A 104,105-nucleotide genomic window follows, 5' to 3' on the forward strand; every position below is an offset into this window, starting at 1 on the left:
ATGGTACGCAGGATGCCAGTGATGTGCTCGTTGAGCCGAACGGTAAAGTCACTTGGTTCCGCGCGCGTCGTATCAACAATCCGAACACGCATGGCACCGGATGCACGCTGTCTTCGGCGATCGCGTCGCATCTGGCGCTTGGCGAAACATTGCCGGAAGCCGTCGACAGGGCAAAACTGTATCTGACGGGAGCCCTGGAGGCACAGCTTGACCTCGGTCACGGATCCGGACCGATGGATCACGCTTGGAAATGGCGCTGACAGCCAAATTCGCACCATCCAATCCAAGCCATATCAAGTCGATAGGAACGCAACGAAAGGAACGAACATGACCCTTGATCGCAATGCGGAAAAGCAGGAAGTGCCGATCAATCCGGAAACAGGCAAGCCGTATATCAACACGCTTGCCGCAGTCGCCATTTCCCCCGCTGGAGCAAGCCCTGAAAAGTCCACGTACGTGGCGCAGGCGGTCGACGTGATCCGCCAATCCGGATTGCCGAGCGAAACCAACGCCATGTTCACCAACATCGAAGGCGATATCGACGACGTGCTCAAGGTGATTCGTGACGCCACCCTGAAGCTGGCTGGCCAAGGCTATCGCACCGACGTGGTGATCCGTCTCGATATTCGTCCGGGTTTCGAAGGTCAGATTCACGCCAAGCAGGCGCTTGTGGATGAAATCCTGTCGGAATAAATCCGGCAATAGACTGTTATATCGTCGTAAAAAAAAAATCGAAAAGCGCGTCATCTATAAGAAATGGCGCGCTTTTCTTATTGATTCAGGTATAGTGTAGCGATCATGACTACGATGAAGGAAATTGCCGAAGCGGCAGGGGTGTCCATTTCCACCGTTTCCTTGGTACTTAACGGCAGAGATGAGGGACGTGTGAAAGCCCCGTTGGCCGCACTCATACGTGAGAAGGCTGACGAACTCGGCTACACGGTCAATCCTCTGGCGCGCAGCCTACGCACTTGCCGCACACGAATTCTCGGCTTCATCAGCGAGGAAGTCGCCACCACCCCGTATGCAGGCGGCATCATTCTGGGTGCGCAGGATGCGGCAAGCACCTACGGGTATATGATCATCACGGTCAGCACCGATGGCAAGGCAAGCGAAGAGAATGAAATCGCCACATTGAAACGGTATGGCGTGGATGGTTTCTTCTATTCGAAGATGTCGAACCGCATTGCAACCGTGCCCGCATCCCTCGACGATTATCCGGTGGTGATGGTGGATGCCACCGATGCCGACAACCAGATCCCCAGCATCGAGCCAGACGAATTCCAAATCGCCTACGATGCCACAAAACGGCTGATTCAAGCCGATTGCGAGAGGATCGCCTATATCGGATGTTCGGAAAACATGATTGCGCAGGATGGTCGTTTTGCCGGATATCAGGCAGCGTTGCAGGATTCCGGTTTTACCTACGATCCTTCGTTGGTATGCAATGTACTCAATAATGGCCCGGCGTTGCGTGCCGTCGACAAGCTGTTCGACGAACGCAATCCCGACGGTTTCTTCTGCTTCAACGATGCGCGCGCGTGGTATGTGTACGAATGCGCGGCACGCCGTGGACTGACTGTCGGCAAGGATATTTCCATCGTTGGCGTCGACAACCACCGCGTGTTTGCCGAAACGCTGGAACCGCAGTTGACTACAGTGGAGCTGCCCCACTATGAGATGGGTTATTGGGCCGCCTGCAAGCTGATTTCGCTGATCGAACGCAAGCCCGTCGACTGCTCATTCTGGCCGAGCACCACCGCTACCCTACCACCGTTGGATTCGCCGATCCCCGCGAAAATTCATTGCGCGCTGATAGAAAAGGGTTCAGTCCGAAGCTGATTTCCTTGATTTGAGATCATGCAAGAAGGTCTTTCGACATGTCTGTTACGACACGCCGAAAGGCCTTCTTTTTTACACCCAGTTTCGACTTAATTTCAAGGCTTCTGAAAAACGTTGGAATTATTGACGTCAATCGATTGACGTCAATCGTTTGATGTATTATTATTTAACCATGTTCATCCACTTGGCATGGCAGCCGGGCGGATGACGGCACAACACAGTATCGGCACACAACCGAGATGCTGCACGGCAGCGGCATAAACAAAGAGAAATAGAGAAACAACAACAACATGACAAACAACACTCGATCTGCGTGGAAGAATCCTTCCTACCTGCAGAGCTCCTTCGGCATCTTCATGTTCTTCTGCTCGTGGGGCATCTGGTGGTCCTTCTTCTCCCGCTGGCTTACCGACCCGACCCACGGTCTGGGCATGACCTCCGCCGAGCAGGGCCAGATTTACTCCATCAACTCCCTGGCAACCCTGGTCATCATGTTCGCTTACGGCGCCATCCAGGATCAGCTGGGCATCAAGCGTAAGCTCGTGATCTTCGTCTCCGCCATCGCAGCGCTCGTCGGTCCGTTCGTGCAGTTCGTGTATGCCCCGATGCTGACAGCCGGCGGCACCACCCGTTTCATCGGCGTGCTCATCGGCTCCATCGTGCTGTCCGCAGGTTTCATGGCCGGCTGCTCCCTGTTCGAGGCACTCACCGAACGCTACTCCCGTAAGTTTGGCTTCGAATACGGCCAGTCCCGAGCTTGGGGCTCATTCGGCTACGCCATCGTGGCGCTGTGTGCAGGCTTCCTGTTCAATATCAACCCGCTGCTGAACTTCTGGGTCGGCTCCATCTGCGGCCTCGGCATGCTGTGCATCTACGCTTTCTGGGTTCCGGCCGAGCAGAAGGAAGAGCTCAAGAAGGAAGCTGATCCGAACGCGGCTCCGACCAACCCGTCCTTCAAGGAAATGATTTCCGTTCTGAAGATGCCGACCCTGTGGGTGCTCATCGTTTTCATGCTGTTCACCAACACCTTCTACACCGTGTTCGATCAGCAGATGTTCCCGAACTACTACGCTTCCCTCTTCTCCACCACTGAAATCGGCAACGCCACCTACGGCACCCTGAACTCCTTCCAGGTGTTCCTCGAGTCCGCCATGATGGGTGTTGTTCCGATCATCATGAAGAAGATCGGCGTGCGCAACTCCCTGCTGCTCGGTGCAACCGTGATGTTCCTGCGCATCGGCCTGTGCGGCGTGTTCCACGATCCGGTCAGCGTCTCCATCGTCAAGTTGTTCCACTCCATCGAGGTTCCGCTGTTCTGCCTGCCGGCATTCCGCTACTTCACCCTGCACTTCGACACCAAGCTGTCGGCTACCCTGTACATGGTGGGCTTCCAGATCGCTTCCCAGATCGGCCAGGTGATCTTCTCCACCCCGATGGGCGCCCTGCATGACGCCATGGGCGATCGCCCGACCTTCTTCACCATCTCCGGCATCGTGCTGGCAGCCCTGATCTACGGCTTCTTCGTGATCAAGAAGGACGACCAGGAAGTCGGCGGTGATCCGTTCTACACCGACAAGCAGCTCAAGGCCCAGGCCGCTGCAGAAGCGAACGCCTGAACGCAATCGCAAGTCCGTCCAAGAACATAACTGAATCGTGCTGCTCGAAGCGTTTCCCCTTTTTCCGCTTCGGGCAGCATTCTTACAACTTTTACTCAAAACTCAATAAGCAGCAATTCAACAATCACAAGAAAGGCTATTCAACGATGACTGGCTTCACCCCGGACGCACCCGTCCTTCACGAAATCAAGAACCACAGCGAAGCCCTGGCACAGGCGGAAGCAGGCGTTGCAGCCATGGCCGCCGAACGCAACAACCGCTGGTACCCGAAGTTCCACATCGCATCCAACGGCGGTTGGATCAACGATCCGAACGGCCTGTGCTTCTATAAGGGACGCTGGCACGTGTTCTACCAGCTGCACCCGTACGGCACCCAGTGGGGTCCGATGCACTGGGGCCACGTCTCATCCACCGACATGCTCAACTGGAAGCGTGAGCCGATCATGTTCGCCCCGACCCTCGAAGAGGAGAAGGACGGCGTATTCTCCGGTTCTGCAGTGATCGGGGACGACGGCGAACTCAAGTTCTACTACACCGGCCACCGTTGGGCCAACGGCGTCGACAACACTGGTGGCGACTGGCAGGTGCAGATGATCGCCGAGCCGGATAACGACGAGCTGACCAGCGCCACCAAACGGGGCATGATCATTGACTGCCCGCTCGACAAGGTCGATCACCACTATCGTGATCCGAAGGTGTGGAAGACCGGCGACAAGTGGTACATGACCTTCGGTGTTTCCTCCGCTGAAAAGCGCGGCCAGATGTGGCTGTTCTCCTCCGACGACATGGTTCGTTGGACCTACGAACGCGTACTGTTCGAGCACCCGGATCCGAACGTCTTCATGCTTGAATGCCCGGACTTCTTCCCGATCAAGGACACCGAAGGCAACGAGAAGTGGGTTATCGGCTTCTCCGCCATGGGCACCAAGGCTTCCGGCTTCATGAACCGCAACGTTTCCAATGCCGGCTACATGATCGGCACATGGACTCCGGGTGAGGCGTTCCAGCCGGAAACCGAGTTCCGCTTGTGGGATTGCGGCCACAACTATTACGCTCCACAGTCGTTCAACGACGGCGAACGCCAAATCGTATACGGCTGGATGAGCCCGTTCGTTGAGCCGATTCCGATGCAGGATGACGGCTGGTGCGGCAACATGACCCTTCCACGTGAGATCACGCTGGGTGCCGACGGCGACCTGCACACCGCTCCAGTTGCCGAAATGAAGGGCTTGCGTGAAAACACCACCGATTTCGGCGCAATCTCACTGGGTGTCAATGGCGAGCAGACCATTGCTGATGATGCTGAAGCCGTGGAAATCGAAATGACCATCGATCTCAACGCCTCCACTGCGGAACGTGCTGGTCTGAAGATTCACGCGACTGAAGATGGCGCTTACACGTACGTTGCGTTCGACGATCAGATCGGTTGTGTGGTAATCGACCGTCAGGCCGCAGCCCAGGGTGATCGTGGATACCGTGCCGCTCCGCTTTTCGCCGAGGAACTGGCTTCCGGCGAACTCAAGCTGCGCGTGTTTGTGGATCGCGGCTGCGTGGAAGTGTATGTGAACGACGGCCGACAGGCAATGAGCTCCTTCAGCTACGCTTCCGAAGGCCCGCGCGCCATCAAGCTTGTTGCCGAATCCGGCACGCTTGAGGTCAAGTCCTTAAAGCTCCACACCATGAAGTCCATCGGACTGGAGTGAAACTGATCCAGGGCAGCAGCAAGAGGTAAATAGTAAGGTGGGTTCCGTGTCAGGCAAGATACGGAACCCACCTTGCGTTATGCCGCAAGTTGCGACTTACGTTTTGGCTTGAAGTGCGATTTTCGTTTCAGAACGTGGTTTAGGGAGTGCTTTATACTGGCACCCCGGTAATGAACTTTTCTGACTGGAACGCGGGCAGGCTCCTCACCTTACTGATTTCTCGCCACCGGTCACGTGCGCGCCCACTATGGCGCAGAAAGCAAGGTGAACGATGGCGGTTTCGCACGTTCAACGCACACACTCTGAGCATGCTCAGTCAGCGGCCTCACGATCTTTCTCCACTGTTTTGAGTATCTGCAAGCGCCGCATTCCCACAGTCATCGCAGTAGTGTTGCTGTTAGTGATTTGGGAGGCGTGGGTTCGTATCGGCAATGTGCCCAGCATTATGATCGCCGCGCCAAGCGAAATCGCGCAGGCCACCGTCGAAACCTGGTCGACATTATGGCCCGCCACCCAAGTTACCCTGATTGAAGGCAGCATCGGTTTTCTGTTCGCCGTACTGTTCGGCATTCTTATCGGCATATTGTTGTACTGCTCGCGCATTGCGAACGCAGCATTGTTCCCGTTGCTTTCGGCCGCGCAGACCATGCCGTTGATTTCCATCGCTCCTCTGTTTTTGATTTGGTTCGGTTTTGAAATTTCCGGAAAAATCGTGATCGTAACAGTATTCGGCTTATTCCCGATTGCAGTGCAGACGATTCGAGGTCTTGAAGCAGTCCCCCAGTTTTATTCGGATGTTGCGCTGACTTGTGGTGCCACGAAAGCGTGGACACTGTGGCATGTGAAGTTGCGTGTTGCCGCTCGTCAGATTTATGGCGGCATCCGCGTTTCCGCCGCATACATTTTCGCCACTGCCGCCACCGCAGAATATTTGGGTGCACGCAAGGGTCTTGGCATTTGGCTGCAGGCCGCCTACAACTCGTTCCGCACGCCGCTGATCTTTGCGGCAACGCTTGTCATCATCGCCATCACCGGCATATTGATGATTGTGGTGAACCTGAGCGAACGCATATTGCTTGGCCCTGCCGACGCTGACGCCGATCCCGACGCGGACCAGTAAATCGCGCGCGTACCTCATTACGGCAATCACCCGCCTTTCCAAAAGCACGCGGCAATCCGCCACTCCGCATCATGCAGACGGTCACACTGACTGCATATAATAAAATCCGCTGTTAAGCCAATGTGTGGCAAACCGGCAATGTTCCACAGCCTTTCAACAGGCACCATAAGGAACGTCGGGGGCATTGGACGAGCGGGGGCCTTAGGCCCTTCGTATCGTTTTCTGCCCGAACTCCGCTCGCAGCACATCCCTAGAAAACGGTAGAGAAGATAGATTCAAGGGAAATCGCTTTATGAGCATCTTCAGCAGGCATGACGCCACCGCACATACTCACATCGCAGGTAAAATCATCGCACTCTTCAGCGCAATCGCCATGCTGTTCAGCGTCACCGCATGCGGGCAAAGCAACGATTCCGCAACAAGCGCAACAGACGGCAGCGGTCTGACCAAAGTGACCTTCATGCTGTCCTGGGCGCCCGACACCAATCATATCGGCGTATATGTGGCAAAAAACAAGGGCTATTTCAAAAAGGCAGGTCTTGACGTCAATATCGTGGCCGTGGCACAGGCCGGTGCCGAACAAGCTGTGAACAACGGCGTGGCCGACTTCGCATTGTCGAATCTCACCAACGTAGGCACGTATGCCATCAAGGGCGCAACCATCAAGCAGGTGCTGCAGGTGCAGCAGAAGCCAAGCGCCATCTGGTGTTCGCTCGCTTCCAACACTGAAATCAAATCTCCAAAGGATTTCGACGGCAAAACCTTCGCCACCTTCGGCTCCAACGAATCCGATGCGGTGATCCGCCGCATGATCCAGTTTGACGGCGGCAAGGGCGAATTCGACAAGGTGACCGTCGGCACATCCACGTTCCAAGCGCTTTCCAGCAAAAAGGCCGATTTCGGCGGCTTCTACGCCACTTGGGAGGGTGTGCAGGCTGACATGTACGGCCCGAAGCTCAACTGCTTTGCCGAACCGGATTACGGCGTTCCCGGCAATGCCGACACCATTGGCGTGATCACCAACGACAAGACGATTTCCAAGAATCCTGAGCTGGTGAAGAAGTTCGTGCAGGCCACCAAGAAGGGCTACGAGTACGCATATTCGAATCCTGACGATGCGGCGAAGATTCTTGTGGACGAGGCTCCCGATGCGAATCTTAAGCTCGATTTCGTCAAGAACAGCATGAAAACCATTGTGGATGGCCAGTATTGGGGCGATCCTGCCAAGATCAAGGACGGTTCGTTCACGTTCGGCACGAACGATGTTGAAGGCGCACAGCAGTATTTCGACTTCCTCGCGCAGGAAAACGCCTACACCGATTCGCATGACAAGGTGATTCATGACGCTCCGCAGGCCAAGGATCTCGCCACCGACGAGTTCCTGAAATAATCGGGTTTGAACGAATAGGTTTGTAACCCGTTTATGTGCGAATAATCGAAATATTGGAATACGGCATCCTGCATTTTTATTTCATGCCCAGCACTGCTTGCTCAGTACGGGTTAAACATGGTTTGTAGGATGCCGCACCTTTATGCGTTGCGCTTGGCTTCATTGCACGAGTTTGATTAAATAAAAATATGACACGACTGATTCTTGATGTGGACACCGGTATCGACGATGCGCTGGCGTTGGCGTATCTTGCGACGTTCGATACGGTTGACGTGCTTGGCGTGATCGGCACGTACGGCAACGTTTCCGTCGACACTGCGGTTCGCAATACTTCGTATGTGCTGGAACGGTTGGGGTTTCGGCACATACCGGTGATGCGCGGATCGTCGCATCCTTCGTGGGCTCGGTGTTTCATTCCGGATGCAGGTTGTGCGCAATTCCATGGCACGGACGGATTGGGAGGATTCGGCCCGGCTTGCGATAGTTCGTCTTCAGATAATGCTTTTTCAGATAATTTTGCGGGTAATTCCGGTTCTGATACTGTTTTTTCTCGTGATTATCGCAGTCTGATTTCCGTTGGCGGATATGCGTTGGATGATATTCATGCGAATCCTGCGGTTGATTCGTTTGAATTGTCGCTTACTACGGATTCGGCTTCTTCTATTCATGCTGATGATTCTTCCGCCGACTCGGTTTCCGAGGGCGTACAGTTCATTATTGATCAGGTTCGTGCTTATGGTTTCGACGTCACTGTGGTTGCGACTGGTCCGTTGACCGATATTGATGCTGCGATTGCGGCCGCTCCGGATATTGCGGGCAAACTCAAACTGGTGATGATGGGCGGCACGTTGACGCAGGAAGGCAACTGTTGGGATCTGACTGCGGAAACGAATATCATTCAGGATCCGGAAGCCGCGGATCGTGTGTTCCATTCCGGTGCAGACATCACTATGGTCGGTCTGGACGTGACACATCAATGTCTGATGGGTTCTGATACAACCCGTGCTTGGCGTGAAGCAGCAAATGCCGACACACTTGGTGATCCAGCCGGTAGTTCAAATGCAGCTTCAGCTCGAACCTCAAGTTCGGACTCAGGCCCATCTGCTTCCGATGTGCGCGTATTCCTCGCTGGCATGGCTGATTTTTCCATTGCCGCGAATTACAAAGCCGATGCACGCCTGTTTTCTCAAGGCATGCCTTTGCATGATCCACTGGCCGCAGCTGTCGCCGTAGATCCGTCACTGGTGAACTGCATTGATCTGCCAATGAAAGTTGAACTCGAAACCGGCGATTTCCATGGCACGCGCGGCCGAACCATCGGAGACCCCGCCGGCCTGATCGGCTCCAACGCCCCTCGCATCCACGTGGCCCTTCAAGTCGATTCCCATCGTTTCGTCTCCGACTTCACCACCCGCATAAAGTCTCTGCAGCAATACAAAACGGGGAGAGCCTTATGCTCTCCCCGCAGTGAACGCGATCAATTAGGCAACACTACTTTTTGACGCCACCGAAACGACGGTCGCGGTGAATGTAGTGATCGATCGAACGCCATAGCACGTCTCGACCGCAATCAGGGAACAGTTCCGGCACGAAATCGAGTTCGGCATACGCCGCTTCCCACGGCAGGAAGTTCGACGTGCGCTGTTCGCCGGAAGTGCGAATCACCAAATCGCAATCAGGAATATCAGGATTGTACAGGTGTTCGGCAATCATTTTTTCCGTTACGCGATCGCCGGAGATCTTGCCGTCACGCACTTCCTTTGCGATTGCCGCGCAAGCATCCGCGATTTCGGCACGTCCGCCGTAATTCAGGCAGAACACCACGTCGATGGTCGTGTTGTTTTTGGTACGTTCCTGTGCTTTTTCCAATTCGTCGATAACGGATTTCCATAGTTTCGGACGGCGGCCGGCCCAGCGCACGCGCACGCCCCACTCGTTCATCTGTTCCACACGACGATGGATGATGTCACGCGAGAAGCCCATCAGGAAGCGCACTTCCTGCGGAGAACGCTTCCAGTTCTCCGTGGAGAACGTATATAGCGACAGGTAACGCACACCAGCTTCGATGGCACCTGCGATGGTGTCGAACACCACCGGTTCGGCAGCCTGATGTCCGTCAGTGCGAATCAGCCCACGCTGCTGCGCCCAACGACCATTGCCGTCCATAATCACGCCGATATGGCGCGGAACCTTGTTCTTCGGAAAATCGGGAATAATCGACGGGTCAGAAAATGGTGCCGCCGGAATGTCAAGGGACTTGTAATCCACGTTCTCAAAAGCCATACCCGCTAATCTAGCAAGCACATGGAACGAATCGGACGTTCCAAATAGTATTCACCCCATTTTTCCACCATTTGGCGGGTTTTCGGAAGCAATGCCGTACCGTCCAGCTCTCCCCAATCGCCGTCGACAAGCGCCTGCAACTGGCAGATCGCATTCCACGAAACGTCAAACGATTCACGAATATGATCGGTCGAACACATCAGACCACCCGCGGAAATCGAGAAGAACCATGGACGATCAGTAGAAATCGGATCCCTGCACACCACGCAGGCACGCAAACGTGGCGTCCAACCAGCAATTGCAAGAGCACGCATCACGTAGGAATCACCAATCGCAGCAGGCTCATGTGCATGCTTGGAAAGGGCATTCAATGCTCCCAACACCAGCCGATACTGTGCCACGGAACGCTCATGCTCCGTCACCACAAGCTTGTCAGCCGTTTCGCAAATCACATTCGCCGCGGTATATGCCTTGAAATCGGTGCAGATGCCTCTCGCATACGCCGACACCGACTCGGCTTGGGAAATCACATCAAGCGAACGTCCTTCCGCAATAAGCAACGAGACGCGCATGAAAGGCTCCAAACGACCTCCGAAACGCGATTTGGTTCGGCGCACGCCTTTGGCGACGGCACGGATTTTGCCATGGTCGCGTGTCAGCAAAGTGACGATACGATCAGCTTCGCCAAGTTTGACGGTGCGCAAGACCACGCCCTCGTCCTGATACAGCGGCATTCACACGCCTCCTTTGCCTCGCCTCGTTTTCCCAACTGAACTATATATTTTCCGCACATTCTCGCGCCAGCCGCACTTTCCCGCGATATCAGTAAATGAACAATCCCCAGAACGCGAATACCAACAGCATATACAGCATGGTGACCGCCGTGATCCAAAACATCACACGTCCGAATCGCGTCGACGCGAGCACCGGCTGACGGCCGCTCACAATCGCGCCTATAGCCCCCTTACGCGGTGGCCATTGTGCAAGACCACGATTCGTCGCCTCCTCGATAAGACGCATGAATACGCGGGACCACGCCCACACCACGGCAACGCAAACCATTTGGATAACCGGCCAACTCCAATACATCATGCCCGGATTCTCGGCGGGAGCGCCGCCCCACGCTAGCTTGACCACGCCCATAACCACTTCGCCCAGTCCTGCACCAAACAGCACAAAAGTGGCCATGGTGGTCACGGCAAGCGTAATCAACGCGTTTTTGAACACAGGACTCAGCCCCAACACGTATCGGCGTCGATGCGCACGCGCCCAAATTTTACGTACAAGCACAATCAACCACAGCACGCCGATCACCAGCAGCAAAAGCACCATGCTGACATGCAACACCACCAGATAGATGGTCAGCCCACTATTCGATCGCAATTCCAACGGAACCGCGATCGACTGGTACAGGTTGGTGCCGGCCACACGTTCGCTGGTCTGCTCCAGTCCTTGCGTGGTACCGACGGCCCAACTGATCACATCATCCACGTAGGCGTCCGCGAATGGAGTGCCGCTGTTGGCTTCGTCGCCGAGTCGGAGCACATGGTTGGCGATCGGATATGTGCGCACGGTCACGTCCCAATTGCCCGACTTATGCGCCATGTCGATGATTTCCTCCGTGCCTTCCACCTGCGCGGTCATCACGTCTTTGGTGCCGTACGCCACAAGCGTGGGAATGGAATAGGCTTGGGGATTCAACGTGTCGAGGTCGAGATTAGTCAGGCCGAACAATTTCGCATCGATGTTGAATGCGCGGCGCACGATGGACTGGTATCCATCATGCGCTCCGACCAGCGCGAAATCCTGCGCCGCAAGGAATCCCAACGAATATCGTGGCGAATACACCATTGGGCTCAACAGCACTTGGAACGCCACGTTAGGGTCTTGCCCAAGCAGATATGAGGAAATCCATGTGCTTTCGGAAGTCGCGTAAATGCCAACATTCGAAGCGTCAACGTTGTCGAGATCACGCAACATGTTGATGACCTGATCGTAGATGGCTGCGGATCCTGGATAGTCACGGGTCGCATCGTTGGTGGACCACACCGGCTTGTCAAGCACAGCCGTCACGAAACCCGCGGATGAGAGCGCAAATGCCATGTCTCCGAAGGAGCTGTCGCATGTGCCATAACCTGCTCCATGCATGAACACCACGCCAGGCCGATTATTCCCTGCACCTTTCGGCTCACGGATCAGCACTTTGATACGTTGGATCTCACCGGTTGACGGTTGCTTGGCGTCGATGGTGGCATAGCGTTGCGTCACTTCGTAATCGCCTTGTTTGGCAAGGGTTTTGCCCGAAGGATTGTCGAAGGTCACGGACGTGTCGGACGTCAACGTTTCGATGGTTTGCCCGGTCGGCTCGTAATTCCATGATGATGCCGTCAGATTGGAGACCGATACCAAAATGCCCAACAATATGATGAAAATGGGCAGACTGACCATCAGTCGTTTGCTCCTCGTCCACTGACTGGATTGGATTTCCCCGTTGGACATGACTGACTGACGTTCCTGATCTGACACGCCGTTCATTGTACCGACCCCAGCTGAAATGACAATCAACAGCCAGCGAAATCAGCAGGAGGTCGATCACAATCTGTGATCGACCTCCTGTAATCAATGAATCAGAGCACTCAACGAATCAGCAATTACCCTGTGTCACCGGCACCACTACAGGGCCGGTGGCATTGACTGGCATCTGTCCGTCCGCTTCCATCTGTGCGGCAATTTCCTGCGCTTTGGCCAGCAACGTTTCCACAATCTGATCTTCGGGAACGGTCTGAATAACCTTGCCCTTGATGAAAATCTGCCCCTTGCCGTTGCCGGATGCCACGCCCAGATCGGCTTCGCGTGCCTCACCCGGACCGTTCACGATACAACCCATCACAGCCACACGAATCGGCGCGGTCACGTCCTTCAATCCTTCGGTCACGGCATTGGCCAGCTGAATCACGTCAACCTGGGAACGGCCACAGCTCGGGCAGGAGATAATATCAAACTTACGCGGGCGCAATCCCATGTATTCCAACAGTTTGCAGCCGACTTTCACTTCTTCGACGGGCGGTGCGGACAGTGAAACACGAATCGTATCTCCAATACCTTCAGCCAGCAGCGCACCGAATGCAAGACAGCTTTTGATCGTACCCTGCCATGCTGGACCCGCCTCGGTAACACCGAGATGCAGCGGCCAATCGCCTTTGGACGCGAGCAGACGGTACGTCTCCACCATGGTGATCACATCATGATGTTTGACGGAAATCTTGAAATCATGGAAGCCGACGTCTTCAAACATGCGCGCTTCCTTCATGGCGGACGCAACCAACGCTTCCGGCGTCGGACCGCCATATTTTGCATACAGTTCCTTATCGAGCGAGCCCGCGTTCACGCCGATGCGCAACGAGATGCCCGCATCGGTGGCGGCCTTGCAGATGGAGGGACCAACCTCATCGAATTTACGGATGTTGCCCGGATTCACGCGTACCGCGGCACAGCCCGCATCGATAGCCTGAAACACGTATTTGCTTTGAAAATGAATATCGGCGATTACCGGGATCGGCGATTTCTTCACGATTTCCGGCAGTGCGTTGGCATCATCCTGGTTTGGCACGGCCACGCGCACGATGTCGCATCCGGCTGCGGTCAGTTGGGCAATCTGCTGTAATGTTGCGGGCACATTAGCGGTCAGCGTGTTGGTCATGGATTGCACCGAAATTGGCGCTCCCCCACCTACCGGCACCGATCCGACCATGATTCGGCGGGACTTGCGGCGCGGATGCAATGGGCTTTCGCTAATGGCTGCCTCACCGGTTTTACGGAACGGCTTTTCGATTTCTGGCATACGTCAAATCCTTGCAATAACAAGGCTCCCAACACGGGGAGCCTTGCGTCACTCACGTTTCGTTTGTTTGTCTTGTTTCGTTTTCCGTTACTTGTTTATCAGGTTGTCGGCACGATGGCGGGCTTCAAGCTCGAGTCGGCTCATTTCCTCCACGGAAGCGAACAGCGGATTGCCACGCAGCTCCGCGTCCATTTCGTCCAACACTTCCCTGACGGTATCGACAATGCCGAGATATGGCAGACGATGTTCAAGGAAAGCGTGGACGGCCTGTTCGTTGGCAGCGTTCAACACGGCCGTATGCTTTTCGGAAGCTTCCAGGCAGTGTCGAGCCAAGCTCACCGCGGGGAAAGCCTCATCGTCGAGCGGTTCGAACGTCCAGGTCGCGGCTTTTGTCCAATCGCATGCCGCCGCAATATTGCCAAGTCGTTCCGGAGCGGACAGTCCAAGCGCGATCGGCAGGCGCATGTCAGGCGGCGAAGCCTGCGCAATGGTGGCACCATCGCGGAATTCCACCATGGAGTGCACGATAGATTGCGGATGCACGGTCACGTCAATGCGGCTCGGAGGCATGTCGAACAGACGACTCGCCTCAATGACTTCAAGTCCCTTGTTCATCAGTGTGGACGAGTTGATGGTCACCACCGGACCCATATTCCAAGTGGGGTGGTTCAACGCCTGTTCCGGTGTGATATCGGTCATCTGTTCGCGTTTCCAACCGCGGAACGGCCCGCCCGAAGCGGTGATGACCAGTTTCGACACTTCACCATGTGTGCCTGAACGCAACGATTGCCAGATGGCGGAATGTTCGGAATCGACCGGATTGATCTGCTGGGCGCGCACTTGCGCGTCGAACAGCAAATGCCCGCCTGCCACTACGGATTCCTTGTTGGCGAGTGCCAGCTGCGATCCTGCCTGCAGTGCCGCGATGGAAGGCTCAAGTCCGATGGATCCGGTGATGCCGTTCAATACCACGTCGGCTCCGGATCCGGCCATGGCGACCACGGCCTCCGGTCCGGCTGTGATTCTCACATTGCCTGCACCGGCTTGCTCTAATGCCTCACGTAGTGCTTTTGCCGCGCTTTCTTTGAAAACAGCGACTTCTGAGACATGGAATTGTGCCGCCTGTTGGGCCAGAAGTTCCACGTGGGAGCCGCCTGCGGCAAGTCCGACCACGTTGAAGCGGTCGAGATGTCGGGAGATGACGTCAAGACCTTGGGTACCGATGGATCCGGTGGATCCGAGAATGACTACGGTTGAGGTTTGCATGGGTTATGCGTGTGCTCCGTATTGTTTTTGTTTGCTCGTGTGAACGTGAAAACAGGCTGACGGTCACGCCAGCCTGTTCAATGCGATTGCTTATTCAAAAGAGGGGAACGACAGGTCGGGAATGTCGACATCCAGATTGCTGTTGGTCGCTCCGAACATCGGATTGGTTGCCGGCTGGATTTCGTTCTTCTTCTCTTCCACTGTCGGCTTCGCCGGTTCAACGGGAGTTGCCGTTGTCGAGTGATCTGCAGAGGTTGCCGGTTCCGGTGTGAAGGAAGGTGGAACGGTCGGCAAGGTTCCGAGATTGATCGAGTCGGTGTTGATCTGCGGAAGGTTCGGCGTCGATAGGCTTGGCATGCGCGGGGTGAACGTGTCTTCAACCGGATCGGGAGCGTCGATGTTCTGGGCCATCTGCGCCAAGGCAGCCAACGAAGAATCGGGAGCGATGTTGATGCCGTGAGACTCTTCCGGCTGATGCGCGACCGGAGTGTCTGGAATCACAGGAGCCGAAGGCGCAGACGGAGCATCATAGCTCGGCGCGTCATCATCGGAAAGCGGATTGAACGCTTCGGTTTCCGTTCCTGCGGAAGATGGCTCATCGGCAACCGCATTGGACGCTTGGAACAGGTGTGCCAACGACTGTTCCGGAGCCGCTGGAGCAATCGGAGCAACCTGAGGTTCTGACGTTGCAGAAGCTGCCGGAGTTACCGGAGCCGGCGGAGTGCTGACGGTCGGCTGGAACACAGGCGGAACCACGGGAGCATACGCCGGCGCAGCGGTTTGAGCGGCCGGAATGCTCACCGGGGACGCTGCAGACGTGGTGAAAATCTCACGTTCCGCCTTATTCAAAGCATCGAAGGAGTCGGCGCCGTTTTGAACCTGAGCGGACTGCGCAATAGGTTCTGCGGAAACGGCTGGAACGGTGAATAGCGGTGAAACCACCTGCGTCTCTTGAGATTCCAGACTGGTTGAGGACGGATTGGCTGCGGCTATCGCGCTTTCGGAGGGCTCGCCCACGAAGTCGGCCACACGCGCATAGGATTCGAGTCTGGTCAGCAGCTGCACGCATTCGTTCAGGTAATAATCCACCTGACGCTCGTCATAGCCACGCTTGCCCTTGCGCTGGGTGAAGATCACATTCGCCACGGTCTGGGAGTTCAGATCGACGAGCTTCTTGGCATCGTCGTCCGACACTTCCTCCACGCCGAGTTCGCCAGCGGCCTTCGTCAGGCACTGATCGACGATGCGATCCACCTGCTTGCGGTCATAGCTCGGGTTCTTACCTTCTCCCGGCTTGAAACGTTCGCCGTGCTCACGTTTGGAGTGGGCGTCAAGCTGACGGAACAGGGTTTCGGTCTGCGCCTTCCACGCCACGCGGCCATGCTGCGAAATCTCCCATGTGGTCTGCTTGTCTACCACGGCACGCTCCAACCGGGCAAGGGCCGCATCCACTTGGGCGATCACATAGCCGCCCTTGACCAAATCGAAAGAAACATTCTGAATATCATGCTGGGTGAGTTGCGCTCCCTCACCTTCGTATAGCATGTGCGCACGCTCAAGAAAAGCGTCCACCTGTTCGGAATCGTACCCCCACTTGCGCTTCGAAGTACGAGCGATCCCCGATGCGTTCCTTTCGGATTCAGGTTCCTGCGCCATTGGCTATCGACCTCCTACTGCACTACTCAACGCAACCACTTTACGTGATTGATTCGACGCGTGCCGCTTTCATGTGGAAAATTCAGCGAATTGACACTCAAAATCGCACCGTTTTTCACGCATTTGCCATAGAAGAAATCCCCTATCCGGCAACGCGACACACGTTGAGACTGTCGCCGGCAACGAATACTGTACAGTAGAGCTTTGCGGGCGATTAGCTCAGTTGGTTAGAGCGCCACCTTTACACGGTGGATGTCGGGGGTTCGAGTCCCTCATCGCCCACCTTTTGTTTCCGCAGAAAATAAGCCATTCCGGCTCTTCTGATATTTCCAACTATCTCACGTGCATGTCAGCAAAGTCATGACTTTTGTCAACGCTTTGTCAAAGTCTCCGTCAATGCTTACCGATTCATCCTTCGATGATGTTGCCTTCGGCGTCGATGCGAGGCGCGGTAACCGCAGCATAACCAAAAAGCAGCAATATGTAACGGCAGAATCCAACGCGATATACACGGTTATTACATTCGCTCAAATATGGAATTTCATGGAAACATCTTCTTCGACCGCTTCCGTAAGCAAAAAAGGCTTGGAATCGTGTGATTCCAAGCCTTTATATGAGCGTCCGACCTTGGCCATGCGTGCCGAGGCGGGCAAAACGAATACGATCAGCGGCCTTTACCGAATGCACGCAGACGGATGCCATTCCAGTCACCGCTGACGGTCAGCGGCGTGGCTGCATTCATGCCGGCGGTCTTCGCGGCGGACTGCACGGTGCTTGAACTTGCCGCGCCCGGGCGCCCCGGCTTCGGGGTGAGCACCCACAATGGACCATCGTCTCCAAGGACCGCATACGCATCGACGATGGTGTCAGACAGTTCGTCTTCGTCATCGCCGTCGCGCCACCAAATAATCACGCCATCAACGGCGGAATCATAGTCCTCGTCGACCAGCTCTTCACCGGTCAGCTCCTCGATCTTGGCGCGGATCGAGTCGTCCACATCATCGTCCCACAGCCATTCCTGTACCAGGTCGCCGGCGTGGAAACCGAATTCTTCAGCGTTATCAGATGCCGTTTGATTCACGTTCGTCAATATACCAACACTGCTCGAACATATACGTTACGAACCGTGGAATTGCTCACTTTGCGAGATTGTTTTTTCTTATATCTCGGAATGCGTCAAGAATGCGTCACTCTTCTGCAGAGCATTGCGGCAGTGATGCACCCTTGCCGTCTCGGATGGCGATCAGCGCATCGTATGCCTCCTGCAAAGTAGACACTTTCACCACGTTCAAGCCTTCCGGAATATGGCCTACAACGCTGGAACAATTGGATTCCGGGGCGAGAAACCAGGTTGCGCCGTCGCGTTTCGCTCCGAGCATCTTCAAACGGATGCCTCCGATTTCGCCGACTTCACCTTTGTCGTTCATCGTGCCCGTTCCCGCGATGATCTTACCCCCGGAAAGTTTTTCACCGGTTACCTTGTCGATCAGACCAAGCGTGTACATCATGCCCGCCGAGGGCCCTCCGATGTCGTCCACATGCATGGACACCTTCATGCCGGACACGTCATAGCCATGCTCTTTCAGAAACTTTTTCGCCGCCGCGGTGGCGGAATCCTGCGATGACGCCATCTCCTTGTCGCTGGACTGCTTGTATTCCTCTACGGTTTGTCCAACAGGAACCACCGCCTCCTGAGGCATCACCGTGGATTTCGAATCGGCCCACGCCACCAATGCCTGAGCGTTCGACACCGGGTACCCTGGTACACCTGAAGCATTGACCGTGACTAACAGCAGTTGGCCCGAATCCTTATACGTTTTCACACCGGAAACGGCGATGACCTGCTTGCCGGAAACCTCCCCGAGCACATTCTGCGTCGGACCGGGCATCTGCACCACATACGCGCTGGGCATAATCAACACCAATACGCACAGTACCGCCACCAACGGTCCTGCAAGATAACGCCATGAACGCGCGGACAGCCAACCTTCCGCGCCTATCAGCCATCGTTTGACACGTCCCGGAGCACCGTTACGTGTGTCTTTGCCGTGAATTCGTCGTGTTTCCTTCATCTTGGGCATACCTCCCATAGCATAGTATGGAACCAACCAAACTTGAACAAACGCTTAGGAAAAGGCAGGGCCGGCATGGACGAGAACGCGATCCGCCAATGGTTTATCGATTGTTTCGGACCAATTCAAGGCGAGATGGCATGGAACCAGTTTTCCAACATGCCGGAGGAGTTGCGCGACCAGCTGATGAGTCAGGATGTAAGCAAACTTCCCAAGCCGGCTGAGGTCAGGTCGATGATGCAGGCGTTCACCGCGGGCGGGCTCAACACTTTCGGAGACATCCAGCACATCACCGAAGAAGGTCCTATCAACGTCAAATTGGCAAAATCATTGGCACTGCAGCAGGCCAATGGCGAGGGATCTGAAACCAGCGTGAGCGCGGAATACGGAGAGATGGCCCGCCGTGCCATCAGCGAGGCGAATCTGTGGCTCGATACCGCCTGCGAGTTCAATCCAGCACAGGGCGAGACGCAGGTGCTCACCCGCGCTGGATGGGTGGAAGGCTGCATTGATTCCTGGGCGCAGTTCGCGTCTCCCATAGCCGAGTCGATGAGCGACGCGCTGGCTTCGATTTTGTCTCAGCGTTTTGGAGATTCGGAGTTTCATACGGAAGTTTCCGGCATTTTCGCCGGTCCGGTGCAGATTCCGATTCCTGATGACATGAAGGATCCGGCAAAGCTGATGCGTTTCGTCGGCAACACGTCGTTCGCCATGCAGCTGGGACGCGCCGCCGGCGATCTGTCACATGAGGTGCGCGGCAGTTTCGACCAGGGCATTTCGCTGCTGAAGAATCCGGCTGGAGGCCTGATTGTACAGAACGTCGTTGAATACGCCAAATCCTTGGAAATCGATGTGACCGAGGTGATGGGCTATCTTGCGTTGCAGGAGCTCGCCCATTCACGCCTGTACGCTTCCGTGCCGTGGCTGATGCCACGCTTCGAGGCGCTGTTGGGCAAATATGCCCGTGGCACCAGCATCGATTTGGACGCCATGGAGGAGCAGATCCGCGATGCGCAGTCCGTCGACCCGGATTCCATGGCCGACGCGGTGAACATCACCAAGGTGGCGTTCCCCGACACGCCTGAACAACAGCAGGCCATGAAATCGCTGGAGAATCTGCTCGCCTTGGTCGAAGGTTGGGTAGACACCGTAGTGTGGCGCGCCGGCATGGCCCATATTCCGCATATCGAACAGCTTCGTGAGATGCTCCGCCGCGAGCGCGCCATCGGAGGTCCTGCGGAACGAACCTTCGAAAGCCTGATCGGCTTGCAATTGCGTCCGAAGCGCATGCGTGAAGCGGCCGCATTGTGGGATAACATCTGCGCCACGGAAGGCGCGCAGGCACGAGACGCGAAATGGTCGCATCCCGATCTGCTGCCGCAACTGCCGAATGATGACGATGGCAACGCCTCGCAATCGCAGAACATCGGATCGACGGCAAGCACGGAAAATACGACGCCCGCTGATTCCAACGTAACCGACACGGCATCGCAGTCCCTTGGCGACGCCGATGGCATGACCATCGATTGGGATGCCGAACTCAGCAAGCTGCTTGACGAGGAAGAGCACAAGGGCGGCGAATCCGATACCAATGGCGACGGCTCTGACGATTCCGCAGAATCCGGCAGCAACAACGAAACCGACGCCGAGTAATCGCGCTATTCCGTTAGCAGTATCAGCGGAAGAAGCGCGACACCCGTCGTGCCCTTTCGCCCTCATTGCCTTCACGGGTGCGCGCATATGAGACGTCCAACGTGTCCTCGGCGCGCGTCACGGCCACATACATGAGTCTGCGCTCCTCTTCAAGCACGTCGCCCTCCTGCGGCGCCCCATACGGTATGAGCCCTTCCGAGCAGCCGATGAGGAATACGTGTTTGAATTCCAGACCCTTGGATGCATGGATGGTGGAAATGGTCACGCCGCTAAGATCCGCACCGACGCCCAATGCCTCCAACATGGCCAATCTGGTTTGTACATCGTCGGAAAGCGCAGAATTCTGCCACCCGCTATCCCTGCGCACGCGATATCTCAGATGCTGTTCGCCCAATGCCTTGCACAGGATTTTCTGCTGTGCGTTGACTCTGGTGAGGATCGCGCAATCGGCCGTCGACTCCCCCGCATCCACCAGTTTGCGAATACGTGCTGCTACGCCTTGCGCTTCTTCCCAATCATTGCCGTATATGGTTTCCACAACCCTCCGCCCTTTGCTCCTTTCAGAGCTAAGCTTCAGATAATCGGCCCGTTGCGGCGATGCGGCAAGTATACGATTGGCATAGTTGACGATCTGCGGCGTGGAACGGTAGTCATTGTTGAGGTTGATATCTGCGGTGAGCGGACCGAATTCCGAAGCGAAATTGAGCAGACTATAACTGCTTGCGCCCGCGAACGAGTAAATGGTCTGCGCGGGATCTCCTACCACGCAGATGTTGCGGTTTGAGCCAAGCCATCGGGTGAGCAAGCGGTGTTGCAATGGCGAAACGTCCTGATATTCGTCGACGGTGAGCCATGCGATATTGGAACGGATGGCCGAGGCCACGTCATCATCGCTTTCCATCAAATGGCATACGATCAGCAAAATATCGTCGAAATCGATTTCGTTGCGATTTGTTTTTTCCGCTTCATACGCTTTGTATACATCTACGAATTGGCTTGGTTCAAGACCTGAAGGCGGCTGACGATGCGTTGCCGCGCAAACGCGCACGTAATCTTCCGGCGCGATTAGTGAGATTTTGCACCAGTTGATTTCCGTCTGCAAGTTGCGTATGGTGTCGTCATCCACCTGGAAGGTGGTGACGCGGCGTAGCGAACGCTCCACCAGTTCCCGTGGATTTCGACAGATGAATGGCATCGGCCCTTCGCACACGTCCGGCCAAACCTGACGAAGCTGGTGGAGGGCCGCGGAGTGGAAGGTCGCGGCTTTGACGTCGGCTGCGACATCAAGCTTCGACAGTCGGCTACGCATTTCCGCCGCTGCTTTGACGGAGAACGTGACCGCCATCGTGCTTCGCGGATTCCATGCTTTGGTGGCGCACGCATAGGCGATTCTACGGGTTACGGTTCGCGTTTTGCCAGCGCCAGCGCCAGCGATAATGCGCACCGGACCGTCCACTGCCGTGGCGGCAGCCCGTTGCGCGTCATCTAATCCGTCGAGAATCTCTTCCACTGTTGCACTCATGCGTTCCATTGTGGCAGATTGCCGTCATCGGCGCATGCGTTTTCACGAGATGTCATTGCATGTCTTGCCTGACTGCACCCAATATGCCCGTCATGACTGCGCAATATGATGCAACGTCGATTTACGGGCGGTTTGCCGGCAGTTTTACGGGCAAGTCGGCGCATCTTCGCCCCTACTGTGTATTAAGGTTGGAATTGTGACCGAACGAAGCAAATTTATGATGGCTGCCCTGACCAGCGCGACAATGCCCAATGCCGCCATTGCCGGCACGCGAGCCAGCGAACAGACCAACTCGACCGACAAGGGGTATGGCGTCGACCACGCCGTGGTTCAGGATACGGCAGGCAAACTGTATGACGTGTTCGCATCCAATACGCCTGAAGGCCGCAAGCGTCTTGCCGGCCGTGTGCGTGCGGCTCAAACGTTGGCGCAAGCCCGCGAATTGGGTGGATTGGGTTTCGCTATCGATCACGTAGTGGCTTTTTCCAACGGAGATTTAAAGCATTCCGCCACTGGAGACACGTCCGTGCTCGTGTCCACCCACCATGTGGGCCAGGCACGACCGCTGGAACTGCTGACGTTGGATGATTGTTCCAGTGTGGGCACCGCTCTGGGTGCGATCCATCGACTTCGTCCTGATTTTCTTCAGGAAGCGGGTTATCCGGTGTTTGTCACTGACCAGATTCGCGCTCAGCTGACCGCTTGGATCAAACGGTTGCGCCAAGCCGGGCATGTTCCGCAGGAGATCACCACTAGCTGGGCGAATATTCTTGAGACCGACGGGCTATGGTCGTTCTCCACTTGCCCGGTGCATGGCGGGTTGCGCGACGGCGATCTGCTGTTTTCCGGTTCGTCCATCACCGCGGTCACGAATTGGCAGGACATGCAGGTAAACGATCCTGCTCGCGATTTGTCTTGGATTTTCGCCAAACTTGATGAGAATCACCGTAACGCCATGCTTTCCGCATATGGTCGCATGTTGGGTAACCGTTTGGATGATCTGATTATGCTGCGCGCGAATCTGTGGCTGCAGATGGAACAGGTCGGCGATTTCATTTCCGCTTTGAACAAGGCGGACAACGCCAAGATCATGCAATTCAAGGCACAGGTGGAACGTTTGGCGCACCAGTTGGGTGTTGTCACGGCAAAGAATCGCGCACAAACCGAACCGAGGCAGGAATCCAAGGATCGTCCCCAGCGCCCGCCGAGCACGATCACCGTAGGCACGTTACTGAACGAATCGGAGCGTCGCCGTAACGCGGCCGCACAGCAGAATAGTTCCGACACGACCGGCGAACGTCATATCGACGCCGTAGACATGGATGATTCCACTGGAGATTTCGACGTGACCGGCTCCCAGCCGGTCCGCAAGACGAAGGAAATCGTCAACGACGCGACGGAAGCGTTCGCACCGGCCGGAACCCAGCAATCACAAGCACCGTCCGACAATACGAATGAGCGTGAGGCGACCCCGGTCAGTACCTTCATTCCGGAACGTTCCGCGAAAGAACGGCACGAATCCATGCCGTCAAGTTCCACCATGGTAATCAGCAGGCTGGGAACGGCCGACGACAACGACGATACGAACGAAGAATCGATTCCCGCATCGCATAGCGAGGCCGCAACAGTACTCATTCCACTGTTGGAACGAGACGAGGCGACCATGCAGAAAGCACAGGCGCAGATCAATCAGTGGGAGGCGGAAGACGCCACCGAGGAGAAGCCACGCGTAGAATAGGCGCACATAACCCGTACATACATGTGCGCATGCATTGCGCATTATCACGAAGGAGCATCCATGGATATTGAACTCGGCATTCAGAATGTGGCCCGCACCGTCACCTTCAGCACCGAACAGAGCGCCGATGAGGTCAACACGGCCATCGCCGACGCCGTGGAGAACGGCAAGACCATCAATCTGACGGACGCCAAGGGCCGTCGCATTGTGGTGCCGGCAGGCTCGCTCGGCTACGCCATCATCGGTTCCGAAACCAAGCACGCCGTCGGTTTCGGCAACCTCTGATCCGTTCGCATCACCAGATTTCAGCTTCGAGCTGAAACACACGTTTTCGACGTAACAAGAAAAGCCAGACGCTCACGTCTGGCTTTTCCATTTTGGGCGATCAACTCGTTCCTGGTTTCATATCGCGATTACGCATCGATGATTGCGTTTCGGTCTTTTATTTTCGCCTTCGACGATTATTTGCTCAAGTGAACGCCTCGATTGATGATTTCCTGAACCGTTTCATCATCGGTGAGGTTCTCCCCCAGCACGTTCGGCTTGCCTTTGCCGTGCCAGTCGGATCCACCGGTTACCAGCAGATCATGCTTGCCGGCAATGGCAAGCAGCCGCTCACGCTGCTCGGGTGGATTGCCGCGATGCCACACTTCCAAACCGTCCAACCCTTCGGTGATGAGAGATTCGATTTGCCGGTCAGTCAGCAGGGTCCGGTTACGCCGGGGGTCTCCGGCGTGGGCGATAACCGTCACCCCGCCCGCACCCTTGACCGCGGCCACCACGTCATGTGTGGTCGGCGATGGCGTGGGAATGTAATATTTCGACGTTGCGCTCACCGCGTCGGCGAACGCGTCGGATCGCGTTTCATACACGCCGGCAGCCACCAATGCGTCGGCGATATGCGGCCGACCGATCGTGGTGCGTTTGCCTTCACGCACCTGCGCGAGCACATCATCCCACGTAATCGGAAAATCCTGCGCTATCAGTTCGACCATGCGCTTGGTTCTACGCAGTCGCGCCTCGCGGGTGGACGCGAACATCTCGCTGATATTGGCGTTCAACGGATCATATTGGAACGCAAGCATATGCACGGACACATTGCCGTCGACGGCGGTGATTTCCGTGCCGCGCAACAACGGCAATCCAATCTCCTGCGAAGCGGCCAACGCATCCTGCCAACCGGAGGTCGTGTCATGATCGGCAATCGCAACACCATGCAATCGCAATGATCGTGCCTCTTTCAGCAACACACGCGGCGTTTCCGTACCGTCGGAAAAAACGGTATGACAGTGAATGTCCCAACCTTCAGCGGGCGGTGCCGCAGTGCCTACGCGAATCATGTATCCATCGTAAGCTGTTTTTCGTCGCAACGCGGCACAATACCGCGTAAACTAGGCGATGACAACGTTTGTATTTTGATTCAAGGATGCATGATGAGCGATTTCCCCGGCGGACTGGTTGCCGAAGCCACTCTCGACGATGATTATACGAAACCGCGCGGCTGGCGTCACGGCGCCACTTGGACGTATCTGATTATGCTGGTCGCTTCGGCAGTCGCGCTGGTCGTATCGTTCGTGCTTTCCGCTGAGACACTGAAATTGGCTCGCAATCCCGGTCAAAAGCTCAGCTGTGACGTGAATGCCGTGATGTCGTGTTCCACGGTTGCGGAATCGTGGCAGGCTGAGATTGTGAAGTTCGCCGGTTTGAGTTTCCCGAATGCGTTCTTCGGTATCGCCGCGGAATCAGTGTTTGTAACGATTGCGGTGATTGGATTGATGAAGGTTGCCGTGCCTCGCTGGTTTGCGTTGTGCACATGGCTGGGCGGACTGGCCGCGCTGGCTTATTCGTATTGGCTGACCTCGCAGTCGTTGTTTGTGATCAACGCGCTATGTCCGTGGTGTCTGTGCCTGATGTTCTCCACCACCGTACAGTTCATGGCGTTGTCTCATGCCACGGCGGTGGTTCAGGAGATTCCGGCCAAAGGCGAGGGCGTGCGCACCTACTACCGTCTTAATTACGATCTGATGGTCGATGCCTTATGGATTGTGGCATTGATTGTGATCATTCTCGTCAAGGATGGTCCGATGCTGTTCAGCTGACGTCAGCCAACAATCTATGCAATATCAAATATTTGCCTGAATACAAGAGAAGCCGACTGGAAACAGCCGGCTTCTCTTGTATTTATTTGCGGATTTCGGTTTCTCATATGAGATTCGCGCGAAAACCGTCTTACAGCAGTTCGATTTTGCCGACGATGGTGGCCGATCCGGTGAGTTTCACATCATCGTCGGTCACGTCGACGCGCAAGGTGCCGCCACGTACGGTGATCGTCCAATGGTCGATACCTGTTTTGGTGCACAGGGTGATGGCGGTGGCGCACAGGCCCGTACCGCACGACAGCGTTTCGCCGCAGCCGCGCTCGTTGACGCGCATGGTGGCGCTGCCCTCGTTGTCGCCTTCGCTTTGTTCGTCGATACGCACGAATTCAACGTTCTGGTCGCTTTCGATCTGGGGCGAAACGACCGGCTTGGTCACCAGATCAAGCTGTTCCACGGTCGGCAGGCTGGAGAACGCGTCTTCGATGACGGCGACCACATGCGGATTGCCCATGTCCACGAACGTGCCTCGCGCGGAACCCTTGGTTCCCGGAATCGTTACCTCGTAGAAGTCGAGGTCACCACGCTTCCACGCGCCCATTTCCACCTGGAACACGTCGTTGCCGAGGCCGGGCACATTGCCGAGCGACGTCAGCACTTTCACGCCGGCGCGCGTGCCAAGGCGGAATGGTTTGCCACCCGGCTGGTCGGCGATACCCTGGCGTTGCGCGAACAGGGTGATGGCTCGTGTGCCGTTGCCGCACATTTCGGCCAATGATCCGTCGGCGTTACGGTAGTCCATGAACCATTGCGCGTCCCCGGCAGCGCATTCGTCCACTTGGGCATCATTCAGGTCGGAAACGTCTTTCGGGTGGGCGAGACGAATCAGTCCGTCGCCGCCAATGCCGAAATGACGCTCGCACAGCATTCGCACTTCGTCGGCGGTCGGCTCATACGCTCCTTCGGGGTCAACATACACCACGAAATCGTTGCCTGTGGCGTGCGCTTTGTAAACAATGTTCGGAATGCTCATACCAATTCACTCTACACGCGGTAGGCTATTGGAGGCAGGCTAAGTCTGGCAATCGCAGGAGGAATCATGACTTCAACGGCACCAATCGGCGTATTCGACTCCGGTTTGGGAGGTATTTCCGTGGTCCGTGAGATCCGCCATAACATGCCGAATGAGCGTGTGCTCTATTTCGGCGACTCCGCAAACGCCCCATATGGCACGAAATCTCCGGAACAGGTGCGCGACCTGTCGAACACCATCGTGGAACGTTTCGTGAAACAAGGTGTGAAAGCGGTGGTGATCGCCTGCAATACCGCAACTTCCGCAGCAGCCAACGAACTGCGCGACCGCTACGACATTCCGATCATCGGCATGGAACCGGCATTGAAAGTGGCATGCGACCGTGGTGAGGGCCATCGTCAGCGCGTGATCGTGGCCGCCACTCCCCTTACGTTGCGCGAGAAGAAATTCGCCGTGTTGATGGACCGGTTCAAAGCCGATCATACGATTTTTCCGGAACCATGCCCCGGTTTGGTGGAGATCGTCGAACATGGCCTGCTTGACGATCATGACACGGTGATGCGCACGTTGCATGAGTATTTCGACCAGTATGATTTGTCGACGATTGATTCGGTAGTGCTTGGCTGCACGCATTTCGTGTTCTATCGTGACTATTTCCGCGAATTGCTGCCGAGTTCAGCTGCGATCATCGACGGTAACGCCGGTACCGTGCGCCATCTTGGCGTGGTGCTCGAATCGTTGGGCAAACTTGCGCCGGACCATGCCGACGGCGGTATTGAACTTGCGAATTCAGACACTTGCGAACGAATTGCACGGTTAGCGCAGTCGCTGCTCGATCGCTGATCGGCGAATGAGCGCAAATGTCCTCAATACGCGCGTAGAGTCAAGAAGACAGCAGCTTCAGAGAACGATGAAGTGGTGTTGGCCAAGGAATACGAGAAAGACGGCCGCGTGCTTATTCTCGCACCGGAAAGCCTGTATGGTTTAAGCACGTTGAGCAAGTCGTTCGAAGGTTTGGAACGCATGTACCGCGCGGGCTATGCGGCGGCCGAGGCCATTCCCTCATTCCTGGAAAGCTGAGGATGGCGTCCGCACACGCATTGGATGCGGACACGCCGTATTCATCGCCTGCGAGCTGTTCGTTTCCAAATTGAGACGTAACACGAAAATTTTATAAAACTCCTATATTGTGTCCTATTGTTTTTCGCCGACATAATCGGCGGAAATGCCGACATTAAAGGAGAATGAAATGAAGAACAACGCGTTCCGTCGACTGCTGGCCATGGCCGCAGCGGGCGCCATGCTGACGTCGATCGCCGCATGCGGCTCGTCGTCCAGCGATGACACAGCCTCCAACGCCTCCGATAGCACCTCGCTGATTTCAGTGAACAACAGCGAACCGCAGAACGGCCTAATTCCAAGCGACACCAACGAAATGGGCGGCGGCAAAGTTATTCGATACCTGTTCGAAGGTCTGGTGAGCTTTGACGCAAAGGGCAAGCAACATCTCGAAGTCGCCGAGAGTATCACCCCGAACGAGGATGCCACCACGTACACAATCAAGTTGAAGAAAGGCTGGAAGTTCACCAACGGCGAGGCAGTAACCGCCCATTCCTTCGCCGACACCTGGAGTTTCGCCGCCAATGTGAAGAACGCGCAGAAGACCGCAAGCCGATTCTCCACCATCAAGGGCTATGACGAGCTGCAGGATCCGAACGTCGATCCGAAGGCCACACTTTCCGGTCTTTCCACCCCGGACGACTACACGCTGGTCGTCGAGCTGAACAAGCCTGATTCCGTATTCCCGACCAAGCTCGCGCACCAATCCATGTTCCCGCTGCCAAGCGTGGCATTTAAGGACATCAAGAAGTTCGGTCAGGCTCCGATTGGCAATGGTCCGTACAAGTTCAAGTCCTGGTCCCACGACAAGAACATCATCGTCGTACCAAACAAGGATTATAAGGGCAGCCGCAAGGTGTCCAACAAAGGCATCGAATACCGCGTCTACACGAATGAGGATTCCGCTTACTCCGACGTGCTGTCTGGCAACCTCGACGTGATGGATCAGATTCCACAGTCCGCGGTGAAGACCTTCCGTCAGGATTCCAGCGTGATCGCCTACAGCCAGGCAGGATCCTCGTTCCAGTCCTTCATCATTCCGGAACGTCTTGAGCATTTCGGCAACGACGAAGAAGGCCAGTTGCGTCGTCAGGCCATTTCCATGGCCATCGACCGCGACCAGATCGTCAAGAAGGTTTACAACAACACGAAGACCCCGACCACCGATTTCACTTCACCGCTCGTCCCCGAATATGTGAAGAAACTGGAACAGAACGGCAGCAACCTGAAATACAACGCTTCCAAGGCCAAGGAACTCTGGAAGAAAGCCAATGCCATCAAGCCATGGTCCGGCAACTTCCGAATCGCCTATAACGCCGATGGCGGCCATAAGGAATGGGTCGATGCCGTGTGCAACCAGATCAAGAACACACTCGACATCGACGCCGCTGGCGAGCCGTACGCCACGTTCAGCGACGTGCGTAACCAGGTGACCAACCGCACCATCAAAACCGCGTTCCGTGCCGGCTGGATGCTGGATTACCCGTCCGCTGAAGATTATCTCAATCCGCTATATGCCTCCAGCTCCGCTGACGGTCATGGTTCGAACGATGGTGATTACAAGAGCGCGGAATTCGACGAGCTCCTGAACGCCGCACTTGCCCAGACCGACGTAAAGAAGCGAACCGAGGACTTCACCAAGGCTCAGGAAGTGCTGGCCAAGGATCTTCCGGTGATTCCGCTGTGGAACGACAACGTCGCCGCCGTGTCCGCGACGAACGTGAAGAACGTGTCGTTCGATTACACCAATCTACCTACCTACAACACCATCACTAAGTGATGTTTCTGGACGGCGAACGAATGATTCGCCGTCCAGAAAGGGAGCTAAAGCACAGCGGGGTTCGAATCCTTCATGGATTCGAACCCCGCTGTGCTTTTGTGACTTGTTTTTGACGGTTTGCCGCTACAGTATCAACTCTGCACGTAGCTGCCCTTCGGAGACTTCCAACCGCAGTTCATCATCTCGCTATTGAATACCATCGCGCCTTCACCATGCGCCGGAACGACGATCATACCGCCATCGCCATGATGACGGGCGACACCATCCAGCGCCGCCTTCGCAGCCTCGACCGGCTCCTCCTTGGCGTACAGAACGCGATCAGAAACCTGATGCGCAGCGACTTCCTTGACGAACGCCTCACCGATGCCGGTGCAGGAGATCGCGACGGAATCGTTGTTGGCATAGGTACCACAGCCCGGCAGGGGCGAATCGCCGACGCGTCCCGGCATCTGGTTGGTGATGCCACCGGTGGAGGTGCCGGCAGCGATGTTGCCGAACGAGTCGCGGGCGACAGCGCCGATGGTGCCATGCTTCTCCCACTCATCGCCGTTGGATTGCGCCTCGCGCAAGGATTCCTGGCGTGCCGGAGTGATGAAATATTCACTGTCGCACAGTTCGATTCCCCACTCCTTAAGCAAATCATTACCGGGCTTGGCAAACATGACATGCTTGGTCTTTTCCTTGATGGCACGCGCTACGTTGATCGGATTCTTAGACGTGGTCAGACCACACGCGGAACCGACCTCGCCATCGACACCGGTCATCAGGCAGGAATCCATGGATACGATGCCTTCGCTCGTCAATGCAGCACCACGACCAGCGTTGAACTCCGGAGCATCCTCCATAACACGGATAGCCGCGCACACGGCATCCTCCGCCGGCGCACCCTGCTCCAGCAGCGCATAGCCAGCTTCAAGAGCCCTGTTCAAATCCTGCTCCACCTGGGCACGACGTTCCGGCGTATCCTTTTTGCCACGATTGCCGGCACCCGCGTGAATCACCAGCAGAATCCCGTCCGGATCAGCTTGGGCGATGTGGACCGTCGACTGAGGCAGTGCAGCTTCGTTCATTGATACCTTCTCCACTCCATTTTTATTGATTATTCGCAGATATCTTACGTCGTCCTTCGATAAGAAATGACCGAATACGCAAAAATACGTCAATTAGACCGCGTAAAGTCAATTGAAACCCAAAAGGACGGACGACGAAAGGACGGGGCGTATATGGCTCACAGAACGGCAATGATCGACGTCGGCGGCGGTTTTCGTGCGATTTACGGTGCGGGCGTAATGGATCGCATGCTTGAGGACGGTATAAGCGTCGACCATTGTTATGGTGTTTCCGCCGGCAGCGCCAACATGGTTTCGTTCATTGCGAAGCAGCACGGACGCAACCACACGTTCTACACGCAGTACGCGTTCCGTAAGGAATACGCGAGCTTCGATAGCTACGTCAAGAACCATAATTTCGCCAACCTCGACTACGTGTATAGCACGCTCAGCAATCATGATGGTGAAAATCCGGTTGATTACGCGGCTTTCGAAGCCAACCCGACCGATTTCACCGTGGTTGCGTGCAACGCCGAAGACGGCTCCACGAAGTATTTCAGCAAGTCCGACGTGAGTTTCGATAATTTCGATATCATGAAGGCTTCGTCCGCGGTTCCCGTCGCATGCGAACCGTATGCGATCGATGGCATCCCCTATTACGACGGCGGCATCGCCGATCCGATTCCGGTGCAGAAGGCCATCGATGACGGCTACGACCGTATCGTGGTGATACTCACCCGCCCGAAAGACACCGTACGCGAACAGAAGAGGGACATCGGCCCGGCCAGGATTTTGAAGCGCAGCCACCCCGAAGCCGCGGAAAAACTGCTCAACCGTTATCAGAAGTACAACGACGAAGTGGCGCTGGCCAAGGAATACGAGCAGGACGGCCGCGTGCTCATCCTCGCGCCGGAAAGCCTGTACGGCCTGAACACGTTGAGCAAGTCGTTCGAAGGTTTGGAACGCATGTACCGCGCGGGCTATGCGGCGGCCGAGGCCATTCCCTCATTCCTGAAAAGCTGAGCGTCAACCTCATGAACACGCCAGCCGATAGCAACACGCACGAAAACGCCAATACGAATCCCGACGTCGGCATCACCGCGAACGCCGCAGGATTCAGTGCGAAAACCTTGAATCCGCAGATTCTGGTGACCTTGTGGAACGTAGAACGTTTGGGCTCGTTCTCCGCGGTCGCGCGCGAAACCGGCTGGTCACAACCGACCATCAGCCAGCAGATCCGCAAGGTCGAACGCGAACTTGACGCAAAACTCGTGCAGCGCACGTCGCATGGCGTGGAGCTGACGCCGATCGGCCGTATTTTGGCACGTCATGGGCAGCTCATCTACAATCGCGTCACCCAAGCAGTCAAAGATGTGGAGGAATACCAGCGCAACGGATCGACGCATATTCGCCTGGTCGCTCCCCCATCGGTATGCTCGTCGTTCGTGGCGCGCGTGCTCGTGCATATCAGCAAAACATCCGACATTCGCGTAAGCCTCATGCAGATGGAACCCCCCGAAGCCATGGAGGCGTTGGAACAGGGTCTCGCTGATTGCGCGATCATCTTCCAATACAATTCACTGCCCGCGTTGACCGGTCCGGACGATCTGGAAGTCTCCCCCTTCGGTATCGATCCGCTGATGCTGCTGATCGGCGCGAACAACACGATCGCACGCCAATATGAAAGCTCGCATCTGCCGGTCCAGCTGGTTTCGGCACGCACCGAACAGTGGATCGCCGGCTGTGAGACCTGTCAGGCGAATCTGGTGTCGTTGGCGCATGCCGCCGGTTTCACACCGGAAATCACGCATTCGACCGATGATTTTTGGGCAACGCAGAATCTTGTGGAAGTCGGCATGGGCGTCTCGATCGTATCCCGTTTAGCCACAACCGCTGGAATGCAGTCCAACCTGGCCGCACTGCCGATTGCCGACAACAACGCATTCCGTACCGTCTGTTTCGTCACAAGAAAAGCTGACGACCGACCGTCAGTGGCCCGCGTCAAAGACGAAATCGAAAAGGCGTCACATCAGTATTTGGAAAGCATCTGATTCGCTTCTGATTCCCTGATAGCGGAATGCTGATGCGAGCGAATGTTTCTTGTATTTTTCAGCATCGACATGATCAGATTAATAATTGAATAGCAAAAGCATCTGATATAAGAAAACTTCATAACAGTCTTCGTATTCAACACAAGAACACACTATTCCCGCAACCAACGGTACGGCATGCTGGAACCATGGAAGAAATCACGGAAATGAAGCATCGTACCGGTTCCGGCTTTGACGCCGACGCCATCGACCACACCACCGCAGCCGACCTCGCCGAAGTTGGCTCCGACAAGTGGACACGCTACCCCGGCTGCATCGGCGCATTCATCGCCGAAATGGACTACGGCCTAGCCCCATGCATTCAGAAAGCCATCGACAATGCCTGCGATCATTGCAAGCTCGGCTACATTCCCGGACCATGGAAACAGCGCGTGGCAGAAGCCTGTGCAGACTGGCAGCGCTCGCATTACGGGTGGAATGTGGACCCCAGTATCATTCGCGTGGTTCCCGACGTGCTTGAAGCGTACGAGATTTTCCTGCGCGAACTGGTAGGCGCTGGTAATAGCGTAATCGTGCCAACGCCGGCTTACATGCCGTTTCTGAGTGTGCCGAAACTATATGACGTCAACGTGATCGAAATCGAAATGCTGCAAAGCGGCGATGCCAAAACCGGCGAAGCGCAATGGCTGTTCGATTTCGACGCCATTGAACGCGCGTTTGCGGCCGGATGCCATGCGTTCGTGCTTTGCAATCCTCATAATCCGATCGGCAAAGTGCTTACTCTGGAGGAAGAGCTGCGCCTAAGCGATTTGGCAGCGCAGTACGATGTGCGCATTTTCAATGATGAGATCCATGCTCCGTTTGTGTTCGAAGGCAAGCATATTCCATTCCCCACCATCAGCGAGCAGGCTGCATTGCAGTCAATGACCGCTACCAGCGCGTCGAAGTCGTTCAACATTCCGGGCACGAAATGCGCGCAGGTGCTGCTCACCAATCCGGCCGACCGTGACATGTGGGCAGTCAAGGCGGAGTGGAGCGAACATCAGACCGCCACCATCGGCGCGATCGCTACCACCGCCGCATATAACGAAGGTGACCCGTGGTTCCAGGACGCGTTCGCCTACGTGCGTAGGAATATTGCCCTGTTCGATGAGCAGATGCGTGAGCGGTTCGCCGGAATCGGCTATATCAAACCTCAAGGCACGTATATCGCATGGCTTGATTTTGGTCCGCTTGGCATCGAAGACCCAGCCACATACTTCCTTGAGAAAGCGCAAGTGGCGCTAACAGATGGACGCTCATGCGGCGAGACCGGTGTCGGATGCGTGCGTGTGAACGTGGCAATGCCCTATCCGCTGCTTGTGGATTGTTTGGACCGCATGTATGGTGCGTTGCATGCGGATGGATTGCTGTAAACTTCGCCACATATTCAGTGTTTCCTTCAACCAACGGCAGCATGACGGTGAACGCCCCACGTTAGAACGAGAAAGCTTATAAATCAGTTTGCTTTAAGCAATACCCCAAGAGTGCGGAACACTCTTGGGGTATTTTCATCAGGCGGGAACCCCGACAAACATGTTCAAGTAAACAAAATCCCGGCAGCCAAAAGCAACCGGGACAATGCTCAAGCGTCAACGAGATCGCGCGCTATCGCATGGCGTATCACGTCATCACGCCCAACGCCCAACCGCCTAGCTTTCGCGTCAACCAACGCCAACATGTCCGCGGAAACACCCAACGAGACACTATCGGGATAATCGGCGTCCACTGGGAAAATAGGACCATGTATCACGGGTCCCTTACTTCCACCGTAATCGCCACGTTCGGCGGCTTCGCCCCAACGATCAAACTCGGCATCACTAATCACAACACACCTCCTACTCGGTAACTTCACGCAAAAACTTAGCCGTGGCCGGCATAGCATGGAATATAACCCAATGGTCAACGTCGTTTCAATCCACGCTCTCCGTGAGGAGAGCGACCCGGTCACGCTTCGCTTGACCAAACGGTCCAAAAATTTCAATCCACACTCCCCTTGCGGGGAGTGACCAGTTCGGCATCCACATCCGCGTATTTCGTATAATTTCAATCCACACTCCCCTTGCGGGGAGTGACGTCGGCATGATACAGGTCGGCACCGTGCAGGTCATTTCAATCCACACTCCCCTTGCGGGAGTGACGAGTTTGTGGATGATCGTACTTCGTCGCATTCGTGATTTCAATCCACACTCCCCTTGCGGGGAGTGACTTACTTGGTTTCTTCTTCCACCGGTTCGATGCTATTTCAATCCACACTCCCCTGGCGGGGAGTGACTATCAACATCCACATCCAAACCGGCATACGCATGACATTTCAATCCACGCTCTCCATGAGGAGAGCGACTGTTCGTCTGCACGGTCGGCGGAATCAGTCTCATCATTTCAATCCACGCTCTCCGTGAGGAGAGCGACCCGACAGCGAGGTAGTCGGATGATTGCATGGCGATATTTCAATCCACGCTCTCCGTGAGGAGAGCGACAAAGCGGTTACGCCGCCGAGCAGGCGGCTGCGAAATTTCAATCCACGCTCTCCGTGAGGAGAGCGACAGGATGCTCGTGACGCGATCATCCGGCAGGCCATTTCAATCCACGCTCTCCGTGAGGAGAGCGACACCTGAAAATCGTGAGGTTCGGAGCGAACAGGAAATTTCAATCCACGCTCTCCGTGAGGAGAGCGACCGCCTTCACGCGCATCGTGCGCGATTGGAAAGGCATTTCAATCCACGCTCTCCGTGAGGAGAGCGACGTTGACGGTGGAAAATCTTGCCAACGGCATTGTGATTTCAATCCACGCTCTCCGTGAGGAGAGCGACTTCACCGGTCCGCCTGTTCCGCACCGATGTCGAATTTCAATCCACGCTCTCCGTGAGGAGAGCGACTGGAGCCGCTCGCATTCCAACGGGGTGAGCCTACATTTCAATCCACGCTCTCCGTGAGGAGAGCGACGTTCAAATGGATTAACCTCCCTCCGTATATCGATATTTCAATCCACGCTCTCCGTGAGGAGAGCGACAAACGGCTAAAAAATTTCCTTTGCTTCGCTGGATATTTCAATCCACGCTCTCCGTGAGGAGAGCGACGACCTCAAGGCGGGTGACCGCCGATGAGACTCAATTTCAATCCACGCTCTCCGTGAGGAGAGCGACTTCCACTGGACTTGCCGACCGATTTGGCTCCGTCGAATTTCAATCCACGCTCTCCGTGAGGAGAGCGACCTCCTGCAATGCCTTCTGAGTGGCCTTCATGTCATATTTCAATCCACGCTCTCCGTGAGGAGAGCGACTTGCGTCGGGCACAGGTCGCGCAGCAGGCTGTCATTTCAATCCACGCTCTCCGTGAGGAGAGCGACAGTTCGAGCGTATTAATAAGACGTTGGAAGATCTTATTTCAATCCACGCTCTCCGTGAGGAGAGCGACTCGATGCAAAAATCGGCTAGAGGCCTTTATTAAAAATTTCAATCCACGCTCTCCGTGAGGAGAGCGACTTTTAATCTATGCAAATTCGTAGATTTAGACTATATTTCAATCCACGCTCTCCGTGAGGAGAGCGACCAAGACATCACCCTCGCGGACTTCACGCCAGCGATTTCAATCCACGCTCTCCGTGAGGAGAGCGACAACTCAGCCTCGCCAAAATCAGCATCCTTCCGGATATTTCAATCCACGCTCTCCGTGAGGAGAGCGACATATCGGTAATGGCAGTTGGGATTCAGTGCAATGCATTTCAATCCACGCTCTCCGTGAGGAGAGCGACTCGGGACACGCTCACCGTATTGGGGTATGTGCAGATTTCAATCCACGCTCTCCGTGAGGAGAGCGACCCATGCTTCGAACAGAGCGTCATCCTGCTGCATATTTCAATCCACGCTCTCCGTGAGGAGAGCGACTCACCAGACCCCCACGCGCAATCAAACACGCAATCCATTTCAATCCACGCTCTCCGTGAGGAGAGCGACGTGGCCGCAAGCGACGGAACGTGCCTCATCGGAATTTCAATCCACGCTCTCCGTGAGGAGAGCGACTTGAAGCCGTCATGGCCGCAAACCAGACCACACCGATTTCAATCCACGCTCTCCGTGAGGAGAGCGACAAGAGGAATCAAAGGCCTACGATGATGCATCCAAATTTCAATCCACGCTCTCCGTGAGGAGAGCGACCGGAGTCTACGAGACCGAGGGCGACATCATCCTATTTCAATCCACGCTCTCCGTGAGGAGAGCGACGATGCAGGCGTATGGCCAGACCGATAAAAACAAATTTCAATCCACGCTCTCCGTGAGGAGAGCGACCTGACCATCGATGATCCGGATGCGCCGGAAATTATTTCAATCCACGCTCTCCGTGAGGAGAGCGACTCGAAAAAACCTATCCGGAATGCACCACGCATGCCAAATTTCAATCCACGCTCTCCGTGAGGAGAGCGACCGGTTGGTGAGCGCTTGAGAGGTCAAGACCTAATTTCAATCCACGCTCTCCGTGAGGAGAGCGACTACCCGATTACAGACACCTTGAGCCAGAACCGAATTTCAATCCACGCTCTCCGTGAGGAGAGCGACCCCATGACGGCCATTCCACGGTCGGGGGTTCGATATTTCAATCCACGCTCTCCGTGAGGAGAGCGACCTGACTGCAGACCAGGCTGTCGACCAACTGAACCAATTTCAATCCACGCTCTCCGTGAGGAGAGCGACCCACGATGGTCGGCGTGCCGTCAAGCAGGTCAAGATTTCAATCCACGCTCTCCGTGAGGAGAGCGACGATCATCCGACAGGCCGAAGCCTCGGGCATGAGCATTTCAATCCACGCTCTCCGTGAGGAGAGCGACTGGTCTGCAGTCAGGTTGCCGGACTCCAACCCATTTCAATCCACGCTCTCCGTGAGGAGAGCGACCGACTTGGATTCCGTCAGGCAGGTCGCCGAGTCGGCATTTCAATCCACGCTCTCCGTGAGGAGAGCGACCATCGGATAGCCCTCTGGATGTTCAGCAGACGTATATTTCAATCCACGCTCTCCGTGAGGAGAGCGACACTAACACCTACTGCCATCAGTGTTTGCTCACATTATTTCAATCCACGCTCTCCGTGAGGAGAGCGACTGTGCAGCTGGACATTTTTGTCCGCTTTTTGAGACGCAAGCCAGCTGCCTAGCTTTAAGCATATCAAACAACACCGCCGAGACGACGAACAACATGTCTAAAACGAGCAACTGGCTTTCTGTCTCATTTTAATGTCCATTATTTAGTTTTCAAACGCCCCACGAAAATCACAATTCGGATTTCGATAGTTTTTCAGGTGCGAAAGACGTCCCTTATCATGAGCGCTTCCACTTCGCACAAACACCATTCCAAGACCGGCCACCTTGCCGAAAACACAATACTGCTGGCTAGAAAACACACTCTGAATACCGGACGACACGCTCAAACACTCAACCCAGCACACCCCACACCATATCATTATGGCACCATGCCATTTTACCTGTGCTATATCATCATCACATCATTAACCGGCAAACTCCGTTCACGTCCATAATGCTCAATCCTATCCGCATATCGAGCGCCAAGTTTATAAAAGCACAGGCTGTCCTCATCGGCATTGGCAATCTTCAGCAAATCATGCACCAACACCAGATAATCGGAAGGACTCACCGAGCATTCGAAAACACTGTTCTGCACACGCTGTCCGTATTTCATGCATGTCTTCGCCACCAAACGAAGACGACGCTTCCCCTCAGGGGTTTCCGTACTCACATCGTACGCAACTACAACCATCATGGTTTTTCACCTCCAATAACGTATCACCACGAATCATCGCATACCGCCACACACAGCTACGCACCTTTTACTTCCACATAAATGGCGGGTAATCATCAAGATCACCCCGCAACGATCGAGCTAGCAGCAGCGCTTGCACATACGGAACCAACCCCCATGAAATTTTTTCTTGCAGGAACGGATGAAGAATCTGATCGCTCTTCTTTTTCTGCCACGCCGTAAGCACTTTCTTCCGCCCGGAATCAGACAGCAGCACACCACCATTCTCCCGTATTTCAAAATCCCCCGGCTTAACAGCGCCTGTATTAATCAATGTCAGCACAAAGCGGTCAGCCAACACCGGGCGAAACTCTTCAACCAGATCCAATGCCAGAGAGGCTCTCCCAGGCCGATCCGTATGCATAAAACCAACATACGGATCCAACCCCACGCCTTGCAAAGCCGCAATGCAATCATTCGTCAATATGGAGTAGCAAAAAGACAACAACGCATTTAGTCTGTCCAGCGGAGGCCTCCTCGACCTACTGGTGAAAAAGAAATCATCTTTATTCTTCAGAACCAAATCGTCAAAAGCGTAGAAATATTCTTTGGCAGCAAGCCCTTCGACACCCCTCAACTCATCAACCGTCAAGCTTTTCCGAGCTTCTAACAATGCCACAGACAATTTGCCGCTCTGCTCGGCAAGTCGATCGATATTCACCCGCAAAGCATGATCACGTTTCGTGCGTTCGAGTACCCATTTCGCATTGTAAAGTTTTCCAACAATGAAAGATTTCGCGTAACACAAAGATTTTTGTTCGTCATCCGCGGCTCGAAATTGTTCACGACGAAGTAGCACATTACGATTCTCCTCCCCTAACACGGAACAGTAATAATGGCCTCTCGGTGAATAGAATGCCATAGAAACACCCAGTTTGCCACAGCGCCCCATAAGAGCAGGCGAAGCACCCTTATACGAGAAACACATGATTCCCTCAATTGACCGTAACGGCACTTTCGCCAAGGTTTTGTCATTCTGATGAATCACAACATTGTCGTTCTCCAAAGCAAGATAGGCATCTTCCGTCATCACAAACAGCGTGTTTAACAGCTGCTTCATCACTCCCCGCTTTCCTTGAGCCGTTCTTCGATATATGCTTTTGCCGATTTCACCTTCCGTAATTCAGGCAGGCACAAATCCCGTAGAGAACATGACGAACACGATCTGGTCTGTTTCACTTTAGGAGTCCATTCGCGGGAGAAAAGATCATGCATTTGCAAGAAGTCAGCTTCGACCATGTTGCGAAGATCTTCGTCCAATTTTACCCGCTCACGACGTTTTGTCTGCCGATAGAACAAAGCACCTTCAGGAATATCACACGCGAGCATTTCTTCCAAGCACATCGCTTCCGCGCATAGCTGTAAACGATCAGCATCAATCGTTTTGGATTTGCCGTGTTTGTATTCAATCGGATATGGCAACCACAATCCATCTCTTCCGTGAAGCGGAACACCATCATTAGACTTATGGAATTCCACAACATCACAGGCTCCAGTTATGCCGAGCGCTCGCGAATAGACTCTCAAATCCCGCATGATCAGCGTATCGCCGCGAGATTCAGAAGCCGCATAATCGTGGGCGCGTTCATGTTCCAGATGCCCAGCTGTGGTCAAATAATTCTCTGACCACAGCTGTTCGATATGGATAAGAGCCCACTGTCGTTTGCAGAATGAGAAATGCTGGATGCCCGAAAGGGCCAGCCAATCTTCTTCCGGATATCCTTCTGGCCCTTTCATGCAACACCCCTTACTCTCTCAATTCCAAACGCTTCAGCGTCCTTCAATCACTTCGTACCGCAAGTCTGGAATAGAAGATCCATTCACTGCCACCGTTCCGTCCACATTAACGGAAACGGAACGATGAACTTTGGCGGAAGAGTATTGCCCTGACTTGCTGTTGTGCGTGAACCACACAACGTCCAACACTTCCATGGACCCCGCGGGACGAGCCGAACTTTCATCATTCTCAAACAACGTGACGAGAGCTTCCTTGATTTTTTCGGCGTCTTCTGCAGTAAACCCGGTTTTTTCGGCAAGCTGTGGGCTGATGCTGCCATACGTCGCATACACCGCACGGCCGGAAACACGGTATTTCATTCCCATGGTATCGGAGGATTTCTTACCGGTGTCCGTGGTTTCACTGTTCACTGACTTAGTGATCTGTACGTCGTCAATGGCGATGGGTTCAACCGAGAATGCAGCCTGAATGGAAACCGGACCGCGCACGCCCAAGGAAACTTCGTCAACATCCTTAGCTTTTTTGAATGCGAATACTTGTCCGAACGCACGTACGTCAAGCCACTGTTCGCACACTTTCTGGAACACCAGGTTCTTCTGCTTCTGCTCTTCTTTCGGCAAGGTTTTCAAATATGTGTTGAAACGGTCCGACAATGATTTTGCGCCGTCATCGGAACGGTCATCGGACTGCACGAAAATCGTTTCACCAGCATCTTGCAGGCGATTGCGAATCTTCCTTTTCAGTGCAACGTCAGAAACCTCGCCCAGCCCCTCCGATGTGGTTCGTGGACGATTGCCATTCAACGGATCACCGTTAGGATTGGCATTATTAGACGCAAAAACGACTGCGAAATCAATCTTGTTTTCCAAAGCTGCCATGATATGACTCCTTAACTTTTTCTTTGATAATCAACGTCGATAACTTCAAAAACTAAACACTAGTTTTCTTTGCTCTTCTGGGATGCTTCTTGCGCTTTACGCATAGACTCCCTTCGCTGGCATGAATAACCAAGCAGAAAGAGCGGTGAAAGTGCACGGTTATCTTCGAAGTCTCCTTCCTTGAAAAGCGCCATGACCTCATCCACGCTGTTCTGGAACCAAGGCGCACCATTCGCCGATTTCAGATACGGCATCAGTTGCTTCCACAGCGTTCCCCATGTTGTAAACGGCTTTGCGACGAAATTGCTCATGAGCTTAACGGCATTGGTCGGACGGGTGTCACTGATTCCTTGCTTGTACAGGACACCGTTTTCAAAGCGGTCCGCGAGTGCCAGCAATCTTCCGTATAAGTAGTCGCGGTCATTTCGTGTTGGTTCAAGGTACATGGATATCGTGTCCTCCTGTTTGTTTTGCTTCCTCGCGTCGTCAATGTAATGTTTTTTCCATAGGCTGCATGCGATTTCAAAATCTCTTAGCCATGCTCCTGGAGCGTCATATCCCATAGGTTTAGTGACTCTGTGGTATGTGGCGTCCAATATGGAGCGGGGAAGCGATTCTCCTCCGAACATGCATTCTATAAGCTGCTTTTTCGTGTTTTTCGCAAAACGTTTATAGGCTTTGCTGCTTCTGTCTGACACGTCATATGTGCAGCTGATGATGTCGGCAAATGGTGGCGCACCTTCATATGCGACAAACTTCTTTTTTTCTTTGTCGTACATTTTCAACGGCCATGCCGCATCAACATGCCACCGCAGGATACTTTCGACATATTCGTCTTTTGAAAGTTCACGATAATATGTAACGCTCAAACGCCCTGATGTCGCCGCATCCAGAATGACAATCATCATTGGGTCGGCATGCTTTTTGAGTTTGTTAGCATTGCCATATCCGCGCAGTACCTTCGAAAAGACTTGTGCGTATTGAAAGTTTGTTGCGGTCAGCGCATCTGCAATATCGTTGCGGGGAGCTTCCGGCTCTTCCACATCCGATGAGAACAAAGAGCCAAAATCATAAGAACCTTCCTGAGGGTCAAGCTTCGGCTTTTCGTTGGGGTTTTTCACCGAGCAGATGACTATGGCCTGGGTATCGGTAATCGTTCCATGATTATTGACCAACCATTGCATCGTCGAATGTATCTTCTGCGATGTTTCACCATCGACTTGCAAAGCCTCCTCTTTGGATGCGAAGCGCCCTCGATAGGTGAAATTCGTTGAATCGTTTGCCGATAACAGTTTGGCGTTGCCATTTACGCTGACAATTTTCTTAGGGAAGTTCAATATCGGAGCATATAGGTCCTCTCCGAACATATCCTTCCCTTTTTTCTGTCGATCATGGTACAAATAAGAAATCCATTGCGCCTGTATATTGGGATCGTTCGAGACATCTGAGTTTTGCAGCCCAATTTCAACTTCGAAGCAAACACCTGCTTTCCGGTCTTTTTCGGTTATTTCCACATTGAATCGAGCGGCTTCTTCGCTGATGCTGTGTTCCGAGACGCATCGATAGATGGCATTGAGTTTGACGTTGTCGCCTTTCCAGGCGGCAAGCTGCTCCAAATACATGGAGGTTTTCTCCTTGTCGAAATGCAAGTCGAGATATTGGAGCTGATCAAACAGAGGATGCGGTACCGGCTTGATGGTGCGTCCCATGGAACTTTCTGTGCACGGGATGACAATCGTTTGTTTTTCCCTCAGAAGCCGTAGTATCTCACCATTCCCGTTTACCCCTAGCGTCAATAGTGTCGGAAGTGTCGTATGCCCCGGAGGAATCAAGGCTTTCCTAATGTCAAGCGTAGAACCGTCGCCACTTCTCGGAATTTTTCCGGCGGCGTTGTGCACAGATTCGTTGATAAGCAACAGATTGTTCGACAGGCTCATCACTCACTCCTCTCCCACCGGCTGCAGATTGCTCCCCAAAGCGAATTCCTTAACACTCTGGTTTTTCCTGATAATTCGTCCATCCAATTTCGTGGATTCCGGACGCTCAAATTCGATGATGCCGTCGGACATAACAGGCGACCAGAATCGGGCGATAAAATCGTGGTCCTCGTTTTCATCCGGATACGTGAATCCATGGAACATGTATCCCATATTCCACTCGCCATAACCGTCATAAAACCCTTCGCCAGATCCGAACTCACATGGTTCCACATATCCCTGGCACTCGCGCGTCCCCAAGAATATGTCTCGGCGACCGCCTTTCTGAACGGATCTCAAGGCGATATTATGATGTTTGTTTTCATCGCGGTCAGTGACAAGATCTTCACGCTGATCATTCCATTCGAAATGAGCCAAAACCTGATAACGCACGTCTTTGAGATATGTGTAGTACGAAAGATCATTGCCACCGCTCATTTTGATGGGTCGAATTCCCTTTCCTTCAGTCTGAACTCTGTTCATCACACGAACAGCGTCAATAACCCACATAAAAGTTGGCTTCCAATAGATGCTTTCCGTAATGCCTTTCAAAGCTTGGTACGTTGGCACCTGATACGAAAATTTCTCACCCCCAACACGTGTTGCCGCTTCCGAGAACAACGCATATCTGCCTGATACCTCATATTCAATTGAGTTGCGATGTCGTTGCATATAACTCCTTCGTTAATCGTTCCCTCAACCAGTCACTGTCAAAATAGCACATTTTACGCTTATTGTACATAGAACTCTTTGAGTGTTTCTCAATCAACAATCAACCAGTTATTCTTGTATAAGTGGGTTTTCCTACTGTCGCCACATTCATGGCGTGGATTGAAAATATGTACAACATGCGTATTTACCAAACGAAACTCTCCTGCAGATTCCCATCGATCTGCAGGAGAACCACTGCCCTTTCATATCATCAACAGAGACATGTCAGTCTCTGTCGCCACGCCATATTCGCCTTTGTAATAATCTCCATTCAGAACGCAAATATCGAAATCCTCGTTAGCGATGGAAATCGCATGTTTTTCGTTCAAAATCTTGTATTCGTAATCGAAAAGGGAAACCGTGTATTCCTGTAGCCGCCGCAGAATCGCAATCTTCTCCCTCAACTCACCGTGGCCCAACATATCCAGTAATTCCATCGCATTGCCATAGGGAACCACAACATTGTGCGTGATTTTCGGAATCACACGATATTCATTGCCAACCGTTTTGAACGCCTGGGCAAAAAACGGATTGTATCTCTCCCCCATCGTATTGTTCTCGAATTGCTTACGTTGGCTTTCGTTGTATGCCAGCAACTCATAAATCGTTTTTCCAGCGTTTTCCTTTTTCCAAAGCGGACCATCCAGCAAACTATTGCCGCCATATCGATCCTCACTTTGAAGCAGCATGCCATAAAACTCATTGAGCATACCAGTAGAAAGCAGATCAGCATCAGGATGCTCACCCATAATCTGCAAAGTGAGCTTTTTGCCTCTGTGAATCTCTGGAAGATAGTCCTTGAACCTTTCCTCACCTTGCAACGGATAGACATACACATCCTTGATTTCTTTCGATTCACCATTCCTGTTGCACCTGCCAGCCGCTTGCATAATGCTATCCAGACCAGCCATCGCCCTGACTACGCATGCGAACGAAAGGTCCACTCCCGCTTCGATAAGCTGAGTGCTTACGCAAATCACCGGCTTGGAATCATGAGGATCAGTTAACACCTTTATTCTCGCTAACTGGTCTGCCCTATGTTTGCCACACATGGCAGTACTCAAATGAATCAACTCAAACTGCCCGTCAGCATTGAGCTCTTGCAAACACTGATACATTTTGCGCGCTTCACTCTTCGTGTTGACGATAGACAGGCAATTGCCGTTCCGAAGTGCCTGCTCATATATGATGTTCGCAAGTTCCTCGCAACTCTTGCTTTCCTGTGAAGCAATAATCCGGGTACGCTTGAGCTTCTCTTCGTAACCATCAGTATTGTCGATAAGATCAGGCTCGTCTGACAGACGCAGATTCTTTCGCGCCGTTCGTTCCAATAAAGGCTGCGTAGCTGAGCACAGCAGAATAGTCGAGTCCAATATCGTCGAAAGAAAACTCACAACTTCATTAAACGGATTGATGATATTCAACGGAAGCGACTGAATCTCATCAAAAATGATGACGCTATTGGCCATGTTGTGGAATTTACGAAGTTTCGTACCACGCGCCGACATAACCGTTTCCAAGAATTCGACCATCGTAGTCACGATGATCGGATTATCCCAACGTTCAGACGCCAGTTTACGTTGACGTTCCTTCGCATCCTCTTCCTCACTTGTGCCGATAGATCCCGTGTTATCGGAATTCTGAAGGCCCGCGGTGGAGTAATGCTCCAGCACAATATTGCTGTCAGCATCCAGACCAAGCATATTCCGGAATGTTGCCACGGTCTGTGACGTAATAGACAAGTACGGAATCACATAAATGATTCGTCTTTTCCCTGTTTCCAAAGCATGATGCAAGGCGAAATTCAACGAAGCCAACGTTTTACCGCCTCCGGTCGGAACCGACAATCGGTAAATCCCTGTCTCCCTGCTCCCAGCTTGACGGCACTGTTCCGTAATCTGTTGACGGATTTTATTGATTTCGGATGTCGAATCGAATGATTTCATGCTTTCGTCAAGACGGCGAATCAGTTCCGTCCAATCCGCCTTGATCGGATGATATTGCTCTTTTGTCTCAAAATAAGCCGTATCTGTTCTATCGGCATCAATCAAACGAGAATAAACGTATTTAACCAGCAATCCCGAGTAAAAATGAAGACTGTCTCGCGACAATCTCATCGAATTAATTTGTTCCGCAAAATCACGAACATCTTTCACAGCCTGCTGGAAGACACCTTGCAAGTCAAGGTCTAGCTCATGCAATCCTTGTTTGATTTCCCTATACGCATATTTAGGATTCAGCTTGTCTGATTCCGTGAAACCTGTGAGAAAGGTCTCATCACCGATTTCATTAATGCAATCGGGAAGCTCCCCATGATGCTTTGCAATGACAAGTTCGAGAATTTCTTTCGCGACTTCCTCCGCCTCATTCGAGATCGGCAGATCATTGACCACAAACGCACCCTGCCTCGCATGAGGAATCTCACCACGACGCCCGTTACCCGACACTAGATACGTTTGAAACTGTTGTGCAATCTTTCCAACATCATGCAGAAGCGCTGCCATTCGTGAAATTTGAGAGAATTCAGATTCATAGCTTTCCGCCAAATCACCCGCACCATGGAGATGACCATGCAGCGTTTGCACATTACCGTCCGCATCTCTGTGCGCCAACAAGTCCATGATCCGCCCCTTCACAGATACACCCGAGCAAGACCCTTATATTACCATAGCCCAACGCACTATTCACAGGTCGAATCCAGTTCCCCTGATATGCACGAGAACTCCCCTAAAACTCATTTAGCTCCGCAGACAAATGCAAATAATACATATAAGCAGAACGAAAAACGGGAACCGCGCGAGCGCGATTCCCAGTGTGCGACTGCTTCTCAAATGTGTGCTTGACTCACATGGATGGTACTGAGAACCATTCGCGTAACGATCTGTTTCCACATGCGAGCCGCACGCACAATGCGATCACATATGTAAAGTGCGCGACGGTATAAATCACATCCTTACGGATACAGATCAAGTCTGCAAGGCTCAAAGCCACGGATTCACTGTAGCTTCATGTTTGAACATTTCATGGTCGATTGTTCAGTTCCACCAGAATACAGCCAAAGATACCGGTAGAAAAACACCAAAAGACTATTAAAAAGGTCCCGAACCTTCTGGAATAATCCATCGGATTCGGGACCTGTTATGTTGGCGACCGTTCACCGGCTAACCGGCATTAGTCAGCTTTCAGCCGTCAGTTTTCACCAATTAGCCAGATCAGGCCTTGGCAACCTCAACGTTCAGCTCATCGCCGGCCGTCACTTCGAAAGAGGTGGCGAGCGTTTCGGAAGAGACGAGTTTCTTGAACTGTTCGACCTTGGCCACGTCTTCGGCAGGCACAACGAGCTTCAGTGCGATGCGGTCGGAGATTTGCAGATCGGCGGCCTTACGGGCATCCTGCACAGCGCGAATCACGTCGCGCGCATAGCCTTCGGCGATCAGATCATCGTTCAGTTCGGTGTCGAGGATCACGAAGCCACCGGTCGGCAGCGCTGCGGAAACGGAGTTGGCGGCCTCTTCGGCGTTCTTCTCCTCCACGCTGTTGATCAGCTCATATTCGCCTTCCTCAAGCACGATCTCACCGTTCGGAGTCTCACATACCGGAGCGCCTTCGGCGTTCACATGCCATGCGCCGGACTTGGAAGCCTTGATGGCGAACTGCACGTCCTTGCGCAGACGCTTGCCTGCCACGCGAGCGTTCACACGCAGCTCGTTGATGATCTTCAGGCCTTGGGCTTCGGCATCTTCAAGCGTGCACAGTTCAACGTCCTTCACGTTCAGTTCGGATTTCAGAATCTCGTCGTATGCGGCCACGGCGGCAGTGTTCTCCACCACAACAGTCAGCTTGGACAACGGCTGGCGCACACGGATCTGCTTCGTCTTACGCATAGACAGGGTGCCGGACACGACCTCGCGCACCTTCTCCATCGCATCAACCAGAGCCGGATCGTCAACAAGCACACGGCCCAGTTCGCTCGCTTCGCCAGTCTGCTCGTCGGCAAGGAACGGCCAGTCGGCCAGATGCACGGATTCGCCACCGGTCAGACCACGCCACACGGCTTCCGCTTCCATCGGAGCGAGCGGTGCAATCACGCGCATGAATGCTTCAAGCACGGTGTACAGCGTGTTGAACGCGTTCGCATCCTCGTTCCAGAAACGGTCACGATTGTTGCGGATGTACCAGTTGGTGAGCATGTCAATGAAATCAGACACTGCTTCGCATGCGTCGGAAATCAGGAAGTCATCCAGCGAATGCTGCGTCTTCTCGATCAGTCGGCGGGTACGTGCCAGCAGATAACGGTCCATTTCCGGCAGCGCGGCAACCTCATCGGCATGCAGTGCACGAGCATCGAACCCGGCACCATTATTAGCAGCGTTCGCATACAGGGTGAAGAAGTAGTACGAGCTCCACACCGGCAGCATGACCTGGCGAACGGTGTCGCGAATGCCATCGGCGGTCACAATCAGGTTGCCGCCGCGCAGAATCGGCGAGCTCATGAGGAACCAGCGCATGGCGTCGGAACCGAAATCGTTGAACACGCCGTTCACATCCGGGTAGTTGCGCAGATGCTTCGACATCTTCTGGCCGTCGGAGCCAAGCACGATGCCATGGCAGATCACGTTCTTGAACGCCGGCTTGTCGAACAGGGCGGTCGCCATGATGTGCTGCACGTAGAACCAGCCACGGGTCTGGCCGATGTATTCCACAATGTAATCACACGGGAAATGCTGTTCGAAGGTTTCCTTGTTTTCGAACGGGTAATGGTACTGGGCGAAGCTCATGGAACCGGATTCGAACCAGCAGTCCATCACGTCGCTGATGCGGTGCATATGGCTCTTGCCGGTCGGATCGTCCGGGTTGACGCGCGTCAGCTCATCAATGTACGGGCGGTGCATGTTGACATTGCCCTCATGGTCGCGCGGATAGTCACCGAAGTCGGCCTTCAGCTCCTCCAACGAACCGTACACGTCCACGCGTGGATACTTAGGATCATCGGACACCCACACCGGAATCGGGGAACCCCAGAAACGGTTACGGGAAATGGACCAGTCACGTGCGTTGGCGAGCCATTTACCGAACTGGCCGTCCTTCACATTGCCCGGAATCCAGTTGATCTGCTGATTCAGTTCGAGCAGACGGTCCTTGATCTTGGTGACAGACACGAACCAGGAGCTCACCGGCTTGTAGATCAGCGGAGTGGCGCAACGCCAGCAGTGCGGGTAGGAGTGCACGTAGCTCTTCTCCTGGAAAAGGATCGCGCGCTGATCTTCCGGAATGCGCTCCAACGGGCCGTCGCCGGCACGCAGGTTACGCAGGATCGGCTTGTTCGCATCGAACACATACATGCCCTCGTAATCCGGGCACAGCGAAGTGAACTTGCAGCCCGCGTCGAGCACATCAACGCTCTTGATGCCCTTGGCGTTGAGCGTATTCATATCGTCTTCACCGTACGGAGCCTGATGCACGAGGCCGGTACCTTCAACGGTATCGACATAGTCGGCGGTGAAGATCTGATAGCCTTCCGGACCCGGAACCTTGCCTTCGACGGCGTTCTCGTCGCCTGCAAAGTACGGGAACACCGGGTAGTAGCGCCAGCCTTCCATCTCGGCACCCTTGAGCTCGCGCACGATCTCATAGTTTTCGCCGAGTTCCTTGGCGTAGGAGCCGAGCAGCGGCTTGCCCAGATAGAACTTCTTGCCAGCGAACTTGCCTTCGGTCGGACGCACTTCCACATAGTCGATGTCTGCACCGACCACAATGGCGAAGTTGGTGGGAACGGTCCACGGCGTAGTGGTCCAGAACACCGCGTAGGCGTCTTCCTCGTCGCGCAGCTTCACGGCCACGGACACGGTGGTGTCTTGACGATCCTGATACACGTCGGCATCCATGCGCAGCTCATGCGCGGAAAGCGGCGTCTGATCCTTCGGGCAGTACGGCAGCACGCGGTAGCCCTGATACGCGAGGCCCTTGTCGTACAGCTGCTTGAACGCCCACATCACGGATTCCATGTATGGAATGTTCAGTGTCTTGTAGCCATGCTCGAAATCGACCCAACGTGCCTGACGGTGCACATAGTTCTTCCACTCGTTGGTGTACTTGAGCACGGAGGCGCGGCAGGCATCATTGAATTTGTCGATGCCCATCTCCTTGACCTGATCGACCGAATCGATGCCCAGTTCCTTCTGGGCTTCAAGTTCGGCCGGCAGACCGTGCGTATCCCAACCGAACACACGATTGACCTTGTGGCCCTTCATGGTCTGGTAACGCGGAATCACATCCTTGGCGTAACCGGTCAGCAGGTGGCCGTAATGCGGCAGACCGTTGGCGAACGGAGGGCCGTCGAAGAACACGAATTCGTTCTGGCTGTGATCGCCGGAAGGACGGCGTTCAATGGACTTCTGGAAAGTGTCGTCCTTCTCCCAATAATCAAGGACGGATTCTTCCAGCTTTGGGAAACTGGGGTTCGGCGCTACATTGGCGCTCTGCTCACCCGCAGCTGCCTTCGGATACACGTTGTTTTCGCTCACCGTATCTCCTCGTAGGTTCTTACTATTTTTCTCCTACGAGGACGATGACTATAGCGCCTGCTGGACGCCGCCACCGCGGTACCACCTCGTTTGCCATGCTTTTGTGACGCGCACGACCGCTCGTATGTTCGGCTGTTCGGGCCTTCCCGCCGGGTCTAATAAGCCGCTGACACGACCGTTCTTCCGGAAGCTCCCCGCTGATAACGGATCATCGCTCGCATTTCGGTTGTCACTATAGCATGCGGCGCGAACTATTTCGCTTGTTTTTCATGATTATGGACGATTCTTTAGTAGGATTCACAAGAATGAAAAAGTAAAAAGAAACACCAGACGCGTAACGTCTTAAGCATCACTATTTCGCAGGCACAAAACTGTCACGCGCCACCAATGACGTCGACAGATACACATGCTGACGAATCGTACGCTTGCCAGAAATGGCGTCGCCCAATGTCAAGGTCGCAACGCGCGCAAGCTCGTTCAGATCAATGGAGAAGGTGCTCAATGGCGGCGAAGTCAACTGCGAAATCGTCTGATTATTGATGCTGATCACGCTGATGTCACGTGGCACCAGCACGCCAACCGTATTGAATGCCTGTAGCATGCCCACCGCGATCACATCGGCGGCGACAATCACGGCATCCGGTAGCACACCATTATGATCGCGCACGAACCGCTCCCCCAAAGCACGTCCGTTGCTCACCGTGAACAGGCCGTCGGAATACACGAGCCCGTCGGACTGAATGCCGAAACGCTTCGTTTCACGGCGGAAATACGTGGCACGGTTCTCCTCGTCGGCCTCATAAAAGTTCATAAGGGAGCCCTTGCCACCAATAAATCCAACACGTTTCATGCCCTTGGCCGCACACGCCGCAACCGCATCATGTATGGTCTGCTGCAAATCAGGTTGCACGGAATCGAACAGATTCGGCGCCGGATTCACATCAATGAACACGCCATACGGCATGACCCTGTGCAGCCGTTCCAATTCCTTCTCGCCAATCTGGTCGGCGCCGATTACCATGAAACCGTCGAACTTGGAACCGGACGCAATCATGTCATTGAGGTTGTGGAACACCGTCATTTCCATGCGCTGCTGCTCAGCATTGCGCTCGAGCGCCGAACGCAAATCAGTGAAATAGGAGTCACGCAACGCTTCTTCGGACTTCTCATTATCAAGCAGCGCGACCTCATGAGGAATGACGATGCGTTTGGTCTGCATGCTGTAGCCGAGATCTTCACTCGCCTGAATGATCTTACGACGCGTCTCCTCACGCACGGAAAGAGTGGGATCCCCATTCAGAAGTCGAGACACCGTAGCCTGAGAAAACCCGGTACGCTGCGCAATTTCTTTAATCGTCGCCATGTCTCGCTCTCCAATTTAGTAAATCGTTTACCTCATGAAAGGATAACCTATTATTGATATAACGACAAACCAAGCGAGATTTGTGCAACGATTACGCAAGCCAATTATAATCGTTGCTCATGCAGCAGTCTCATGAACGTATGACGGAACAGTCTTCACGGAAGGCAGGCTGGCCGCAGCCGAATACCATGCACGGCAAAGACAATAAGAAATCCCTTGCTTCGAAACCGCAATTCCAAAGCAAGGGATTTTCCAGAGGATCCATGCCGTTCAAGGCCACCGGCCATAAGGGCGGTATCAGCCGACAGGGATCGAAGCGCGGCTAGTATAACTAGCGTGCGCTCGCATCGCTCCGATTCAGGAGATTATTCGATTATTCGAGTTCTACGGCACCTGTGTAGAGCTGATAGTACTCGCCCTTCTGCGCGATGAGCTCGTCATGCGAGCCGCGTTCGATGATGCGGCCATGGTCGAGCACCATGATCACGTCGGAGTTGCGCACGGTGGACAGGCGGTGAGCGATCACGAACACGGTGCGACCCTTCATGAGGTTGTCCATGCCAGCCTGCACCACCTCTTCGGTACGGGTGTCGATGGACGAGGTAGCCTCGTCGAGGATCATGGCCGGCGGATCGGCCACGGCTGCACGAGCGATGGAAATCAGCTGACGCTGGCCCTGAGACAGACCGGAACCATCACCTTCGAGCACAGTCTGGTAGCCGTTGGGCAGCATGCGGATGAAGCCGTCGGCGTTCGTGAGCTTCGCCGCTTCGATGCATTCCTCGTCGGTGGCGTCGAGTCGACCGTAACGGATGTTGTCCATCACCGTGCCGGTGAACAGGTTCACGTCCTGCAGCACCACACCCAGAGAACGACGCAGATCCGGCTTGCGGATGCCCTTGACGGAAATGCCGTCGTACAGGATCATGCCGTCCTGAATGTCATAGAAACGGTTGATCAGGTTAGTCACCGTGGTCTTGCCGGCACCCGTGGCACCAACCAATGCGATCTTCTGTCCGGGCTTGGCGAACCAAGTGATGTCATGCAGCACCGGCTTGTTGGGGTTGTAGCCGAAGGTCACGTCGGTGAAGCGCACATCGCCCTGCAGCAGGGTGAGGCGTCCATCCGGCGAAGTGATAGCGGTTTCACGGGCCTTCATGGCCACTTCGGCGGCACGTGGGCTCAAGGATTGCGCGGCCCTGAGCGAACGGGTGCCGTCATCGCCTTCCTCACGCTTCCACGCCCAGTGGCCGGTTTCGTGGTCGACTTCGGTCATTGTGCGACCGTCTTCGCCGAGTTCCACATTCACCAAGGTCACGGAACCGCCGTCATCTTCCGGCTGTTCGTCCATGAGCGCGAAAATGCGGGAAGCACCGGCGAGCGCCATCATCACCATGTTGAATTGCATGGACACTTGGCCAAGCGGGTTCACAAAGGAACGAGACAACGTCAATAGCGAAATCAGCGTACCCAAGGTGAGCGGGCCAGTACCGGACAATCCGAAGTTTCCAAGTCCGCTAATCGCAGCAAATCCGCCGAAAATCGCCAGCAGAATGTACAGCAGGTAGCCCATGTTGCCTACGATCGGCATGGTCACATTGCCCCACGTGTTCGCTTCGGCGGAAGCTTCGAAAAGTTCTTCGTTCTTCTTGTCGAAAGTGGTTTGGGTGGCGTCTTCGTGGTTGAAGACCTTGATGACCTTCTGGCCGTTGACCGCTTCTTCCACGAATGCGTTCACATCACCGATGGCGATCTGCTGCTTGACGAAGTAACGTCCGGAGCGGGAAACAACCTTGCGTACCACCACAAACAGGATCACGGTGAAGGCGAGCACGAAAATGGTGACGGGCACCGACAGCCACAGCATGGAGACGAGCGCCGCGAGCGCAGACACCGCAGACGAGAACATTTGCGGGAACGACTGGCTAATGGCCTGACGCAATGTGTCGGTGTCGTTGGTGTAACGGCTCATAATGTCGCCGTGTTCGGTGGTGTCGAAGTAGCGGATCGGCAGGGTCTGCTGGTGAGCGAACATGTCATCGCGGATCTTCTTCAAGGTGCCTTGTTCCACGGTGACGATGATCCACTGCCATAGCCAACTGCAGAAAATGCCGGCCGCATACAGGCATGCCATGAGTGTCAACGCGCGCAACAGCGGCATCCAGTCAGGGTTGGCAGTACCAACCATGGGCAGAATGTAGGTGTCGATCAGCGACTGTAGGAACAGTGACGATCCGGCCTGCGCTGCGGCTCCGACAAGAATGCACACTACTACGAGCGCCACGCGCCACTTGTATTGGAAGATGTAGCCGAAAATACGCTTGGTGGTGCCCGGTGCGGCTTTCTGCATTGGTGGCTTCGGCTGTTTGCTGGCCACGTTGTTGTTTTCCTTGGATTTCAATGCGGAAGTTTGTTCAGTCATCTGTTGCCTCCTTTCACTGCAGTTCCTCAGGTTGAGCCTGATTCTTGGTTTGCGATTCGTAGATGGAACGGTATTCGTCGCAGTTTTCGAGCAGTTGTTCATGCGTGCCGGCTGCCATGATGCGGCCGTGGTCCATGACGAGAATCATGTCGGATTCCTGCACAGAGGCCACACGCTGAGCGATGATGATCTTCGTGGTGTCGGGAATCTCATGATGGAATGCGGTACGAATCAGCTGATCGGTTTTGGTGTCGACCGCGGATGTGGAATCGTCGAGGATCAGGATTTTCGGTTTTTTCAGCAACGCACGCGCAATGCACAGACGCTGGCGCTGGCCGCCGGAAACGTTGGTACCGCCCTGTTCGATGTACGTATCGTACTTGTCGGGGAATTCCTGAATGAAGCCGTCAGCCTGCGCAAGCTGGCACGCGTGGCGAATCTCTTCATCAGTGGCGTTCGGATTGCCCCAACGCAGGTTTTCGGCAATGGTTCCGGAGAAGAGCACGTTCTTCTGCAACACCATGGCAACCTGATCACGCAATACTTCCAAATCGTAATCACGCACATCCACGCCGCCGACCTTCAGCGAACCTTCGGTCACGTCATACAAACGTGGCACAAGCTGCACCAGACTGGACTTTGCGGAACCGGTGCCGCCGACGATGCCGACGGTCATACCGGAACGAATCTTCAAATCAATATCGTCAAGCACCGGCTTTTCGGAAGTGGCGGAATAACGGAAGGTGACATGGTCGAAATCGATCTCGCCATTCTTCACTTCCTTGACGGGATTAGCCGGATTCGTAACCGTGCTTTCCTCGTTCAGCACCTGGCAGATACGTTCGGCGGAAGCCTGCGAAATAATGCACATCACGAAAATCATGGAAAGCATCATCATAGCCATGAGGATCTGCATGGCGTAGGTGACCAATGCAGTCAGATCGCCGGTGGTCAAGCCTAGGGCTGCATTGTTGCCGGACGCCACGATCTGCCGGGCGCCCATCCATGCGATGAGCAGCATGGACACGTACACGCACAGCATCATAAGCGGATTGTTGAAGCTCATAATGCGTTCGGCCTTGGTGAAGTCCTTGAAGATGCGCTGCGAAATGCGGTTGAACTTTTCGGTTTCGTGGCTTTCGCGATTGTAGGACTTGACCACGCGGATGCCCTGCAGGTTCTCGTCGACCACGTTGTTGAGCTTGTCGTATGTGTGGAACACACGCTCGAACACCGGGTGCACCAGCACCGCCAGGCCACACAAGCCGATGGCGAGCACCGGAATGCAGGCGAGGAACACCAAAGAGATGGATGGGCTGATGCGGAAGGAGAAGATCCACGCCACAATCACCATGATCGGAGCGCGCACACCCATGCGAATAATCATCGAATACGCGTTCTGCAGGTTGGTCACATCGGTGGTCAGTCGTGTGATGATCGAGCCGGTGGAGAAACGGTCGATATTGGTGAAGCTGTAGCCTTGCACCTTCTCAAACTGATCGTGACGCAGATTCTTCGCGAATCCGGCACCTGCGATAGCCGAGAACTTTCCAGCCAAAAAGCCGGATGTCAGCGAAACTACCGAGCAAATCAGCAGAATCAAGCCGAATTTCAAAATCGCCGGCATGCTGCCACCGCTGATGCCCTCATCAATCAGCGATGCCATGACAGTCGGAATAAGGATTTCCAGCACGCTTTCCACGGCTACGAATGCCGGGGAGAGCAGACTGGCTTTTTTGTATTCGCGCAGGGATTTGCCCAGTGTGCGAATGACGTGCTGCTTTGGTTTCGGCGCCGCGGACGTCGTTGCGTTTGCCGTTGTCACTACTTGTCCTTTCCTTTTATTTTTACCTATGACGTGTGTTACTTGCGATTGCGCGCGATCGCCATTTCCTGCGATATCCGCAGTACGTGCGAGACGTACTCATCACGAGCATCGCGATTATTCGAGGCATAGTCATCGCATGTTTTTTGCGGAACCTGCGATTCTTGCGGAACTTGCGATTTGCTTGCGTCCTGTTCCTGTATTTCCAAACTTGGATATCGACTTTCATCTCCGATCAAACCTGTTTTCACCAGATTCGTCTGCATGACGTCGAGCACGTGCATGAATTGGCGGATCTGATCGTCCTCAAGGCCTTCCAGCAGGATTCGTTCCATGTTTTTCGCATTGTCGCGCAAGACTTCGGCGATATGCCTCGATTTGTCCGTCAACACGATTTTTTTCAGTCGTGCGTCGCGTTTCACCGGTTCGCGCGCGATCAGGCCCTTCTGCTCCATCAGCCCCAGCACCCGGCATGATGTGGATCTGGTCACGCCGAAACGTTGCTCGATGTCTTGAGGAAAGATTTCCTCGTTGTCATGCCATGCTAGATACACGATGATGTCAACGTTGCCGTTGCTGACGTCTTCCGCCGCTTCAGGGCGGGTGACGCGCAAATACCGGTTGATCACGTTGTGCAGCGAGTGAATGGCCACGCTGGGAGGCTTTGTCAAGCCGCTTTCCCAGACTTCGAAGAGTCGCGAGTCAGTCGGTTCCTTGTATTGTTCGTTCGTCACTTCCGTCACAGCATACATAGTAAACCGTTGTATATACAACTGTTGCACATGCAACAATTGGCATGTCGTACGTATCCGCTTGCCCTGAAAATCGTCATAAAGCAACAACCCCAGAGCAACCTTCCAACAATGCAAAGGCCGGGAAATCAGGTCCACACCGGTTCAGAGCAACGGACCAGATTCCCCGGCTTAAGCCTTGAATCCCGCGAAACTACTTGGTGAGTTCAGCGTATTCGGCAAGCATGTATTCGAAGATCTGCTTGCCATCGGCACCCATCAGCACTGACATGCTGTTGATCGGCATGGAGTCAAGGAACAAACGGGTCATGTCATTGTCGGGCACGATCGGCATGCGGCCGGCTTCACCTTCAGCACGCAGCTTCTCGAGCACCTGGGATCCGAGCGGATCCTTACGCCATTCCATGAAGTTGGACCACTCGGTGAGCGGCTGGGTCTTGCCGTCGCCATCGAGCTCCACTACCGCGGAACCGGCGATGTCACGGCTGGACGTGCCAACCTCGATGGCGTATTCGCCGTCCTCCACATGCCAGTCGTTGAACTTCTCAGACCAGTAGGCGAAGGCGCGATCATCGAGCTCGAAAGAGACTTCGGCGGATTCGCCAGCCTTAAGGAACACCTTCTTAAAGCCTTTGAGCTCGTGCTTCGGGCGGGCCACATTGGCCTTGCCAGGAGCCACGTACACCTGCACAGTTTCGGCGGCGTCAACGTTCGAGGTGTTCTTGACCACTGCGCTGACGGTTGCGGTGCAGGCACCGGTCTTGACGGCCTTCACGTCGCTCACTTCGAACGTGGCGTAGCTCAAGCCAAAGCCGAACGGGTAGTCGACGGCCTTGTTGTAGGTGTCGTAATAGCGGTAGCCCACAAACACGCCTTCGCCATAATCGACATGTCCCTCTTCACCCGGCCAGTTGATGGTGCTCGGATCGTCGTTGATGTCGAAGGGAATGGTCTGCGCAAGCTTGCCGGACGGGCTCACCTTGCCGAACAGCACGTCGGCGAGCGCCGGACCGCCGGACTGGCCGAGCAGCCAGGATTCGAGGATGCCCTTGGCGTTCTTGGCCCATGGTGCCACGGTGACGACGGAGCCGTTGGAGAGCACGACCACAACGTTCTTGTTTTCGGCTGCGACGGCTTCGAGCAGTGCGATCTGCTTGACCGGCATGTCGAGGGTCTCACGGTCGAAGCCTTCGGATTCGGCCGCTTCAGGGAGCCCTAGGAACATGAGCACCACGTCGGCGCCCTTGGCAGCTTCGACGGCTTCGGTTTCGAGTGTTGGATCGGCCGGTTCGAGGTCGAGGGTGAATCCTGGGGCGAACTTGGCATCCACGCCGCGTTCGGCGAGGGCGTCAAGGAAGCTGGTCATCTTGGTTGGGGTGATGTGCGAGGAGCCGCCGCCCTGGTAGCGCGGGGTACGTGCGAATTCGCCGATGACGGTGACCTTGGCATCGTCAGCGACTGGCAGAATGGCACCATCGTTCTTGAGGAGCACCATGGATTCGACGGCGGCCTGATGTGCGACCTCATCGTGGGCTTCGATGTCGAAACGATAGTTTTCGACGCTCATGGCTGCGCGGGTCTTGTTGACCAAGTCGATCATGCCTTGTGCCATACGGTCGAGCCATGCCGGCTGGATGCGGCCGTCGCGTGCGGCGTAGACGATCTGGTCGTCGGTGTAGCTTGGCGGCATTTCGAGGTTGAGGCCCGCATTGAGGGAGGCCACGCGGTCGTGGTCGGCACCCCAGTCGCTCATGACGATACCTTGGAAGCCCCATTCGTCGCGCAGCACGTTGGTGAGCAGCCAGTGATCCTGGGCGGCATGCACGCCGTTGATGCAGTTGTATGCGCACATGATGGTCCACGGCTGGGCTTCCTTGACGATGTGTTCGAATGCCGGGAAGTAGATTTCACGCAGCGCACGCTGGGAGATGTTGGCGCTGATGCGCAGCCGGTCGGTCTCCTGGTTGTTGGCGGCGAAATGCTTGAGCGAAGTGCCCACGCCCTTGGACTGCACGCCTGCGACAATGCCGATCGCCTCATGGCCTGCCAGATACGGGTCTTCGGACCAGTATTCGAAGCAACGGCCGCCAAGCGGGTTGCGCTTGATGTTCACGCCCGGGCCGAGGATTACGGCGACCTTCTCCTGAATGCACTCTTCGGCCATGGCTTCGCCAACCTGGTGGATGAGTTCCGGATTCCAGGAGCTGGACAGACCAGCCGCCGGCGGGAAGCAGGTGGCAGGCACGCAGTTGTTCAGGTCGACTTCGCCGGTGGTGGCCGAGTTGGACTTGCGCAGGCCGTGGGGGCCATCGGTGATCATATAGCCGGGAATGCCCTTGGCTTCAACACCCTGCAGATGCCAAGCGTCGCCGCCGGAAGTCAGGGATGCCTTCTCTTCAAGCGTCAGATCATTGATGGAAGGATAGGTTTTTTCGCTCATACGTTCCTCTTTCGCATCGTTTTCTTGAGTTCGTATCGGTTAACCGATCTGCATGAGACCTCAACCCCGAAATCTCTACTAACCGGTTGGTAGGTACTTTATCAAAACCAACACCGCAACACGCCAATCTTCTTTGAAAAATCAATTAACCGACCGTAAAGTAACTGCAGTATTTACAACTTGAGAGAAATGACGATTCATAAGCATTGCAGCGCACATGAATCGCCATCAATGAAGGGCAAGAGAGGGAATCATCATGGCCAACGAAGAAGTCGACCGAAGGGCGGAGATTCTCAACGCGGCCGTCGAACTGTTTGGAACGCTCGGCTATTACGGCACTTCCCTGCAGAAAATCGCCGATCGCGTAGGACTCACCAAGGCTGGCGTACTGCATTATGTCGGCAGTAAGGAAGGACTGCTCACAGCCGCGCTGGACGAAGTCTACGATTCCGAAACGGAAGACATTCTTACCGACATGGTACGTGAGCCACGACCGTTGATCGCCGACATGTGGCGCAGAATCGTGGCGGTGAACGCACGTAGACCGCTTCAGGTGCACATGTTTTCCACGTTGAGTGCCGAAGCGATCGACCCGAACCACCCTGCACACGAGTACTTCGCCAATCGTGAGCTGCATAATGCCGATACCGCGCTCAATATCCGTTGGTGCACGCCCGAAGGCGTTGATACGCGTCGGCTGCTTAATGCGGGATTCGCCATGATGGATGGCGTGCAGCTGCGTTGGCTGCGCACGCCCGGTCAGGACCTGAACGCCATGTGGGCGGAATGCGAAGACACCCTGTTCCCCCTGCCCATGTGGGAGGGCTACCGCTAAGCCTCTGCCCCAGCACTGCATTACTGTATGGATGCAGACGTAGAAGGAGGCATGTATGCGGATTTTGCTGGCACCGGACTCGTTCAAGGAGGCCGCTTCGGCTGAAGCAATCGCACAGGCGATGGCTCGCGGCATTAAGCGTGGCAATCCGCAGGCGGAATGCTGGCTTATGCCTCTTTCCGATGGCGGCGAAGGATTGACACAGGCCTTGGTTCATGCCACCGCCGGCACGTTGCACAGTGCTGAGACAGTTGACGCGATCGGCCGCCCGATCATTGCGCAGTTCGGGTTTCTTGGCAATAAGCACACTTCCCGTACCGCCGTGGTCGAGTTGGCTTCGGCAAGCGGACTTGAACGGGTCTCCCCTGCCGACCGCAATGCGTTGGTTGCTTCCACGTTCGGTACCGGCTTACTGATTCGTGCTGCGATTGACGCTGGCGCGGATTGTATTGTGCTTGGTTTGGGTGGTAGTGCCACTACGGATGGTGGCACGGGATTGGCTCGCGCGCTTGGATTTCATTTTCTTGATACGGCAGGTCATGATATTCCGCTTGGTGGCGGTTCTCTTGTTGATTTGTCGAGGATTGATGATTCGGAAGTTCCCTATTTTGTAAAAAATGTTCCGATTGTTCTCGCCTGCGATGTCACCAATCCTTTGACCGGACCGGAAGGCGCTGCGCATGTGTTCGCTCCGCAAAAAGGCGCGACCGCAACACAGGTCGAGCTTCTCGATCAGGGGCTTGCGAATCTCGCGCGCGCAATCATGCAATATAACGGCCGCGATATCGAGCACACTCCGGGAGCGGGCGCTGCGGGAGGTACCGGAGGTGGCATGCTTGGCCTGTTCAACGCAACAGTGAAGCCGGGAATCGAACTCGTGCTTAATCTTGCACATGGCCGTGAAGCGTGCGCTTGGGCCGACGTCATCATCACCGGCGAAGGTTCCATCGACAGTCAAACGCCATACGGCAAAGTGCCAAGCGGCATTGCGAAACTGGCGCAATCGCAAGGAAAACCGACTATTGCCATTGGCGGAACGGTAACCCGCGATCCACACACCGTCGAAGCGCTGAACAAAGCCGGCATTATCGCAACATTCGGCATTGCGCCCGGGCCAGCAGATCTTACAACGTTGATCGCCAACACGGAACGCAATGTCGAAATCACCTGTGCCGCAATCGCCAGCACATTGCGCATCACCGCAGCTACTTCACCCTGCGAATCAGTATGATGAACACCGCACCCAGCAGCACCGCGACCACAGCGATCGGGAACAGCGCCGCATAACTGCCAGTGGCAAGCACAATCGCACCGACAACCACAGGCGCAAGCACCTGACCAACGGTGTTGGCAAGATTCAGAATGCCCAGATCCTTACCAGCTTCTTCCTGACTTGGCAACACATCGACGTTCAACGCCTGATCGACGGCAATGTAAATGCCATAACCGGCACCGCCGATGCCTGCAAACAGCATCATGCCCAAAGCATTCGGCATGAAACACGGAATGGCCACACCAATCGCGATAATCACCGAACCGATCGCCACGATGACCTTGCGGCGCTGCAGACGGTCCGACAGCGGACCCGACACCATGGACGTGACGATCAGCACAACCATGGAAATCACCGACATGGTGGAAATCGTCGCCGCGGAATCCTTTACGCTCAACCCGCAGTATTTCTGCAGAATATACAGCTGATAGCCGGAAATCATATTCCAACCCAAGATAAGCAGCAATCTGCCCATCAATGCCAAGTAAAAATCTCGGCAATTCTTGGTAGGAGGAATGAACGAACGCAGCAACTGCTTGACGTCGAGCTTTGCGGTGGCATCCGAAGACTCGACGGAAGCCACAGAAGCAGCCGAGGAGCGTTCGCGCGGCCAGATCAGCACGGTCACGATACCGGTGACTGCGAACAGTGCCGCACCGATCGCAAATCCGGTGCCCATGTTTTCAATGAATTTCGATCCGAGGAACGTTCCGGCGGATGATCCGACGATCTGCGCACCACCATAGAATGCGGAGAACGTACCACGCACGTTTTCCGGAATGCGGTCGGACAGCACTGCCACAGCCGGAGCGATCATCATGTTGACGCCGACCTGCACAATGCACCATCCGGCCACAATACCCACCAACTGCGCACTGGAGAAGGCGAGCACATAGCCGGCTGCCGTAATCAGACCACCTGCCACAATCCATGGCGTGCGCTTGCCGAAACGCGAGCGCGTGATGTCGCTTAACGCACCAAAAATCACGTTGGAGAACAGTGCGAATACGCAGCCTACGGAATTCATGGTGCCGAGAATCACTTCGGGCATGCCTATGTTCAGTTCGGTGAATCGTTGCGGCAGCAGCACGGCCGATCCGGAAGTGCCTGCGACCATCCAAATCAGCGAGAAGAGCACGAAGCCGACGCCGAATCGCCATTTTTCGGTGGATGTCAGTTTGCGGCCGCTGTCAGGTGCGATATCACTCAATACTGCGGTGCTTGGCTCGCGTGATGCGTTTGCTGTCATGATTCCCCCTTTGGAAGCATGTTCTTTTTTGAAATATTGAAATGATTTGAAATATACGATGAAGAAAGCTTTTTTTTCATTTTTGTTATGATCGCAGTCCTGCCGACGCCGACTTTTATTTGACTTCAGCTTCGGCAGGACTTTCGTTCATACGATTTCACACGATTCCGTACGATTACAGCGCCATCTGCAGATGATGCGTTCCCGCAACAAGATCGACGCGCTCATGGTCGACGATATCCACGAATGCCGTGGTTCCGGCAGGTACCGCAACCGTCAGATCAAGCACATTGGCGTTGACTTCCCATTGCACTTCCGCCTTGCCATATGGGGTGATGTGAGAGGTTTCGGCATGGGTGAGATCTCCCCCGATCACCGGAGCGATACGGAACCGCTTCCAGCCGGGTTCAACGGCTTCAAGGCCGCCGATATGCGCATGCATCCATTCCGCCACCGATCCGAGCGCGTAATGGTTGAACGAGGTCATGCCGCCGGGGTTCAGCGAACCATCGGCCCGCATGGAATCCCAACGTTCCCACGTGGTGGTGGCCCCCATAACCACTTGGTAAAGCCAGCTTGGGCATTCGGTGGAGGTAAGCAGCGCGTAGGCCTCGTCGTTATGGCCGGTCATGGTCAACGCCGGAAGCACGAATGGCGTGCCGGCGAATCCGGTGCTTACCTTGCCGCCGGATTCGCGCACCAGGCAGGCGAGTCGATTGCCGGCCTTCACGCGGCGCACCGGTTCGCCGTCAAGCAGTCCGAAGGCGATGGCGAGCGCGTAGGCGCACTGGGTGTCGGATGTCATGGTGCCGTCAAGGTTGGTGAAACGCTGCAGGAATCCATCAATCACACGGTCACGCAGGGCGGCGAATCGAGTTTCATCATCGGTTTTGCCGAGAATATGCGCGATGTGCGTGCCTTGCATGCAGCTGCGTGCGTAGAACGCGGTGGCGACCAGTTCCTTTTCGGTCATGGCCTGCGTAGGATCTTCCGGAGGCGCGGTCGGATCAAGCCAATCGCCAAGCTGCCCGAGCGGATAGTCCGGCTTGCGATCCCATACGCCATCGGGCGAAAGGTACCCTGCCACTTCATCGATCCAATCACGGATCAGATCGTAGGAATCGGCGAGCACCTGCACGTCCCCGCTTTCCATGTACAGCGTCCACGGCACTTCCACCGCCGAATCGCCCCACGTGGAGATGGCTTGTGGATGCGCCCATACGCCCAACGGCACGAACGGCACGTAGAACGGCACAGTGCCCCACTTGACCTGGTCGGCACGCACGTCTTTCAGCCAGCTTTTCAGGAACCCGTATACGTCATACAAATAAGCCGCGGTAGGCACGAACAGGCAGATGTCTCCCGTCCAACCCATGCGTTCGTCGCGTTGCGGGCAGTCGGTTGGAATGGACACGAAGTTGGAACGCATCGACCATACGGCGTTCTCGTGCAAACGGTTGAGCAGCGGATTCGATGTGGTCAGTTCGCCGGTGCGTTCCATCACGGAATGGTAGACGCGGCAATCCATGTCGGCTGCGGTCAGTTCTCCTGCGAAACCTTCGATCTGTGCATAGCGGAAGCCGTGCATCGCGAATCGTGGCTCCCACCAAGCGTCGGAACCGTTGGAAGTGTACACATCGCACTGCTGGCCTCTGCGCAAGGTTCGCGTGGCGATGGATCCGTCCGGTTCCAACACTTCCACATGACGTAACGTCACGCTTTGTTCTGCTTCAAGATCGCGCATGTGCAGGCGGATGCGCTGCGAACAGTTCTGTCCGAAGTCAACCAGCCATATGCCACGACCATCTTCCGTGTTGCCGATGCGTTCGATGCTGACCGGCTCATGCGATTCATGCGCGCGCACCGGCGATGTTTCAGGATTTTCAATACGTGCCGGGTCATACATGACTTCCGCGACCGGCTGCCAGGAGCTGTCGTCGAATCCTGGTTTCGACCATCCCGGCTGTTCCAGTCGAGCGTCATATCGTTCGCCTTCGCACAGATCCGAGCAGACGATCGGTCCGAGCGTCGCCTTCCATTGGCGGTCCCATGCGTTGGAATATATGTTCTGCATACTGCCGTCGGCATATTCGACCTCAAGTTGCGCGAATACGGCAATACGATCGCCATAGAAGTTGGAGTAACCGCCATCGAAGCCGAGGCGTCCGCGGTACCATCCGTCACCGAGCCAGAATCCCAATGCGTTGGCACCGGACTGCAGTTCGTCGGTCACATCGTAGGTGAAGCATTCCACGCGCTGGTTGTAGTTGCTCCAGCCTGGTACGAGCGCGTCATTGCCGACTTTGACGCCGTTGATTTCGGCTTCCACAAGACCGAGTGCGCTTAGATATAGGCGTGCGCGTTTAGGTTGTTCCTTCAGTTCGACTTCGGTGCGCACTAATGGCAGGTGACGATGGTCAGTTTCGGATTCGCTCCACGATGGTCCGACGAAATCGGCGACATGCTCATGTTCTTCCAATAGTCCGACTTCGAAATGCAGGGTTGCGCTCGGTTTGCCCAATGGCTGGTGACTTGCCGAAACGGCCTGCATGGTGGCGAACACTTCTTCGCGTGAGGCGAGCGGCGCGAACTGCCATGGAATAAGCACGGAAGTGTCAGTGGGCAGGTAGGTGCGTTCTTCCACAGGTTGCCCGCCGGGAACACGTCGTGTCACTTTGAGCAGGATCTGCGCGTCGATTGGCAGCATGCCGGAGCACACCCATGTCATGCGTGGGGCTGCGGTGGCGATGCCGAGCGCATCTCCCGGGTAGTGTTCCACGGTGAAGCTGATGATGTCAAGATCCGAAGCCAGCGTACTGGGCACAATCTGCGGATCAGTAATGGCCATGATGACCCCTTTGTCTACAAAAATAATAGATCACTTGTTTGCGATGGAGGGAAGCCAAAGTCCGAGCCATGCCGCAAGGAGAGAGAAACGAACGGCGACGATGGCTGGGACTTTGGCTGGCAATCGCAAGGTATTGCATAACTGACTTGCGATTGGAGATATTGAGTTGTTATGTGATTGCTGTTGCTAATCAGGCTGCGATCTTGCGTGCCTGACGTTCTTCGTCGGTGCCGTACTTCTTCTGAGCACGGATCATGATGGTACCGGCGATGCCTTCGATGATTACGATGCCGAAGAAGCACCACATAGTGGTCTGAATGGTTTCAGGAAGCACCAGAGCCGGGGTGATGAGCGCGAACAGGCCACAGCACAGGCGGGAGAAGCCGTTGATGAAGCCCTGGATGGAGGCGCGAATCTCGATCGGGAAGGATTCCTGGGTCCACACCTTGTACAGTGCTTCGCCTGCCAGCGGGGATCCGAGGTTCATGAAAGCTGTCGCGCCGACGATGACCCATAGGTTCGCACCGCCCATGGCCATGGCGGCCATGGCGATCAGCGAGATCACGATGCCTGCGAAGAACGCCTTGTTACGATATTTGCCGCCTGCGATGGACGCGAACACGATGTTGAGCACGAGCGTCACGAAGTTGAGGATGATGCCCAAGCCGGTGGCCAGGGACTGGGCGGCTCCGGCCTTGGAGAACATGTAGGTCTGGAACTGGCCCCACGTGTTGGCCAGCAGGTTCCAGCCGACGTAGAAGATCACGATGGCAAGGAAGTAGGTGAGCAGCACCTTCTTGTCGGCGCCGAACAGCACCTTGGTCACGGAAACCTTGCCGTTGCCTACAACAGCCGGACGTGCGGCGTCACGAACGTCGGCAGCTTCATGGAAGCGGCGGAAGGTCGGAGAAAGCAGTCGCCACAGCCATGCGATCACAGCGAATACTGCGAGGATGGCGAACACCACACGACCACCGGTGGCACCCTGCATGGCGGAAACCAGGAACGCACAAATGAAGGAGATGAACACACCCACCTGCCAGAACACCTGGGTGGTGGAGACGAGCTGTGCGGCGGTGGCCTCGTCTGGAGCATCATGGGAGACGATGGTCATGGAAACCGGCAGATCCGCGCCGGAAGCCAAACCTGCAATGATCAGGCCGATCAGTAGTACAGTGAAGTTCGGGGCGAACACGCAGATGGCGGCACCGATGGCGTAGAACAGGTTGATCCAGTTGAAAAACAGCACGCGGCCGATCTTGTCGGCCAAGCGGCCTCCGAACAGCGAGCCGAAGGCGATGGCGAAGGTCAGAATACCGGAAAGCAGGCCGACCTGCGTGGTATCGAGTCCAAGGCCTTCCTGCCAGACCACAATGGTTGCCGACAGACCGACGATGATGCCGGATCCCAGCATCGATCCGATGCCTGCGGCGAAGGCGAGCGGCATGTATTCGCCCAATCCTTTGCCCTTCTTGGTTGAAGTATTCATTGCTCTTTCCTTACTTTTTCATACTTGCATGCGTTTTTTCACACAAGTATGTCCTTCTTTTTTCAAATGGTTTTCACTGCATTTTCAAATTGCCGAGGCATCTCCTTTGATCTGTCCAGCATTCAGAAAACACTGCGATTCCATTGTTTTATACACCAGAACATCCTGCCGTCCTCAGCAGCACCTCCAGTGATGTTGTAGTTGAAATACTACATTCGTTTTTGAAAATTTCAAAATCGTCGCGCGTTTTTCAATATACAATTTCAAAAGAGAGCGCGTAGACTATTGATACATCAAGGAATAACCGGTTTATGTACGAACAGGAGCAATCTCATGCCAGCAGCAAAACGTGTGGGCGTTTCCGACATCGCCAAACATGCCGGCGTCTCCATCGGCACCGTATCCAACTATCTCAACTACCCCGAACGCGTATCGGACACCTTAAAAGAGAAAATCGGCGCAAGCATCAAAGAACTGGGCTACACCCCCCGCAGAAACACGCTTCTCCCCCAGCGAGAGAACGCCGTACCGCGCCTCATCGGCTATATCATGACCGATATCGAACATTCCCTGTTCACCTTCATCCATGAAGGAGCGCAGGAGGTCTGCGAAGAAAACGACCTGCAGCTTATCGCCTTGAACGCATCATCCGACGCGCAACGGCAAAACGAACTGGTGAAAACACTCATCGACATGAACGTGGCCGGAATTCTGCTCAGCACCATATCCGACTCCCCCGAAGACGTGGCCGCGGCACGAGCGGCCAACATTCCCATCATCCTGCTCGACCATACCAATCCCCGTCACGCCGATCAGGTGTGCTGCGTGCTTGAAAACAATATGGCGGCCGGGCAGATCGCAGCCGATGAACTCATTCGCATCGGATGCAGCCGCATCGCGTTCGCCGCACACTCATTCGACTATGAATCCGTACAAGATCGGCAGATGGGCGTCGAAAAAACCATTGCGCGCACGCATGGAAGCACGCAATTGGAACTCATCAATTCCAAAGGTCTGATGTTTGAAGACGGTTACCAGCTCGGCCTGGACATCATCGACACAATGAAGCGTAGCGGCCTGGACGCCATTCCAGACGGCATCATCACCGTCTCGGACGCGCTTGCCGCCGGCGTGCTGTCGGCATTCCATGACCATAACGGCCCACGGGTTCCAGAAGATGTTTGCGTCATCGGCATGGAGGGGGCACGGTTGGAGACCAAATGCCCCATGTCGCTGACCGTAGTGAACGCGCCCGCTATCGACATGGGGCGCAAGGCCATGGCGCAGATGCTCGACTACATCGACAATCCCGCCGCACACGTGCACAGCACCACGCTTATCGAGCCGACTCTAATCCGACGCGAATCCACACGCGCATAATCGCATGCGGAACACTGTTAGCACAGCCCAACTCGACGCAACACAACGGCAAGGTGGGTCTCCTTACCTGGCGAAACCCACCCTTACTACTATTCTGCAGCGTTTGAAAATTTCAAACCATCAGACTGCGGCACGGGACTTGTCTTGCAAGTCACCGAATACCGGTGTGGCCGAACCAAGCCAGTCGCGCTGTTCCTCATTGCCCATGGCATTACCTCCTACCGCCATTCATCGTCGAAGCGGCATATCATTCAGGCTCCGCATCCTCACGGAGCAACCTCACGGAATGATAGACTTTGCCCCGAGGGCAAGGTCAACACGAACAGTGAAGCCCACGACAAGGAAACAATACGTGGCCGGCGATGATGACGAGCTGCTGACGATTGGCGAAGTGGCCAAATTGGACGGCATCACCGCCAAGGCGTTGCGCTATTACGATGCGCATAACATCTTGAAACCAGCCGCAGTAGATCCGGCTACCGGCTACCGGCTACCGATACTACACCCCGATCAAATGCTTGACGTCGATGTGATGCGTATCTGCATCGCCGCCGGCGTGCCATTGGATTCGTTGGAGAAATTCCGTTTCGAAGACGGTTCGCTTGATTGGCGAGCGTTACTTGCCGCAGCGCAGTCGCAGGTGGATGAGCGCATTCAGCAATTACGACGATTGCAGACGTCAATCACCGATTATTCCGGGGAATTGGTACGCAAGGCCTTCTCCCCCGAAGATGGGTTGGTGCGTGCCGATTTGCTGCCGACTTGGCTGGTTGCACAACCTTGCCTCTACGGTAATGTTTGCGATATAAAACGATATTTACGCATAATGACGTCGTTGCGTACCTTGATTCGCGATGCGCAGGCACCGCATTTGCTGCGCAGAGGCATACTGTTGGATTTGGTGGAATGCAAGGCGTTCGCTTTTCAACAGTTCGCGCCAACGCAGCGCATGCTTGATATTTTCCATTCCGGCGATCGTTCGCGAGTAACCTACGATTACCACTTTCCCACTGGAACCGTTGTTATCAATCCTCCCGGAGGTCCTGCGGAAAGTCGCGTAATCGAGCGTGAATCGTTGGCGCAATGCTTTGAGGATGGCATGGCGTTGGCTGAATCGCTCGACGCTGAGGATTGGCCGCATGTCACCATGACTGAGATTTGGGGCAGTCATGCCCCAAATGGTTCGGCTTGCAGGCTACTCCTGAGCACGCTTCACCGAGAAGCGGAACATGAGCAACGCCAGAATCTCACTGCATACGGCCATGCCGAAGAACACCCACATGCTGGTGGAGAAGCCAGCCACATAAGCGTCAGCCTGCTGCATGCCGGCATTCACGTTGGCGGCCGAGAATTCGGAAATCAACGTGGATGCCACAGCCGTGCCGATGGCGCCTGCGAGCTGCTGCATGGTATTCATCACCGCGGAACCGTCGGCGTTCATGGAAGACGGCAACTGGTTCAACGCATGCGTCTGATCGGGCACCAGCACGAATCCGGAAGCGGCCATGAACAGCGCGTATGCCACGGCAATGGCTCCTTCGTGCGAGCCGCCAAGCATCATCGCCACATCCATCACCGCCACGCCAACAAAACCGCAGGCGATGAACTTCGGCGGGAAATGCTCTTTCAACGCGCCGCCGATCAGTGGAGCCGACACCGCGCCAATCACAGCGCCCGGCAGCAAAATCAAAGCGGCCGTCATCGACGTATGCCCCAATCCTCGCTGCAGCAGAATCGGCAGCAAGAAGTTCACACCAAGTACACCGCCGGAAGACATGAGCAGAATCACCATGCCGAGCGTGAATCCCGAATATGCAAACGTACGCACTTCCACCAACGGATGAGCCATACGCAACTGCAATACGGCGAACACCGCCAACACCACAATGGCACCGATAAGCACACTCCAGAATCGCCAATCGCCATTCCATTGCGCGAAGAAACTGGCCGCAACAATAATGCCGGCCAAGCCAACAGCCACCAACAGCAGTGATGGCACCGACAGATAGCCCTTCTCACCGTGACGGATGTCAGGCACGGTAGCCGCGCCAAGCACGAACGAAATCACCAGGAACGGAATCATGGCATAGAAAATCCAATGCCAGTTCAGGAATTCCATCACCAATCCGCCGAACACCGGCCCGATGGCCGGAGCCGCGCACGTCACCAAACTCACCAACCCAAGCATCATGCCGCGCTTGTGGAATGGAGCCTTGTCGAGAATGATGTTGGTCAGCAGCGGCAGGGAAACACCCGTGCCGAGCGCCATGATCAGTCGTGCGGCAAGCAGCATCGGAAAGTTCAATGCGAGCGCGCCGACGAGCGTTCCCACGGAAAACAGCGCGATGGCCATAACAAACAACGCTTTGGTCGGGAATTTGCGCACCATGAACGGTGACGTCGGAATGGCCACGGAAAGCAACAGCAGATACCCGGTGGTCAGCCATTGCACCACGTCGGCGGAAATCGCAAACTCTTCCATCAACGCCGAATATGCGATGTTCAGCGAAGTTTCCGACAGAATGCCGAGGAAGGTGAGAATGGCGAGCGTCACCACCACGATGGTGAGTTTGCCTTCGCTCATACACTTGTCGTTGATTGCGCCGCTTTGTACGCCATTGGTGGCGGAAACCGTGCCGTTTTCGGCATGTTCGATGGGTATGTCTGATGGTGCGTTCCTCTTATCCGTAGACACTCTGCTCCTTCGATAGAAAGGTTGTGTAATAGTTTTTGCTTCGAAATTGTCGACGATATTCGCATGCCGGCGCGGCTACAGTTTGCGCCGGCACACACCACACATTACGTAAGGCAGAACATTATGTAAGGCAGAAATGTTACGTGAAATTGCATGAGCCGCCTACGATCAGCATTTCGTAGGCGGCTCATATCAGTCTGGCGTGTCGATTATCGAGTTCTGCGACACGGTTTATTTTGGTTGCTTATGCGACGGTGAAGGTGGTGCGCTTCAGGTCTTCGCGACGGCTGGAGTGACCGATAAGCACTTCGAATTCGCCCGGCTCAACGATTCGGTTAGCTTCAGAATCGACGATGGTGCAATCGGAAACCGGAATATCGAAGGCAACGGTCTCGCTTTCGCCCGGTTCGAGTTCCACACGCTGGAATGCTTTGAGTTCACGATCCGTCCAGCTGTAAGAGGTCACGATGTCGCCGATGTAGAGCTGCACTACTTCCGTGCCCTTGCGATCGCCCGTATTGGTGAGGGTGATTTCGGCATGCACGGTGTCGGTTTCGCCGAATGCGCCGGATTCCGGAACGTTGGTGACCGTCGGTTCGCCGTATTCGAACGTGGTGTAGCTCAGGCCTTCGCCGAATGCGAATGCCGGATCCTGTGTGAGGTCGGCGTAGCGGTTGCCGTGCTGGCCGCGAATCTGGTTGTAGTAGACCGGCAGCTGACCTGCATGGCGTGGGAAGGTGATCGGCAGTCGTCCGCTCGGCTCGGTTTCGCCGAGGATGATTTCGGCGATGGCCTGGCCGCCCTTCATGCCCGGGCTTGGAGCCCACAGCAGAGCCGAAGTGCCTTCGGCCGGTGTTTCGTCAACAATCACACCGTTGGTACCGATCACGGATGCCGGCAGCACCTGCGGCTTGGAGCTGACGAGCACCACCACGAACGGCTTGCCGGTTTCGCGAGCCACGTTCGACAGCGCGTCGATCAGTGCATTCTGGCCGCCGAGCAGTTCAAGCGTAGCGGTGGAGCAGCCTTCACCAATGGCTTGAATCACATCACCCACCACGGCCACGATCAGGTCGCTTTGGCGAGCGTTTTCCACGGCTTCATCGAGCAGTGCGCGGTCGAGCTTGGCGGAAACGCCGATCTTCGGGCGAGGCTGGCCATCCGGGTAGAACTCGCCTTCCGGATCAGGCACCAAATCCACGATATTGGCACCGCGGGAGTACACGACCTCGCAGCCTTCCGGAGAGAGCTGCTTGAAGCCATCAAGCACGGTGGTGATCATCTCGCGCGGGTGGCCGTCAGGCATCCAGTTGATCTGACCGGAGCTGCCCGCCCAGTCGCCCAGCTGAGTTTGCGCATCGTCGGCAAGCGGACCAACGACCGCGATACGCTTCGCGCCAGCCGCATTGAACGGCAGCGAACCGTTGTTCTTCAGCAATGCCACGGCTTCGCGAGCCACTTCAAGGTTGAGCTGCTGATGCTCTTCGGAACCGATCACTGCATCGATACGCTTCTGGTCGGGCAAGCGTGGATCTTCGAACAGTCCAAGACGGAACTTCAGCGCGAGAATACGAGCCACGGCGGCATCGATCAACGATTCGTCCAGCAGACCGGTCTTCACGGCTTCGATCGCACCCTCGTAGAACTTTGGCGTGGTCATCACCAAGTCGTTGCCGGACTTGACCGCATCGGCAGCAGCCTGCACATAGTCAGACTTGACCTTCTGCTCCCACACGGAACGGCCGACGTTGTCCCAGTCGGTGATGAGCGTACCCTGATAGTTCCAAGCGCCACGCAGCTTGTCGGAAAGCAGCCACTTGTTGAAGGTGACCGGCACACCTTCGATGGATTCGTAGCCGAGCATGAAGGTGCCGCAGCCTTCCTTGGCTACGCGTTCGAATGGCGGCAGGAACCAAGATTCCAGCTTGCGGTGGCTCAGGTCGGCTTCGGAAGCGTCACGACCTCCCTGGGTTTCGGAATAGCCTGCGAAATGCTTGGCGCATGCAAGGATCGCGTCTTTGGCGAGCGGCTCGCCCGCCTTGGCTCCACCTTGATAGCCCTTGACGATGGACGATGCCATTTCGCCAATCAGGTACGGATCTTCGCCAAAAGTTTCACCCACGCGCCCCCAACGGGTGTCTCGCGCGATGCACAGCACCGGGGAGAACGTCCAATGCACGCCGGTGGTTGACACTTCCTCGGCGGTAGCACGGCCCGCGGCCTGTACCTTTTCAGAATCCCACGTGGTTGCCATGCCTAGCTGTTCCGGGAAAATGGTGGCCCCCGGCCAGAAGGAATAGCCGTGAATGCAGTCGTCGCCGATCACCAGCGGAATGCCGAGACGGGTTTTGGCGTTCACCGTTTCCACGGCTTTCGGCAGATCGGACGGTGAGGTGTGCAGAATGGAACCGACATGCTTGTTGACGATCAGATCGTCCAAATCGCCGCTTCGCGCGTCAAGCTGCATCATCTGCCCGACTTTTTCCTCAAGAGTCATACGACCAAGCAGATCGGCGATGCGTTCCTCAGTGGGAAGTTCCGGATTCCTATAGGGCAGATTTACCGTATTTTCAGTGGTTTCGGCCATGGATTACTCACTTTCTTCATTGAAGCGATTTCCTTTAATTACCAATTGGTAGTTTAGTATATCATATACACATCCGCAACTCGACATAACCCTGTCAACGCAAAAGGCGAGGGACCATCAGACCCTCGCCTTTTCGCACGCGCATGCAATGCCAATCTCAACAAGTATTCAAAATCAACGATATGCATCCCACAACGGGGATGGAAACAGCATGTTTTCCATCTGAGTCCACTCCTTGCACAAATCAACTTCAGGTTCGCGCAACCACCATAATTGCACACCATCCATGATTTCCATGGCCTTGCGCACTACTGGCCGCATGCTCGACTTCCATGAACCCAATTGCGGAGGAATCAGCCAAGGATATTGCGAATAATGCTCCCAAATATCGTCCATACGGGCAGTGAATTCATCATGCAACGGATGTTCAGGATTCAACGATTCCGCAGAAAGCACGGTAAACAACTGCACCATCATGCGGCGGCGTGAATTATGCCGCACCAAATAACGCAAATATGAGGGAAACAGCGGCGCAGTAGGATCACTGCCAGGCATACCGGATGCGAAGAAATCCTCAGGAGTGCCCGTTTCACCGTAATACTCGTTGAACACCATGGCCAGCATATTGTCTTTATTGCCCACATACCGGAGAACACCCTGCTTGGAGATGCCCACGCGATCAGCAACATCCTGAATGGAAATGCCATTGAACCCACGCTCGCTAATCAGCTGAACAGCCGCATCCAGCACTTCCGCTCGACGCTCCTGCGGTGATTTTCGGATACGTTTCGAAGTCTCTTCCTCTGCCATGATTCCGAGTCTAATGCACCTTGCGTCGATTGCCGTTGATTGACTGCCTATGGCACGTCATCGTGAGAGGTATCCGCCCGAATCCATCCATGACGCCATACGCGAGTCAGATCCCACGCCTCAAGATTGCCGCCGTTGCGAGGATCCCGCGGCGGTTTCCCTTCGCCACTGCCCGGTTTCGCGGAGCGCGCAAGCTGGTAGCTCCAATAGATCTGCCCCGCCGACACGTCCCATGCCGCGCGTTGCAATCGTGACACTTGGCGGTATGCAGCCGATCGGTTTTGGCTGTGTAGGGCCCACTGATTCTCCACGCACCACTCGCCCACCAGCACGGGAATACGACGAGCCGCCAAACGGATGGCGATGCCACTCGCGCCCACCAGCATCCGGTACAGCCATGGCAGTCGCCGCGATCGCAGGTACAGCCGGCGTGCCGGTCCCGAAAACAGCGGATCCTCCATCGCGATGAGATACTGATGGGTGTCGAGTATGACGTTGCGCATGCCAGCACGACGAAACCAACCGCCCCAGCGGAGTAGTCGGAAACCGTCATGGAATACGATCACGGTTTCCGGACGTAGCACGGCGCGCAACCGGGCGTAAGCGTCGCGGTAGAAGCGCTTCAGAAACCGCAGTGAGACATACGTGCTACCGGAAGCCTCATGAGAGTTTTTCGCCGTGTTCGATGTGCTATGGAACACTGACCAGCTCACTGGTTCGTTGAGTACTTCGATGCTGTGCAGGGCCGGTTCGTCGCGGTATCGGCGAGCCAATCGCTCCAGCACGTTTAGCGTGTACTCCACCAAGTCCGTATTCTGCGCCCATTTGCATACACCCGTCAGACCGCCGTTGTCGAAACCGTTCTGCGATTCGGGAACGGTATGCAGGTCAATCATAATCTTCAATCCCGTCTCCTGCGCCCAGCGGAACGCGCGGTCGAGGTACGTGATGCAGCCCGGATGCCCGGGCCAGTCGCCGAAGATGAAATACGGTATGGGAATGCGTACGAGGTTGATTCCGTGACCGACGATAATACGGAAATCCTCCAGGGTGATGTAGGTTTCGCGGTGCCGGCGCAGTTCCTCGGCTAGATTCCGTTCGGACCAGAGGGATACGTGCGTGCGGTGCATCCAGATTTCATCGTCTTCGGCGCTGCGGGTGAACGGTTTCGGATCCATCCATTTCTCCAGCACCAGCCAGTTGCCGAGGTTCACGCCGTCGATTCGCTCGTCGATGCCTAGCACCATGCGCCTCACCGCCCTTGCGTTCGGGGGTTGCCCGACTTTTCGTTTCCGTCCATCACAGCCCATGGCAAAACCCATTCGGCCCAATGGGCCAAGGAACCGCGCGTCATTCGCAACGTCCCTTGGTCCATTGTATGCACCCCGCGAGCGGCCACGCGGCCGCTCGGAATCGGATCACGGCCGGATCAGGGTCGTTGAATGATCGTGGTGGCCGGCCGGGCGGGATCAGTCGACGGGCTTCTCATAGTCTTCACGGGTCTCCCACTCCAAGCTGACGATGCACTTCTTGCCACATTCAAAACCACTTCGAGATCACATTTAGTCAGCCTCGACCAACCAAAAATATTCGAAAAACAGTTTTACTTTTGGAACACGTCAGGATGTTTCGGATCGCCAGGTTCGTCGGCAAGCACACCTTCGAGCCCTAAGAATTCCTGCCAGAATTCCAGCGAATTGCCATACGGAGAGGCCTGATGGCCACGCGCCTGCAGGTTCGCCTTCGCCTCCAGTACGTCTTCCTCGCGAATGCCATCGAAATACGATTCGAGACGCTCACGGTTCGTCGGATCATAGAACAGTGATCCGATGATTTCCGTCAGTCGTTCCGCACGCGCTACCGGCAGTGAATCCCAGTGACGGAATTCAATGAAGTTCTTCAGACGGACATCGTTGAAATGCGTGGAAATCACATGATTGATTTCGTATGCGTTGAGTTCTCGATCAGGATACACGTCGTTCGCATTCTCATAGAATGCAGGATGATGTAGATCGGTTCCAGGAGTTTCCAACGCTTCCGGAGTGTGCGTCAGATCAGCGAACATCATCGGCGTGCTCAACACGTCAACCGCATAATCTTCCCAACCGAAGCGAGGATCAAACAATCCCGGAATAACGTTCGTACGCTGCAGATCCAAATAATCCCACATGCGTTGACGCAGCAGCGGATACGGATTCTCCTGTCCCTCGAAATACGGGGTGTTACGGAAGAACCATGCGAGAATCGGGCCGACCACCGTGCCCAAACGCAGCTTGGAAATCGCGTCCTGTTCGGAAACATAGTCGATGCTGACCTGCGTCGAAGCGGAGCAACGCATCATGCACGGACCGAACTGGCCGACGCGCCCCAAATACGCGGTCATCGCCTTGTAACGGTCCTTCGGATTGACGGGAATGTCGGCATAGCCGGACTTCGGCTGATACCCGTAATTAACCAAGCGGAAGCCGAGATCGTCAAGCACGGGATCGACTTCGCGGCGGAACGCACCGTAAATCGTGCACAGATCTTCCGGCTTGTGCAGTATACCCAGCGAGCATTCCAGCTGACCGCCCGGCTCAAGTGACACGGAAATACCTTCGCGGCCAAGACCAACAAGCCTGCCGTTCTCCCAGTATTCCTTGCTTTCGTCGTAATACGGGCGAATGCGGTTCAGCAACGCCTCGGTACCGTTCTCCTCGTAATAGTTCACGGCGGTATCATCGCTGTTATGCACCGGCAGATGCTCGATTTCCACACCGAAACCACCGGTTCCACGCTCTTGGCAGCCTGATTCGAAGAATTTGACCAGACTTTCCACATGCTTCGGATTCGGCTCGGTAAGCAGGTGCGCATAAGAAATTCGTGGCGTTGTCATGTGGCAATCCTATCGAAACTCGTTGATGAGCACGGCGTGATTGCTATACGAAAAACTGATAGCCAACTCTTGCGTATATCGAATCGAATACACATTTTCGGTTAAAACAGACATGCTCTGCAAAGCCGACCAATAATAATTAACAGCTATTAATAAAGTCAGAAGCAATTACCGTTATTTGAAGAATTGTTTGTATAAATCAAATAAAAGTACCGACGCTGAAGATGTTGTCAACGTCGGTATTTTAGTCAATTCCAGTCAGTGCTTATTGATTTATCTGCCTATGATTAGGCGGCTTTTTTCGCTTTGCGCCGTCTCACTCTGCTGCGCAGCCTTGTGGGCCTTCTTGGCGGCTGCGATCATCAGTTTGATGCGGTTGAGCTGGTTCGCTTCGGATGCGCCCGGATCGTAGTCGATGGACACGATGTTGGATTCCGGATGCAGGCGGCGAATCTTGCCGAACATGCCTCGGCCGGTCACGTGGTTCGGCAGGCAGGCGAACGGCTGCGCACAAATCACGTTCGGGCAGCCGGATTCGATGAGCTCAAGGATTTCCGCAGTTAGCAGCCAGCCTTCACCAGCCTGCACACCCACGGAAGTGACCTCGTCGGCCTTCTTCACGAGTTCCGGCATCGGCAGGTCCTGGGAGAACTTGCCGTGTGCCAAATCGATCGCCTTGCGTACAGGAGCGTTGTACAAGTCAAGCGCCTTGCGCATCAGCGCGTAGCCAAGCTTGTTGCCGCCCATGCCGAGGTAATGCTCGTTCCAGTCGGAAATATACGGGCGGGTGGTCATGAATTCCATGATGCCCGGCACCACAGCCTCGCAATTCTGCGATTCGATCACGTCGACCACATGGTTGTTGGCGTCCGGCTGGTACTTGACGAGAATCTCGCCCACCACGCCGACGCGCACCTTGCGCGGTTCGTCCTTCAACGGCAGTGAGTCGAACGATTTGACGATTTCTTTGACGAGCGTCGAATATGGCAGGTATCCCTTGCCAATGAACTTACTTGCCGTCTTCGAGCGACCGTGGTTCTCGAGCGTTTCACGCACGATGGTGTTCCATGTCTTATACAGCTGATTCGCACTGCCCGGCGTCACCTCGTACGGGCGCACGCGGTACAGGCATTTCATCAGCAGGTCGCCGATGATGAGCGCCTTGATGACGCGATGAAGCAATGCCGGCGTCGCTTTGAAGCCCGGATTGTCTTCAATGCCCTGCGTGGAAATGGCGATCACTGGAATTTGCGGATAACCAGCATCGATCAGCGCCTTGCGAATCAGACCGAAATAGTTTGTGGCTCGGCACATGCCGCCGGTCTGCGTGATGGCGAGCGCGGTGTGCTCCGGATCGTATTTGCCGTCCAAAATCGCGTCCACGAGCTGACCGATAACCATGATGGCCGGGTAGCAGGCGTCGTTGTTGACGTATTTGAGGCCGGTTTCCACGTTTTCGCGGCTGGCGTGTTCGAGAATGTCGAACTTGTAACCGCCGGAGCGGATCACGGATTCCACTAGGGAGAAGTGGATCGGGCTCATCTGCGGAGCCACGATGGTGTAGTCCTTCATGTCTTTGCCGAATGGCACTCGGTTGGCGTATTTCGACATGGTGGCGGAATTGTGTGCGGACTTCCTCGCTTCGCCGACGCCGTTTTCCGCGGCACGCTTGGATGCGGCTTTAACGGCTTCGGTGAGTTTCGGATTGGCTTTCATCACGGTATCAAGCATGACTTGACGGCCCGGAGTCGGCGCTTCGGTTCCGGTTTTGCGGAATTCGCCCTGCTTGTTGGGCACGCTGTCTTGCTTGTTGGGCATGGCTGCGCCAATTTCACGCTGTTTGTTGCGTTCACGCTCTTCGACGGCTGCCTTGAGTGAACGAAGGCGGATTTTCGCCGCGCCCAGGTTGGAGACTTCGTCGATTTTCAGCATGGTGTACACGTCGGCCTTGTCGGCGAGGATTTCGCCCACCTGGTCGGTGGTGATGGCGTCAAGACCGCAGCCGAAAGAGTTGAGTTGTACGAGTTCAAGCCCTGGGTAGGAGGCCACGAAGTTGGCTGCCGAGTATAGGCGCGCATGGTAGGCCCACTGATTGGTGACGCGCAATGGCATTTTGGTGACCTTGCGGTCTTCCACGTGGCGGAAGCCGTTTGCGTTCTTCTTACGTGGATCGTCTTCATCGGCTGCGAGGAATTCGCTCGGGTTGAGCTTCTCCCCCGGCTGCAGTTCGCAGATAGAATCTTCGGACAATACCACCATACCGAGCGAGCATATGGTTTCCGGAATGCCATGGTTGACTTCCGGGTCGATATGGTATGGGCGGCCTGCGAGCACGATGCCTCGGCAGTCGTGTTCCTTCATGTAGGCGAGCGCCTTGAGACCTTCCATTTGCACGTCGTGTTTGAAGACTTCGTTTTCGGCATATGCCGCTTTGACTGCGGTTTCGGCTTCTTCACGGGTCACGTTGGCCCAAGCGAATTCTTCGACGATACGGTCGACCATAAGTTCATGGTTGGCCATGTTGAAGTATGGGCGCATGTAGCGGATGCCTTCTGCGCGCAGTTCGGGCATGTTCGCGCCGATGACCACGGGATAGTTGGCTACCACCGGGCAGTTGTAGTGGTTGTCGGTGTTGGGTACCAGGTTCTCTTCGTAGCTGACGCACGGATAGAAGATGTTTTTTACACCCTTGTTCAGCAGCCATTTGATGTGTCCGTGCACAAGTTTGGCCGGATAGCAAATGTTTTCGGATGCGATGGATTCGATGCCCGTTTCGAACAGTTCGTGCGAGCTTCGTCCGGAAATCATCACTTTGAAGCCGAGCGAGGTAAGCAGTGTGAACCAGAACGGATAGTTCTCGTACATGTTAAGTACGCGCGGAATGCCGATTTCACCGCGGGTTGCGTTCTTGTCGGTGAGTCTGCGGTAGGCGAAGCAACGCTTGTACTTGTAATCGTAGAGGTTCGGGCGATCAGAACGCTTCTTTTTCGCGTCTCCGCCTCGTTCGCAGCGGTTGCCGGTCACGTAACGGGATCCGTCTTGGAAGGTGGTGATGGTGAGCTTGCAGTGGTTTTGGCACAGCTTGCACACGTCTCGTTCGGAGGTCATCGACAGGTTGTCGAGTTCTTCGCCGCTCAAAATGTTCGATGCGGTATGACGTACGTCTGCGATCACCGCTTCTTTGGTGTCGGTGGTATCGACGTCTTCGTCTTCCGCTTCGTCGGCATAGTGCATGCGTGCGGTCAGTGCGGCACCGTATGCGCCCATGAGTCCTGCGATGTTCGGTCGGGTCACTTCACGTTCTGTGAGCAGTTCGAATGCGCGGAGCACAGCGTCGTTGAGGAACGTGCCGCCCTGCACTACCACGGTGTCGCCAAGTTCGCCGGAATCACGCAGTTTGATCACCTTGTAGAGGGCATTGCGCACCACGGAATAGCACAGGCCTGCGGCGATGTCTTCGATGGACGCGCCTTCCTTTTGTGCCTGCTTCACGGACGAGTTCATGAACACAGTGCACCGGGAGCCCAAATCGACCGGATGGGTGGAGTTAAGCGCCGCTTGGGTGAATTCCTGAATGGTCAGGCCCATGGAAATGGCGAACGTTTGCAGGAACGATCCGCAGCCGGATGAGCATGCCTCGTTCACTGCGATGGAGTCGATCACACCATCGTTGATGGCGAGATATTTCATGTCTTGGCCGCCGATATCGATGACGGCGGTGACGCCCGGGCTTACCATTTCGGCACCGCGATAGTGAGCCATGGTTTCCACTACACCTTCGTCAAGGTGCAGGCCGGTGGTGATGAGGCCTTCGCCGTAGCCGGTCGCACAGGATCGTGCGATCCATGCGCCTTCGGGTAGTTCGGCTTGGATTTTTTTAACAATCTGCACGGCTGCCGTCAGCGGACTGCCTTCGTTGGTCGCATAAGAGGACCATACGATTTCTCGATCGTCGTTCACCAATGTCGCTTTGATGGTGGTGGAACCGGCGTCGATGCCCAGGAAGTGCGGTCCTTGGGCTCCTTCGAGCGTGCCTTGATGGATATGCTCGCGATGATGTCGTTCGTTGAATGCGGTACGATCCGCTTCGGTAGCGAACAGCGGAGGCATGGTCGGAGTGTTGGACGGCAGGTTTTCCAGTTCGTCCAGTCGCGCCAGCAGGTCGGCGCAGGTTCGTGCTTCGTAATGCTTAGTCAAGGTCGTCACCATCCTGATCAGCCTGCAATGCGGCACCGTATGCCACATACAGGTGAGCATCGGTCGGAACAATGAATTCGTCCACTTTGCCGTCGAGCGCCCGCTTGAACGCGGCTCGCAGCTCGGACATGAAGAACAACGGACCCCCCAGGAAGATCACGGTTCCGTGAATCGGGCGTCCGGAGGCAAGGCCTGCAATGGTTTGCGTGGCCACTGCGGTGAAGATCGATGCGGCCAGATCCGGTTTGGCCGCGCCATCGTTGATAAGCGGCTGCAAATCGGTTTTGGCGAACACGCCGCAACGTGATGCGATCGGATACAGGGTTTCGTATTGCGCGGCCATTTCGTTCAGACCAGCGGCGTCGGTGTCGAGCAGTGTTGCCATCTGGTCGATGAATGCGCCGGTACCGCCTGCGCAGGAACCGTTCATGCGCTGTTCCGGAGTCGGCTTGAGGTAGGTGATTTTTGCGTCTTCACCACCAAGCTCGATGATCACGTCAGCCTGCGGATATTCCTTGTCAATGGCTTCGGTTTCGGCGATGACCTCCTGAACGAAGGGCACGTCGAGGCTGTCTGCAAGAGCAAGACCGCCTGAACCGGTAATGGCCAGACGAATCGGCTCGTCGCCTCGGCCAAGCTTTTCCAATTCTTTGTGGATATCGGCCAGTAGTCCGGCCACGGTGGCGCGCACATTCGCGTGGTGACGCCGATAATCGGAGAACAGCGCGTCCGCGAGCGCGTCGGACTGATCGAGCACCACCGCCTTCACAGTAGTGGAACCGATATCAAGACCTACACGCAACGGCTTTGTGCCGTGCGTTTCGGTCACGGCTTCTGCTGCTTCAACCATGTATCAACCTCTATCGTTCTATCCGCCGGGCTGCATTCCATGGCAGGCATGGAAGCCCCTACCCCGGTTATCCAATCATGTAATCGTAGTCTGTGCCCACGCCTAAGCGCTTCGTGAATGCTCGCAATCAGCATAAAAGGGACGAAACAGCGCATAAACTAGACAACCAATCCAGCCAATGTGCCTAATTATGCATCCGGACACTCGACGAACGTCGAAATCGCAAAACCACTCAAACATTTCCACGTCAGGATGCGCCGCCTTCCCCTGCAGAACGGTCTTTGCCGTATATTTCGGGAATGAATCGTGTTTGATCATGTAATTTCGGCCAAATCACCACTTGCCCGTTTTCCAGTGATTTCGGCACGTCGATGATGCGTTGGTTGCTGCTTCCTCGGAATTGCAGCAGGGAATCATGTAATTCTTTGATATAACGGCCGTCCACTAGAATGTCGACCAGTTCGAGCAGTTCGCGCTTGTCGGGGCTTTCGCCTTCGCGCATAAGCTCTTCCCACGTGTAGCCGGTCCAGCACCAAATATCTTTGGTATTACCGAACCGTTCGCGGATTTTTCGCGCGAGAGGCAACAGCACGCCCGTGTTGAGCAATGGTTCGCCTCCGAGGAAGGTGATGCCTTGCACATACGATTGGCTTAAGTCATCCATGATTTGCGCTTCGAGCTTGTCATTGTATTCGTGTCCGGCTTGGAAATCCCAGATTGATGTGTTGTAGCATTCCTCGCAATGGAACGGGCAGCCGGACACGTACAGCGAGCATCGGATGCCTTCTCCGTCGGTCATGAGGAACCGTTTGTAGTCGGCGATCATATTGCGGCTCATGCGATTGGTCCATTGCCCTGCTTTGGGATTGTTGGAACGAGTTGTGGGGATGAAAGGCCCGCGATTGGTTTCGTCCGCCGCAAAGTCACGACGTTGAATTGCTGGATTCGCGCTGCTGATCATACGTTGTCCCTTCACGTTTTGCCGTTGTGTCGCGTTTTTGCGATTGCTGCTTGCCTCAAGATTGCCACAGAATGAAAGAGGGTGGAAATCCACCCTCTTTCATATTTCGTTTATGCTTGCTGCCAATGCGGCCCTTACTTGGCTTCCTCGAACCATTCACGTTCGGAACCGTCACTCAAGGTGACACGACCGGTTTCGCCGCTCATATGCTTGACGCGGTGCGCGATCTCCTCGTGACGTCCGTGCACCATCGGGCGCTGCACCGGGTTGCCCAAGTAGCCGCAGGTACGCTTAGTCACGTTGCAGTGGTCCGGATCGGAGTTGCCGCACTCCGGGCACTTGAAGCCTTCCTCAGTGGGCTCGAAGTCGCCTTGGAATCCGCAATCGTAGCAGCGGTCGATCGGCGTGTTCGTACCCAGGTAGCCGATGCCGATGTTGTAAGCGTAATCCCACACCGCTTCAAGTGCCTTGGGGTTGGACTGCAGGCACGGGAACTCGCAGTAGTTGATGAAGCCGCCGGACGCGTAGTACGGGAAGTCCTTCTCGTAGTTGAGCTTTTCCATTGGGGTTGGCTGCAGCCAGACCGGATAGTGGAAGGAGTTGGTATAGAAGTCGTGGTCGGTCACGCCTTCCACTTCGCCGAACTTCTCATGGTCCATACGGTTGAAGCGGTCGGTGAGGGATTCGGCCGGCGTGGAGTACACGGAATAGTGGTAGCCTTCCGCGTCGCTCCATTCCTTGCACAGCTCGTTCATGCGCTTGACGATGGACAGCGCGAATTCCTTGCCCTGCGGATCCCAGCCGTGATCACGCATCCAGTTCTTGCCGTAGAACACACTGGTCGCCTCATACAGGCCAATGTAGCCCAAGGAAACGGTGGCACGTTCGTTGCGGAACAGTTGGTCGACGCTGTCGTTGGCGCCGAGGCGACCGAAGGCTCCGAAACGGAACAGGGTCGGCGCATTGACCGGCGCGGCCTGCTTACAACGCATGATACGGAATTGCAATGCCTGATGAGCCACGGCCATACGCTCGTCGAAGATCTTCCAGAAGCGATCCTTGTCGCCGTGGGATTCCAGTGCGATACGCGGAACGTTTACGGTGACGACGCCAAGGTTCATGCGTCCGTCTTCCACGTCCTTGCCGGTCGCCGGATCAATCCAACCCTGCAAGAAGGAACGGCATCCCATCGGGGCTTTGAAGGAGCCGGTGATCTTCACGATGTTCTCGTAGAAGATCACGTCCGGATACATGCGCTTGGTGGCGCATTCGAGGGCGAGCTGCTTCAGATCGTAGTTCGGATCGCCCGGATCGGCGTTCACACCATGCTTGATGGTGAACACGAGCTTCGGGAAAATGGCGGTGTGGTGTTCGGAACCGAGGCCGCGGATACGGTTCAGGAAGATGGCACGCTGAATCTCGCGGGCGAACCAGTCGGTGCCCAAACCGAAGCCAACGGTCACGAACGGGGTCTGGCCGTTCGACACACGATTGGAGTTGATCTGGTATTCCATGGTCTGCATGGCGTCGTAGATGGCCTTGCGGGTCTGGATCTTCGCCCACACCTCGCGCAGCTGCTGCAAACGACTGGCATCCTTGTTAAACGGCTCGTCCATCGGCAGGGCCGGACGGTCCTTTTCGAAATGCAGACGCTTCGGTTCGACATCCTTGGCCAAGCGTACCTGGCGTTCGGCGATTTCAATCGGCAGGTCGTCAGGCATGATCTCATGGGCCTGCTCAAGGAATTTATCGTAATCTTTCCTGGCATATTCAACGAAGTGCTCATCGGCACGGTTGGCGGTCTGGCCACCATATTGGCTGGAAGCCACGTCCTTCATGATCTGGGTAATCTGCGTGGCAGCGATGGAAATGCTGTTCGGCGATCCCATCGGCGCGTTGCCGAGGGTGAAGCCGTTGGCGAGCATATCCCAATAGTTCGGCAGAGAGCAGTTGGATTGTGCGGTGAACGGCGAGTAGTCGGCGTCGTGGAAATGGATGTCACCCTTCATATGGGCGTTGGAAACCGCGTCCGGCAGCATGGAGAAGGCGGACGCCTTGGACACCGCACCCGCCAGCAGATCGCGCTGGGTGGAGTAGACGTTGGAATCCTTGTTGGCGTTCTCACGCACCAGAGCCTCGTCACGGTTCACCAGACGCTTGACGGCTTCGTTGATGTCGGTGGCCTTGGCACGTTCGATGTCTTTGTTCAGACGGTAGTTGGTGTACGTGCGCGCCACATCGTACAGGTGGTCTTCGATCAGGCCGTGTTCAACGAGATTCTGGATGTCTTCGATCTTGGCGGGACCGTTGTAACGATCCTTGATTTCAGCTTCGACCTGATTGGCGATATCACGGATCAGCTGTTCCTCCTGCGGCCCGATCTTCTTATCAAGGTCGGCGAAGGCTGACTTCACCGCGCTGATGATGTTGATCGGATCGAAGTCGACCACACGACCGTCGCGCTTCTCGACGAGCACCTTACCGGTTCCCGTTTTAACGGTTGCGGAGACGGCATTCAGAGCCTGCGTTTCCATTCATCATCCTTTCCGGGTCGAATCCCATCCGACCAGGTTTTCATGCTTTGTTTCGCATGCCATACGTTTTCTACGTCCATAGACTCTACGCCATAGCCAGCACTAAATGTAGTAGAGGCGCGCCGGCAGTAAAACTATATATTCCATTTTTGGCTTGATTCCGCCATTCCTTAACTTGTGTGACAAAGGTAACGATTTCACCTCGGAGTGTCGCCCGAGTGTCGATTTGACGCACCCGCCGAAGAGGGACTATACAAGGCGGGGTACCCTCACGCGATTCGAACATGTGTTTCATTTGTCCGCAAGATGATGGAATCTTGAACCATGACTTGGAACCAGGATTACACACCCCCGGCGGCGCAGCCGAACAGCAAACCGCTGCCGCGACTGGCCGGCGAAACCACTGCTGACAACCCCTGGCCGGTAAGTCTGCTCAGCGAGAAATTCCATATGGCCGTTGAACGGTGGCCATCGGTTTGGGTATCCGGGCAGATCACACAGATCAACACCAGACGCCAAGGCAGCGCCTACATCACGTTGCGCGACGATTATCAAGACATTGCGTTGGAGGTCAACGGCTTCGGACAGTTCGCCGCAGCGGCCACGCCTTTTGTACAGGGTGATCGCGTCATCATCCATGGCAAACCGAATCTGTGGATGAAACGCACGTCACTGTCTTTACGTGGCGACGCCATTATCGCAGCCGGCGCGGGTGGCAGTCTGAAGGCCATGATCGACGAATTACGCAAGAAGCTTAAAGGCGAAGGATTGTTCGATGCCGACCGCAAGCAGCCTCTGCCGGAGTTTCCGCATTGCATCGGTCTGATTTGCGCTCCGCAGGCCCGCGCGGAAGGCGATGTCATCACCAACGTGAGATTGCGTTGGCCTGTCGTCGACTTCAAAGTAACGCATGTGCACGTGCAGGGTGAGCAGTGCCCTTCCGATGTGACCAAAGCGATCGCACAGATGGACGCCGATCCCGACGTCGATGTAATCATTGTGGCCCGTGGCGGCGGTGCTTTTGAGGATCTGATCGGATTTTCCGACGAAGACGTGGTGCGTGCCGCGGCAGCCGCTCATACGCCTCTGATTTCCGCGATCGGCCATGAAGATGATTGGACATTGCTTGATTTGGTCGCCGACTTGCGAGCATCCACCCCAACGGATGCGGCAAAGAAAGTCGTGCCAGACGTTCGTGAGCAGATGCAACTCATCAATGTGAACATCGAGCGCATGCGCATGCGCATCGACGCCACCGTCAACAATGAAACAAGACTGATTGAAGGCTATGCGAACCGTCCAAGTCTCACACAGCCACTCACCATGCTGGAACCGTATCAGCGTCTTATCGACGATGCAAGGACCCGCATGAGAATCGGCTTGACACGCATTCTCGACGACGCAAGTCTCACCATCGAAAAAACGCACGCCTCACTGACCGCGCTCAGCCCGCAATCCACCCTCAACCGAGGCTATGCCGTGGTGCAGGGAGCGGACGGTCACGTAATCGACGATGCGAATGCCGTAAACACCGGCGATCAGCTCACCATGACATTGAAGCACGGCGTGATCGTGTCCGAAGTCACCACCGTAACGAAGGAGTAGCAATGACCAACGAAACCACCCCCGCATCCAGCCTGACCGACAAGGAACGCGAAGCCATCGCACAAATGCCTTACGAAGAGGCTCGAGATCAGCTCATTCAGGCCGTGCAGGCACTTGAGGCCGGCGGACTCAACCTTGACCAGTCCATGCGCCAGTGGGAGCTTGGCGAAGCCCTCGCCAAGCGCGCTCAAAGTTTGCTCGGCGAAGTGCGTGCCAAGCTTGACGCAGCCCAAGCGGAACAGGCCACTGCGGCCAATACCGCTGGAACGCAAGACAATCTGGCCTGAAAATCTCAAAAATACCGTCAATATAGCATTTTCATGACTGTGCGCCACACGTTTTACAAGGCGTTATATGGCGTACAGTCATGCAGAAATTTCGGATTTCTTCATTTCGGCACCACACTCGTCCGGATGGTGTGTAGAATGAAGATTCGTTGCCTCAGTAGCTCAGTGGATAGAGCACTTCTCTCCTAAAGAAGGTGTCGTAGGTTCGATTCCTATCTGGGGCACTTTGTTTTATGCGGATACGCAGCCGATACGTAGTTGCGCCGGCACTCTTCTCACACGTCGAATTGCACGGTTGCCAGCAACGCCTTGTGATCACTTCCGTCGATTTTCAACGATCTGACCCGACCTGCCAACATGTCGGAATCCAATACGATATGGTCAATGCCCGCAAACGTCGGCACATAATCGATATTCGCAGGCCACGTGAATACCAATCCCCCGGCCGCTTGTTTGGCCGCATCCGCGAACCGTGTTCCCAAGAAATTACGGAACGGTGCATGATCGTCGGTCGCGTTGAAATCGCCCATGAACACGTACCTACGAGACGTATCGTACCGGAGTCGACCAAGCTCATCCAATGAACGCTTCCACTGCTGCCAATATCCATCGGTCGGAGACGTGGTATGCACCGAAACGAAACGGATCTGCGTCTGACCATCATTGAATGCAACCGTGGCTCCTGGCATGAACGACGCGCTCGAATCAACATCATCATCAGCTGGATCAACAAGCGGACCCGCCGACCACAAACCATTGCCATACACGCCGTCTGAACTCGCAACCTGCGCATACGGCAGCAAATCGCCAATACCAGCCTTGTTCAACTCGTCCACGAAAGCATCGGTCGTTTCTTGCAATGCCAGCACTTCCACACGCTCGCTACGCACCACATCGACAATTTCCTGCGCGTCGGCACGACCCTTAAACACATTGCATGTCATCAAACGAGCATAATCATCCTGCGTATTGGCGGACGCTCCCGAAACCGCTGCAATCGCGGCACGCGGAAGCTTCGTTTCATTGTAGAAAAACGGATACTGCCACCATACTTGCAACGCGATCGCCGCAATCGCCAGCAATACCGACATTGTTCGTTTCGAGACAATACCGCAAATCAGCGCAATCACTGCAAGAATCGCAAACCAAGGCACCAACGAAACGATAATGGGAACATACGGCCACGCCTGAATCTCAGCAGGCAGTATGTGCGAAACAGTGCCCAGCAAAGCTGCAATCGACAGAATGCCAGCCAGAAAACCGCATATGATATTGCGCACGCGATGCGACTTAGTTTTCTTCAACGTGCGAATAGGCTTAACAGCCTTCGCCTGCGCCGTACGCGGTTTCGTAGGCGTACCAGACCGTGCCATACATCCTCCAACATGGGCATTGCGTTCCATCAGTCAATACATCAATCATCAAATCAGCCATCAAAACCGAGTTCATGACGAACGCCATCGGCAATAGTGCGGCTTCATAGTACCCAACTTCCACATTCGCTGGCAAATAGTCGCAATCGTCTCCATAAATTTAACGAAAAACAATCGAAACACAAAAATCACCATCTTGCCCCCAACCATTAAATGCTATTATGCTGGACACATAAGAAATCGTAACTAATGGGGGTACGACGCCTTACGCAAGAGCAATGGCTGCCCATGTATACCGAGAGGGGGCTATACCATGCTGGAACTTGACCACGTGGGGTTTTCGTATGGAAAACGTCTGATTTTAGACAATGCGAGCGCATTATTCAAAGAAAGTTCGACAACGGCAATAATGGGACCTTCCGGCTCAGGAAAGACCACTTTGCTGCGTTTGATGGACGGTTCTTTACAACCAGACACTGGCTCCGTCACCATTGATGGCGCAAATGTCAATTCCATTGATCGAAAAAATCTTCTCGGATCTTTATGCATGCGCATATTTCAGGATTACAGGCTCATTCCATATCTTGACGTGCGAGAAAACATCATGTTGGCGTTTGAAGCGGCGCATAAGGACCTCGGACAAACCAAGATTAAGAAAACTTCCCGCACTGAAAACAACACAATCGATAACTTGCTTGAAGAAGTGCATTTAGCAGGCTATGCAAACCATTTGGCTGACCAATTGTCAGGAGGAGAGCAGCAACGTGTGGCCATCGCACGCGCGATCGCCATGAAACCACGTGTGATTCTCGCGGATGAACCCACTGGCGCGCTTGATGAGGAAAATACGCAGGCAATCGCAACATTGCTTTCAGATATTGCCCACAAAGAGCGATCCATTGTCATAATCGCAACGCATGACGCTACGGTCGCACAGCACAGTGACCGCATTGTGCGCATTCAGGACCACAAGTTGGTGGAGCAATGAATGGCATGCCTTGCCACAGCACTGGAATCACGAAGCACGTTACCTCTGGATATTTGAGATTCCATCCGATGCTCACCATCTCACTCTTTGTGGTGGCATTATTGTCGGCGATGCTACCCGCGGTGGCCTTAAACAGCTTGAATCTATACGTACAGGCCGCCAAAGAAGGCGCAGCAGGTCAATCCGGAGGGTACACGTACCAAATTTCAGGAGGCAGCAACGATGTAGCCGAAGAACTCAGGCAACAAGTCCAAAACGGTAAGGCCATCGGCGTCAAATCCACACAAGGATCAGTAGGCATCACCTCCGCCAGCGGCTCTTCACGAAACACCATCGCAGACATAACTTTCCTAACAGGCCCCTCACGATATGGCACGCTCATCGAAGGGCATCAGCCGTCGCAAAAAAACGAAATCTCCCTGTCTCGGGCCGCAGCTGAACAAATTGACGCCCAGCTGGGAGATATAGTCACCGTGCAATGTGACGATTCCACATTATCAAGCGACTATAAGCTCATTGGCATCACCGTCGATGCTGCGAACACCAACACCGTGTACGCAACAGCAGTGTCTTCCAAAGACAATCTCCAAAACATACAAATGTGGCTCACCGACGATGACGCTACTGTAAATCAGGGAGAAGTCGCAAAAGAGAGCGCAACCAACAATGTCAATATCGGATACATCAAATCGACAATACGAAATGCCGAAGAAACGGTTCGTACTCGCGATCTGCCAGGATGCCAATGGTACGGAATAGTTCTGTTCCTTTGCTTGCTGTGCGTACATATCGCAGTAATGACGGCATTCTTCCGAGCAGGTCAGTGTTCCGGAGATGCTGTGGTAGAAGCTCTGGTAGCTTGCGGTTTCCCCCTCACCACCAGCAGATGGACAGTGTTCCGAGGATTGCTTATTTGCACAATACCTGGAGCCGCAATCGGCATCGCAGCCGGATATGCGGTATTCGGTCTTAGTTACAGGACCATAGGCAGCATATTCGCCCAATATTGGGAATGGCAACCATCCGCAACTTCCCTGCTGTCCATCTTTTTTGTCGCAGCGATTTTGCTGTGCTCGCTATGCTTGACATGGTTGGTTTTGTTCTTCCGCATGTCCTTTAAGCATGACATCACAACCAGAAACGCATTATGGTACATCATTCTTTCCTCGGCCGTTCTGCTGTTTTCTTGTGTGGCGATAGAACGTTATCATGCAGCCGCATGGCCGTTTGGCGGATCAGTGGGCTCGATCATGGGGGCTTGCGCTCTGGGACCTCTGCTCCTTTCACTACCTTGGCTTTTCCGCACGCCAGCACAATGCAGTGCGATAGAACGTACACGAAGTTTGTCTGCCCCAGTATGCGCATTGGCACTCTTATTGTTAGGTGCCAGCTCATTGTTTAGCGGGCAAATGATGATAGCGACAGGCAATTCGGATAACGGGCTGTTCATCGCCGATTATTTGACTCAGGATGACTTGAACTATCTTGTCGGCAAATATCCCGAAACTCTAGACAAAGCCATCGTGCTCACGGCACCGGATGAATCCCGGTACCTGGTCCGCGCCGCGACTTCCCATGCTTACGATTGCGTCATTCAACATGGCTCCGACGATGCGGATTGCTACTCAGATTCCGATAATGAAACCACTGTCATGCTTGTTGATAGCAACTCATCTTTAGCCGGTAAAACCAACGACGTTCATATTACTGAAAGCGGCAACACTGGCATCATTCTCATCGATCCCGCAACCCAAAAAATAACTCAAGCAGCACAAGTATCCACCGAGGGCACCGACTCGCTGCTCAATGATTACACCATGCCCGGCGTGGTTCTTGGAATCGACTCACCACAGGCAAAAACGCTTGGCCTTACGCCAAGCAACCGGCATACTCTCATCATGACCGATTTCCCGTCAATCGCTTCCGGCGTTCGCGATTCAATCCGATCCGACATCATTAACCGTTGCGGGTATGCATTCATTACCGAACACGACACCACCTCTTACCGCTCCTACGTGGCACGTGCCATTGCCATACCAGCTTTGGCTACAATTATCAGCGGCCTGACATTCGCCGCATTGGCCATATCAACACGTCAAACGCAGTCAACATTACGCTGGACGCTTCAAGAATTCGGTGCATCACGATTCCAGCTCATGCGTTTGTTCAGACCTTTAGGAATAACCATGTCGTTGGGATCAACCATAGCCGTATTCCTGGGGTGGCTGGGCTCGCATCCTTGGATTATTGCGCCCGCGAACGAATTCGGCACCACAGGCTGGTGGTGGCTCATACCATTACCTGTCATTTTTGTTGAAACGGCATTGTTCTGTTGGTGGTTTTCGCTGCCTGAGCGCCGCAATCAGCGACCACTGGATTCGCCTTCGCACATAACCGGAGCATAATTGGACTTGGGCGAATCACGTAACGAAAAATCCCGAGGAGCGATGCTCGACTCGGGATTCAAAAAAAGTTTAAGTGCGGCGACGTGCTACTCTCCCACACCCTCTCGAGTGCAGTACCATCGCCGTGCTAGGCCTTAGCTTCCGGGTTCGGAATGGGACCGGGCGTCTCACCTAGGCTCTGATCACCGCAAGATGAAATAATACGCACACATGCCTCAATCACCAAATCACGGCGTGTCGCAACACGTTTGACCACATCAGCCGCGCCGTGCTTTTAGCGCTTGCCTCAGGTTCAGGGCGAGCTCCGGAAGCCGCGTCAACGATGAGCATGTGTACAGTTATTCGAACCAATATCAAGCACGCCGAGTCGCGTGGCATACGAATGCAAATCGACCATGATTCAACAGCATAGTTACCGAAGCGTTTAACATGTTGCGCGACATGCCATTGACAACCTTCGCTTTTTTCTTATCTCAAGTCAGGAAGAAAAGGGTGCTTACCCCTCTTATAGGGCGGAAACAATGATTGCAATCAACAGAAAAAACATATACAAAAGACGGTTCCACACGATGTTTCCATCGCACGGAACCGTCTTCACCGCAAAAACAACAGTCTCAACAAGCCATGCAGGAATCAGCCGCGAAGCTTGCTAACGAAATCGCCAAGCCGCTTCAAACCTTCACGCAACGCCTCGCGCGAGGCCGCATACGACAATCGCACATGCGTGTCCGCGGTCGCCTCGCCGAAATCACGACCAGGCGTCAACGCGATATGCGCTTCCTTCAGCGCGCGCTCACAGAACGTCCACGCGTCAAGACCAGTGCTGGAAATATTGAAATACGCATAGAACGCGCCATTCGGCTCAACCTCCAGCGGCAGACCGATCTCAGCCAATCCGTCGACCACAATGCGACGACGATCCAGCAACTCCTGACGACGTTCCTCGCACACGGCCAACGTTTCCGGAGTGAAGCACGCGAGCGCCGCATGCTGGGTGGGAGTATGCGCGCATAGGAAGAAGTTGGTGGCGAGGTCGTCCATGGCTTCGAGCGCGTATTCAGGCACGACCATCCAACCGAGGCGCCAGCCGGTCATGCCGAAGAACTTGGAGAAGCTGGAGCATACGATGGCGTCCGGATCGCAGGCGAGCACGGATTTCACGTCGGAGCCGTCCGGTTCGCGGTCGGCTAGGTCAAGGTAGGTTTCGTCGACGATGCGCCATGCGCCGCGTTCTTTCGCCAGATCGCACACGGATTTCAGGGTGTCGAAGGCGATGGTGGTACCGGTCGGGTTCGACGGCGAGGTGATCATCACCGCTTTGGTGCGATCCGACCAGTATTCGCGGCATAGTTCCGGTGTGAGATGGAATCGGGTGTCCGCGTTCGTTGGCACGTCCACGACTTTGCCTCCGAATGCGCGGACCAGTTCGCGATTGCACGGGTACGACGGGTCGGCGATCAACACTTCGTCATCCTCGTTCACCGTCAATGCGGCGGCAAGCAGCAGTGCCGTGGAACCTCCGGCCGTGATTGCAATACGTTTCGGATCGACGCTCACATGGTGGCGTTCCTTGTAGAAATCGGAAATCGCCTGACGTAATTCCGGCAAGCCCATTGCAGCGGTATAGGGCAATGGACGGCCATCATACTGTTCGCGCATCGCATCACGCACTGCAGGTGGAGCGCCGAAATCCGGCTCCCCCAAGCTCAACTTGACCACATCGGTGCCTGCGGCGATCATCTCGTCGGCCATCGCGCCAAACACCATGGCACGGAACGGATTAGCAATCTGGGCGCGGTGCGACATCTGCGGCAGCGCGCTGTTCTCAGCATTTCCCATAGTTAGTTTGTATTCTTCAGACGCGACAAATCGCAAACACCGTCTCGCCGCCATTACGCTCGTTTTGAAAACAGAAAATCACATGTCACGGAAAGCTGGAACCACGAGCATCATGTTCCAGCGGCAAGAATCACGCTTCGACGATTTCGCAGTACAGTCTCTCCAACCGTTCCTCACGCACTTTTTTGGCGAGCTCGCATTCCCACACCACGATCACTTTCCAGCCCATCGCTTCAAGTTCGGCATGCTGTCTGACATCTCGTTCGTGGTTGCGCAGCAGTTTCGCACTCCAGAATTCCACATTCGATTTCGGTACGCGGGTGGCTTTCGGGCAGTTTTCATGCATATGCCAGAAACAGCCGTTGATGAACACCATCGTACGGTATTTCGGCAACACCACGTCGGGATGCCCCGGATACCGCTTGTCGTTTTTACGGAATCGTAGGCCTTTCGAAAAAAGAAAACTGCGTACCATCATTTCGATGGAGGTGTCTTTGCCTCGAATATGCGACATGATGTAACTTCTCGTGCCACGCTCGTATTTCTCTTTTTTTGCGGATTTCCGAGGTTTTCCGGTCTTCTTAATTTGTTCCTGCGCTGCCACAGCACACCATTATGGCAAGATCCGGCAAAATACGGCAAATCAGAAAAGCATCCGGACGAACGCGTGCAAGTGCGATGCGGATCAACGCGCGTTGCGATCACACATGGCGTACGCTGGAACTTGCAACGCAGCAATATAAATGAATCAACACTGTTCAGACAGTTTACGAAAGATGGGGTTTGATATGGCTCGTATTCGTGTTGCGATTCTCGGCGCAGGCCGGATCGCACAGCATATGGCTGACACGTTGGTGAAAATGGCCGCGGACAGTCGTTATGCGGATTTGGTGGAACCGTATGCTGTCGCCGCACGAGATGCGGGACGTGCGGCTGATTTCGCCGCGAAATACGGTTTTCCAGTTTCATACGGTTCATATGAGGAACTTGTGGCCGATCCAAACGTGGACTTGGTGTACATCGCTACGCCGCACAATCTTCATGCGGAACAAGCGATATTGTGCATGAAAGCCGGCAAGGGTGTGCTGGTGGAGAAAGCATTCGGCGCGAATGCGGCACAGGCCCGTAAGATGATATCCGTTTCCAAGGAAACCGGCATGCTATGCACAGAAGCGATTTGGACGCGATACATGCCATCTCGCGCCATTATCGATAAGATTCTCACTTCCGGTGCGATTGGTGAAATACAGGCGATCGATGCGAACCTGTGTTATCCCACCACCGCGAAGGCACGAATCACCGATCCCGCGCTTGCCGGTGGCGCATTGTTGGATGTTGGCGTATATCCAATCAATTTCATCGACATGATCATGCATAATGCGCCGATCGCTCGCATTGAATCGTCGATGCGAGCGTACGAAACCGGCGTGGATGCTCATAATTCCATGACGTTCTATTACGAGAACGGCGTGATGGCGACCGCGCAAAGTTCGATTCTATGCCATAGCGACCGCATGGGATCCGTGTGGGGAACCGATGGCTATATGGCGTGCCAGAACATTAATAACGTTGAGGCGATTGACGTGTATGACGGCAATCATGCGGTTGTTGCGCATTATGACGTTCCCTCCCAGCTCACCGGCTATGAGTACGAGGTGGCGGCCGCCGCACAGGCCGTAATCGACGGTCGCATCGAATGCGAGGAAATGCCCCACGCCGACACCCTACGCATTATGGAACTCATGGACTCGCTGCGCAACGATTGGGGGCTGGCGTACCCGTTCGAGCGTTGAGTTTGAACATTACGTTCAAATATTGACTTCAGCGTCGGCAAATTTCGATTTCTTTGAACAGCCGACGCTGAGACATTCATCGGCAGCACATATAATTTCTCCTTGCATTGGTTGAGGAGGAACACTATGGGATTGCTGAGCAAGTTCATGAGCGCGCTTATTGGAGAACCATCTGTCTCCAGACCTGCGACTCAGCCCGTCCCCAGGCCCGCGCAGCAAAACGTTCCCAAGCCTACGCAACAGCAGACGACGCAACGCAAGTCCACTGCACAGCCACGTCAAACGCAACGGCCTACGCAGCCATCCCAATCATCACGCTTGGCGCGATCGTCATATCGCGCGAAAACACAAACCACAGCTCGCGATACTTCTGTCATAACGAATCGTTCGCGAGCGCGATCTCATGCCAATTCACAACCGGCGCAGAAACTTATGCCGCAACCAATGCTCCCTGCCGAGCAGATCGAACGGGCGCGAAATATTATCGGCAAAATCGAAAAGCATGAGTTAAGCGACGAGCAGATCAGCGCCATCGCCGGAGCTGGTCACAATACGCTGGTGCTTGCAGGTGCGGGAACCGGCAAAACCACTACTATCGTCGGCTATATCACATGGTTGCTGAACACAGGAACCGCTACTCCCGAAGAGATTCTGGTGCTATCATTCACCAAAGCTTCCGCCGACGAAATGTCGAGTCGCATCACGCAAAGCGCCGGCAAAGTCATTCGCGCATGCACATTCCATAGTCTCGGACTGGAAATCTGCCGTTCCTCCACTATTGCCAACCGTCCAATTATTGACGGGCGCACGTCAAACAATGTGGTGCGTAACGCATTTGAACACTTGCTTGAACACAATGTTTCCTATCGTCTTCTGGCATTTAAACTCATGTCGCAACAGTTGCTCGATAAATATTCCGCAGCTGCACGACTTGAGAATTTCCAGTTACCAACAGACGATTATGCGTTCAATCAATATCGGCAGAATCTTATCGATACCGCACAAACCATTATCCAGCATATGCGGTCAAACAATATTGACACTGCTGGAATGCAAGCTCTTAACGAACGTTATGGCGGTAAAAACATCGGCCGTAATCGTGAGATGCTACAGCTCATAGAACCGCTTTATCACGCCTATGTGCAGAATTTCGCAACCAATAATGGTATTGATTTTCCGGGAATGATCGTTGATGCCATCAGTTGCGTCAATAATGGCTCGTACCGTCATCCATATAAATATGTGCTGATTGACGAATATCAGGACATGTCACGACCGCGTTATGAGCTAATCCGCGCGCTTCGCTTGCAACATGATTTCTCATTGTTCTGCGTTGGCGACGATTGGCAGTCGATTTATCGTTTCGCAGGCAGCGACATTCATCTCATTCTCGATTTCGACCGAATTTGGCGCGACTGGGGTCCGACCCGCATGTTCCAAATCACCACCACACGGCGCTTCCGACAGAGTCTCATCGACGCAAGCGGAACATTCGTGATGCGCGACACCAATCTGTATGTCAAACACTTGCATAATCCCAGCGATAAGAAGGATTATTCGCTGAAAGCACTTGGCGGGCATACTGAGGAAGAACGATTCAATGCAATTGTCGAGCAGTTGCGTAAACTGCCGAAAACCGCGTCCGTACTATTGCTTGGCCGGTATCGCAGTGACATCAATCTCATGATTCGTTGCGATAAAGACGGTCTGTTCTCCATTGACCAGAGCATTGGGAATATTCGTTTTCTTGAAAAACCGGATATGGATATTCGTTTCATGACCGCTCATGCTTCCAAAGGATTGCAACGCGATTTCGTATTTCTGCTGTGCTGTTCCGGTGGATTGAAAGGTTTTCCAAGCACGATTCCCGAAGAGCCGCTGCTTGGTCTGCTACTGCCGGAAGTGGAGAGATGCCCACATGCGGAGGAACGGCGACTGTTTTACGTGGCGATGACCCGATGCAAGAAGAAACTGTTCTTCATCGTGGATCAGACCCGCCCATCGCGATTCATGTATGAATTGCATAGCAAGATCTGCCCGAACATTTTCCGAGGAGTCAAACTTCCTCCACAATGCCCGAATTGCGGCGAAGCCCTAAGTTTGCGGCACAATCGCAACGATCCGAACCGCTCATTCTACGGATGCACCGGCTTCCCGAACTGCCGCTACACCCAACAAGCAAAATAAGCGTGACATACGTGATGTGAAAGTTTTTGCTTCCAAAGATCATCTCCAGCTCTTCGCCAATGTCTGCATGCCCTATACTGTGCGCGTAACGCACGTTGCTTCATTGGTTGAGGTTAAGGAAAGGTAATGATCAGGTTTGCCGATTTCGAGGATCTGCCCGAGTCCTGAAGGTTCTATTCCGGCAACACCGGTCGAAAGGCCGTAGTCCGCTGGAGGGACGCTGACTGGATCCTGAAATTCCCTGGTCCGACGGGAAAGCTCTAAAGCTCCGCACCCTCTTACGCCACGGCCCCCATATCGGAGTTCTTGGGATCGCAAATATACGGACTGAAGTACATCCCCTCCGGACAGGACAGCGATTGCATCGCAGCCTCACTCCGCTTCATGGACCGGTTCAGCTTGGAAGCTTGTTGTGATTTCGTGGATTCCACCCGGACCAGGCTCTTGGGATCCTGGTTCTTCCGGAAGGATTCCGCGAATATCACAAAGCAGTGCTCTCCTATCGGCACGAGCATGCATTCATGCCCGTCCGGAAGGAGCTCTACTGATTTCTTGAGCCCCGCTTTGCGTGATGAACCTCCCGACCTCACGATTCACCCATTTTGTGAGGTCGGATCATGACCATTCTTTACTGTAGTGGCTTTTGGCGGAGAGAATGGTGATGCCATCATCGTCGATTGTGTAGACGAGCCTGTTCGCCGAGTCGATTCTACGTGACCATGCTCCTTGAAGAGCCCATTTAAGAGGTTCGGGTTTGCCGATGCCCTCAGCAGGCGATCGCATGGCATCTTTTATCAGCAAGTTGATTCGCTTGAAAGTTTTGGGATCCTGCCTCTGCCAGTACAGATAGTCATCCCATGCGTCTTCCGTCCACGAGAGAATCACTATTCCCCCTCTTGCTCGATCAGGTCATGACGAATAGTCTGCCTTGACTTAACTTGAGCCAATCCCCTTTGTACCTTGTCCATAAGGTAAGGATTCTCATAGATATGCAGCGTCTCCATAAGAGAGTCGTAGTCACTAGCACTCATTACGACGATATTGTCTTTCGGGTCTGAATTCGTAACGAGGATCGCGTCGGCATCCTCGTTTGCCTTCCTCATGTAGGACTTAAGTTCCTTGCGAAAATTACTGTATGCGATTGCTGTAACCATTACCCATAACCTCCTATGATTGTACAAGATATTGTACCACTTTATTTGTTACCGAAAAATTCACAACGCCAAGAAACTTCGCCACCTTTTATGTTGTTTCAATCTTTTGGGCCTGGCGCAATCACCCCCGTTGTATCCTGGATCTGATTTTCCGACAAGAAAGGAAGCCATGACGCCACGTAAGATCATCAATGTTTTGGTAGTTCGAATCTCACCATTAACGCGTTGAATTCCAATCGCGAGTGGAACTTGAAAGTCGCCACCGCAGACAATAGCGGTCTCGCGGAGCAGCTCGCAGCGGAAATCGATTTGCAAATCAGCGAATCCAAGCCGCTCACCGACGCTTGGCTTGCATTATACGAGGAAGATTTCAAGAAATACGCACCGCCTCGTCAGCCGAATCGCAGGCAGAACAACGATTCCGACGCAGCCATCACCCCGAATGCCATGCAGGTCGAAGCGTTGATGAATCTTGTGCAACTGCGCAAACAGGGCGAAAGCCGTGCGATTATTATTTCGGCAACGGGCACCGGCAAAACGTATCTGTCCGCATTCGACGTGCGCCAATATAAGCCGAATCGCATGCTGTACATCGCCCAGCAGGAACAAATTCTCAAAAAAGCGCGGGAATCATATCAGAAAGTGCTTCGTTGCACCGATGCTGAGCTTGGATTATTTTCCGGAACAAGTAAAGAGCATGATCGTAAATATGTGTTTGCCACTGTGCAAACCATGTCTCGTCCGGAAATTCTTGCACAATTCAGCAAAAACGATTTCGATTATATTTTGATCGACGAAGTTCACCATACCGCCGCGGATTCATATAAGAGAATTATTGATTATTTCACTCCTGATTTCATGCTTGGTATGACGGCAACGCCGGAACGTACTGACGGTGCGAATATTTTTGAATTATTTGGCAATAACGTTGCGTATGAGATTCGCTTGCAGAAGGCGCTTGAAGAGGATATGCTCTGCCCGTTCCACTATTACGGGGTTGGCGAATATATCAAGGAAGCGCCGGACGGCAAGTTTATGGGGCAGCAGGTTTCCGCTAATTCCATGACAGACAAGGATCGCACTGAGTTTTCCCGTTGGCTCGAACAGCTCACCGACCCTAATCGCGTGCGCTATATCATCGACAAAATCCAGATTTACAGCGAAGCCGGAACCGATGTGCGCGGTTTGATGTTCTGTTCTCGCCGTGATGAGGCGAAACGTCTGTCCGCCATGTTCAACGAGCAGGTGAATCAGCAGGCGGAACGACCGTATCGCACGAAAGCCATTACCGGCGAAAACTCGCAAGCTGAACGTGACGAAGCTGTCAAACAGCTGGAAAATGGCGAACTTGACTATATCTTCACCGTTGATTTATTCAATGAAGGTGTGGATATTCCTCATATCAACCAAATTGTTATGCTTCGTCAAACGCAGTCGAGCATTATTTTCACACAGCAGCTCGGCCGAGGTTTACGTAAGGCAAGCGGTAAAGATTCGGTTGTAGTGATTGATTTTATTGGCAATTACGCCAATAATTATTTGATTCCGATCGCATTGTATGGCAATACTGGCGATCGTGATGTGGCCCGTAAGAATCTTCAACGCGAGTCCATCGGCATTTCTTCGATCAGTTTCGATAAAATCGCCCGCGAGCGCGTGCTCGCTTCACTCGATACCGCTGATTTGTCGGATATGAAGCTGCTGAGCAAGCAGTATCAGCAGATGCGCTATGAGTTGGGTCGTATTCCGATGCTGATGGATTTCGCGCATCGCGATGCGTCTTTAGTGTTCACGTTGGCTTCGAAGAATAACGATTATCTGTCGTTCGTGGTCTCTCGTGAGAAGAGTCTGTCGCGCGGCAAGCATGCGTCGGCTTCGTATGTGGAGCAGCTTGAACCGGTGTCAAACGCGCAGTCTGGTGTGCTGAAAATGTTGACTGCGACTCAGTTGCGTGGTTTGCGCCCGCATGAGTCGTTGATTCTCGCTGTGCTCTGTGGTTTGGACTGGCATCATATTGATGCGGATTGTTCTGACGATGCGGCCGCATTATTCGAAAGTTTTTCCGCGCAGCACAGCCTAAGCCTGCCTGATTTGCAAACATTATTGTCTGCGCTGTTCCCTTATGCCGATAAGAGTATTCAGCAGTGTGATTCTGCTTTTTCCACGTTAGGTTATTCGTATTTCACGAGTGCGAATCGTACTCGTTTCGGCAATACTTCCTTGGTTTACATACATGATGATGGATCATACGTTTTGACTCAGGAATGCGAATCGATGCTCCAACATTCAACATTCCGCACGTTTTTCACGGACACTATCGAAGCTAGCTTGTTTAATGCTCTTGCACTGTCACGGGAGGCTCGCAAGCGTCGCGTTACGCCAGATCATGGGTTCATATATGGCGAGAAATACAGTCTCGCTGACGTCATGCAGCTATGCGCATGGAAGGATGAGCAGATTCCGCAGAACGTGGGCGGATATAAGCTTGACACCGATACGAATTCCTTGCCGATTTTCATTAAATATGAGGCAAGTCAGTATGGCGATCGTTTCTTGAATCCTGAAGAAATTGAATGGTTCAGCAAGAATAATCGTTCTTTGCGATCTCCTGAATTCAAATGGATGCTTGACGGCACGGAGCATGCGTCGGAATGGAGGAATCGTCATTTTATTCCCATTTTTATTCGCCGTAAAGTTGAGGAGAAGGAGAAATCCTACTATTATGTCGGTTCCGCAGTGGCCGTCAACGATGCGCACGAATCAGTGAATATTGCGGATGATAGCACCCAATCGAAAGTTGTGATCTCCACACTGAAACTCATAAAACCGGTTGATCCCGAACTCTACCGTCACCTCACCGGCAATGCCGCGTTCTAAGCTGTATCACTTCGACACGTGCAAAAAACATGCGCAACAACGGCAGCATGATATAGGCTGAATAAGGATATGTCTTGTTCCGCGAAGCGTCATCGCCAACACGGCACATGCAATCCACGTTTTGAGGAAAGGCATGCAATGAGCAACGAACACGGTAGGATCAATCGTCTGCAGGAAGTCGAAGATCTCACCGAGTACATCAACAATGGCTGGCTGCATTCCGGCGAATTCGACGGTCCCACGTTCCTATGGAATCATATGATCCGTGAAGCTAGTCAGGAAGACGCCGAAAACCGCAATAATGTGCCCGTAGCACAGCTTTCCGACGCGGACATGGCAATCAGCATGCCCATGCAGTGGTATTTCGATTCCATCGCCGCCATGGTGCCCACAGCCGAACGCACCGATACCGGTGTGGAAATTCCAAGAATTGACATGCCAACGTTCCATCTTGATTCGCAGGCGCTTTCCGGCGTGGACGCGGTGGTCGGCAATGCCATCGTAAGCACGCGCTGGCTGGATGCTGTCGGCAATCTCGCCAAGGCCGTGGAAATGACGGCTCGTTTCGTTGGCAATGTGGCCGACCGTGATAATGAGGGTTTCGACTATTTGAAAGATCTGATTCAGACCGTGCGTGTGTACATGGATGCGGTGGCATGCAATGCAGATCCCATGACCGGCGAGCAGGCGCTGAATATCATCACGCAAGTGGCTTGCAATGAGGATTTTCGACTCAACGCCATGCAAATGGTTGAACTACTTTCGTGCGGATTATCGTTCGCTCAGTGGGATGATACGCGCATGTTCGCTTACGACGCGTTGAATAAGGGCATTGCCACGATGAGTGATTTCGCCTCGTCTGCTTTGATGTTGTCAAACTCGACCGATGATTCTGACAGCCGCGACATGCAAACTGATTCGCAGTCTGTTGCGCAAGTGAAAAACGATTCGAGTTTGTTTGAAGATGCGGATGCTTTGTCTGCCGAAGATTTGAATAATCTTGCGATGCTTGATCCTGCTTTGCTTTCGGAAAAGGAGATTGCGCAGGCCGCGCAGAATCAGTTCGATCATGCCGTGCAGTTTTTGCGGCATGACTTGCTGCGAATTAGTGGTGATGTTGATGAGGCTGATCGTTTCCTGCGTGACAACCATACTTCCGAACCGCTCGCCGATGCGTATGCGGCACGTCTGATTGCTGCCGAGCGTTGGCAGGATCTGCTCAATTTTGTCGATCTGGTATTGCGAGACAAACCTAATCAGGTCACGATGATGTTCCCCGAAGAGGTAGTGCCCTACGAGTGGGAGACGATTCGAGAGGCCGCTTTGGAAGCACTAGGACGCCGCGACGAATTGATAGCGATGTATCAGGGACGTTTAGATGACACATATGACCCCAACACCGCACTCAATCATCTGAAATTGCATGCTTGGTTGGATAAGCAGTAGTCCGGATTCTTCCAGCGGGTGGTGGAAAACGCCCGCCAGCTAGCCTCCCCGCGTCCCGTTCCGTCCACCCGGTGGAGGAATCCTCCCGCCGGGAAGGCCCGTAAACCCGCAGACCAAAACGCGAGCGGATAAAAAAATGGGGGTTCCCGGAGCGTGACGCTCGACGGGAACCCCCTCAAGTAGAATGCGGCGGCGCGCTACTCTCCCACACCCTCTCGAGTGCAGTACCATCGCCGCAGCCAGGCCTTAGCTTCCGGGTTC

Annotated in this window: 71 protein-coding genes, 2 tRNA genes, 1 rRNA gene, 4 pseudogenes and 1 CRISPR repeat array (1 of these 79 cut by a window edge); of the genes and pseudogenes, 33 read left to right on the forward strand and 45 right to left on the reverse strand. The window is 54.5% G+C overall.

The features are described 5' to 3' along the window. From thiD to NBH13_RS06710, 8 genes are all read left to right on the forward strand, one after another. Positions 1-260, forward strand: the 3' end of a protein-coding gene (thiD, locus tag NBH13_RS06675) for a bifunctional hydroxymethylpyrimidine kinase/phosphomethylpyrimidine kinase (RefSeq protein ID WP_099571356.1). It extends 583 nt beyond the left edge of the window; the window shows 260 of its 843 coding nt (coding positions 584-843); the start codon falls outside the window, past its left edge; its stop codon occupies positions 258-260. A 67-nt stretch (positions 261-327) separates the two neighbouring features. Further along, on the forward strand, positions 328-693 hold the full coding sequence (locus NBH13_RS06680; RefSeq protein ID WP_099571357.1) for a thiamine-binding protein: 366 nt from the start codon (positions 328-330) through the stop codon (positions 691-693). Positions 694-798: 105 nt separating this feature from the next. After that, a complete protein-coding gene (locus tag NBH13_RS06685) occupies positions 799-1,842 on the forward strand; it encodes a LacI family DNA-binding transcriptional regulator (protein WP_250779343.1) in 1,044 nt (347 codons plus the stop codon). 290 nt (positions 1,843-2,132) lie between these two features. Next, a complete protein-coding gene (locus NBH13_RS06690; protein ID WP_250779344.1) occupies positions 2,133-3,458 on the forward strand; it encodes an MFS transporter in 1,326 nt (441 codons plus the stop codon). Positions 3,459-3,604: 146 nt separating this feature from the next. After that, positions 3,605-5,161 (forward strand): glycoside hydrolase family 32 protein, encoded by a 1,557-nt coding sequence (locus NBH13_RS06695; RefSeq protein WP_250779345.1) that lies wholly within the window; start codon positions 3,605-3,607, stop codon positions 5,159-5,161. A 271-nt stretch (positions 5,162-5,432) separates the two neighbouring features. Further along, positions 5,433-6,281 (forward strand): ABC transporter permease, encoded by an 849-nt coding sequence (locus NBH13_RS06700; protein ID WP_236824325.1) that lies wholly within the window; start codon positions 5,433-5,435, stop codon positions 6,279-6,281. A gap of 292 nt (positions 6,282-6,573) precedes the next feature. Next, entirely contained in the window at positions 6,574-7,671 is a 1,098-nt protein-coding gene (locus tag NBH13_RS06705) for an ABC transporter substrate-binding protein (protein WP_099571361.1), read from the forward strand. Positions 7,672-7,859: 188 nt separating this feature from the next. After that, positions 7,860-9,173 carry a nucleoside hydrolase gene (locus NBH13_RS06710; RefSeq protein WP_250779347.1) on the forward strand — a complete coding sequence of 438 codons (1,314 nt, stop codon included), beginning with the start codon at positions 7,860-7,862 and terminating at the stop codon, positions 9,171-9,173. Here the strand turns inward: NBH13_RS06710 and NBH13_RS06715 are convergent. The 6 genes from NBH13_RS06715 to NBH13_RS06740 form a co-directional block, all read right to left on the reverse strand. Then, positions 9,163-9,954 (reverse strand): isoprenyl transferase, encoded by a 792-nt coding sequence (locus tag NBH13_RS06715; RefSeq protein WP_099571363.1) that lies wholly within the window; start codon positions 9,952-9,954, stop codon positions 9,163-9,165. The genes NBH13_RS06710 and NBH13_RS06715 overlap by 11 nt on opposite strands. A gap of 5 nt (positions 9,955-9,959) precedes the next feature. After that, positions 9,960-10,688, reverse strand: a complete 729-nt coding sequence (recO, locus tag NBH13_RS06720) for a DNA repair protein RecO (protein ID WP_144165063.1) — start codon at positions 10,686-10,688, stop codon at positions 9,960-9,962. 88 nt (positions 10,689-10,776) lie between these two features. Continuing rightward, positions 10,777-12,489: an alpha/beta hydrolase family protein gene (locus NBH13_RS06725; RefSeq protein WP_099571365.1), complete on the reverse strand. Its 1,713-nt coding sequence runs from the start codon at positions 12,487-12,489 to the stop codon at positions 10,777-10,779. Positions 12,490-12,598: 109 nt separating this feature from the next. Next, positions 12,599-13,795, reverse strand: a complete 1,197-nt coding sequence (gene ispG, locus NBH13_RS06730) for a flavodoxin-dependent (E)-4-hydroxy-3-methylbut-2-enyl-diphosphate synthase (RefSeq protein ID WP_099571366.1) — start codon at positions 13,793-13,795, stop codon at positions 12,599-12,601. A gap of 87 nt (positions 13,796-13,882) precedes the next feature. Next, positions 13,883-15,061 carry a 1-deoxy-D-xylulose-5-phosphate reductoisomerase gene (dxr, locus tag NBH13_RS06735; protein WP_250779349.1) on the reverse strand — a complete coding sequence of 393 codons (1,179 nt, stop codon included), beginning with the start codon at positions 15,059-15,061 and terminating at the stop codon, positions 13,883-13,885. Positions 15,062-15,151: 90 nt separating this feature from the next. Continuing rightward, positions 15,152-16,717, reverse strand: coding sequence for a DivIVA domain-containing protein (locus tag NBH13_RS06740; protein ID WP_250779350.1), 1,566 nt, complete (start codon positions 16,715-16,717; stop codon positions 15,152-15,154). A gap of 208 nt (positions 16,718-16,925) precedes the next feature. On the opposite strand from NBH13_RS06740, the gene NBH13_RS06745 reads away from it, so the two are divergent. After that, positions 16,926-16,999, forward strand: a tRNA-Val gene (locus tag NBH13_RS06745). A 382-nt stretch (positions 17,000-17,381) separates the two neighbouring features. Here NBH13_RS06745 and NBH13_RS06750 read toward each other — a convergent pair. Beyond that, a complete protein-coding gene (locus NBH13_RS06750) occupies positions 17,382-17,807 on the reverse strand; it encodes a DUF3052 domain-containing protein (RefSeq protein WP_004220767.1) in 426 nt (141 codons plus the stop codon). Between the two features lie 97 nt (positions 17,808-17,904). Further along, positions 17,905-18,798: a YlbL family protein gene (locus NBH13_RS06755; protein ID WP_144166049.1), complete on the reverse strand. Its 894-nt coding sequence runs from the start codon at positions 18,796-18,798 to the stop codon at positions 17,905-17,907. Between the two features lie 66 nt (positions 18,799-18,864). Here NBH13_RS06755 and NBH13_RS06760 point away from each other — a divergent pair, with 66 nt between their 5' ends. Next, a complete protein-coding gene (locus NBH13_RS06760) occupies positions 18,865-20,442 on the forward strand; it encodes a zinc-dependent metalloprotease (RefSeq protein WP_144171462.1) in 1,578 nt (525 codons plus the stop codon). Positions 20,443-20,464: 22 nt separating this feature from the next. Here NBH13_RS06760 and NBH13_RS06765 read toward each other — a convergent pair whose 3' ends face one another. After that, the gene (locus NBH13_RS06765; RefSeq protein WP_427348844.1) at positions 20,465-21,964 is read right to left on the reverse strand and encodes an ATP-dependent helicase; all 1,500 of its coding nucleotides are present in this window, start codon (positions 21,962-21,964) and stop codon (positions 20,465-20,467) included. Between the two features lie 217 nt (positions 21,965-22,181). Here NBH13_RS06765 and NBH13_RS06770 point away from each other — a divergent pair, with 217 nt between their 5' ends. Both NBH13_RS06770 and NBH13_RS06775 read left to right on the forward strand, forming a co-directional pair. Beyond that, the gene (locus NBH13_RS06770) at positions 22,182-23,702 is read left to right on the forward strand and encodes a phosphotransferase (RefSeq protein WP_250779353.1); all 1,521 of its coding nucleotides are present in this window, start codon (positions 22,182-22,184) and stop codon (positions 23,700-23,702) included. A 60-nt stretch (positions 23,703-23,762) separates the two neighbouring features. Continuing rightward, positions 23,763-23,987, forward strand: a complete 225-nt coding sequence (locus tag NBH13_RS06775) for a DUF3107 domain-containing protein (RefSeq protein WP_099571373.1) — start codon at positions 23,763-23,765, stop codon at positions 23,985-23,987. Between the two features lie 176 nt (positions 23,988-24,163). Here NBH13_RS06775 and NBH13_RS06780 read toward each other — a convergent pair whose 3' ends face one another. Further along, positions 24,164-25,042, reverse strand: coding sequence for a PHP domain-containing protein (locus NBH13_RS06780; protein ID WP_099571374.1), 879 nt, complete (start codon positions 25,040-25,042; stop codon positions 24,164-24,166). 90 nt (positions 25,043-25,132) lie between these two features. Between NBH13_RS06780 and NBH13_RS06785 the strand changes: the two genes are divergently transcribed. Next, positions 25,133-25,801 carry a vitamin K epoxide reductase family protein gene (locus NBH13_RS06785; protein WP_180753704.1) on the forward strand — a complete coding sequence of 223 codons (669 nt, stop codon included), beginning with the start codon at positions 25,133-25,135 and terminating at the stop codon, positions 25,799-25,801. Between the two features lie 130 nt (positions 25,802-25,931). Here the strand turns inward: NBH13_RS06785 and dapF are convergent, their stop codons facing one another. Continuing rightward, entirely contained in the window at positions 25,932-26,831 is a 900-nt protein-coding gene (gene dapF / locus NBH13_RS06790) for a diaminopimelate epimerase (RefSeq protein ID WP_099571375.1), read from the reverse strand. 66 nt (positions 26,832-26,897) lie between these two features. On the opposite strand from dapF, the gene murI reads away from it, so the two are divergent. The 3 genes and pseudogenes from murI (at position 26,898) to NBH13_RS06805 (ending at position 29,730) form a co-directional block, all read left to right on the forward strand. Continuing rightward, on the forward strand, positions 26,898-27,674 hold the full coding sequence (gene murI / locus NBH13_RS06795; protein WP_039199036.1) for a glutamate racemase: 777 nt from the start codon (positions 26,898-26,900) through the stop codon (positions 27,672-27,674). Positions 27,675-27,686: 12 nt separating this feature from the next. Next, a pseudogene (locus NBH13_RS06800) lies at positions 27,687-27,911 on the forward strand (DUF6363 domain-containing protein); the annotation flags it as partial. Between the two features lie 169 nt (positions 27,912-28,080). After that, on the forward strand, positions 28,081-29,730 hold the full coding sequence (locus NBH13_RS06805; protein WP_410050773.1) for a peptide ABC transporter substrate-binding protein: 1,650 nt from the start codon (positions 28,081-28,083) through the stop codon (positions 29,728-29,730). Between the two features lie 131 nt (positions 29,731-29,861). On the opposite strand, the gene NBH13_RS06810 is transcribed toward NBH13_RS06805, so the two are convergent. Beyond that, positions 29,862-30,800: an isoaspartyl peptidase/L-asparaginase family protein gene (locus NBH13_RS06810; protein WP_144166037.1), complete on the reverse strand. Its 939-nt coding sequence runs from the start codon at positions 30,798-30,800 to the stop codon at positions 29,862-29,864. 153 nt (positions 30,801-30,953) lie between these two features. Here NBH13_RS06810 and NBH13_RS06815 point away from each other — a divergent pair, with 153 nt between their 5' ends. From NBH13_RS06815 to NBH13_RS06825, 3 genes are all read left to right on the forward strand, one after another. Then, positions 30,954-31,802, forward strand: a complete 849-nt coding sequence (locus NBH13_RS06815; RefSeq protein WP_250779355.1) for a patatin-like phospholipase family protein — start codon at positions 30,954-30,956, stop codon at positions 31,800-31,802. A gap of 11 nt (positions 31,803-31,813) precedes the next feature. After that, positions 31,814-32,830, forward strand: coding sequence for a LysR family transcriptional regulator (locus tag NBH13_RS06820; RefSeq protein ID WP_250779356.1), 1,017 nt, complete (start codon positions 31,814-31,816; stop codon positions 32,828-32,830). Positions 32,831-33,018: 188 nt separating this feature from the next. After that, the gene (locus tag NBH13_RS06825) at positions 33,019-34,245 is read left to right on the forward strand and encodes a MalY/PatB family protein (protein WP_250779358.1); all 1,227 of its coding nucleotides are present in this window, start codon (positions 33,019-33,021) and stop codon (positions 34,243-34,245) included. 209 nt (positions 34,246-34,454) lie between these two features. Here the strand turns inward: NBH13_RS06825 and NBH13_RS06830 are convergent, their stop codons facing one another. The 10 genes from NBH13_RS06830 to NBH13_RS06875 form a co-directional block, all read right to left on the reverse strand. Further along, entirely contained in the window at positions 34,455-34,697 is a 243-nt protein-coding gene (locus NBH13_RS06830; protein ID WP_250779359.1) for a ribbon-helix-helix protein, CopG family, read from the reverse strand. Positions 34,698-35,180: 483 nt separating this feature from the next. Continuing rightward, positions 35,181-37,964: direct repeats of the CRISPR family, unit length 33 nt; unit sequence ATTTCAATCCACGCTCTCCGTGAGGAGAGCGAC. A 384-nt stretch (positions 37,965-38,348) separates the two neighbouring features. Beyond that, entirely contained in the window at positions 38,349-38,639 is a 291-nt protein-coding gene (gene cas2 / locus NBH13_RS06835; protein ID WP_144166027.1) for a CRISPR-associated endonuclease Cas2, read from the reverse strand. Between the two features lie 67 nt (positions 38,640-38,706). Further along, positions 38,707-39,738: a type I-C CRISPR-associated endonuclease Cas1c gene (gene cas1c, locus NBH13_RS06840; RefSeq protein WP_144171460.1), complete on the reverse strand. Its 1,032-nt coding sequence runs from the start codon at positions 39,736-39,738 to the stop codon at positions 38,707-38,709. Next, positions 39,738-40,415, reverse strand: coding sequence for a CRISPR-associated protein Cas4 (cas4, locus tag NBH13_RS06845; protein WP_144166025.1), 678 nt, complete (start codon positions 40,413-40,415; stop codon positions 39,738-39,740). Before cas4 ends, cas1c begins: the two co-directional genes overlap by 1 nt. Before the next feature lie 33 nt (positions 40,416-40,448). Then, positions 40,449-41,294, reverse strand: coding sequence for a type I-C CRISPR-associated protein Cas7/Csd2 (gene cas7c, locus NBH13_RS06850; protein WP_004220812.1), 846 nt, complete (start codon positions 41,292-41,294; stop codon positions 40,449-40,451). Between the two features lie 59 nt (positions 41,295-41,353). After that, on the reverse strand, positions 41,354-43,231 hold the full coding sequence (locus NBH13_RS06855) for a type I-C CRISPR-associated protein Cas8c/Csd1 (protein ID WP_250779361.1): 1,878 nt from the start codon (positions 43,229-43,231) through the stop codon (positions 41,354-41,356). 3 nt (positions 43,232-43,234) lie between these two features. Then, positions 43,235-43,942, reverse strand: coding sequence for a type I-C CRISPR-associated protein Cas5c (cas5c, locus tag NBH13_RS06860; RefSeq protein ID WP_144166023.1), 708 nt, complete (start codon positions 43,940-43,942; stop codon positions 43,235-43,237). 242 nt (positions 43,943-44,184) lie between these two features. Further along, positions 44,185-46,602, reverse strand: a complete 2,418-nt coding sequence (gene cas3 / locus NBH13_RS06865; RefSeq protein ID WP_250779362.1) for a CRISPR-associated helicase Cas3' — start codon at positions 46,600-46,602, stop codon at positions 44,185-44,187. A 591-nt stretch (positions 46,603-47,193) separates the two neighbouring features. Beyond that, the gene (gene ileS / locus NBH13_RS06870) at positions 47,194-50,505 is read right to left on the reverse strand and encodes a mupirocin-resistant isoleucine--tRNA ligase (RefSeq protein ID WP_250779364.1); all 3,312 of its coding nucleotides are present in this window, start codon (positions 50,503-50,505) and stop codon (positions 47,194-47,196) included. A 352-nt stretch (positions 50,506-50,857) separates the two neighbouring features. Then, positions 50,858-51,868 (reverse strand): LacI family DNA-binding transcriptional regulator, encoded by a 1,011-nt coding sequence (locus NBH13_RS06875; protein WP_250779365.1) that lies wholly within the window; start codon positions 51,866-51,868, stop codon positions 50,858-50,860. Between the two features lie 119 nt (positions 51,869-51,987). Here NBH13_RS06875 and NBH13_RS06880 point away from each other — a divergent pair, with 119 nt between their 5' ends. Beyond that, the gene (locus NBH13_RS06880; protein WP_236824461.1) at positions 51,988-52,194 is read left to right on the forward strand and encodes a hypothetical protein; all 207 of its coding nucleotides are present in this window, start codon (positions 51,988-51,990) and stop codon (positions 52,192-52,194) included. A 47-nt stretch (positions 52,195-52,241) separates the two neighbouring features. Here NBH13_RS06880 and NBH13_RS06885 read toward each other — a convergent pair whose 3' ends face one another. The 4 genes from NBH13_RS06885 to NBH13_RS06900 form a co-directional block, all read right to left on the reverse strand. Beyond that, complete coding sequence (locus NBH13_RS06885; RefSeq protein WP_250779367.1) at positions 52,242-54,290, reverse strand: ABC transporter ATP-binding protein; 2,049 nt, start codon at positions 54,288-54,290, stop codon at positions 52,242-52,244. A gap of 13 nt (positions 54,291-54,303) precedes the next feature. Next, the gene (locus NBH13_RS06890; RefSeq protein WP_250779368.1) at positions 54,304-56,115 is read right to left on the reverse strand and encodes an ABC transporter ATP-binding protein; all 1,812 of its coding nucleotides are present in this window, start codon (positions 56,113-56,115) and stop codon (positions 54,304-54,306) included. Positions 56,116-56,153: 38 nt separating this feature from the next. Continuing rightward, complete coding sequence (locus NBH13_RS06895) at positions 56,154-56,867, reverse strand: MarR family winged helix-turn-helix transcriptional regulator (RefSeq protein WP_250779374.1); 714 nt, start codon at positions 56,865-56,867, stop codon at positions 56,154-56,156. Between the two features lie 193 nt (positions 56,868-57,060). After that, the gene (locus NBH13_RS06900; RefSeq protein ID WP_250779375.1) at positions 57,061-59,307 is read right to left on the reverse strand and encodes an exo-alpha-(1->6)-L-arabinopyranosidase; all 2,247 of its coding nucleotides are present in this window, start codon (positions 59,305-59,307) and stop codon (positions 57,061-57,063) included. A gap of 256 nt (positions 59,308-59,563) precedes the next feature. On the opposite strand from NBH13_RS06900, the gene NBH13_RS06905 reads away from it, so the two are divergent. Both NBH13_RS06905 and NBH13_RS06910 read left to right on the forward strand, forming a co-directional pair. Beyond that, positions 59,564-60,142, forward strand: coding sequence for a TetR/AcrR family transcriptional regulator (locus NBH13_RS06905; protein WP_022245342.1), 579 nt, complete (start codon positions 59,564-59,566; stop codon positions 60,140-60,142). 55 nt (positions 60,143-60,197) lie between these two features. Further along, complete coding sequence (locus tag NBH13_RS06910) at positions 60,198-61,373, forward strand: glycerate kinase family protein (RefSeq protein ID WP_250779376.1); 1,176 nt, start codon at positions 60,198-60,200, stop codon at positions 61,371-61,373. Here the strand turns inward: NBH13_RS06910 and NBH13_RS06915 are convergent. From NBH13_RS06915 to NBH13_RS06925, 3 genes are all read right to left on the reverse strand, one after another. Continuing rightward, positions 61,348-62,664, reverse strand: a complete 1,317-nt coding sequence (locus tag NBH13_RS06915; protein ID WP_117649405.1) for an MFS transporter — start codon at positions 62,662-62,664, stop codon at positions 61,348-61,350. The genes NBH13_RS06910 and NBH13_RS06915 overlap by 26 nt on opposite strands. 175 nt (positions 62,665-62,839) lie before the next feature. Beyond that, the gene (locus tag NBH13_RS06920; RefSeq protein ID WP_117645293.1) at positions 62,840-65,512 is read right to left on the reverse strand and encodes a family 78 glycoside hydrolase catalytic domain; all 2,673 of its coding nucleotides are present in this window, start codon (positions 65,510-65,512) and stop codon (positions 62,840-62,842) included. Between the two features lie 190 nt (positions 65,513-65,702). Continuing rightward, a complete protein-coding gene (locus tag NBH13_RS06925; protein ID WP_034880881.1) occupies positions 65,703-67,001 on the reverse strand; it encodes an MFS transporter in 1,299 nt (432 codons plus the stop codon). Between the two features lie 333 nt (positions 67,002-67,334). Between NBH13_RS06925 and NBH13_RS06930 the strand changes: the two genes are divergently transcribed. Both NBH13_RS06930 and NBH13_RS06935 read left to right on the forward strand, forming a co-directional pair. After that, positions 67,335-68,381: a LacI family DNA-binding transcriptional regulator gene (locus tag NBH13_RS06930; protein WP_072043515.1), complete on the forward strand. Its 1,047-nt coding sequence runs from the start codon at positions 67,335-67,337 to the stop codon at positions 68,379-68,381. Positions 68,382-68,667: 286 nt separating this feature from the next. After that, positions 68,668-68,862, forward strand: a pseudogene (locus tag NBH13_RS06935) (MerR family DNA-binding transcriptional regulator); the annotation flags it as partial. 336 nt (positions 68,863-69,198) lie between these two features. On the opposite strand, the gene NBH13_RS06940 reads toward NBH13_RS06935, so the two are convergent. The 9 genes and pseudogenes from NBH13_RS06940 to nrdD all read right to left on the reverse strand — a co-directional run bounded on the left by NBH13_RS06940 (position 69,199) and on the right by nrdD (position 85,890). Then, entirely contained in the window at positions 69,199-69,552 is a 354-nt protein-coding gene (locus tag NBH13_RS06940; protein WP_081291357.1) for a hypothetical protein, read from the reverse strand. 24 nt (positions 69,553-69,576) lie between these two features. Beyond that, positions 69,577-71,076 carry a DHA2 family efflux MFS transporter permease subunit gene (locus NBH13_RS06945; RefSeq protein WP_118240332.1) on the reverse strand — a complete coding sequence of 500 codons (1,500 nt, stop codon included), beginning with the start codon at positions 71,074-71,076 and terminating at the stop codon, positions 69,577-69,579. A gap of 244 nt (positions 71,077-71,320) precedes the next feature. Beyond that, positions 71,321-73,663 carry a glycoside hydrolase family 3 N-terminal domain-containing protein gene (locus NBH13_RS06950; protein ID WP_250779378.1) on the reverse strand — a complete coding sequence of 781 codons (2,343 nt, stop codon included), beginning with the start codon at positions 73,661-73,663 and terminating at the stop codon, positions 71,321-71,323. A 174-nt stretch (positions 73,664-73,837) separates the two neighbouring features. Then, positions 73,838-74,473: a TetR/AcrR family transcriptional regulator gene (locus NBH13_RS06955; protein WP_250779380.1), complete on the reverse strand. Its 636-nt coding sequence runs from the start codon at positions 74,471-74,473 to the stop codon at positions 73,838-73,840. A gap of 47 nt (positions 74,474-74,520) precedes the next feature. After that, positions 74,521-75,720 (reverse strand): glycoside hydrolase family 5 protein, encoded by a 1,200-nt coding sequence (locus NBH13_RS06960; protein ID WP_250779381.1) that lies wholly within the window; start codon positions 75,718-75,720, stop codon positions 74,521-74,523. A 356-nt stretch (positions 75,721-76,076) separates the two neighbouring features. Next, complete coding sequence (locus tag NBH13_RS06965; protein ID WP_250779383.1) at positions 76,077-77,348, reverse strand: glutamate-cysteine ligase family protein; 1,272 nt, start codon at positions 77,346-77,348, stop codon at positions 76,077-76,079. A gap of 273 nt (positions 77,349-77,621) precedes the next feature. Beyond that, positions 77,622-82,395 (reverse strand): annotated as a pseudogene (locus NBH13_RS06970) (acyl-CoA dehydratase activase-related protein). A gap of 247 nt (positions 82,396-82,642) precedes the next feature. After that, entirely contained in the window at positions 82,643-83,356 is a 714-nt protein-coding gene (nrdG, locus tag NBH13_RS06975) for an anaerobic ribonucleoside-triphosphate reductase activating protein (protein WP_250779384.1), read from the reverse strand. Between the two features lie 134 nt (positions 83,357-83,490). Beyond that, positions 83,491-85,890, reverse strand: a complete 2,400-nt coding sequence (gene nrdD, locus NBH13_RS06980) for an anaerobic ribonucleoside-triphosphate reductase (RefSeq protein WP_144166007.1) — start codon at positions 85,888-85,890, stop codon at positions 83,491-83,493. A 324-nt stretch (positions 85,891-86,214) separates the two neighbouring features. Between nrdD and xseA the strand changes: the two genes are divergently transcribed. The 3 genes from xseA to NBH13_RS06995 all read left to right on the forward strand — a co-directional run bounded on the left by xseA (position 86,215) and on the right by NBH13_RS06995 (position 88,006). Then, on the forward strand, positions 86,215-87,495 hold the full coding sequence (gene xseA, locus NBH13_RS06985; protein WP_250779385.1) for an exodeoxyribonuclease VII large subunit: 1,281 nt from the start codon (positions 86,215-86,217) through the stop codon (positions 87,493-87,495). A 2-nt stretch (positions 87,496-87,497) separates the two neighbouring features. Beyond that, entirely contained in the window at positions 87,498-87,782 is a 285-nt protein-coding gene (locus NBH13_RS06990; RefSeq protein ID WP_003834114.1) for an exodeoxyribonuclease VII small subunit, read from the forward strand. Between the two features lie 151 nt (positions 87,783-87,933). Then, a tRNA-Arg gene (locus NBH13_RS06995) sits at positions 87,934-88,006 on the forward strand. A 51-nt stretch (positions 88,007-88,057) separates the two neighbouring features. On the opposite strand, the gene NBH13_RS07000 is transcribed toward NBH13_RS06995, so the two are convergent. Continuing rightward, positions 88,058-89,155, reverse strand: coding sequence for an endonuclease/exonuclease/phosphatase family protein (locus NBH13_RS07000; protein ID WP_144166003.1), 1,098 nt, complete (start codon positions 89,153-89,155; stop codon positions 88,058-88,060). 313 nt (positions 89,156-89,468) lie between these two features. On the opposite strand from NBH13_RS07000, the gene NBH13_RS07005 reads away from it, so the two are divergent. Together NBH13_RS07005 and NBH13_RS07010 are read left to right on the forward strand one after the other, a co-directional pair. Continuing rightward, entirely contained in the window at positions 89,469-90,143 is a 675-nt protein-coding gene (locus NBH13_RS07005; protein ID WP_144166001.1) for an ABC transporter ATP-binding protein, read from the forward strand. Between the two features lie 68 nt (positions 90,144-90,211). After that, the gene (locus tag NBH13_RS07010; protein WP_250779387.1) at positions 90,212-92,548 is read left to right on the forward strand and encodes a hypothetical protein; all 2,337 of its coding nucleotides are present in this window, start codon (positions 90,212-90,214) and stop codon (positions 92,546-92,548) included. A 73-nt stretch (positions 92,549-92,621) separates the two neighbouring features. On the opposite strand, the gene rrf is transcribed toward NBH13_RS07010, so the two are convergent. The 4 genes and pseudogenes from rrf to NBH13_RS07030 form a co-directional block, all read right to left on the reverse strand. Further along, positions 92,622-92,738 (reverse strand): 5S ribosomal RNA (gene rrf / locus NBH13_RS07015). 65 nt (positions 92,739-92,803) lie between these two features. After that, positions 92,804-92,945, reverse strand: a pseudogene (locus NBH13_RS07020) (Ppx/GppA family phosphatase); the annotation flags it as partial. A gap of 236 nt (positions 92,946-93,181) precedes the next feature. Then, on the reverse strand, positions 93,182-94,387 hold the full coding sequence (locus NBH13_RS07025; RefSeq protein ID WP_250779389.1) for a pyridoxal phosphate-dependent aminotransferase: 1,206 nt from the start codon (positions 94,385-94,387) through the stop codon (positions 93,182-93,184). 130 nt (positions 94,388-94,517) lie between these two features. Further along, a complete protein-coding gene (locus tag NBH13_RS07030) occupies positions 94,518-94,991 on the reverse strand; it encodes a very short patch repair endonuclease (RefSeq protein ID WP_099571432.1) in 474 nt (157 codons plus the stop codon). A 184-nt stretch (positions 94,992-95,175) separates the two neighbouring features. Here NBH13_RS07030 and NBH13_RS07035 point away from each other — a divergent pair, with 184 nt between their 5' ends. Then, entirely contained in the window at positions 95,176-96,180 is a 1,005-nt protein-coding gene (locus tag NBH13_RS07035; RefSeq protein ID WP_250779391.1) for a Gfo/Idh/MocA family protein, read from the forward strand. 432 nt (positions 96,181-96,612) lie between these two features. Next, complete coding sequence (locus NBH13_RS07040; RefSeq protein WP_250779392.1) at positions 96,613-98,367, forward strand: UvrD-helicase domain-containing protein; 1,755 nt, start codon at positions 96,613-96,615, stop codon at positions 98,365-98,367. Between the two features lie 615 nt (positions 98,368-98,982). Here NBH13_RS07040 and NBH13_RS07045 read toward each other — a convergent pair. Both NBH13_RS07045 and NBH13_RS07050 read right to left on the reverse strand, forming a co-directional pair. Then, positions 98,983-99,252 (reverse strand): Txe/YoeB family addiction module toxin, encoded by a 270-nt coding sequence (locus NBH13_RS07045; protein ID WP_065440024.1) that lies wholly within the window; start codon positions 99,250-99,252, stop codon positions 98,983-98,985. After that, entirely contained in the window at positions 99,252-99,521 is a 270-nt protein-coding gene (locus tag NBH13_RS07050; protein ID WP_065440025.1) for a type II toxin-antitoxin system Phd/YefM family antitoxin, read from the reverse strand. The genes NBH13_RS07045 and NBH13_RS07050 overlap by 1 nt, the downstream gene beginning before the upstream one ends. Positions 99,522-99,746: 225 nt before the next feature. On the opposite strand from NBH13_RS07050, the gene NBH13_RS07055 reads away from it, so the two are divergent. Beyond that, on the forward strand, positions 99,747-102,398 hold the full coding sequence (locus NBH13_RS07055) for a DUF3427 domain-containing protein (RefSeq protein ID WP_250779394.1): 2,652 nt from the start codon (positions 99,747-99,749) through the stop codon (positions 102,396-102,398). 138 nt (positions 102,399-102,536) lie between these two features. Further along, positions 102,537-103,844: a DUF6880 family protein gene (locus NBH13_RS07060; RefSeq protein ID WP_250779396.1), complete on the forward strand. Its 1,308-nt coding sequence runs from the start codon at positions 102,537-102,539 to the stop codon at positions 103,842-103,844. Positions 103,845-104,105 lie beyond the last annotated feature (261 nt).

Source organism: Bifidobacterium intestinale (assembly GCF_023656765.1).
GTDB classification, from domain to species: Bacteria; Actinomycetota; Actinomycetes; order Actinomycetales; family Bifidobacteriaceae; genus Bifidobacterium; species Bifidobacterium hominis.

Coding starts and splice junctions, on each gene's coding strand:
- NBH13_RS06680 (WP_099571357.1), top strand. CDS start 328: ATGACCCTTGATCGCAATGCGGAAAAGCAGGAAGTGCCGATCAATCCG.
- NBH13_RS06685 (WP_250779343.1), top strand. CDS start 799: ATGACTACGATGAAGGAAATTGCCGAAGCGGCAGGGGTGTCCATTTCC.
- NBH13_RS06690 (WP_250779344.1), top strand. CDS start 2,133: ATGACAAACAACACTCGATCTGCGTGGAAGAATCCTTCCTACCTGCAG.
- NBH13_RS06695 (WP_250779345.1), top strand. CDS start 3,605: ATGACTGGCTTCACCCCGGACGCACCCGTCCTTCACGAAATCAAGAAC.
- NBH13_RS06700 (WP_236824325.1), top strand. CDS start 5,433: ATGGCGGTTTCGCACGTTCAACGCACACACTCTGAGCATGCTCAGTCA.
- NBH13_RS06705 (WP_099571361.1), top strand. CDS start 6,574: ATGAGCATCTTCAGCAGGCATGACGCCACCGCACATACTCACATCGCA.
- NBH13_RS06710 (WP_250779347.1), top strand. CDS start 7,860: ATGACACGACTGATTCTTGATGTGGACACCGGTATCGACGATGCGCTG.
- NBH13_RS06715 (WP_099571363.1), bottom strand. CDS start 9,954: ATGGCTTTTGAGAACGTGGATTACAAGTCCCTTGACATTCCGGCGGCA.
- recO (WP_144165063.1), bottom strand. CDS start 10,688: ATGCCGCTGTATCAGGACGAGGGCGTGGTCTTGCGCACCGTCAAACTT.
- NBH13_RS06725 (WP_099571365.1), bottom strand. CDS start 12,489: ATGAACGGCGTGTCAGATCAGGAACGTCAGTCAGTCATGTCCAACGGG.
- ispG (WP_099571366.1), bottom strand. CDS start 13,795: ATGCCAGAAATCGAAAAGCCGTTCCGTAAAACCGGTGAGGCAGCCATT.
- dxr (WP_250779349.1), bottom strand. CDS start 15,061: ATGCAAACCTCAACCGTAGTCATTCTCGGATCCACCGGATCCATCGGT.
- NBH13_RS06740 (WP_250779350.1), bottom strand. CDS start 16,717: ATGGCGCAGGAACCTGAATCCGAAAGGAACGCATCGGGGATCGCTCGT.
- NBH13_RS06755 (WP_144166049.1), bottom strand. CDS start 18,798: ATGCCCAAGATGAAGGAAACACGACGAATTCACGGCAAAGACACACGT.
- NBH13_RS06760 (WP_144171462.1), top strand. CDS start 18,865: ATGGACGAGAACGCGATCCGCCAATGGTTTATCGATTGTTTCGGACCA.
- NBH13_RS06765 (WP_427348844.1), bottom strand. CDS start 21,964: ATGAGTGCAACAGTGGAAGAGATTCTCGACGGATTAGATGACGCGCAA.
- NBH13_RS06770 (WP_250779353.1), top strand. CDS start 22,182: ATGATGGCTGCCCTGACCAGCGCGACAATGCCCAATGCCGCCATTGCC.
- NBH13_RS06775 (WP_099571373.1), top strand. CDS start 23,763: ATGGATATTGAACTCGGCATTCAGAATGTGGCCCGCACCGTCACCTTC.
- NBH13_RS06780 (WP_099571374.1), bottom strand. CDS start 25,042: ATGATTCGCGTAGGCACTGCGGCACCGCCCGCTGAAGGTTGGGACATT.
- NBH13_RS06785 (WP_180753704.1), top strand. CDS start 25,133: ATGATGAGCGATTTCCCCGGCGGACTGGTTGCCGAAGCCACTCTCGAC.
- dapF (WP_099571375.1), bottom strand. CDS start 26,831: ATGAGCATTCCGAACATTGTTTACAAAGCGCACGCCACAGGCAACGAT.
- murI (WP_039199036.1), top strand. CDS start 26,898: ATGACTTCAACGGCACCAATCGGCGTATTCGACTCCGGTTTGGGAGGT.
- NBH13_RS06805 (WP_410050773.1), top strand. CDS start 28,081: ATGAAGAACAACGCGTTCCGTCGACTGCTGGCCATGGCCGCAGCGGGC.
- NBH13_RS06810 (WP_144166037.1), bottom strand. CDS start 30,800: ATGAACGAAGCTGCACTGCCTCAGTCGACGGTCCACATCGCCCAAGCT.
- NBH13_RS06815 (WP_250779355.1), top strand. CDS start 30,954: ATGGCTCACAGAACGGCAATGATCGACGTCGGCGGCGGTTTTCGTGCG.
- NBH13_RS06820 (WP_250779356.1), top strand. CDS start 31,814: ATGAACACGCCAGCCGATAGCAACACGCACGAAAACGCCAATACGAAT.
- NBH13_RS06825 (WP_250779358.1), top strand. CDS start 33,019: ATGGAAGAAATCACGGAAATGAAGCATCGTACCGGTTCCGGCTTTGAC.
- cas2 (WP_144166027.1), bottom strand. CDS start 38,639: ATGATGGTTGTAGTTGCGTACGATGTGAGTACGGAAACCCCTGAGGGG.
- cas1c (WP_144171460.1), bottom strand. CDS start 39,738: ATGAAGCAGCTGTTAAACACGCTGTTTGTGATGACGGAAGATGCCTAT.
- cas4 (WP_144166025.1), bottom strand. CDS start 40,415: ATGAAAGGGCCAGAAGGATATCCGGAAGAAGATTGGCTGGCCCTTTCG.
- cas7c (WP_004220812.1), bottom strand. CDS start 41,294: ATGGCAGCTTTGGAAAACAAGATTGATTTCGCAGTCGTTTTTGCGTCT.
- NBH13_RS06855 (WP_250779361.1), bottom strand. CDS start 43,231: ATGAGCCTGTCGAACAATCTGTTGCTTATCAACGAATCTGTGCACAAC.
- cas5c (WP_144166023.1), bottom strand. CDS start 43,942: ATGCAACGACATCGCAACTCAATTGAATATGAGGTATCAGGCAGATAT.
- cas3 (WP_250779362.1), bottom strand. CDS start 46,602: ATGGACTTGTTGGCGCACAGAGATGCGGACGGTAATGTGCAAACGCTG.
- NBH13_RS06875 (WP_250779365.1), bottom strand. CDS start 51,868: ATGGCGACGATTAAAGAAATTGCGCAGCGTACCGGGTTTTCTCAGGCT.
- NBH13_RS06880 (WP_236824461.1), top strand. CDS start 51,988: ATGCAGCAGTCTCATGAACGTATGACGGAACAGTCTTCACGGAAGGCA.
- NBH13_RS06885 (WP_250779367.1), bottom strand. CDS start 54,290: ATGACTGAACAAACTTCCGCATTGAAATCCAAGGAAAACAACAACGTG.
- NBH13_RS06895 (WP_250779374.1), bottom strand. CDS start 56,867: ATGTATGCTGTGACGGAAGTGACGAACGAACAATACAAGGAACCGACT.
- NBH13_RS06900 (WP_250779375.1), bottom strand. CDS start 59,307: ATGAGCGAAAAAACCTATCCTTCCATCAATGATCTGACGCTTGAAGAG.
- NBH13_RS06905 (WP_022245342.1), top strand. CDS start 59,564: ATGGCCAACGAAGAAGTCGACCGAAGGGCGGAGATTCTCAACGCGGCC.
- NBH13_RS06910 (WP_250779376.1), top strand. CDS start 60,198: ATGCGGATTTTGCTGGCACCGGACTCGTTCAAGGAGGCCGCTTCGGCT.
- NBH13_RS06915 (WP_117649405.1), bottom strand. CDS start 62,664: ATGACAGCAAACGCATCACGCGAGCCAAGCACCGCAGTATTGAGTGAT.
- NBH13_RS06920 (WP_117645293.1), bottom strand. CDS start 65,512: ATGGCCATTACTGATCCGCAGATTGTGCCCAGTACGCTGGCTTCGGAT.
- NBH13_RS06925 (WP_034880881.1), bottom strand. CDS start 67,001: ATGAATACTTCAACCAAGAAGGGCAAAGGATTGGGCGAATACATGCCG.
- NBH13_RS06930 (WP_072043515.1), top strand. CDS start 67,335: ATGCCAGCAGCAAAACGTGTGGGCGTTTCCGACATCGCCAAACATGCC.
- NBH13_RS06940 (WP_081291357.1), bottom strand. CDS start 69,552: ATGACTGCCCCAAATCTCAGTCATGGTGACATGCGGCCAATCCTCAGC.
- NBH13_RS06950 (WP_250779378.1), bottom strand. CDS start 73,663: ATGGCCGAAACCACTGAAAATACGGTAAATCTGCCCTATAGGAATCCG.
- NBH13_RS06955 (WP_250779380.1), bottom strand. CDS start 74,473: ATGGCAGAGGAAGAGACTTCGAAACGTATCCGAAAATCACCGCAGGAG.
- NBH13_RS06960 (WP_250779381.1), bottom strand. CDS start 75,720: ATGGTGCTAGGCATCGACGAGCGAATCGACGGCGTGAACCTCGGCAAC.
- NBH13_RS06965 (WP_250779383.1), bottom strand. CDS start 77,348: ATGACAACGCCACGAATTTCTTATGCGCACCTGCTTACCGAGCCGAAT.
- nrdG (WP_250779384.1), bottom strand. CDS start 83,356: ATGATCAGCAGCGCGAATCCAGCAATTCAACGTCGTGACTTTGCGGCG.
- nrdD (WP_144166007.1), bottom strand. CDS start 85,890: ATGGAAACGCAGGCTCTGAATGCCGTCTCCGCAACCGTTAAAACGGGA.
- xseA (WP_250779385.1), top strand. CDS start 86,215: ATGACTTGGAACCAGGATTACACACCCCCGGCGGCGCAGCCGAACAGC.
- NBH13_RS06990 (WP_003834114.1), top strand. CDS start 87,498: ATGACCAACGAAACCACCCCCGCATCCAGCCTGACCGACAAGGAACGC.
- NBH13_RS07000 (WP_144166003.1), bottom strand. CDS start 89,155: ATGGCACGGTCTGGTACGCCTACGAAACCGCGTACGGCGCAGGCGAAG.
- NBH13_RS07005 (WP_144166001.1), top strand. CDS start 89,469: ATGCTGGAACTTGACCACGTGGGGTTTTCGTATGGAAAACGTCTGATT.
- NBH13_RS07010 (WP_250779387.1), top strand. CDS start 90,212: ATGCTCACCATCTCACTCTTTGTGGTGGCATTATTGTCGGCGATGCTA.
- NBH13_RS07025 (WP_250779389.1), bottom strand. CDS start 94,387: ATGGGAAATGCTGAGAACAGCGCGCTGCCGCAGATGTCGCACCGCGCC.
- NBH13_RS07035 (WP_250779391.1), top strand. CDS start 95,176: ATGGCTCGTATTCGTGTTGCGATTCTCGGCGCAGGCCGGATCGCACAG.
- NBH13_RS07040 (WP_250779392.1), top strand. CDS start 96,613: ATGCCGCAACCAATGCTCCCTGCCGAGCAGATCGAACGGGCGCGAAAT.
- NBH13_RS07050 (WP_065440025.1), bottom strand. CDS start 99,521: ATGGTTACAGCAATCGCATACAGTAATTTTCGCAAGGAACTTAAGTCC.
- NBH13_RS07060 (WP_250779396.1), top strand. CDS start 102,537: ATGAGCAACGAACACGGTAGGATCAATCGTCTGCAGGAAGTCGAAGAT.